Consider the following 115,343-nt stretch of genomic DNA (forward strand, 5'->3'; position numbering starts at 1 on the left):
GTTAACAATGCGACAGACGATCTGACACTTTGGACCATTTTTATTGATGATGAACATTTAAATTATAGTCATTTTAATCTCCTTACGATTGATGATCAAGATAAAGTCTGTCAGCAAATAATTATGGCACGTCCTAATCAAGGTTATGATGCAATAGAAACTTTACAAGCTGTGTTGGATAGTAAAGTTAATAGTATTTTAAAACAAAAAGTACATCTTGATAAAGATGCACTTACTATTGTATATGCTCAAGATGATACTTCAGAAAATGTAACAAAAAATCTTGTTCTACCGATTGTTGGAGAAAATGGTGCGACAATTACTTGGGTATCTGACAAACCCGAAGTAGTGAAAGATAATGGAAATGTTATACGCCCATCTTCAGACAAAGGAGATCAAATGGTTACATTGACTGCTAAAATTTCCATAGGTGAATATGTGGAAACTAAAGTTTTCTCTATTCTTGTTAAAGCATTTTCTCCTAGTCAAAATGCGTTTTTAAAGGAGTTAACGATTTCATCTGGTACCTTAAATATCCCATTTAACAAGAAAACATTATCTTATACAGCCCATGTTCCAAGTACAGTAGGTAGTATATATATAAGACCTATGGCTGAGGATGAAAAAGCTAGAGTAACAATAAATGGTAAGGCAACTACCGAAGCAATAAAGCTTTTAACAGGTGTGAATACAATAAAGATTTTTGTAACTGCTGAAGGTGGTAGCCAAAGGGAATATACAATTTTAGTTACTAGAGAAAATGCTCCTAGTAATAGTAAGGATACAACTGCCTCTGAATCTCCAGAAACTCCTTCTCCAGAAATTATTACTATAAATATAGAATCTAGTAGTGGGGAAACGGTTTCTAAAACGGCTATTAAACGATTAAAAGATTTAGATGGATCAATGAGAGATGAAGTTATTTTAACCGAAAAGAATATGTTGGAAGCTATTACTAAATTAAAAGAGGAAGGATCAGATCAAGCGCGTATCGTTATTCCCGATTCGCACGATAGAGTAAAACAAATTGATATATCAATGCCTAATAATATTATTACCCTGTTGAAAAACAATCAATTGAATTTAAATATCTCAGCTTATCATGTGAAAATCGATGTATCTAAATATTCCTTGGCAACATTTAATGACAATTTATATTTCCGACTAATCCCTTTAGGTGAGGAAAACGACCGATTAAAAATCGAAGAGCGTGTGAATGGTGAATTCATGGATCAAGAGATAACGGGTAGTTCATTTAGTAAGGTATTAGGGGGTTCGATGAAAATCGAGACTAATATGCAGAATCGCCCAGTAACATTAACCTTACCTCTGCCTAAAGATTTATCCGAAGAACAGCTTAAAAATCTAGCTATATATATCGAGCATAGCGATGGTTCAAAAGAATTATTACGTGGGAAAGTTATTGATTATCAAAACGATATGCTAGGTTTACAATTTGAGGTTCAAAAATTCTCTACCTTCTCCATTCTCTATTTGCCAAAGAATGAAGATGTGGAGGAGCCTACGACTGACATTACACATACGGCGTATATCCAGGGCTATGTAGATGGTACTTTCCGTCCGAATGCCCCTGTTACACGAGCACAAATGGCTATTATGTTTGCTCGTCAATTAACAGGTAATGCAATTCCGCAAACGAAGGCAACCTATACAGATACAATACAACATGATGCTAAAGATGCGATAGAATTTGCGAAGGAAAAGGGTCTGTTTGAAGGGATTACGGTAACCAACTTTAATCCAAATGGCTTGATTACCCGTGCACAAATGGCAACAGTGGCTGCCCGCTGGATAGAAAAGCAATGTGCAGTTCGTCCAAATGTAGATTTTTGTCAACCGACCTCACCAAGTGCAGAATTTAAAGATGTGAGCGTCAATCATTGGGCTCATAAAGCGATTCATACTGTCAATGATTGTAGCATTATGATCGGTACGACGGCACTGACATTTAATCCTGAGGGTTATTTAACACGTGCGCAATCAGTAAAAGTCCTTAATCGCTTGTTTGAGCGTCAAGTAACAATAGAACATCAACAGCCAATATTTAAAGATGTCCCAAGCGTGCATTGGGCATTTTATGAGATTCAAGAAGCGGCAAAAAAATAAAACGAAGCACGACGATTCAATAACTAATCGTCGTGCTTTTTTGCCTTTATGCAAAGAGGAATTGATAACCAGATCCTCTGACTGTTACAATTTTAGCTTGGTGTCCAGAGATAGACTCCAACTTTTTTCGTAAATTACTAATATGCACTTTTAATGCCTGTGTTTGTCCTAAACTATCTTCTGCCCAAATGAGCTTATACAGGTCAGATGGATGAAAAATTTGCCCTGGTCGCTGTGCTAAAAAGTATAGAATATGAAACTCTTTAGTTGATAAGGTTAAAGCGACTCCATCGATGTACATCTTTCCTGAATGTAGGTGAAAGTGAAAATCTTTGATGACTTGAACATCTTCATTTCGTATACTTCCGTCTGTTAGTTGCTGAACTTCCCCCCTCCGTAAAGAGATCCTCTCAATTGTTTTCATTAAACGGGCTTTTTCAATAGGCTTTAAAATATAGTCAATAGCCTGAACAGAAAACGCCTCAATCGCATAATGCTCGTAGGCAGTCACAAAAACGATGTCCAGTATAGGTGTTAAATTTTCTATTTTACTAGCGAAATCAATACCACTCATCTCAGCCATTTCAATATCTAGAAAAAGAATATCTGGTTTGAGCGTAGGAATGTTTGCTATAGCTTCTAAAGGATTGAGAAATTTTCCAATAATATCAATAGCCCCATTGTCCTCTAACATAGCCTCTAATAAATTGATTGCTAAAATTTCATCGTCCACAATGATTGCTTTTAACATTCTTTCACCTCTTTTCATCCAAAAATAGTGGGAATCTTAGTTTTACAATCGTTCCTTTATTTACAATACTTTCGATATGGAAAGTGGCACTTTCATATTTTCTTAGACGTTTAGTAATATTGCGGATTCCGACGCTCTGGTGAACGGATGGCTCCTCCGATAAAACTTTTTCAACTAGATCTTGTGTCATTCCATTACCGTTATCCTCAATTTGAATATCAATCATTTGTTGATCTTTCTTAATAGTCATTATTACTTTTCCATTTGCTTGCTTGTTTTTTAAACCGTGAAAAAGAGCGTTTTCTACTAAAGGTTGAAGTAGCAGAGGGGGAATCAGTATATGTAAAGGCTCCTCCATCTGAATTTCCCATTCAAGTTGATCAGGGTATCTTGTCTGGTGAATATTGACATAAGCTTGAATTAGCAGAAGCTCCTGTTCAAGAGGAATAAGGCTATTTGTATTCTCAAAAGCAAGGCTGCTTCTTAAGAACGTAGCAAAATCAGTTATCATCATACGGGCCTTATCCAAGTCTAAATAGCTTAGCGATAAAATAGAATTTAAAACGTTATAAATAAAATGTGGTTTTATTTGTGCTTGCAAAAATGCAGTTTCCATTTTGATGGCAGTTTCCGCTGATTCCTTTAATAAAATAAGATTTCGCACTCTTGTTTTCAATTCGGCAGTATCTAATGGTTTATGAAGAAAATCATTTGCTCCAGATTGGAATGCTGCTAGTAAATCCTCTGGTCTAATGGCCGCTGTAAGCATTAGAATTGGTAATTCAGCAGAAGAATAGTTTTTTCGAATTTGTTGGCAAACCTCATATCCAGAAAGGTTGGGCATCATAATATCTAAAATCAATAAGTCTATATCTGGATGCAATGTTAATTGTTCAAATACTTGCCGACTATCATCAACAGCAATGATTGTGTAGTTCTCCTTCGCCAGAATATCGATTAGTACTTTGAGGTTAATATGATCATCATCAGCAATCAATATTTTCTTACCCAATGTTCTTTCCTTAAAATAGGGGAATTTTATTGGTAAATAGTCTTTTGTTAATATAATTTTATTCTGCTGTTGCTTTTCTTGTTGATCTTTCTTAATTGGCTCCACTGGTAATTTGACGCAGAAAGTTGTTCCTTGTTCAACTACTGACTGGACGGTGATTTCTCCACCATGCAGATTGACAAGCTCTTTTGTAACATTTAGACCAAGTCCGGCCCCTTTACTGGCATCCTCTAACTGTCGGAATGGCTCAAAGATTGATTCTAAATGCTCTGGAGCAATGCCTCGACCAGTGTCACTTACTTCAATAGCAAGGAACCCCTGCTCTTCGTAGCAGGATATCTCCACTTTTCCATGCCTAGTATATTTAACAGCATTTTCGATAATGTTATAAAGAATTTGTCGCAGTCTATCCTCGTCCGCAACAATAAATTTTCCTCGTTCAATGTAATTGTAAATCTTTACGTCCTTATTGCCGATGTATGACAATATTTCAACGATAACATGGGTGACAGAATAAAGGTCTACGTTAGTCAGACGTAACTTTAGCTCTCCCTCTTTTAACTTTGAAAAATCTACTATGTCATTAACTAGATGTGATAACTTCTCTGTAATATTAAATATAAGTGATATTTTTTCCTTTTGTTCCATCGTTAGTGTTGAGCTCTCAGGAGGCTCTAACATGGACTGAGAAATGGCAATTACACCGTGTAACGGAGTGCGAAACTCATGTGACGTTTTTGCGAGAAATTCATCTTTTAATTTATCCACTCGGAGTAAAGCATTTGTTAATCGTCCTTTTTCCAAGTAAGAATCTGTAAAACGATGAGAAATATAAAGAGAGAGCATCGTTAAACAAATAAAAGGAAGCAAAGGAGGTAAAGAGTAAATTTCTAAATTAATATTAAGATTTAAAGTTGCTACAACCATATAGATAAGAATTGCCATAGTACTTATCCATAAATAAATAGCCCCTACTAAACGTTTAAAGATTGCGATCGTTTGAATATAAAGCAAGTAAAAGATATTGATTAAAATATAAATAGAATAGACGGCTTGTAAGTATGAGCTAATGGATATGGGGAGCATCACCGTAGCTGATAATACAATGCCAATCATACAAAGTACTTTCACAAACTTTTTATAGGCAATTTGCTGAAGGGCATGGTAAAAATAAAGCAGCATGAAGATACCTGAACCGATACTTGAAATGATTTGGACTCGTATCAGGGATTCATAGGTGATAGGGAGTAATTCCATTATTACTTTTTCTCCATGAGATATACTGTATAAACCAACCATAAAGCAGAATAAAGAAAAATAGAGCTGCTCAATTTCAAGCTTGGCATATAAATAGGAACCAGCAAAATAAATAAACATTGTAAAAAAGGCAGCAATAGTGATTAAATCGTAGAAAAGTGAGCTTTCTCTTAATTGACCAATACTCTGTTGATCCCCGATAAAAACGGAACCAATAATTCCTCCGCCTGATGCATAATCAAAGTTAGCGACATGAATGATGATTTCAAGTTCATCCTTGTCAGGCGAAAAATAAGCAACATATGGTACATTTTGTTGTACATATGTTGAATCCTCGGCTGGTTCTCCACTTTGTCCAATACGTTTTTCATTTATGTAAATGGCATTCGACATACGAATATTACCTGTTTTTATGCCCAATATAGCATCGGTATGATTGATGAGAACTTTTAAACGATAGGTACCGCTACCAAGTGAAGTGAAATTTTGATCATCAAGCTTGTACCTAGACCATAGTGATGGGACATTTACTAAATAAGAATGATAGGTGTTGAATTCTGAATAGTTCAATAATTTATCGGGAACGAAATCCCATTCTCCATCCAAACTTACAGTGTTTTCGTGCAAGTCATACTGCCTAAGATCGATTACACCTGCAACGGCTTTAGGCGCATTTGGGCTTTCATTATTAAGTAATTGAGTTGTTAACCCAATCACTACAATACTAATAACAATAAAAATAAGTAATAACTTTCTCATCTTTGTTCTCTCATTCTTGTCAAATTGTAAGGTGCAGATATTTAAAATTTTTGAATGAACATAATTATGAAATTATACCCATATTATATCATGTGAAAGCTGACTACGAATAGGTAAAATGCGCATGATTTCCTATAAAGGGGGGAGGGGTATAGTTGAATTTTGTGCATTTTATGTAATTAAAGTGCATATACTTACAATCAATTTGTTTTTTGCTTATAATAGGGAAGTCAGAATTTTTTTCTGAAAAAAAGTAGCCGCAAAGTGAGCGATTGCGATTGAAAAAATTATTATATGGTGTTTTTTTCGTTGTTTTTATAGTCATTTTTTTGTACGTAAACAATCACTGGCTAGTCGTGAGTAAGCATGTATTCGAATCAGAAAAGGTGCCTGCCAGCTATGATGGGCTACGCATTGTACAAGTATCGGATTTACATGATGCCCTCTTTGGTAACAATCAGCAAAAACTGATTGCTAAAGTTAAGGAGACAAATCCTGACTATATTTTTATCACAGGTGATGTGATTGATAGCAATCGCTATGATTTAAAACAAAGTCTACAGGCAGTCAAGGGACTAGTTGAAATAACGGATGTTTATTATGTGCTAGGAAACCATGAAGTGGCGACGAATAAGGTAAGTGAAATTTATGAGGCGCTATCATCGTTAGGGGTACATATAATGGCCAATGAATCGACCGTGTTAGAGCGCAACGGGGAGCGCTTGGCGATTGTTGGAATTGAGGATCCGTTAATGGGTAGATCAACAGAAGAAATGTTGGAGTTGGCTACAGCTTATTTACCAGATGATATGTTTAAGATGTTACTGGCGCATCGACCTGAAGTGTTTAATACGTATGTAAATGATGGCATAGATTTAGTATTTTCTGGGCATGCACATGGTGGGCAAGTTCGTATTCCAGGTCTTGGAGGACTTGTTGCACCTGGACAGGGGCTATTTCCAAAATATACGGCTGGTGTCTATGATGAAGGAACAACTAAGATGGTGGTTAGTCGTGGTCTAGGCAATAGCTCGGTACCATACCGCATTTTTAATCTTCCAGAAATTATTGTGATGGATTTAAAGAAAAAATAAGCACTGCGTAAAATTTACGCAGTGCTTTCAATTTGTTTTCGTTCTGTGCGTTTGACAAGATAGATACTTATTTCATACAAAATAATCATGGGTATTAATACGAGGAGTTGACTAATAAAATCGGGCGGTGTTATGACAGCGGAGCCTACACCCATTCCGATATATGACCAGCCTCGTATTTTTTTCATGGATTCAGCAGTCAGTACCCCAATAGCTGATAAAAACAGGGCAACGATGGGTAATTCGAATAATAGACCAAGCGGTACTGTAGTCATAATTAAAAAATGCATATATTCACTAGCGGATACCATGACATCAAAATTGGTAGCACCTATGCCGACTAAAAACGAATAGCTTAGTGGGTTTACAACAAAATAGCCAAAAGCAATTCCCAATATGAACAGTGCCAGCATAACGGGGGCATAGAGTCCTAAAAATCGACTTTCCGCTTCCTTTAGCCCTGGTTTTACAAAACTCCACAGAAAATGAACAAGAAAAGGCATGGCAAGACCAAATGATAAGGTAGTTGAAATGGTCATATAAAATTTAACGACCTCAAGCGGCCCTAAAATAATGAGAGAATGACCACGAGTTACAAAGGGAAACCAAATATTAATAGTAGAAAAAACAACAATAAAAAATAAGATAAAAACCGTTAGCCCTTTTATTATTTGTTTACGTAGTTCTGAAAGATGTTCCAATAACGAGTTAACTGGTATAAGAGGCTCATCTGCTATATGCTGCTCTTCCATTTTTACCGCTTGTATTTTAACTAAAGCCTCCATAGGTAACGGAGGCTCAGCTTGTGGTTTATCAAGAGGGCTTAAAAACTTTCTTTTTCCATCCTCATAAGGATCCATAGGAAACCCTCCTACGAAGCATCAGATTTTTTTTCGACCTTTTTCACGGAATCTTCATCATCGTCTATAAGTCCCTTAGTGGACTTTTTAAATTCTGCAAACGTTTTACCAACTGCTCCACCGATTTCTGGTAATTTTTTTGGACCAAATACAATTAATACAATAACTAAAATAATAATTAATCCAGGTACACCAATTGCTCCTAGACCACCCATAAGTCTTGCCTCCTTTAGAATGATTTTTTTATACTAAAGAACCACCCGATTGACTATACTTTATGACACCTTCTGCACAACGGTAGGCTAGTGCTCCCAACGTTCCGGTTGGATTGTAGCCGCTATTATGTGCAAAGTTTCCAGCGCTTACAGCAAAGAGATTATCAACATCCCAGTGCTGCAAGTAATTATTCACGACACCTTGCTCTGGCGTTAAACTCATAACAGTCCCGCCTGTGTTATGTGTTGTTTGGTAAGGCACGATATTATAATCGGTAATTTCAGCATTTGGGACGATTGTTTTTGCACCCATTTGCTTCATAAGATCTGCTGCACGCGCAGAAATAAATTTATGAAGCGCACGATCCTGATCCGTAAAGTTATACGTTAGTTGCATTAAAGGAAGCCCATATGCGTCCTTGTAGGTTGGATCTAATGTTAAATAGTTTTGCTTATGTGGCATGGATGCTCCTTGCGCACCAATCCCGAATGAACGTGTATAGTAATGAATAGATTGCTTTTTAAATTCTGGTCCCCATGTAGGTGTATCGGGAGGGGTTGGATTTGACCCAATTGGTCGGGTCCCCGTTTGTGTAAGAGCGATGTTTCCACCATGAATAAAATCTAATTCACTATGGTCAAAATTGTCGCCATTATAGTCGTCTACACACATGCCTAAAGAGCCTGCCCCCATAAATGTATTGTATTGTTCGTCAAAGAAACCAGCAGCCCCAGGTAATATTTGATAGCAATAATTTCGTCCAAGTGTCCCTTTACCAGTAGTAGGATCATATCTTTCGCCTATGTCAGAGACCATTAATAGCTTGGCATTGTTAAAGACGTAACTAGTTAAAACGACAGCGTTGGCAGGCTGAATAAATTCTTCTCCTGATACGGTATCGATATATCTTACACCCATAACCTTATTGCCTTGTTTTAAAATTTCAACAACATTGGAATTGTAGCGTAAATCAAAATTACCTGTTTTTAATGCAGTAGGGACAACTGTAATTTCTGCAGAAGATTTTGCGCCATATTCACAACCAAAACGTTCGCAGAAGCCACAATATTGGCAAGCATTAATGGTTTCACCATCTGGGTTTTTATAAACCTCAGAGACGTTTGCTGATGGCACCATATAAGGTGTTAGCTTTAAGTCCTGTGCCGCCTTTTCAAATTGCATAAGCATCGGCGTTTTCTTCATAGGTCCTGTTGGATAAGGGTTTGAACGTTTTCCGCTAAATGTATTTTTATCATCTCCAGAAATACCAGCTGTTTTTTCAAACTTGTCCATATAAGGCTCAAGTTGATCGTATGTTAATCCCCAATCCTGAATGAGATAATCTGGCCCAAGCTTGTTTGGACCATACCGTTTATCTGTTAGCGTTTTTATTTGGAAATCATAGGGTAAAAAACGATACGTCATTCCGTTCCAATGTGTTCCTGATCCTCCTAGCCCCTCTCCGAGTAAGAAGGAACCTAACTGGCGCATCGGTAACGCCTTCATATTACGATCATTGCGAAAAGTAACTGTTTCTTTGGATAGATTTTGCATTAAATCATACCGAATGGCATAACGGTATTCATCATGAACGTTTAAATAATCTTCAGTACCACGCTTTTGCCCTCGCTCTAAGCCAACTACCTTTAAACCGGCTTTCGCACATTCAGCAGCAATGATACCACCTGTCCAGCCTACACCAACTGTTACAACGTCTACACTTGGTAATGTTTTGGCCATGTTTTACCCCCCTAGTGGTTGCCCAAAGATTTAGGCTCGATTTTTTGGAATTTCTTATCTTCAATTTGTGATATATAAGCCATTTGGTGGCCAGGGAAGTTCTTCATGCGCCAGCCATCCATATTACGATTCCCTCCATACATTGGGTCAGAATAGGCGCCCTCTAATGTGGCAGCTCGTAACAATATAAAGAAGAATGCTGATTGTACACCAACCATTTCAACTTCACCCTTTTGAAAGGCTGTTAAAATTTCATCGATCTGTTTACCATCCAAATCGTTGAAGCTTTTCTTAAAACGTTTTTGTGCCTCATCGTCCATTTTTTGAATGCCCTGTCTGAAAATTTCAGCTCGCGTTAGGCGGCTTTGATAGCCTTGAGTAGGGGAACCTACATCAAAAGGGCCTTGCATATATTCTTTAGAATTACTCCCATAATTTCCTGCTAATTGATGATCGATAAAATAAGGGACATCCAATCCTATAGCACCTGGCCCTAAGTCATCTTCAGGAAAAATGCGTTCTGTTGCCTTCGATAAAATACTAAAATCTTTTTCATTTCTAAAAAACATTTTTGCTTTTGGCGAACCAAGAGCTTCATTTGTAGTACCGTGTCCACCGTGTTCCAGAGTAGAAGTACCTTTACCATTGATGTTGTAGCCTACTAGTCCTCCAATTAATCCACCGCCGACTAATGTACCAGCAGCAATACCAGTTGTCTTTAAAAAGTCTCGACGTGAAACATTGTTCTTGTCTGAACTCATCGTAATCCTCCCCTCAAAATGTTTTGAATCTATCCTATTTCTAATAATCAGCAAAAAATGTGAATTATAATCAATTTCTGTTGGAAAAATTTTTAATTTCATCCATTAAAGCCAATGAATTTTGTCTATATATAGCAAAAGATATCGATAAGTTAAAAAAATGTAGAAAATTGTTAGCACTATAGTAATAGGGAAAATGGTATTATTATACATTAATTAATCTTATTGGAAAAGTTTTGTTGACTTCTTCTATTGCTGACTTTACTCTGAAAGTAATGTATAAATAACTGAATTTTATAGCTAATAATGGAAGAAGTGAGAAAAAGGGAATGTGGATAAAAGGAATTGGCGGTAAATTAGTCGTTGCCATTATAGCTCTTGTATGTGTGACGTGTGGGACGCTGGGACTGTCTACTTGGATAAATAGTACTAAGGCAATGAATGAGCAAGTGGAATCAAACTTGGTATCTAGAGCTGAGGATGTTTCACAATACATAGAAGAACACTTTCAATTAACGCTAGTAGAGGTTGAGGCAATAGCGGAGCAAGAGGCAGTACGAAGTATGGATTTTGACAAGCAAAAACAATATTTATCGAAGCGTCTTGCGGATAATAAAAATTACCTTGGGTTTGGCATTATAAAAGCTGACGGAGTGGCTCATTATTTGGATGATACAACTGCTGAATTAGGTGATCGTGATTATGTAAAGGAAGGCTTTACGGGTAAATCCGTTATGTCCGAAATTACGATTAGCCGGGTAACCGGTGAACCTGTTATTTTAATTGTCTCTCCAATCGACACTGTATCAGGTGAGAAAGCATTATTACTAGCTCGTATGGATGGCTATTATTTATCCAATATTGTAGAGGATATTAAAGTCGGAAACAGTGGGTATGCATTTATGTTAGACGCTAAAGGAACCATCATTGGACATCATAATCATTCCTATGTGAAAGAGCAAAATAACCCCATCAAGGAAGCAGAAGAAACAGGTTTAATGACAGGGAGAGCATTGGCTGCAGAAGAGATGATTGCACATAAAGGCGGTTATTTTTCATTTGAAACAGAGGATGCAGGTACTAACTTAATGGGCTACCATACGCTTGATAATGGTTGGAAAATGGGCGTTATTGCTTTAGAAAATGAGATGTTCTCAGGGCTTTCTAAGCTCAAGACGAACTTTATTGTCACAACTATTATTGTTTCGTTACTAGGGCTATTTATATCGTTTGCTATTTCACGATCTGTTAGTAGACCGCTTCGTCATGTTCTCCGTATAAGCGAAGGCTTATCGGAGGGTGACTTTACACAAGAGATTCCTGAAAAGTATTTGAAACGTATTGATGAGATGGGGACAATGTCGCGTGCATTGAATCGCATGACTGAAAATATGAGGGAAATGATAGCAAAAGTGAGCCATGAAGCGACTACTGTAAATGAAGCATCATGTGATTTAATGGGAGATGTAATTGCTGTAACAAAGCATTCTAAACAAATAGCAGGCGCTATAAATGAAGTTGATAGAGGAGCACAAAGCCAAACCGTGATGGCAGAGGAAAGTGCTTCTGCTATGGAGCAAATGGCATTAGGTATACAAAATGTAGCTGAAGTAGCTTCAACTATTGCCTCAAATACCGATTTTATTTCCCAGAAAATTAATGAAAGTAATGATGCTGTCCAACAATCAATTCATCGTATGAATGAGATTCAGGAAGGGACTACTGCTGAGCTGATGATTATTCATAAATTAGAAAAAGAGTCTGAGGAAATTAACTTAATTTCTAATATGATTACAGCTATTTCTGATCAAACAAATTTATTAGCACTCAATGCATCTATTGAAGCTGCACGAGCCGGAGATGCTGGTAAAGGCTTTGCCGTTGTGGCAGAAGAGGTTCGCAAGTTATCAGAGCAAACAGCCGAGTCTGCTACTAAAATTAATGTGTTAATTGAGCGAGTTCAATCTTACACATTAGAGGTGGTGAAGGCAGCAGAATCAGGTGAAGATAATGTAGAACGAGGATTAGCATCCATTGAGGCAGTGGGCGAACGCTTCGAGGAAATAGTTCAAGCTGTTGGAGAAATAGCTGGCCAAGTCGAAGAAATGAATGCTTCTGCCGAACAAATGTCTGCCAATACAGAGGAAGTTTCAGCGTCTATGGAAGAAATGGCGGCCACTGCACATGCTGCAAGTGATTATGTGCATGAGGTAACTGATGCTACAACAGAACAGTTAAATACAGTTACAACGATGAATGATCAAACTGAAAAACTATCAGCAATGGCGAAACGTTTATATGGGGCCATTCAAAAATTTAAATATTAAAGAAAGAGGAGCGGTCACAATTGGACAGCTCCTCTTTTGTTAGCCATATTAAACGTTTTGCATAGCTTCTAGAAGATCTTCTTTAGAAATAATACATTCGCCGCCACCTTGCACCATTTGATCACTTCCGCCACCCTTACCATTAATGAGCGGTAATGCCTTTTCGGCAATAGCCTTCATGCTTTTAGATACATGTTTCCCTCTAGCTGCAACGAACTGTAGCTTGCCTTCACTTTCAGAAACAAGCAAAGTGACCATATCTTCTTGTTCAGAAACAATCGTACGAGCTAATTTTTGTAGATCTTGCATAGTTCTTTGTTGAAAAGCAGCAACAACAAGACCTGAGCTATTTGAAATGAGCGCTTTTGCTTCGTATGTTAGGAGCTCCTCTTTGGCTGCAACAAGTGCTTTTTCGGTATGTTTCTGAGCGTTTAGTATTTTAGCGAGGGCTGTAGCCGCTTCTACCTCAGGAACGCTTAGCTGGCGTGCCACATCACCTAATACTTTTTTACGCATAGCAAGTTCGTTTAAAACACGTTGACCACAAACGAAGGAGACGCGCACATTGCCCTTCATTTTTTCAGTACCTAGAATTTTTATGGCATTGACCTGCCCAGTAGATGTTGGATGAGTGCCACCACAGCCGTTGTAATCATAGTCAGGAATGATGACAAGTCGAATATCTCCAGTTACAGCAACTTCTTTCCTAAGATTAAAATCGGACAGTTCATTTTCTGTAATCCACGTAGTTTCTATCGGACGGTTTTCTAAAATGATTTCATTAGCTCGTATTTCGGCTGCTGTGAGCTGTTGTTCTGTCAAAGTATCTACAGCAATATCAATTGTGACATGCTCACTTCCTAGATGAAAACTAACCGTCTGAGCATCAAAAAGTTCTACAAATGCCGCTGTTAAAATATGCTGACCAGCATGTTGCTGCATATGATCGAATCGTCTAGGCCAATTTAACGCACCGTGCACAATGCCTTCCAATTCAGATACATTGCCCTGCATATAATGGCGAATTTCTTCTCCGATTTTCTCTACTTCTATCACTTCAATCCCATTCAATGTGCCTGTATCATGAGGTTGTCCTCCGCCAGTTGGATAAAATGCAGTATTAGATAATACAACATAATGACGACCGGATTCGTCGGTTTTTTTACTAACAATATGAGCGTCAAACTCACGTAACATAACGTCCTGATAATATAATAAATCTTTCAAGAAAATGCCTCCTTTTTATGTAGGTACAGTTTACGCTAGGGTAGTTTCCATTTTATTTTGGCATAATTACTTATAAGTGTATATGGCTTTTCTAGTTGACCCATGCTGAAATTGATTTAATATAGAAAGGAACAGCTAAAGATAAAGGAGCTAGCATTATGGAAATTATACAATTCTCAATGGAAGAAATTTTAGACCCAACCAATATTATGGAAGGGAAGCGTTACGAATTTATTTTAGATATTGAAATTGATGAAGAAGATGAGCTATATCATGAAGCAGGTATTGAAATTCGTGTTCTTATTGGGGAAAAGGCAGAGGAGCCATATATTTTAAATTACTTCATCATGGAAAAAGCAGAGGGTGAATACTTAGATTTTGCTTTAGAGGATGATGAGCTAGAGGAAATTTTAGTATTTTGTAAAGAGGAAATAACAAAGGCATAAAACGAAACAGGTAGAGAGTATATTCTTTACCTGTTTTTTTATTTTGATGATGTGGAAGTCTGCTACCTACAGGAACGCTTTATGAGCAAGGGGTTTATGTCGGCTTGATCAGCATCGTATTGCTCAAAAATCTGGGGTGAATGGATGGACTTAAGGATAATGTAAGCTTATTGACATATTCGCGTAGAGTGTGGGGATTAAACTGAGTTTTAGGTTTCATTAATTCGGGCAGTTTAAATAGAGAGGTGCTTATCTATGTCAACTTACACGCAATCCATTCTTATTGCATTTTTCATAACGATTATTTTATCATTTGTTCTTTTTATTCCATGGCTAATTTATACGTATCGAAAATATAGTTACTTGTCTATGTCGAAAACCATTATTATGTTCTCCTTTATTTTTTACTTTTTATCTGCGCTTTGTTTAGTATTACTGCCATTCCCATCTACAAGGGATACTTGCTCACTTCAATCGCCAGATACAGTCCATACAAATTTACGACTATTTCAATTTATTGAGGATATTTTAAAGGACAGTGGCGTTGTCTTAACCAATCCATCGACATGGCTTGCTATCACAAAACAGCAAGCATTTTATCAAGCGTTTTTTAATTTCCTATTATTAATGCCATTTGGTGTGTACTTGCGATATTTTCTTCAAGAAAGAAGGTACTGGAAACGTGCATTTATATTAAGCTTTTTGCTAACATTGTTTTATGAGATCACACAAAGAACAGGTATTTATGGCATTTTTAATTGTGCGTACCGCATATTTGATGTGGATGATTTATTGCTAAACAGTGTAGGTGCATTATTAGGCTTCTTTTTAGCTCCTATCGTGTGGGCACTATTTCCTACTCATGAAGAGGTCGAGGCCAAAGCTGCGGAAATGGAAAAAAAGGATATTGTAAAACCAATATCCATTTTACTAGCATTGGTTATTGATTTATTTATCGTACAAGTAATTTGGTTCATTATCGGCGCTCTAACGGGTTATAGTGGCACCTTTGAGTTCTTAGTTGTCATTGCACTATACATGACTATCTTTGGCTTCATACCAAGTATGATGAAAGGCGCAACAGTAGGTATGAAAATTATGCGCTTTACAATGGTCAATAAGAAAGGCAAAAGTATAGTAAGGCAATCATGGAGACGCTGTGTAGCGATTGTTGCGACCGTATGTCTATTAGAGGCCATTTCAACAGTCGGTGAGATTCAATTAGATATGGATTCACCATTTTATGTTCTGCAAATTGTCATTTCTTTACTAGCCTCATTAGGAGGTTTTGCACTTACAATGATAATAGCTATTCATGTTATACGTGTCATTGTTAGCGGAGGAAAGCGTCGTTTGTATATCGACCAATACGCAGATTTAATGGCAACAAGGAAAAAATAAGGGGGCAAGTGGAATGAAATACGTCATCATTGGGGGAGATGCTGCAGGGATGTCTGCAGCTATGGAAATCTATCGTAATGTACCAGGAGCGGAAATAACTACATTAGAACGTGGCTTTATATATTCATATGGACAATGTGGATTGCCATATGTTGTAGATGGTCGTATTTCATCAACCAAACGATTGATTGCAAGAGATGTTGAAACTTTTCGAGGTAAGTATGGCATCGATGCACGAGTTGGCTATGAGGTAGAAAAGGTAGATGTAGAGAAGCAGGTTGTTTCGGGGATACAGGCAAATGGCGAAGTATTTGAAATTTCCTATGATAAGCTTCTTATTGCAACAGGGGCAGATCCGGTTGTACCTGTTAAAAGAGGTGTTGAACTAGAAGGTATCCACACCGTAAAAACAATTCCTCAATTAGAAGATTTAATGGCTGATTTAACGCCTGATATTGAACAGGTAACTATTATTGGTGGCGGCTATATCGGCTTAGAGATGGCAGAAACATTACATGCCTGTGGGAAAAAGGTAAGACTTGTCCAACGAGGAAGCCATGTGGCAAAAATTTTAGATGAAGAGCTTGCTCAACATGTTCATGAAGAAGCAAAAAAGAACAATGTAGAGCTATTATTAAATACAGATGTAGAAGCTTTTGAAGGGAATAAACGAGTGGAAAGGGTCATCACAAATAATGGTGTCTTGGAAACAGATTTAGTCATCGTTGCTTCAGGTATTAGACCAAATACGAAGTTTCTAGAAGGCACTGGTATAGCTTTTGCAAAAAATGGGGCTATTATCGTCAATCGTCATTTAGAAACTTCGGTGGAAAATGTTTATGCGGCAGGAGATTGTGCCACTCATTTTAATATTGTGAAGGAGCGCATAGATTATATACCATTGGGGACAACTGCCAATAAACAGGGCCGTCTAGCGGGTCTTAATATGTCAGGAAAGTTTGCACCGTTCAGAGGCATTGTCGGGACATCTATTTTAAAATTTTTCAACTTAACAATTGCTACCACTGGTATAAATGAAAGCCATGCAAAAGAGCTTGGCTTTGATTACGAGGCCTTTAAATTATCAGCTCGCCATATTGCGGGCTATTATCCGGGTGCACAACGTATGTACATTAAGGTAGTTGTACGCAAACGAGATCAGTTGCTATTAGGTGCACAAATTGTTGGGCCAGCTGGTGTTGATAAGCGTATTGATGTGTTTGCAACCGCATTATATAGTAAAATGACATTACCTGATTTGCTAGATTTAGATTTAGCTTATGCACCTCCATTTAACGGTGTATGGGATCCTTTACAACAGGTGGCAAGAATGAATGGACGTTTATAAATAGGAGGTAGAAAGCAATGAGTATTTATGATATTAACGTGACTTTAGAAGATGGTACTGACTATAGCCTAGAGCGTTATAAAGGAAAGCCGATGTTAATTGTCAATACTGCCTCAAAATGTGGCTTTACACCACAATTTGAGGAATTAGAAGGTCTCTTTGAAAAATATCAGGAAGAAGGTCTTGTTGTACTAGGTTTCCCGTCCAATCAATTCAAGCAAGAGCTGGCGACTGCTGAAGAAGCTGCATCACAATGCCGACTGGAATATGGGGTAACCTTCCCCATGCATAAAATCGTTAAGGTGAATGGTAAGGAAGCGCATCCGATTTTTGATTATCTCACTTCACATTCTAAAGGGTTTTTAGGCAACAGCATTAAATGGAATTTTACTAAATTCTTAGTGAATCGAGATGGCGAGGTTGTTGGACGCTACGCATCGGCAGATAAACCAAGTAGTTTTGAAGATGATATTAAAAAAGTTTTAGCATAATAGTTAGAAGGATTCATGCACAAACTGTGTATGAATCTTTTTTTTATCAATTAAGCAAAAAAAGGCAATGTATTTGGATAACACATAGTAATTTATTAAGAATAGATGATTTAAGGTTGCTGTAAGCTTGCGACAATTTTGCTGTAAGTTTGAGGGCGTATACTAAAGTCAGAAAGAAGAGGAGGAGCGTATATGACGCCATTATTACAGGTACAAAACGTTGAGAAAACTTACGGCAAGGGCGCTAATACTTTTACAGCGCTATCTAATATATCATTTGAAGTAAATAAAGGTGAATTTGTGGGCGTAATGGGTCCTTCAGGGGCTGGGAAATCTACGCTTCTCAATGTATTAGCTACGATTGATACACCGACGACTGGTGAGATCATTATTGGTGATACGAACTTAGCACGTATGAAAGATGCTGAATTAGCGGATTTTCGTCGTGATAACTTAGGATTTATATTCCAAGACTATAACTTACTTGATTCTTTGACTGTACGTGAAAATATAGTTTTGCCATTGGCTATTGCAAAGATGCCAACAAAGGCTATTAGCGCTAGAGTCGACCGTATTGCTTCATTGTTCGGCATTAGTGAATTATTGGATAAATATCCTTATCAAATATCGGGCGGACAAAAGCAGCGTACAGCTTCGTCACGCGCTTTAGTGACAGAACCAAAATTAATCTTTGCTGATGAGCCTACAGGTGCACTTGATTCAAAGTCAGCAACCGATTTACTGGAAAGTTTAAGTGATTTAAATCAAACACAGGCGGCAACCATTATGATGGTTACCCATGACGCTTTTGCAGCGAGCTTCTGTCAGCGCATACTATTTATTCAGGACGGGCAGTTATCCAAGGAAATTCATCGTGGAACTCTAACAAGGAAACAATTTTTCCAAGAGATTCTACAGGTGCTGTCAAGCATCGGGGGTGGAGTAAATGACGTTATTTAGTTTAGCGCGTAAAAATATTCAACGTAATCTATCCAACTATTTTTTATATATTGCCTCAATGGTATTCAGTATCGTCATTTATTTTACATTTGTGACACTGAAATATAATGATGATCTTTCAGCCTTAAAACAATCCTCTCAGCAAATTAAAGGATTGATGAGTGCATCGTCTGTTGTCCTATTATTCTTCATTGTCATCTTTATGGCCTATTCTAATTCATTTTTTATGAAGAAACGAAAAAAGGAAGTAGCACTCTATTCACTATTAGGCGTGCGTAAGCAAAAGATTGGCCTCATGCTGTTTTTCGAAAACCTAGTCATAGGGTTAGTTTCTCTAGTACTGGGCATCATTTTAGGATTCTTTATGTCGCAAGGATTGTTAATGATATTAGTCCGATTAATGGGATATGAAATTGTTGGAAGCCTAACATTTTCTGTAGAGGCACTGGTGAATACAGCAGTCATTTTTACAATACTGTTTTTATTCACGTCATTACAAGGCTATCGTGTTATTTATCAATTTAAATTGATTGACTTATTCCATGCAGAAAAACAGGGTGAGCAAATTCCACGTGCCTCTTTAGTAGCTGCAGTTTTAGGAACAGCGCTTATCGCATTCGGTTATTATACAGCTGCTTCCGATATGTTTACGAGTGAAATTTGGCGATTCTTTACGGTTCTAGGCACACCATTAATGGTCATCGGTGTAACTATCGTGGGGACATATCTTTTATTCCATAGTGTAAGTGTCTTTGTGTTAACAGCTTTAAAAAGAGCGACATCTTGGTCATGGAAAGGGTTAAATTTAATCGGAGTTTCCCAGTTATTGTATCGTATCCGTGCAAATGCTAAGTCATTGTCGATTATTGCCATTTTAAGTGCAACAACAATTACAGCAGGCGGTGGCGTCTTTGGTATGTATTATAATGCAGAAGCATCTGTACGTCAGATGCTGCCAAATACATTTATGTGGAAAGGCGATCCCGTCGAGTTTTCACAGAAAGACGTTATCTATAATGAATCACTGTCTGTGAAGAATTTACGTGTCGATAATGAATTTTCATTTTTCGAATATACATTACTTAAGGAATCTGATTATAATCGTTTAGCAAAATTACAAGGTAAGGATCAAAACCTGCATCTTGCTGGTGGATCGGCTGTGCTGCTGGACGCTGTTTATGATGAACGATTTTCACATGACTTTACTGGTGAAGACTTCAAGCTAAAGAATGGTGATTTCTTCCATGTGGAAAAAATGTACACAGAGAGCGTTCTTAACTTTATTCCTGCGGGGACTGTACTTGTCGTGAATGATCAAGAGTATGCTGCGACTAATGCAGAAGAGGTAAAGATGCAGGCTATTGGTTTAGACAATGATTTGAAACAACAGGCCGTGTCAAAAGACATAGTCAAGCAATTGTCGACAGAACAACAAGAATCTTTCTCTAGTGTTCCACAAAGCTATGAGGATAGTATAGCCACAGTAGGTGCATTACTGTTTGTTGGTAGCTTCCTTGGACTAGTTTTCCTAGCGGCAACAGGAAGTATCATTTATTTCAAAATCTTAACGGAAGCTGAGGAAGATCAGGCGAAATATGCGATTTTAAATAAAATTGGTGTAAACAGTAAGCAAATCTTAAAGACTGTAGCCGGACAAGTGGCTGTCATCTTTAGTGCACCACTTATCGTAGGTATTGTGCATAGTGCATTTGCGTTACTAGCATTTTCACAGTTATTTGGTATGAATATTACGAAGCCAGTCATATTATGGATGATTGCGTATTCAGCTATTTATTTCATCTATTATATTTTTACTGTACGTTCGTTCTACAAAATTGTAAGACAGGGGAATTAATATGAAAAAAGTATTTTTCGGAATAGGTGCATTACTTATCTTATTCGTAGCAGGGTTAGTTGTATTGATGACTGTAGACTTTAACCGTTTAAATAAAGACACTTACTATGTCCATATTGCGGCTGATGGTGAGGTAGAGGAGTATAAGGCAAGTAATGGTGAAATTTTTAAAATGTATTGGTATGAGCTGCCTGCCTATAATAAAAATGGCGAAGAAAAAACATTAAAATTCTCCGCTCACAAAAATTTACGCCATGATGCTTATTTAAAGCTTTATGTTAAAAAAGAAACAGAAGTCACTTCCTATGATGAGGTGAAATTCCACGAGTTACCGAATAAAGCGCAAGATCAAATGAAATAGCAAAAAGGAGCATTCACTAGTCAAACTAGGGCTGCTCCTTTTTTAAATAAATAGTAACGGTGGTACCCTTACCTTCTTCTGAAGTGATAGTAACAGTACCTCCATGGGCTTCAATAATATCTCTAGCGATGGCCGTGCCTAAGCCGGTACCAATTGTATTATCCGTATTTGTACCACGGTAATAGCGCTCAAAAATGTGCTCTAAATCCTCTGCGGAGATCCCTTTGCCATTATCCGCTATCGTAATGGAGTCATTATCGATAGATACATGGACAGATACATCTGGCGGATTGTGAAGCAGGGCGTTGTGTAAAAAGTTTATGATAGCTCTGCGCATAAAATGTTCGTCAATGAGATGGTGATAGTTCTCTGAGATTGCTTCAAACACTATATTGGCAAGTTCAAACTGTGGGGTATTTAATGTATCAATCACAATCTCACGAATAAAAGGTACCATGTTGATTTCTTTTAAAGTGAGCGGTAGTTGCTGATGTCTTAAGCGCATCGTTAAATTTAAGTCATCAAGCAGATTTTGCATATGCAATGACTGTTTCTCGATAATTTGTGCATACTCGGCTTGTTCTTGAGAGGTGAGTGTCTCGTCGTCTAAAAGCTCTGCATAACCACGAATAGAGGCAAGCGGTGTTTTCATATCATGAGAGACATTGCTAATCCATTCCTCACGCATCAGTTCAAGACGCTTGCGTTCCTGCTCATGTGCAGCGAGTTCTCTGGATACTTCATTTAAATTTTCAAAAACTGTTTTATATACACCACCAGGCGTTTTAACTGGCTGATGCTCATGGTTTTTTAAATGACGAATGCGTTCTATCAAGGCATAGAGAGGGGTCGTTAGCGTACGACCAAATAGCCAGCCAACCAATGCAGCGACTATTAAATCAGCAATAACAATGAATAATCCGAATTTGCCAACAAACTGTAAGAAAGAGGTACCAGAAATATGCATGATTAATCTCGCAACAGTACTCCCTTTAATGCCAACAAGATAACTAACCTGATCTTTAACACCAACATAAACTGTCGTATCAGCATCAAATTCCTTATACTTGTACACTTGTATCAAATCAATGGGTGCATAATGGGAAGGTGCTTCCTCTGGTGCAAATTGAGAACCAATAACTTGACCATTCATATCAAGTAATTGAATCCAAGCATTTCGCTGATGCAACTGTTCTAATCCTTCTGTACTTATGGAAGTTGCTCCATTTTCTATTTCAATATACTGCTGAAAATTGCGTACGAAATCCTCTTCTTTCGATTCAGTAGCTCCATCAGAATCATTAATAAGTCTATATGACAAAAGTCCAATGAGAATGGCAGTATTGACGAAAATGACGATGATCACAATGGATAGAACAGAAAAGAGGAAGCGAGCAGTCAATTTCCACTTCATGCTTGCATCTCTTTTGGTATGACGAACTTATACCCAAGACCTTTTACAGTTGTGATAAAAAAAGGTTTAGAGGCATCCTGCTCGATTTTTTCACGCAGACGTCGAATATGCACCATGACAGTATTATCAGAACCGAAAAAATCCTCTCCCCAGACACGCTCAAAAAGAGTCTCTTTACTTAAAATGCGATTAGGGTTTTTCATAAAACATGCCATTAAACCAACTTCCTTAGCGGTTAACTCCAATAAAACCCCATCCTTGTGTACTTCAGTTTCATCAGCATTAAGCTGGAAGGGGCCAACTTGTATCGTTTTTTCTGCAATGCTTGAAGTTGTTTCGTATGTTTGATAGCCAACTCTACGTAACTGTGCCTTTACACGGTAGGCAACTTCCTTAGGGCTAAAGGGTTTTGTAATATAATCGTCGCCTCCAATGGCAAGTCCTAAAATTTTATCAATTTCTTCATTTTTAGCAGACATGAAGAGCACTGGTACATGCGATACTTCACGGATCTGCCTACATAAATCATAGCCTTCCCCATCAGGAAGCATGACATCTAGAAGCACAATATCGGGACTTGTTTGCTGAAAGCTTGTCCAAGCATCGTGAATGGAGCCAGCTGTATAAATTTGTTTATAGCCTTCTTTTTGCAGGCTTACCTTTAGAAGATTAGCTAAATCTACCTCATCATCCACTACTAATATGGTTGGCTCTTGCATTTATTCACACATCCTTTCTTTTGATGAATACTTTCTCTTGAAAGAATCTTTATATGTTATGAACATCATTATAAATGAAATGTACTGAAAAGAGGAAATTAAGTATTACTAATAGAAGACTTTGTACTTACATTTGCGATTAAAATTGAAAATGGGGAATGAAACCTTTACAGCTACTAAACGTAAAAAGAGTATAAACGAATGAGGAGGAATGGCAATGTTTAAAAAAATAGCTGCCGATGCATTAGGATTATCTGATATTGGAGTAGTCGTTCAAAGAGAGGATTATGATAAAACAGATGCAGATGATTTTATACTACATGAAATTGATGAGAAAATTTACTTTTTAATTAAAACGAAGGCAGATGAATACTGCTTTACAAACCGTGCCATTCTCCATGTAGATGGCGAAAGCGCTATGAGTAAAAAACGATTACTACGTCGCTATGACTATTCTATGTACGCCATTACAGATGTTTTTCTCGAAACAGCAGGAACAATTGACCTTGATGTCGAAATTAAGTTTACAATCGGTAATTCTCCACTTTCCATCGACATTCATAAACGCTTTATTGATGACATTAAAGATTTATATAAAGCACTACATGCGATTAGCTACGAACAAAAGAACAATGCCTATAAGTTAGAAGTAGCAGAAAAAAGCTTGCATATTGCTTCTTCATCACTTGGACGAATTGGCAATGATAACATTTCTCCATCAGCCTCATTTGAGGCAATTACCCGCTTTGCAAATACTTGGATGATTGATCATAAAGATCAGTACAAAAAAGAAGATTTCTCACATATTTTTGATTTATATATGAATAATTAACTGTGTCTAGCAGTTTAAGCTGCTAATGAAAGAAGAAAAAAATAGCTCTCTGCGAATGTGGAGAGCGTTTTTTTTACATATAACCTCATACATAAAAAGACAAACTAGGAGCGTGACGAAAAATGACAAACGAATTGCATGTGCTTGACAAAGAGGGACTAGAAAGTGACTTTATACAGCAACCGCAAGCCGCTGAGACATTGTTCGTAAATGAGTTCATAGATGGTATTTTAGACCCTTCACAAGAAATGCTAGGGCCAGTGAAAGATGGAGGAACGATTATTGCCAATACAACACCTGGCTGCTGGGGACCCATGCTAACACCAACTATACGGGGTGGACATGAAGTAACAAAGCCTGTTTTTGTGGAGGGGGCTGAGGTGGGGGACGCCATCGTCATTAAAATTAAGTCTATTCAGGTTACTTCACTGGCCACATCCTCTGGTCACGATGAGGCGATTACAGATCGATTCATTGGTGATCCATTTGTGTCCGTAAAATGCCCAGGTTGTGGCAAGCTTCATCCAAGCACAGTTGTTAAAGGTATAGGTCCTCAAGCCATTCGCTGTTCGACATGTGACACAGAGACAGCACCATTCAAAATGACGAATGGCTACACAATGACGTTTGATCATAAAGGGCAAATAGGTGTAACGGTTGGACGAGAGGGTGCCCGACGTATTGCCCTTGATGCCAAAAATTACATGAGAACACCTGAAAACTCTACTCAAAATCCTGTTGTTGCACTAGCACCAAGTGACATAATAGGTGTCATGGCCAGAATGCGCCCATTTTTAGGTCAACTTGGTACAACCCCTTCAAAGGCAATGCCAGATTCTCATAACGCGGGTGATTTTGGTTCCTTCTTAATTGGGGCACCACATGAATATGCCCTTACACAGGATGAATTGGATTTACATCGCACTGATGGACATATGGATATTAGCAGAGTTCGTGAAGGCGCAACGATTATTTGTCCTGTAAAGGTTCCTGGTGGTGGTGTATACATTGGAGATATGCATGCAATGCAGGGAGATGGTGAGATTGCAGGACATACAACTGATGTAGCAGGGATTGTACAGCTTCAAGTTAGTGTCTTGAAGAAAGTAGCATTGGAAGGCCCTGTATTACTACCGAATGAGGAAGATTTACCGTATACAGCAAAGCCTTTTACAAAGGAAGAAAAGCGTCGTGCTCGCGAACTAGCAGAGGAATTTGGCGTAAAACAGGTAGAAGAGGCATTCCCTGTATCAATCGTTGGTTCTGGCAAAACATTAAATGAGGCAACTGATAATGCTATTCGCCGTGCATCCAAGCTATTCGAATTACCTGAACCAGAGGTGTTAAATAGAGCAACTATCACAGGCTCTATAGAAATTGGCCGTCATCCTGGGGTGGTCACAGCCACTTTCCAAGTACCTAAAACGATACTGAAAAAGGTTCGAATTTATAAAACGGTGAAAAAACAATACGATTAAGAAATCAATTTGTCTGAAAGCAAACTTTCAAAGGTTTGCTTTTTTTTGTAGGAGTTGTGAGTGGAGAAAGTGAATATTAGTCGGAAATTTGAAGTTAGAATTGAAATGTTATGATGGATTGATATAATGATAAAAGTTTAATATCCATCAATTTATAAGTATAAAAAATAGAGAAATAGCAAAGTCGGTGCTGAATGTCAGAATTAGTGCGAGTAGGAAATAAAATTGAAAAAAAGAATATCTTAAAGCCCTTTATTTTAAAGATGAAGGGAGGCGGACATGCACCCTCTCGGACAAATTTTGCTGATGCCTTTACTGGAGCGATAGGAGGCCTAATCTGTATTTTTGTGTTGCTTTTGTTAACAAATTATACAAATGCTCCTTGGTTAATGGCATCCCTTGGCGGGAGCTGTGTTCTTGTATTTGTCGTTTGGAATGCGCCATTATCTCAGCCTCGAAATATTATCGGTGGTCATTTGGTTTCTGCATTTATTGGCCTAGTGTTGTATTCAACATTAGGTTCGAGTATGTTGTCCATCAGCCTTGGTGTTGGGTTAACCATATTTTTCATGGCCTTGTTAGGCATTATTCATCCACCTGCGGGCGCCAATCCTATCATTATTATTTTAGGAGGATATAGCTGGAGTTACTTAATCATGCCTGTATTGATTGGGGCAGTCATTATTGTTTTCTTTGGTCTGTTAATAAATAATTTAAGAGAAACACGAAATTACCCACAATTTTGGTGATCAAGATTCCATCTACGAAGTACTTACTTCATAGATGGTTTTTTTTATTTGCATACATTTTTGATAGGCATACCACTATTTTTTTAGCATATGTTAGTTAAGATTTGTTATATTGAAGAAAGAGTGTTAGAAACATGAATTGTAATGATAGGGGAAGATCTTTGTTGGTCGAACTTGATGGGAGGCTCCAATTGTATGCTGTTGGACTGTGATGAGCAATTATTCATGACATATAAACAAGGGAATGTAGAGGGTGCTGAAAATTTACTTACAACATGGTTAGAGGCAGAGGTAGATCTGCAAGAAGATCCAAAAATACTTGGTACTTCGCTCTCACCCAAACGATTTTTAGTAAACGAAGAAATGGCTATAAATATTGCCTTTTCCACAGCACGTAAATATTGGGGCCGTGCATCAACAGAAATGCAAATGTATTTTGACAAATATGGTTTAGATGCAAAATTTGTGAATGATCGGCTCAATGCCTTTTTTTATACACAAAAAGGAAAAGAAACTTTCTTTGAGCAGCTCTTTGCCCAACATACAATAGACCTGGAACGGTTAATTTGGCTGGTTTTTGGGAAAAGAATGCAGATGGAAATGCCAGTGAATGAGCTACAGACAATTATGTTATATAAATTTCAGGATGAGTATTTAGTGCATATGATGTATAAGGAACATACATCCTTTTGGCATTGGCTGTTCACAAAAAAGGTTTATTCACTTTTTATCCACAGACCATTAGAACAATTCACATTTCTTTATGAAATAATGGGTCATTTCGAGGATTCTATGAAAATGAGTTGTGAACATGTGGATAACTTTGTGAATAACTATAAAGTGATACTGGATAAGTGTATAACTCATGTGGATAAAAATAAATCTAGCTGTTTGGCTAAGAAACAGCTACGACTTTATCAAATTGTGACACATTATTGCTTATCGGAGGGCGACTATCATCGCGTCAAAGACTTTATTACTTCATTTGAAGCGGAATGGCGCTACTCCATGTACGCTCTAACAGAGAAGGAAAAAGTATTAATTGCCTATATTTTATTTCATATAGCAAATAGAGAACAGCAAAGTGAAAAAGTTATATATTATGGTGAATATTTATTAGAGGATGAGCGCTTAAATAATTACGCTATCGAAATTTTATTGGAATATAAAGATCTTTTGCCAAATCGGAAACCTACACCACCTGCAATTATAAAAAATTATCAACTAAATTATTTAGAAAACTTATATGCTGTTTTACTTGATCATTATGTAAAAGCGACACATTATGAAGATGGCTTACTGCTTTTAAAGGAACATGTATTAGCGTCTAATAAAAAGATAAATACCTCTTTAGTACAAAAAAATTATAGCAATGAACAACTAATTGCTATTGAGGCGTACGTTCAACAGGATATTGCTCTACAGGTGAACAACTCACTACAGCATATTGGTTTGTCGGTAGAAGAATGGCGACAGAATTATCGTCAACCAGATGTACCCTACTATATAGTGGCACAGAGTGCTTCCTTGCATATGTTAAATATTTTACGGGTTTTATTTGTAACAGAGCAGTTCGAGCTATTTGAGAAATTAATGGAAATCTATAAAAAATATTTATTAATTGATGATCATTTTGAAAAACTCCGAGTATTTATTAGTGCCTATGTATAAAAAAGTGTCTAATACGTCCTTCATCGACAGTATTAGACACTTTTTCTTTTATTCCAAAACGCCTGTATCTTTCAAAGCCTTGATTTGTTCAGTATCATAGCCTAATGAACTTAGTATTTCCTCATTATGCTCACCTAGCTTAGCACCAACATGTTTGTATTCTGGATCAGAGCCATCAAATTTAAAAGGAGAAGCAACTTGTTGCTGTAATGTGCCATCCCCTTTGGGAATCGCAACAATCATTTCTCTTGCCTTTAGTTGCGGATGCTCGCAGGCTTCTGGGAATGTGAGAACAGGCTCCACACAGCCTTCAAAATCCTCATTAAATACTTCCAGCCATTCCTCATACGTTTTCGATAAAAAGGCATCATGAACAGCTTCTTTAAAACGAATTTGTGTGTAGTAGGAATCATTGAAAGTATTATCAATCAATTCAGGAATATCGAGTGCTTCACAAAGCAATTTCCGAAATTGAGGCTCTAAACTACCGACAGAGAAGAAGCGGCCATCCTTTGTTTTATAAAAATCATAATAACTGCCACCGTTTAAAATTTCCTGTTCTGGCTTTGGTACACGTCCACCTCCAATAAAGGCTGAGCCATACATAGCATTTAGTGAAAATACAGCATCTGTCATGCTAATATCAATGAATTGACCATCCCCTGTTTTCTCACGATGAAGGGCAGCAGCCAGTACCCCAATCGCAGCATGCATCGTTCCACCTGCAATATCAGCTAGCTGAATTCCCATGGAGACAGGCTTTTTATCCTTATGGCGTGAATAATCAAGGACACCAGCTAATGAAAGGTAGTTATTATCATGCCCAGGTCGATTGCTATATGGTCCCGTTTGTCCATAGCCTGTAATCGCACAATAAATTACTCGTGGATTTATTTCTTTAAGTGCTTCATAGCCGATCCCGAGCCGTTGCATAACTCCAGGTCGGAAACCTTCAATTATTACGTCATATTCTTGTACAAGAGATTTCACAATTTCAATAGCTTCTGGTGATTTCAAATTTAACGTGATCGATTTTTTAGAACGATTTAAATGTTGATGGATGTAAGCTTCTTGATCATCATCGTAAGGAGGCATAATTCTTGTTAAATCGACGCGTTTGGAAGATTCAACATGTATAACATCGGCTCCTAAATCAGCAAAAATCATTGTTGCCATTGGTCCTGGTAGTAATGCAGAAAAATCGAGAATTTTTAACCCCTTTAAAATACCCAAATCTTCCAACCCCTTTTTGTGGGCTACACGACCATCCAGGATGGTAGAGTAGCACCTTTCTCATAATCTCCATTGTGCGAAAAGCGTCGTACAAAACTGTAATAATACAGAATATTTAATTTTAATCAGTATTATAACAGAATAAATCTTTTCTTGCCTATGTTAATTTTATTATAGAATAAACAATTCTACTTTTATATGTCAGAATAACAATAAAAGTAAAAAAATTTAGAATTTAGATTTTGCATCAACTGTCAGACAATTATTGTCAAATATTAGAAAGTTCAGTGAGAAGTAAAGAGCTTGTTGGAAAGAGAAAGTTTACTGGATAGCCATATTATTCGACCCTCTTTATTGATACAATCCTAGAGATATGTTCTAGTGTTTAGCGGAAGGAGTCTCTTCAGAAATTTCCTTTTCTCTAGAAGAGCTGTTGCTTATAATAGGCACTAATTGTTAAAAATTATAAACATACTACATATATAGGTGGGAAGTAATGAAATCACATCAGTTAAAATTAAAGCATTTAATTATGGGAGTAGCTATGGCTGCATTCTTTTTTACAAGCATAGGTAGTGTTTGGGGCGGATACAGAATGAATGTTGATTCCATAAAGGAAAATACACTTGAAACAAATCGAGTGTATGCGCAGAAATTGGCTTCAACGGCAGACGCCTATCTTCATGAAGCCTTTCAAATTTTAAGTTATAGCGCCAATCAAGTGAGTGGAAGTTTGGATGATGAGCAAGTTTTAAATAGGGAAACAGACCGTCTAAGATTACAAAATGAAATGTTCAATTCAGTAGTCATAACAAATGCAGAGGGACTTGTTTTATCTGTATCACCACCCTCCATTGAAATTAAAGGTGAGGTTTTAACATCTCTTGGCGCACAAGAGGCATTAGCCCAAAAAATACCACTAGTTTCAAAGCCTTACGAGGCGATGACAGGACGCCTCATTATTTTTATTTCCCATCCTATTTTTTCGCCATCTAACGAGTACTTGGGGATGGTAGCGGGAACAATTTATCTAAAAGAACCAAACGCCTTTAAAACGTTATTAGGAGAACATTATAGTAAGGATGGTTCCTACGTATATGTTGTAGATTCAGATGGACGTGTTATCTATCATCAGGACCCAAGCCGTATCAATGATGTTGTCACAAAAAATAAAGTCGTTCAAGCTGTGATGTCTGGTAAGAGTGGGGTTCAAATTGTTGACAACACAAAAGGAGTGAAAATGCTTGCCGGGTTTAGTACAGTGCCTTCCACAGGTTGGGGAGTTGTCGCCCAAAAGCCTTTAGAAGTAGCACTGGCACCTTCATTCGATAGAGTGCAGGAAGTTATTATTAAATCTGTACCACTTATGATAGTTTCAATTGTTATTGTGCTTTGGGCAGCGGCTCGCATTGCTAATCCTTTACAACAATTAGCCACGTTAACAGAAGAAAGTCTAGATAAGAAAAACGTAGAAGGCTTAAAATCAGTCAGTGGCTGGTACTTTGAAGCCCATTCGTTGAAGAATGTCTTAATTCGAAGTCTATCGTTTTTACATGGACAGGTTACATTTTTCAAGGATCAATCAACCGTAGATCCATTGACGGGTGTTACCAATCGACGAACGATGGATGCTATGTTGGCGGAGTGGCTAGAGAATAAGGTACCACATGCCATTATTTTGTTAGATTTAGATCACTTTAAAAGTGTGAACGACACATATGGTCATGCTGTTGGCGATAAAGTCCTGCAGTTTTTAGCCAAACATATGCAATCTGTAGCGCGAGAAGGAGATGTATGCTGTCGTTTTGGTGGCGAGGAATTTGTAATGCTTCTGCCGAATACAACTGCCAAAGAGGCTGAGGAAGTGGCGGAACAATTGAGGGGAAAATTAGCTGAAACGGAAAGTCCATGTGGTAGACCCGTAACATTATCGGCAGGGATAGCCTTATATCCAGAAATGGCCCCTACGACTGAGACGTTAATTGAAGCGGCTGATGGAGCCTTATATGAGGCGAAACAAGCTGGACGAAATCAAGTTAAGGTTGCTGTACAAAAAATAAAGTAAAAATTGATTAAAATAAGCTTATGTTTTCGATTTTTTGGGTAATTGATTAATGCAAACATCATTTGGGCAAGCTATTTGTAAGTCATTCGCCAAATGACAGTAAACTATGTTCAAATGATATGTAATTCGGGTCACATCTCTCGATCGACTTGACAAGACGTAAGGTTATCCCCCTTTCCCTTATGACACCACAAGTACGACTAGATGTATGCCTATATATCGTGAAAGTCAAGTGAGCACCGATGCTCCTTGGCTTTTTTGTTGTTGGAAAATGGGGTAGAAATTTTTTGCCGGAAGAGTAGTCTCGAACTACTATGTTTATCAATAAATTTACTGGACTATTTTACATTTATCTATGAAGATTCGCCTGCTCTTGGTCGATATAAAGGGTATGATGAAAATGATATTTGTACGTATCAAAATACATAAGTGAAAGGAAGAGTGGAATGGATAAATCTAAAATCCAAAAAGTTAATAAAGCCTTGATAGCAACAGTATTTGCTTCAAGTGGGATTGCTGTTGTAGTGCCTTCACCACAAAAAGCGGCAGCGGCTACTTCTCCCTTTACAGACATAGATCAATACTCGGATAATTATAACGAAATTTTAAAACTATATTCACAGGGCGTGATGAGTGGTTTTGCGGATAATACTTTCCGCCCAGATGCAAGTGTAACTCGTGGAGAGGCAGCGAAAATGCTGGCTACCGTTTTAAAATTGGATACGAAAAATATCCAAGATCCATATTATAAAGATGTGCCTAAAGGCAATGTCTATTATAAATATGTGGCGGCGTTGCAAAACGCAGGCATCATGTCTGGTTATTCAAATGGCACGTTTATGCCAAATGAAGCCCTAACACGAGGCGAGTTGGCTAAATTAGTAGTAGTTGGATTCCATCTAGAGGTTTCTCCTACGTATAATAATATTTTCAAAGATGTCAACAGCCAAACAAGCAATGCTATTTATATTCAAACTTTAATCGATTTGAATATTACAAAGGGTACAACACCTGTTACATTTGCTCCTTTTGATGCTGTAACGCGTGGACAATTTGCTTCATTTGTAGTGGGTTCACAAGAGAAGAAGAATAATGAAACATCTTACAAAATTACAAATGTTGATGATGACGCAGTCTATATAAATGGTCAATCTTATACAATTCCAGAAAGTCTTTCACATATTTTTAATGACTATAATGCACCAGTTTTAAAGGGGGCCTTAATTGAGGGGGATCTTTCTAGTAAAGCCCTTCGCTCCATCTCAAAATTAACTTTAAATGCTAGTGGTACAAGCTCTCGCTTCCTTGATTTTGATGGTAATTACGGTTCATTAGGTGCAACGATTGTAGTTAATGGCAACTATATTGAATTTTCGAATCTGAAAATGACAGGGACAATGTTTGTTAATGAAACAGTTCGCCCACCATTGAATTTAGGAACTACTTATAATCAACCACTAGCTCTTGGTCGTGTGGCAAGTAATAATATCTCATTTATCAATTGGTCCAACCCAGATAATAATAAAGGGGAAGATTCATCTAATAATAATAATTCAACGAATGATCTTCAAAATTGGACAAAGCCAAATACGGATAAAGACAAGCCATTAGTGAACTGGTCTAAAGAAAAACAGGAAATGAAAAATGTTGAAAAACATCTTGAATTTTATAACAGTAGTGTTTCTAGACTAGTTGTATCTCAAACTGGCACAAAGATTGAGACAAATACAAAATTACCTCGCGTAGACATCATTGGTAATGTGCGAGAGTTTGAAATACAAGGCGATATTGGCACGTTAAATCTCAATACAGAAACAAAGCTTACAATTTACGGTTCAGGAAATATCGATTGGATCAACTATAATAGCTACACAGATCTTGAGCTATACATCGATGGTCGAATTGGCACATTATTTGTAGAAAATTCCTATGGTAAGATTGATATTGGAGATTATACGTATATCGATAAGGTCATCTTACCTAAAGATGGATCGCCAAATAATATCTTCGATGATTTCCTTGATGATAAAGATAACATCGGCAATATTACTGATCCAGATGGCAAACCAATCGATAAAGATGAAAACGAGAATCAAAATCCTGATGATAAAACAAAGCCTACCGTTAGCATTACCAATGTCAAAGTACTAAATGGTAGTGAAATTCAGGCAGACTTTACATCGGATGAAGTCGGTACGTACTATTATATTGTCCGTGAAAAAGGTGCAGAAGTACCAAATAAACGCGAAATGGTCAATCATCTTTCAAATGAGAACGTAGCTTACGGAAGTGGTGCCGCTGTAAAAGGTACAAACTCCGTTAAAGTATCCAATCTAGGTGAGAAAAAAGAATATGTCATCTACATCATGGTTGTAGACGGCTCGAAAAATGCATCTGATATTGTGTCACAATCATTCCAGATGAAAGATGCATCACCGCCAGTAGTGAAATCTTTACAAGTTACACCTTTACACGGAGGCACAAGAGCTGAGTTCAAATTTGCAGCAAGTGAGCCTGGAGATTATTACTACTATGTACGTAAGAAAACAACAGCAGCTGACCCGACAACGGCAGACATCGTCGCTAACCCAACAGATCAAGGGAAAGCAAAAGCTGGTGAACTTGGCATAACTGGAATCTTAACAGGTCTTGATCCGGAGACAGATTACCAGCTTTATGTCGTAATGAAGGATGATTCAGGAAACTACTCTGTAGATCCTGCTGTTGTAAAGGATTTTAAAACTGGTGAGCTTGATAATGTTCCTCCATATGTTGTGGGCGGTCAACTTGTTTTACTAGATGAGATTAAAAATGAATTTTATATAACAGTTAGTGAGGAATTAGATCCTGTTTCTGCAGAAAAAATAGAGAACTATGATCTTTCTGGGACTGGTATAGTCAACCAAGGTGATCAGCAACCAATTCATCCTACAAAGGTTGTCTATAATAAAGCTCAGAAAAGACTTACTTTCACCATCCCATCACTAACAGGTTTTGTTAATGGTGATAACCTAATTGTTACAATATCACCAAATGTCAAAGATTTGGCTGATATTGAGTTTGAAAATATCAATAATATTCCAAACAATACTGTTCCACGGAACACGGCTGAATATATTCATAATGATAATGAACTACCGGTACTTACAATTATCGGGGAGCCTGCTATTAATAATACAAAGGATCAAACGCTTTTAGAGTTTAATGCTTCAAAAGCCGGGACATATCATTATTTAATTATGGAGTCAGATTTAACTCTTACACGTGATGACCGCTTACGGTTAATTGAAGCAGTCCAATTAAATGAGACAACATTTAAAGTTGGAACACAGGATGCGGCGATTGTAGGAAGTGGTGGAAATAAACCTGCACAATTAGGGAAGCAAAAGGTTACAATTCCTTTACCAAATACATTCCCACCATTAGATCCATTTAAGAGCTATTCTATTTATATGGTCTTGCGTGATCGTTCAGGAAATGTTTCAGATATACAAACTAAACATGTTATTGATGATAGAACTGCGCCAAAGATTGAAAATACCTCTATTAAAATAGCTGAAGGTGATAAAAAAGCTACCTTTAAATTTATGTCTGATGAAGCTGGTACGTATTACTATATTCTTAGAAAAGCTGGTGAAACAACAGTTCCAGTACCAACTAGTGCTGAGGAGGTTATTGAAAGAGGAAGAGCTAGTTCTATGCGAAAGGATACAAATGAAATTAGCTTTACCTTAGATCCTCATCAGAACTATGAGCTATATGTTGCAGTACAGGATAGATATAAGAATGCAACAATGCTTCAAGTAGGTACAGAGTCAATAATCTATACTCATGATGAAAAGCAAAATAAAACATTTAGTTTGACACCAAGTTTAAATAATACAGGGATAATGGCATATAAATTCTTCTCTGATGGTACACCACCAAAGGTAGAAGATCCAATCGTAAGACAGTTGGATGGTAAGACATTTGAAGTGACTTTCTCTGAGGCAGTTGAATTAACAGATTCAAACTTTCAATTAGTGAATCCTGAAACAGGTAGTGCAATTACTCCTACTTATGCTTCATGGAAATGGCAGGATAAAGTAGATGAAATTGATGGATGGAAGCCACGTAAAATGATAATTACATTTGCTAATGAAGTTACACAAAGCTTCGATATGACTGTAGATGTTTCCGTTAAAGATAAAGGTGACTGGACATTTAGCAAGCCAAAAGCACAGTATCAATATCCAACAAAAGTTAATACAATTACTTCAGCGACATTGTTACCTGATACAGAATTCCCAAGTAATCCTAACATCTCTAAGAAGGTTCAGGTAGTTGCAAACTTGAATGCCGATATTACATGGGATCAGCATTACTATTATGCAGTTCTTGCGGATGGCTATGAACTAACATTAGATAATATTAGGGATATTATAGTTAGAGCTGATAATAGTAATTATACAGATATTCCTGGTGGTGCAATAATATCTTATGGTAAGGGACAAATAACAAAACCTTCAGATGCAAGTTCTGCTAAGACATTTACAGCAATACAAACAAGCAATAATCCAAATTCTACAAACGTATTCCAGAAAGATCAAAAAATATATCTATTTACTAAAGATAAATACGGAAATATAGTTTATGCAAAAGAGTCAACAGCTCCAACGGCTCCAAACTTTGTATTAATTCAACCTAGAACACCGTAGAATATAAGAACACTAGCTATGAATTCTAATAGTTAGTGTTTTTTTGATTATAAAAGTGAATATTAAATTTTATCCAATAGTGGTAGAAGTAAATAAAATAGACAGGAAAAGTTATACCGTTATGAATGTGACAATTACCGTATACACCTGTGGTATCAAGCGGAATTTCTATGTGGGAAGGCACAAATACTATAGCCAAATAGTGGACCATATATTGAAATTGGTGAAGAAACACTTTTGGGTGATTGATTATTTGAATTAATTTCTGGGGATAAAGAGGCTCAAAAGGCATTTGATGAATTACAACAAGACTCATTGTGGAACTCTTTACCTGGAGTGAAAAACAATAAAGTTCGCTTTATTGAGGATAATACAAAAAGCCAAAGTTGCATAAATGCACTTTGGCTTTTCTATTTCAACTAAGAATCTAAAAAACTTGGCAGACGACCAAGCATGCAAGGTAGAACGCTCACATGGTCCTCTTCATCGAACTTCACATAATGAGTATGAATGTTTTTAACACTTAATCGCTTCATTCGTTCAGCAGCTAAATCAGCTCCCTCTAGCATATCTGGTAACTCGTTAGCACCGATTGTGAGTAAGAGATTAATAGCATGTTGACCGTTCCAATCTTCAAAAAATTGGTCTATTACTTTTAGTACCGCATTATCAGCCCACCAAACAGAGGGACTGCCAGCTATAACGTGACTGAATAAATGAGGTCTTGCACATAAAGCGTAAAGTGTGAAAAGACCGCCTAAGGAATGTCCAACAACCGCTTGTTTCTTTTTGTTGATGGGCCATTCCTTTTCTACAGTAGGCATTAGTTCATGTTCAATAAAGTCTAGAAACTCATTGGCTCTGCCGTTTGGAGGCCAAGGGGTTCCATCTGGACGTGGTGGCAGCTTCCCTTCACTAACTGGGAGGGTAAAATCATTGCAGCGTCGTTCCATATCAAAAGGTTCCTTAGAGGGATAGCCAATACCAATAACAAGAATGGGCTCATAGCCTTTTGGTTTGCGCGTTTGTAATTTTACCGCCTCTGCAAGAGTTGGAAAAACGGCATCCCCATCTAATGCATATATAACACCATAACCATCTGCCGGTGGTGCATCTGTTGGGTTAGCAATTAATATTCGATAGTCTAATTGGTTGTGGGATGTCATGGCATATTCAAAATAGGTTTCTGATAAATATGGTTTTTTTGTCATTGTTGTCATGGCGCTAGAAACTCCAATACATCGTCTATCACTTTCCCCTGTGCATGAATACCACCATTTAGCCAATAATCTCCAGATGTTTCAAATACCTGATTACTCTTGAAGGCGTCTGTACTTTGCCAGATAGTACTGTCCTTCAGTTCATTGATAAATGGATTTCCAAGATTTCCATCATTGATCAGGAAAATATAATCGGCATCTAGCTCAGGTAGAATTTCCATAGATACTTCAAACGCACCATTTTTCACGTAGCTACTTTGCTCGAACCCTAATTCGTGTGTTAATACATACCCACTGAAATATTCATCTGTCATGAAAAACATCCCTTTGGCGTTAAAGCGAATTAACGCTACTTTTTTGCCTTCCGTTTTGGAAGCCAGCTTTGATTTTGCTACATCCACCTTTTCTTGATAAATCTGTATAGCTTGCTGTGCTTTATCGGGCTCGTCTAGTAATTGCCCTAACACTTTAATTGAACCTTCTATATCAGTTGCTGCATTTTTGAATACATAGGTTGGTGCAATTTTTGCGTATTTTTCATATGTGCCATTTTCAATATAAAACGAATTATGCAAAACAATTAAGTCTGGCTTATCTGCCATAATCGTTTCAGGAGATGGGGGGCCGCTTGCAAAGCTAATTTCTGGTATGCCTTGTAGCTGATCCTGTAAATAGAGCTGCGGTTTAACACCATTCGACCATTGCATAGTAGGCTTAATACCAAGAGCTAGTAAGGAATCCTCCAAAACAGGTGCGAATATTTTAGTGGGCTTAGCTGGTAATGTTACTTCATTGCCAGCCTCATCCTTTATGGTTAATGGGTAAGCTCTTTGCTCCTTACTATTGTTTGAGTTTACCTGTGCTTCTACCTTTTTTTCGTTATTGCTTGATTGGGCATTGCAGGCAGAAAGTAATCCAATAGCTAGCAGTAAAGTGGCAAGAATATAGACAGATTTTATAATCGTTTGCTTACGACCATTGTGTTTCATTGTAGTTCAATGTCTCCTTCCGTTGATAATCATTCTCAAATGGAATTATAATTCACTATCAGATACGATACCATGGACGTGGACAGGAAAAGAGTTTGGATTTTTTCCGGTTAACATGAGCAACATTTCATCTAGCATTCGATTTATCGCAATAGCAGAGTATTCAAACCAAGGATTTGATGGCAAAACATAGACATGTCCATTTTTTACAGCCTGGAGCTCTTTCCAACGATCAAGGTATTGTAAAGTAAGCCAATAATTTCGAGTCTGAGAATCTGGACATACGATAAAAAGTAAACGATCTGGGTTTATATTTACTAGCTGATCAAGCGTAATTAGCTCGTTACATGTTTGCTGTTGCCCATCAATAGGGCAGAGCTGCAAATCTGTAAATAGGACATCCTGAATCCCTTTATTGCAATATAAAAATAATTGATCGCCACATAATCGTAGAACGGCAAAACTATCTTCCTTGGTCACTCGTTTAATTTCTTGCTTAGCCTCTAATACCTTTTGTTCGTAGGACTGTATGAAATACTCACACACGCTTTGCCTTTTGACAGCAACGGCTATTTCTCTTAGTTGTGTTCGCCAATCCTTAGCTTCAATATAAACACTTTTAATGCCAAATGTTTGAAGCCAATCAAGCATGGAAAGAGAGGGCTCTTCTTGAAAAATATGAATATCAGGCTTAGCGGAGGCTAATTTTCTAAAATTATCCTCTGATTCTGCATCAAATATATTCACATGCACTTGGATTTTGTCCTGATAATGATTGTAATAATAAGGACTCCATTTAGCATTGAGTGGAGCCGCAACGGGAATGATGCCAAGAGCTAGTAAGTTTCCGATAGTGGACACTGAAAAGGTAGAAATACGCTGGCGCGCTAATTTACTAAAAGCGGAGGGTGAAACCCCCACCTCCTTTTTAAATTTACGGCTAAAATAAAATTCGTCACTGTAGCCAACTTCTCTAGCAATTTCACGCAGTAATAGGTCGGTATCACGCAATAATTGTTTGGCATGTCCAATACGCAGCTCTGTTAAATAATCTGTGGCACTTATCCCAAATGCCCTTTTAAATGCCTCTCCAAAGTAGCTAGAACTAAGACCAGAAATGATTGCGAGATGCTCAATCGTGAGAGGCTGATGATGATTTTTAGCAATATAATCACGTATATCCTTTAATGATATTTGCGTCGTCATTCGATTTGTCATACTTTCTGTTTTCATGTAAAATGTCACCCCTTGAATTTATATTACTTTGCAGTAATTAATAATCTCGGTAAAGCGCCAAGTAATTTTTCTCTCGTAAAGGCATCGTTATAATTCCACTTTGTTGCATCTACTAAATATACGTGGTTGTTCTGTACAGCCTTGAGATCCTTCCAAATATCGCTATTCATTAATTTCATCGTGGCCATTTGCGAGTCGGGTTTATCCGATAAAAGCAGGAAAATTCGATCACCAACATACTTTGGTAAGTGATCTATTGGTATTTCTTTATATCCATTGCCTGCTCGAAGCAATTTTTTTACTTGCTGGTGAGGCTGAAATCCATCTGGATGAAAAAGAGCAGGAGATAGACCTGTACAGCCCATGACATAAAGGCGTTTACCATGATCAAAGGTCAAGACCGTTGCTGTTTCACCTGGGTCTACGACTGATTGGAGCTTTTGCCACATCGTTTTTTCTTGGACTTTATAGCGGGCTAGCCAATCTTCTGCACGTTGTTGTTGGCTAAGCCATTGTCCTAATAGAAGGATGCGTTCCTCTAAAGAATCCCAAGAATTTAAGGTAATAGTTGGAGCAATTGATGATAGTGCTTGATATTGCTGCTCATCATTATTTGTAAAGATAATTAAATCTGGGTTTAGCTTTGAAGATTTTTCAAGATTAATGGGAAAGGCAACATCTTGAATATAAGGAACATGGTTTTTATAAAAGGATTTACTAATAGACTTCTTGTCACCGCCTATTGGTTGAACATCAAAGATCAGCATATCCCCAAACGTTTCTCCGTGATAAATAATTCGGTGAGGGGCCGATGGGATCGTGACTTCATGTCCTGTCCAATCTTTTACAACCGTTCGTTGCCTATATTGTCGGGCAAACTGTTTTGGCGGAATACCGATCACCTGTCGGAAGCGGCGATTAAAATAATATTCATCATCAAATCCAACTTGTTGTGCAATATCCTTTAATGGCTCATTAGTTTGTAATAATAATTCCTTTGCGTTTGTAAGACGTAATTCTGTAATATAATCTAGCGGCTTCTTCCCCGTTAAAGATTGAAAGATTGTACTATATTGCCATTGGGCTATATGAGTCAGTTCAGCTAGCATCTTAACGGTTAAAGGCTGTTGATAATATTTATGTACATAATTGATCGTTTCCTCGACTGCCTTCGTCATAGTTAATTGGACATTTCTATGAAGCTGATGTTCAAATAATAAATTTAATAGTTCATATAAAATACCTTGCTGTTTAAAATAATCCGATTGGGTCTTTAATTGATACAGATCTTGTGTAAGACGGATAAATCGTGTATTCGGATAAACGGTATGCTCCACTTCATCAGAAAAAATAGGTCTTAGATAAGGAGAAGGGAGCTCCTGTTGTAGCTGGAAAGCCGTAAAGGTTATTTTATAGAAGCAGAATTCATTTATTAGATCCGATAAATCGATCATGGAATGAGGTTGTATAAGAAAAATCTTTCCTTTGGTCACCAAATAGGGAATGTCATCTATTGTTAATGTCCCACAGCCATCCGTAAAAAGTATCATGGTATGGTGTGATGGGCAAATAAAAGGGTAGCTCTGTGAAATACAGTCAATATCTTCTAAATGAAATAATAAATTATGTCTAAAAGAATGATTGTCTTCCATTTATTCACGTCCTTGCTAAATGAAAATGATTATCAATTAACTTTATTGTATAAAAAGTAAAGAGACATTTCAACAAAGATGAAATGTCTCTTTATATCTATTTTTTTAACATAGTAGGTAATTCTGTTAATAACCATTCTCTAGTTGAGGCATCGCTATCACTTTTCTGAATATCAATTGTGTAAACATGCCCATTTTTTACAGCAGGTAGGTTTTTCCAAATTAAACTATCCATCATTTCTTTTGTCGATTGTTTTGCTTCATCATCTACTGGTGTTAGGATGAAAATTCGATCGCCAGCATATTCAGGAAGAAGCTCTGTAGAAATTTCAGCAAAGCCTGTGCCATCATCAAGTATTTTCTGAATCTTATCACCAGGCTTAAGAACATTTGAATCGTATAAAACTTGAGAAAGCCCTGCACGTGCCATTACAAATAATCGATCACCTGGGTAGTATGTTAATACAGATGCAGTTTCATCTGGTTTAACCGTCCCATCAGCCACAAGCGACTCCCACATTTTATCCGCTTTTTCTGTATAATCAGCTATCCATTGAGCGGCTTCTTCTTTTTTATTAAGTATATCGCCCAGTTCCGTTAAACGTTGATTCAAAGGTGCGAACGTATCAAACACTATAGTTGGAGCAATTTTAGAAAGCTGTGCATATGTTTTATCATCAGCAGTACCAATAATAATAAGGTCTGGCTTTAATGACAATGTTTGCTCTACATTAATCGGAAAACCAACGTCCTCCACATCTTTTACACGATCTTCCCAAGCATAATCAGTAATCCAGGAGAATCCTGCACCAACTGTTTTGATATTTAATGCAAGCACATCCCCGTATCCTTCGCCATGATAAACTACTCTCTCAGGATTCACAGGGATTTCTACCTCATGACCTAAATAATCCTTATAAATACGTGTTGTCGGTTCTGCCGTTGCTGTCTCTTTTTGATTAGTCTCTTCATTGTTAGAACCACAAGCAGCCAATAGGACTCCAACCAGTAGTAAGAGGCTACAAATGAGCATATGTCGATTTAATTTTTTCATATCTTTTCCTCCGTAATTGATAATCATTATCATACGTTAGCATAAATTAAACCTTATCTTAGAACAATGGACAAACTAAATATATGTCATTGAGGTTTATCCAAAAATCTGATTGATGTGGGCTGAGCCCTCGAGACTTTAAAGAACCATGAGCATTTTTAAACATATGAAAATTTTTTTGAGCATATGGGGAAGGGAAAATAGAGCTAAAATGATTAAAGTTGGCGGAGAGTAACAATCATCCCTTTATGTTGAAATAATGTGTTTCATGAACATTTAGCAGTTTAATTAGTATAATCAGCGATGTAAAAAATTTTGAATAAACAAGGCAGTAACGACAAAAGGTGAATTGTTACTGACTTTTACAGATGAAATGTAACGGAAATTTGTATAAGGTATAAAACTTTTTTGGATAAGATATAAAGTTACACTTCCTTATTTGGAAAAAATATATTATTATAAAAAACATACAAAAATTTACATAGTAGGTTATTTTATGTTAAAAAATTAATATTACCATTTATGATTTTATTATCTATAGTTACCGTTGCATTTACAATGGATTCGCAGACAGCAGCAGCAGAAGAAGTAGTAGATTTAGAAGAGGTAGTTAATCCAGAAGAAATAGTAGTAGATTCAGAAGAGGTTACACCTTATTTCGTTAATGATTTCCGATATCGAAAGGTAAATGTAAAAACATTCAATGAATGGTCGGGCTATAAAAGAGCTTCTGATAATATAACGACAGGCAAAGGAGGCGGTTCTATTACAGCAACCAAAAGTGTCACTTTTGGAACAGATGTATCTGGAGCAATAGATGGACTAGGAATATCAACTTCAAAATCTATCACTAGCTCGATAGGATATACATTGAATGCTGACCCTAATAAAACCGTTTATATGGGATATAGAGTATATTATAAAGTGGAAACGGGTACTAGAGAGTATTATGATTTAGTAACTGGAAAAGTACTGAAAAGTAATAGTTATACTGTTAAGGTTCCACAATATGGAGAATTTAAATTAATAAATGCTAAGTAACAATTAATTAAAACAAGACTAGCTAATATAGTTAGTCTTGTTTCAATTTTGTAGAGAAGAAGTATCCTAATTTTGAAAGTGAATATAGTAAAAAAATAACCATTAAATTTCTGGATATTACATATCCATCAATTGCAAGATCATAACCTTTTGGTATTAAAATACTGCTATTTAACAGAATGTATATTGCGGATAATATAGGAATTATCATACATGAAAGTCCTAATAATTTATGTTTATTGTCCATAATTTTCCTCATTTCCCAATTTTATTATTTATATTATTTTAACATTTTTTTTTGACTTTTAAAATTTTAATTTTAGTTATTTAACAGTTGTTTTACGAGACATACTTTGAGTCCTCATTTTTGTAAGGAGTACAGGCACTGCTTCAATTGTATACGTAATGAATTTTCAATTAATCAATCTGTAACAGGTAATAAATAAAGTAATCATAAAGTAATGTAATATATGTCACACTTTTTTTGGCTTAATTGCTCCTCAATAGCGAAAACAACTAATAATTTTTTCCTTAGCAGTAATGTACCCATAGAAAAACTGCCTCCCAAATTGTAGAACTTGTCTAATGTTTGGGGGCAGTTTAAGGCTGCTAAATGTATTTCTACTTAGCGATACTATCTAACGCATTTTCAATGATTTGGCGATTGGCAATGGCCCCAGAATATAACCAGCTTGAGCTTTGGTCAAATTCATAAACGTGGCCATTTTTTATGGCGGGTATATTTGCTAGGAGAGGATCACTTAGTAATGTAGAACTGCCTGCACGATCACTGTTAATAACAAAGAGATAGTCTGCATCTATTTGTACGAATTTTTCTAAAGATACTTGTGACCAATCACCAGCAGCAGAGGCGGATATTTCTTTCACTAGGCTAGGAGTTTTTAGCCCAAGATCCTCATACAGAACAATACCACTCGAAGCTGTATCGCTTACCATATAAATTGTATTGTTAATATTCCAGATGACAGTGGCGGAAGGGTTCCTCACTTTATTGTGAATATCCTCCTTTGCATCTTTAGCAAATTGATCATAATCTGTAAGGACTTCCTTTGCTTTATCTACTTGATTAAAAATTTCTCCCACTTTCAGAAGCTTGTTACGCCAATTATTATCTTCTGCTCCCATTACATATGTAGGCGCAATTTTCCTATATTGCTCGTATTTTTCCCCTTCTGCGATTTCTGATGAACCGATTACAATTAAATCTGGATTAAAGCTTGTAACTGCTTCAAAGGGAAGGTCAAACTCAATTGTTGGAATGTCCTTTAACGATTCCTGAAGGTAGTCTTGAATAGATGTCCCACCTTTTACTGACCATTGTGCTACTGGCTTAATGCCTAAAGCGATGAGGTGATCTTCTAGGTAGGGTGCAATAATACGCTGGGGACTTTCGGAGACTGTTACTTCATTACCTAATGAATCTGTTAATACACGATTTGAGTGATCAACGTTAGCCTTATCTGCTGATGGAACTGATTGATTTCCACATGCAGCTAAGAGCATCGAAAAAATAAGAATACCTGTGAATAAGGAATTCTTTTTTAAAAAGTTTGTCAAAGCTATAATCCTCCCAATGCAATTGATTTCTAATATTCTATTCCATTATAATGAAAATGATAATCAATATCAATTGAGAGATTAGGAGATAGAACTAGAATGTACAAAGATAATGAGTTACTGTGCCAATTTTTTTATCAACCTATTCAAATTATGAGATTAGAAGAACTATTATGCGATAAGAGAGGGCATTTGGCATACCCATTTATCATTGTCGTTTATGAGGGTCATGCCATCTATACGCTCCAAGGTCGACAGCTTCAGCTTAGCTCAAATTCTGTTATGTTTGTGGATGATGGAGACGATTTTCAACTACTTAAAGCAAATGAATGTATAGGGGTTGTCATTATTTACCGTGCATATGGCCCGAATATAGTTAATTTATTACAAGATACCACTTTAATGGTACATTGCACATATCGTCTCATGAATTTAGTCAAGGAGATAGAAAGAGAAGCGAAGATTACAGTTGAAAGTAATCCGTTTAGTTTACAAAAACTATTTGGTGAAATGTTAGAAGAACTGTACAACCATTTACGTACTAACAAAGAACAAGAAGGTTTGTGGATTGATAGGGTACTTGATTATATGAATCTACATTTCAATGAAGACTTAACAAGAGAGGAAATGGCTGAAAAAGCGCAGGTAAGTCCCGAACATTTTTCTCGTACGTTTCATAAGCACACTGGATATACGTATAGCGAGTATTTAACATTATTAAGGATAAGGGAATCTCAGAAAAAACTATTATTAGGGATGCCAAAATTAGATGATTTAGCCCAAGTAGTAGGATACAGAGAGGGGACCTATTTAAGTCGGAAATTTAAAGAAATTGTCGGTGTATCGCCTACAGTTTATTATCAAAAATCTAAACGCCTTATTGTACTGAATGCCAATCATACTGCCTGCTTACTGGCCCTAGGGGTTACCCCAGTGTTGGGGGTGTACTCTCCATTTTTAGAAAATATTAAGTCTGTTCCATCCTCGCAGAAACTTACGGGATATGAGCAAGATATTGCTTCGAATTATCAGGAAATAATTGCTGCTTGTCCTGATGTCGTTATTAACTATAGTGGTAGCATGGAAAAACAGGCTTTACTGTCAATAGGCCCTGTTTTTGAGCTATCCTGTAGACAATTAAGTTGGCGCGAACAATTTGGGCTAATTGCAAATTTAGTAGATAGACGAGAAGTGTACAATCATTGGCTTCGACAATATGATGAACAGATAGTTCACTGTAACCAGCTTCTTGATCGACGATTTGGGGCAAGGGGTACTGCTATTGTTTGGGAAATAGGTAGTCATGCAGCTTATTGTCTAAATAGTAGTCATGGGAGGGGAAGCCATATACTTTACGAGGATTTAGGGTTTAGTCGGCCGGACGAAATTGTCGCACATAATATAGAAAAGACAGGATATTTAACAGTAAATATTGAAGAAATCGTACATTTTCCAGCTGATTATATTTTTGTTACGGCACTTCCAACAAAAGATTCAGGAAAAGAGAGTCTCTTAGCAGTATTACACTCTGAAAAATGGAAGTCGCTGGCGGCTGTCCAAAAGAAACAGGTGTATTTTATGAACCAGTATGAAACATTTTATGGGTATGATCCATTATCTACAGCAGTTCAATTACAAAAATTGATGGAAGTACTGACATCATAAAATAACATGGCAATAAATCACTTTCATGCATAGACAGTTATTTGGCATTCTTCTACAATTATTGAGAATGGTTATCAATTGTTGTGTATGGAGGGAAAAAATTGTTTAAACAAAATAGAAAGATTGTAGGACTATTGTTTCTGCTCATAATGCTTATGTTAACAGCTTGCGGCCAAGAGGAAAAGGCAGTTAATCCAACTGGAGAGCAAGATGCGAAAGAAGCAGAGACAAAAACGGTTCAGACTATAAAAGGTGATATTGTTATTCCGACTAATCCGAAGCGTATTGTAGCAGAGGAATATATCGCAAGTCTACTTGTTTTAGATGTGAAGCCCATAGGAGCTCCTGGTTTGGCTCTTGAAAATTATTATGTTAAGGATGCATTAGAGGATGTAGAGGATATCGGTGTTTATGGGAAACCGTCCATTGAGAGGATTTTAGGACTCAAACCTGATTTGATTATTACTGGCAATGGAGAAAACTATGATGCTTTAAGTAAAATTGCTCCAACTGTAGTTATCCCATACGGGGAATTGAAAAATGCGCATGAGGAGCTTACATATTTCGGTGAGTTACTTGGAAAAGAGCAAGAAGCAAAGGATTGGCTCTTCCAATATGATCAGAAGATTGCTGATGCTAAAGCACAGGTAGATGCGATTATCCCAGAGGATGCAAGCTTTTCTATTATTGAGGATGCAGGTAAATCTATTTATGTTTATGGTGATAACTTCGGTCGGGGAGGACAGCCAATCTATCAGTCACTTGGTCGAAAGCTACCTGCTAAAAAGGCAGATGAAATTATGGAAAAGCAGTGGGCGGAAATTTCTGAAGAAGTATTGGCAGATTACGCAGGAGACTACATTATTTTGACTTCGAATGATAGAACGGTTGAAGATTTTAAGAAAGATCCGATATGGGGAAATTTACCTGCTGTGAAAAATGACCATCTTTATGTTTGGCCTGAGGAACGTTCATGGTATTATGACCCAACAGCGGTCTTGGCGCAAGTTGAGGAATTAACAAATTGGCTAACGAATAAAAAATAGTAGAAAATGGTGATTGATAATTTAGTTTAGCAGCCACAATAAAGAACTAAAGAAGTATCTTTCCTAGTGAAGATGCTTGCCCCAAAATCTGTTTATAGAGCACACTAAGAAAGCACTAAAGAAACCTTTGAAATTGGTCTCTTTAGTGCTTTAAAACGTTTAATTTCTAATAATTTGGAATGTCCCAGGTGTTGTTGTTTGGATAATGTGACGGTTACCGCTAACGATAAAGTCGGCTGGTACTTGCTTGCCAAAGTCATTTAAGTGGTTGATCGATGAGTTTGCTGATAAACCTTCAATAATAATCTCCATGTTCGCATCGAAAGTAATTTGCTTTTTATTTAATGTAGCCTGAAGAGTAATGCGATTTCCCCTTTTTGTTACTTGAATGTCGATTACACCTTCATCTTCATTAACTAATGTGTAAAGTGGTGGAATGATAATTGTCATTTTATTTTTTGTTGTTAAAATAAAGCGTTCCGTATCAATCTCTGAATCAGCAACATTTATTTTTGCTGTATAAATATTTTTGTTTTTTGTCATAGCTGTTGTTTTACCTGGTACAGCAGCTTTATCTGATAGTACAGGTGTTTTAGGGACGTTATCTTTTGTAGGAAGTGTATATTTTCCTTGAACAAAATCAACTAAAGTCCAAACATTTGGCACGAGTTGCTGCTGTACAGGTGTTAAACCTTCAAAAGCGGTTTTGACTTCTTGTACATCCTGGGCAGTAGACGTTTTGGGTGATAAAGCGGCAATTGCATCTTCTACTTCCTTGGCCGAAGCCTTATCCTTCAATACTAGCTGTTCAGCATCAAGTAAAAGCTGTTCAATGCCCACAGGTAAAGAGATATTTGAAAACCTACGTAAGGCATTCAGCTCTGCTCGAGCATCCGCTACATCTTTATGAAAAGTAAGACGAGATGAATTAATTAGTTGAATTTTATTAACTACTTTATCAACAGATGTATTGGGTGAAATATAGGAAGTTAATATTTTTTTGGCAGAATCACTAACAAAGGATTTTTGTGCTGCATTTAAGGTGTTATACCAATCTCTTGTTTCCATGACATTTTGATAATAATTAACAGCTGTAGATTCTACTGAATTTAACTTATCCTCAATTTGTGCAGCCAGCTTGCGATAAGCAATTCTTGTCTGTTGATGTGCTGACAATGTGGAATAGTTTGTTACATACTGTTTTTCCAATTCTGTTAAAGCATTATAGGCCTTAAGTGCTGCCTCCAAATTTACTTGGAAGGTAGAGGTAGTATTGTTTATATTGTTAATCATTTGCACAACATTTGACACTTTAGAATTGTAGTAAGAACTACTGTATATGTATGCCGTGCTCGGTTGTCCAGTTACATTAGCTGCAGAAGCTGGTGCACTATAAAGGAGTGAAGGGACAGCCACTAAAGACAGCAGGGCTAACTTTTTTTTATTTTTCATGCTATAAAATGCCTCCTAATTATATTATTCGAAACGGAAATCTATCCAATATATGGTGTTACATTAATTTTATCATAGCCGGGGATCTTTTTATGCATTTTTTGGTTGAATAGGTAGATTGGTTATGTTTTTTTGTAAGTACATACAACTTCTGTACCTATAATAGTACATCAAGAAAGTTTAGTTCTTCTTAATAATCATACTGATAAAAGGAAAATTAATATATCTGACAGAGAGTTTCGAAATAGACAGATTGAGCCGTTTGAAAAATTCAACCGAGTATAAATCGTGAAAGTGTAAAAAGTAAAAATACGGTAATTTTTTACGGAGTAGTTTCTTTTTCATCACAAACAATAAATGTATAAAAATTGGTTTATTTATCATTCAAAAGTAATGCTATCTCTTAAATGTTTCGGAAAATATACGATAATAAATAAAGAAGTAGTTTTTAAGGAGGGGTAACAATGAGAATAGTGCTAGTAGATGATGAATATTTATCATTAACGAGATTAAAAACTTTGCTTGAAGAAAGTAAGGTTGGGGGAATTGAAATAGTTGGAGAATACACGGATTCTTTAAAAGTGATTGAAGAGATACAGAGCCTACAACCAAGTGTTGTATTTTTAGATATAGTCATGCCGGATATGGACGGGTTAGCACTAGGGGAAAAAATTCAGGAATTATTGCCAGATGTAGAAATTGTTTTTACAACAGGGTTCGATCAATATGCGTTAGACGCCTTTAATTTACATGCCGTCGATTATTTATTGAAGCCCGTACAAATTACGCGTTTAAAAAAGACATTAGAACGTCTTGAACAGATCAATAATAAACACAAGAAAAGTGTGACGAACTCTACAACTATTAATCTATTTGGCGGGCTCCGTGTCATTTCACCAGACGGTCAAACACAAATTTTAAAATGGCGAACATCCAAAGCGAAAGAGTTATTTGCCTACTTACTCAATCACCGTGATGAAATAATTTATCGTGAAACCATTTTAGAGTTATTTTGGCCAGAGTCTGATAGAGATAGGGCGTCGAAACAGCTTTATACGGCCATTTATACAATACGTCAAACATTAAAAAACTACGATTTGGATGGTGTGCAGATTTCAAGTCCATTACTCAATTCAGGTTATAAACTCTTGATGGAACATACTGTTGTTGATGTAGAACAATGGTTGTCCAGCTTGAAATCATTACCTTTACTAGAACAGGAAACCGTGGATGAGCATGAACAAGTATTCCAAATGTATACAGGTGACTATTTAGGAGATTGCGATTATTTATGGGCAGAAAACGAGAGAGAGCGTTTAAGAAGATTATGGTTACAGCATGCCCATCAGCTAACTGATTTTTATATAACAAATGAAAACTATCCTGCGGCTATAAAGATACAGGAAAAAGTTCAAGCACTGTTCGTTGATGAAGAGGAAAACTATTTCACCTTGATGAAGCTATATCATTTACTGAATAATGTAGGGGCTGTTGAGGAGCAATATTTACTGTTAAAAAAGGCACTTCAAGAGCATTTGGCGGTGGAGCCAAGTGAAGAAATTGAAAGTTGGTATCGTAGTTGGAAACTGGCAATTGTGCAAATGAAAGAGGAAGTTATTATTTGATTACAAAAAGGAAGGGACTCTGCAAACGCAGAGCCCTTACTGTTAATATGGTTTTAAACCATATCTCTTAGCATTATTGTATTTATCATATGCATTGATTAAATTGTTATAGGCATTTGAGATCTCAGTTTGAGTTGCAGAATAGTTGTTTACAATAAATCTAGCTTGTTCAATACTATAATTTAGCATGCTCAATTCATATTCTGATGTCCATTGTATGTTATTAAATATATCACTGCCATCTCCATTATGAGAAATTGGAACCATTCCATTAGAAGCAGAAGTAATTAGTGATTCTAAATAAGTTTTATCTACATAGTACCCATTATTACCATACTTATAAGCACTCTTGTAAGTCCCAATAGCATTGTTTAAATTATTAATTGCATTGGCAATATCAGTTTGAGTAGCATAGTAATTATTAACCACTGTTTGAGCTGTTGAAACAGCAGAATCTATCGCATTCCTTTCAGCTTGTGTTGTCCATGGAGTATTGTAAGAAACATCTGAGCCATTCCAAGAGACCGTCACATATGAAACGGAATGAATTAATGACTGTAGTGATGCTTTATCACCATATCCATATTTTAAACCGCTTTTTTGAGCCGCTTGGTAGCCTACTAGCGCATTTTGGTACCGTGTAATAGCATTCTTTACTTGCTCTTGTGAGGCACTATTATTGTTTGCAACAGTTCTAGCACTCGTCACTGCAGAATCAAAAATATTACGATCAGTCTGAGTTGTCCATTTGTCTGTTGTTAAAATATCGTATCCATTTATAGAAACTTGTACGTAAGGTATGGATGCTAGTAGTGTATTCAGCTCTTTTTTATCAATAACAGGGAGGATAACAGAGACGCTCTTATCGTCCACTTGTACTTTACTCACCTGATGACCCGAATCTAATGCCACTTTTGAACCGCCTTTGACAATGATTTGTTCAATTTTACCCTCGCCGTAAAGGTTAAAATCCTCTTCCACATCAATCGTCAGTTTTTCCACATTTGCTATCACTTCAGAAGACAAAACTTTACCAACAACATCAATTTTAGAAAGTGTCTGGTCAGAAGAAACATTCACCTTCGTACGTGCCAATTTAATATTTGATGATTTCATATCCCGTAGTGTAACATATAGCCAGTTTGTTTTCTTTGTTATAAGCGGTTTAAGTGTAATTGTATCGCCCACGAAAACGTCATCTAGTGTAATGTTTTTTTTCACTCTGTTCGTAATGATCAACTGTCCATCAACCGTAACATTATGAATTTTTACATAATCTGCATTCACAGTGAGGTCACCCGAGATTTGCGCGTCACCTGCATCAAAATATACAGATTTTTTATTTGTGCCTGCTTTGTTTAATGTTAATGATGTTACATCTGAAATTTGCCCATTTTTTACAACAATCGTAGCTAAAGCATTCGTTAATGCTACCTTATTTGAATTATTAAAAAGGGGCTTTAAATCTTTGTGGATTTTAAATGTACCATTTGATGTAATGACCGTATCCTTTGTAATATTTCTAATTGTTACGGCATCACCTACCACTTTTTTTGTTGCTGCAACTTGAACCTGCGCTTCGTTTAAGCTTGATTGATTTAGAAGAGAAGAGGCATGTGCAGTAGACACAGGTAATACTAGTGTGGCTGTAATCGCAGTGGCCATTAATGTTGATAGCGCTTTATTTGTCATACAAGTCACTCCAATCATTTTATTTAATAGATAATATATCATAATTTTCAATAATTTAGAATTGATGTTGTAAGTCTTGTGTATGAAGTGAAAATTAATTAAGTCATAAGTCCCTTTTGAAGTTTAAGAGAAAATTGTTGATTTGCACGTATTTTTATCTATATTTTTGTAAATTTCTACTTTATTCGCTAAATATTTTATTGAGATACGACCTTCCATCCATTATGATTATTTATAAAAGTGGGGGTGTTTGTGATGAAGAAATCAAGAGGAATTGCATTGAAACTATCTTCCCTAATAATAGGATTGTTTCTAGTATTATTTTTATCCTATACAGTGACAACGGGGATTATTATAAAAAAGCAAAGTGTCAAAGATGCAGAGTATGGAACATTGCAAACGGCTGAATCGTCAGCGGCTATTATGAGCGAGCGTTTTAAAAAAGCCAATACAACTTTACAAACAACGAAACGAATCGTTGAAAGTATGGAGAAAAATAAGACGCTATCTTCCAAAGGTGTTTTAGACATAATGGAAAATAATTTAGCTAATAATGTTGATTTATTAGGGGTAGGAGCTATCTTTGAGCAGAATTCCCTTATTATCAATCCAAATGATGAGGCTACGTTGGTAGATTCCAAAAAACGTTTTGGACCATACTTAAGCAAAAATGATAATGAAATAACGACCACTCTTCTTGAAGGTGTAGATGATAAAAATGTTTCTCAATGGTACTGGGTGCCAAAAGAAGAAGGACGGACAGTTTTAACGGAGCCTTATGACTATAGTGTAAACGGTCAAACAGTACTAATGACAACAATTTCTGTACCATTAGTCAATGCTTCTGGGAAATTTTTTGGTGTATTGACGGCGGATGTATCTATAGATTATTTAAATGAGCTGACAAAGTCTGTTGCTCCAGAAGGCGGCTATGCGGCAATTATTACAAATAACGGTGTACTAACAGCTAACAGTTTCGGTAAAGAGTTGGATGGGCAAAATATGCAAGATGATCCTGCTTGGACAAGCATAAGTAAGACAATGGAAAACGGCGAGCTAACAAGTATGTACATAGAGTCTAATGAACTGAAAGATCAAGCCTATAATGTGTTTGCTCCAATGATTTTAGAGGACATTGACGAAACTTGGACCGTTCAAATCGTATTAGCTGAATCAAAAATTTTAGAGACCTATAACCATGTATTTGTATATACGATTATTGCATCCATTATAATGGTAGCCTTGATGACTGCTGCAAGTGTACTATTTATTTACAAACAGTTAAAGCCACTCAAGTTTTTACGTGCTTCGATTGAAACAGCAGCAGCAGGCGATTTAACACAAAAGGTAGAGGATAAATATATTAAACAAGATGAAATTGGGGCAGTCGCATTGGCCTATAATAATATGTTGGATAAAACCAATAGTGCTATTAAAGCCGTGTTAAACTCAACAACTCTATTGAACCAATCTTCTAACCAGGTACATGAGGCATTTAACGAAATCGTGTCCTCTAGTCAAGAGGTATCAGTAGCCATTAATGAAATTGCACAGGGTGCATCGAAGCAATCAGAGGATACTGAAGAAACGAATTATCGCATGATGGATTTATCGGATCAAATAGATGCCATTACTGCGCTTTCGAATGAAATGGACGATTTATCCAACAAGACAAATGTGACAACCGAGAAAGGCATGCAAGAGGTTCAAAGTTTACATGAACATAATATAGAGACGAATGAGATGAACGGCCGTATTCAACAACAAATGGAATCACTAGCTTCTAATATTGCCAATATTAATCAAATTATTGCCTCTATTCAAAGCATTACGGAGCAAACTAATCTATTAGCTTTAAATGCAAGTATTGAGGCTGCACGTGCTGGTGAGCATGGAAAAGGTTTTGCTGTCGTGGCGGAAGAAGTAAGAAAGTTGGCAGAGCAATCAAAAACTGAAACAGAAGTTATTAAAAGTACGGTAGAAAGTATTTTAGAAAATTCTCAACAAACAGTTGCAGTCATTGCATCGAATGCAAATTTAATGCAATCGCAAAATGAGTCCGTACAAAGCACGCAATTGGCCTTTAAAGATAATAGTGATTTGTCACGTGCAATTGCAACTTCTATTAATGAACTAATGACTCAGTTGTCTACTATGTTAGAGCATAAAAATCAAGCAATTATGTCCATACAAAGTATTTCGGCTATATCAGAGGAAACAGCGGCCTCTGCTGAGCAAGTAAGTGCCTCTGCAATGGACCAACAAGCAGAATTGCAAAAAGTGGCAGAGTCTATGCAAAATATGAATGATATCTCTAATGAACTGCAAGAGGTCGTTAATAGATTTAAGCTTGCGTAGAGAAAAAGGCTGCCTAAAATCTAAAGGCAGCTCATACTGTTGAAAAAAGGAATCGAGAAGTTCATGCTCGATTCCCTTTTCATTTTTTTCATCAAGAATTCATAGTCCTCAAATGAGTGAGTTTTGGTGATTCTTATATTCTGTACATTGTTCTCCTCGTTTATTGATGTGATTTTTTATCTTTTCATCATTGGAACAAGGCGCACCCCTCCAGTAGTGGAAATCAACGGTTTTAATTATGAAAGTAAGTAGCATTGACCTAGTACATTATCGACACTACAATCAAAAGGGAGGGGGACTTCAATATGGTGTATCTTGGAATGATTTTCTTTCAAATTGTCGCACCTATTTTAGTATTACTTGTACTAGGTGCTATTCTGCAAAAGAAATTTCGCTTTAACTTAAAAGCATTATCACAGCTTATTACATATTGTTTTATGCCTGCCGCTGTATTTATTAATTTATATGAGACGAGTATAAAACTGTCTGTTCTGGGGGAAGTTGGATTGTTTGTTGTGCTTTTTATTGGTAGTCAAATGTTACTCAGTCACTTTTTAGCGAAAGGGCTTGGACTCGCCAAAACTGAGGCAGCTGTTTTTAAAAATAGTGTAGTACTCATTAACTCTGGCAACTATGGTATTCCGGTAGCTCAAATGATTTTTGCCACTCAACCTATTGGTGTAGCCATCCAGGTTATACTCGTTATCTTCCAAAACATGACAACGTATACGTATGGTTTATATAATTTAATTTCCTCTACTAAATCGGGCATGACAATTTTAAAGGATTTTATAAAAATGCCTATTATACACGCTTTAATAATCGGTGTGGCCATGAATTATTTTGACATTGGCATTCCGCAGTTTATTAAAATACCTATAGACCATGTAGCAGATGGTTTTATTGCCGTTGCATTAATTACGCTAGGCGCCCAATTGTCTCAACTGGAGATTAAAACGATGTTTAATAAAACAGTATTCGTCAGCTGCTTGACGCGATTAATTATCGGTCCAGCCGTTGCTTTAGTCATTATTTATGCGCTCGGTTTAGACGGGGTTGTGGCACAATCGTTATTTATAGCGAGTGCTTTTCCCACATCCCGCAACAGTTCAAGTCTAGCATTAGAATATGATATAGAGTCGGCAACAGCTGCACAAACCGTTTTATTTTCGACCATTGTGAGTTGTATAACGGTCACGATTGTAATTTATATTGCTGATGTATTGTTTACCTAATAGAAATCAAAAATATTTAAATGATAACTTCCATCTCTTAGCAATATCTGCTAAACTAGCATCAAACTGAATAGTATTAACTAGGGGAGTCTGATGAGTCAGGCTGAGAGGGAAACGCATAGAGGTTTCTTGACCCTTTGGACCTGATCTGGCTCATACCAGCGTGGGAAAGTTAAGAAGCTATTGCATATTACGTGCAATCAATAGACCCTTTACATTCATGGCCGGATCCAATTATTTTTTTGGATTCGGCCTTTATTTATTTTGTTTGCTGGGTGAGCTAGAATCGGTCCTTGTTTAAACTACATTTAAGGGAGAGAAGTAGCTCATGTCAGCAATTAGTGCAAAGAACATTACGATTATGTCTAACTTTGAAGGAAGTAAAAAGGTTTATGTGGAAGGATCTCGTCCTGATATTTTAGTACCAATGCGTGAAATTACATTAAGTCCGACGACTGGTACCTTTGGGGATGAAGAAAATGCCCCAATTCGGGTGTATGATACGAGTGGACCATATACAGATCCGGTCTTCCACGTGGATATTACAAAGGGCTTACCTGCTTTACGAAGTGCTTGGATACAAGAGCGAGGGGATGTTGAGGAATACGGAGGGCGTACAATTAAACCTGAGGATAATGGTTTCAGTCGCGCTGATGATCCACGTATCCATGAAAATGTCTTCCCGGAATTGGTGAGAAAGCCTTTACGTGCAAAAAAGGGTAAAAATGTCACGCAGCTTCATTATGCTCGACGGGGAATTATTACACCTGAGATGGAGTTTGTAGCGATACGAGAAAATATGGACCCAGATTTCGTACGTTCAGAGATTGCAGCAGGCCGGGCTATTATGCCTGCCAATATTAATCATCCTGAGGCCGAGCCAATGATTATCGGTCGTAACTTCCATGTGAAGATTAATGCGAACATTGGGAATTCAGCTGTATCATCCTCGATTGCAGAGGAAGTGGAAAAAATGACATGGGCTACACGCTGGGGTGCTGATAATATTATGGATCTATCAACTGGCAAACATATTCATACAACGAGAGAATGGATAATTCGAAATGCTGCAGTACCAGTTGGGACAGTACCAATTTATCAGGCATTAGAAAAGGTAAATGGTGTGGCTGAGGATTTAACATGGGAGGTGTACCGTGATACGCTTATTGAACAAGCGGAGCAAGGGGTAGATTATTTCACTATTCATGCAGGTGTCCTTTTACGTTATGTCCCTCTTACGGCAAACCGTGTAACAGGCATTGTGTCTCGGGGTGGATCCATTATGGCGCAATGGTGTTTATACCATCATCAAGAGAACTTCCTCTATACTCATTTTGAGGAAATATGTGAAATTATGAAAGCTTATGATGTAGCCTTCTCATTAGGAGATGGCTTACGCCCAGGGTCAATCGCGGATGCTAACGATGAAGCACAATTTGCGGAGCTGGAAACATTAGGCGAATTAACGCAAATTGCATGGAAGCATGATGTTCAAGTAATGGTGGAGGGGCCAGGTCACGTTCCAATGCATTTGATTAAAGAGAATATGGACAAGCAATTAGAGGTTTGTAAGGAAGCCCCATTCTATACTTTAGGTCCATTGACAACAGATATTGCTCCAGGTTATGACCATATTACATCTGCTATTGGAGCAGCAATGATTGGTTGGTTTGGTACAGCTATGCTCTGCTATGTGACACCGAAGGAACATTTAGGATTACCTAATCGGGAGGATGTTCGAGTAGGGGTTATTACTTATAAGATTGCTGCACATGCTGCAGATTTAGCAAAGGGGCACCCAGGTGCACAACAACGGGATGATGCACTGTCAAAAGCGCGTTTCGAGTTCCGCTGGCGTGATCAATTTAACCTTTCTCTTGATCCAGAACGTGCAGTAGAATATCACGATGAAACATTACCAGCAGAGGGGGCAAAAACAGCACATTTTTGTTCAATGTGCGGTCCTAAATTTTGTAGCATGAGAATTTCTCAGGATATTCGTAATTATGCTAAGGAAAAGGATTTAAATACAACAGAGGCCATCCATGAAGGTATGAGGGAAAAGTCAGCGGAGTTTAAAAAGGCAGGTAGTCAAATCTATCAATAATAATAGTACAAGGCTTGTGTTGATTTACTAGACACGAGCCTTTTTTATGTTGGTTCCACAATTAAACAGGGGAGATGAATAAAAGTAATTTATGCTTTTGCAAATAGAAGTGAGCGGTTGAAACTAGACGAATACTAAAAAGCTCCATGTGAATTATACATTCACATGGAGTAAAAGTTGGATTTGGATATCAATAATAAGTGGAATATTAAACGTTTGTTGGTTGTTTTACATATGGGTTTGTAAGATCCATACCTTCTAATGAAAGACCCATTGCTTTTGCGACACCTTCACCATATGCTGGATCAGCTAAATAGCAGTGAAGGATGTGACGACGTTTGATGAATTCTTCAACAGAAGCCATATCATTAGCCGTATTTTCAAATAGACGTTGTTGTTCTTCCGCAGTCATTAGGCGGAAAAGTTTACCTGGTTGCTCGAAGTAATTATTATCGTCTTCACGGAAATCATGAATTCCTGCATGACCATCAATGCGTAACTCAGGCTCTTTGTGGTCTAAATTATGCTCCCATTCACCATAGCTATTTGGTTCATAGCCTAGTGTTGAACCAAGGTTGCCGTCAAAACGCATAGCGCCATCACGGTGGAAAGTACGGAATGGACATTTTGGTGCGTTAACAGGAAGCATATAGTGGTTTACACCTAAACGGTAGCGTTGTGCATCCGCATAGGCAAAGATACGACCTTGTAACATTTTATCTGGTGAGAAGCTAATACCAGGAACGATGTTAGATGGTGCAAATGCAGCTTGTTCCACTTCTGCAAAGTAGTTGTCCGGGTTTTTATTTAACTCAAACTCACCTACAGGAATTAATGGGAAATCTTTTTTATACCATACTTTTGTTAAATCGAATGGGTTGTATGGTAGCTCACGAGATTGCTCCTCTGTCATAACCTGAATATACATTTTCCATTTAGGGAAATCGCCCTTTTCAATGGCTTCATATAAATCACGTTGTGAAGATTCACGGTCTTGACCGATTACCTCAGTTGCTTCATCACCTGTGAAATTTTTAATGCCTTGTTCTGTACGGAAGTGGAATTTAACCCAAACACGCTCATTATCAGCATTGATAAAGCTATATGTGTGAGAACCAAATCCGTGCATATTACGGTAACCAGTTGGAATACCACGGTCAGACATTACAATTGTCACTTGGTGAAGCGCTTCTGGTAATAATGTCCAAAAATCCCAGTTGGAATTAGCGTTTTTCATATTTGTACGTGGATCACGTTTGACCACGTGGTTTAAATCTGTAAAGTGTAGTGGATCACGGAAGAAAAATACTGGTGTATTGTTTCCTACTAGATCCCAGTTGCCTTCTTCAGTATAAAACTTAAGTGCAAAGCCACGGATATCACGCTCAGCATCTGCTGCACCACGCTCACCAGCAACTGTGGAGAATCGTGCGAACATTTCAGTTTTCTTGCCCACTTCTGAGAAGATATTAGCTTTTGTATATTGAGTTATATCGTGCGTTACAGTAAAAGTACCAAATGCACCTGAACCTTTCGCGTGCATACGACGTTCAGGGATTACTTCACGATTGAAGTTTGCTAATTTTTCAACTAGCCATACATCTTGAAGTAATAGAGGGCCGCGTGGACCTGCTGACATAGAGTCATGGTTACTTACTACTGGAGCACCACCTGCTGTTGTAAAACGACGGCTACGATCATTTGCGTTTGTCATATTAGTTACCTCCTGAAAATAATGTAAGTCAAACTCTTCGTCTATAACTATAACAAATATAAAATAGAATTGCTAGTACATTATAATAATTATCGTTAAAGAATTTTTATAGTAAGATATAAAATATAAATATATGCATCGGAGACCCTATTTATGCTTAATCCTCGCCATAAATTTGTTGTTAAATAAACTAGATATAAACAGTATTTATACTGTAAATGAAAAGAAGTATAAGATATAACATCCATAGTACAAACCTTTATTGAAAATGAAAATAACTAATTGAAAATTATCTGCAAGGTCTTTATTAATTTTTTCGGTATCGATGAGGGGTCATACCGATTTGTTGTTTAAATATTTTAATAAAATAATTCGGATCATCAAAACCGTTTAAATGAGCAATCTCACTAATTGCAAAATCTGTTTCTAGTAGCATCTTAATGGCGTTTTGAATTCTAAATTGCTGTATATAGCGCTTAAATGGCAAGCCTTGTTTCTTTGAAAAAATCGTACTTAAATAATTGGGGCTGATGCCAAGCTTACGAGCGACAAAGGGAAGAGACAAGGAACTATCTTTAAATTGCTGATCAATAATTTCTAAAGCGAGCTCAACATAATCGGCTCTTTTTTCCATGCGGGCTTCACGGGCTAGCTCTATTAATCTCTGAGTGAAAGAAATAATGCCATTGAGAATCGTATAAAAAATAGGATGCTCAATAATTAAATGAAATAGCTGGCGGTAGTTTTGTTCAATGACTGCTTTTTCGTGTAGTTTATATTTCAACATAAAACGCCGAATTTGTGCTAAGACACTTGTTAGATGGATGCGTAGATCATCCTGCTCGTAATAGATGCCCTCATTAGAAAGTCGATATAAAAATGTTTTTACGGCTTCTAAATTACCCTCCTCCAGGCTACTTATTAATAATTGTTGTTCCTCTGGTGTTAGTAATGGATCTAAGGGTTGTATTTCAAATTGTTTACTTGCGTAAAAAATATGCCCGAATCCTTCATAAAAACTTTGGTGAAGTGCACGCTTTGTTAATGTGTACATATTTTTAATGCTTGTAGCGGGTCCATCATATATCCCGATATTTAAAGAACTATTACTAAACAAACGCCATTCCTTCATAAGAGTACGTACATCCTTTTCTACCATTTTTATGTCTGGCGTTTGAAAAAGGCAGACGATTCTATTCGATAAAGGATAGGTTTTCATATGGAAGTGGATAGGTGTTTGTTGAAGCCAATTGTAAAGCTTGTTATAGGTCTCGGTGTGCTCAGGCTCAATTATTGTAAAGTGAATGCCAGTTTCGATAGAGTCTGATTTCGTATCTAAAAATAAATGATTATAAAATGATTCATTTGTAGCCTCCTGCGCAAAATCTGTAATTTGTGGTGAGCGCAAGGAAATGCCTGTCAGTTTTTGCTTTAATACTTCTAAATCAATGGGCTTTACGAACAGATGAGTTACCTGTAAATCAATGGCTTTCAATGCGTTTTTAAATAAGGGTTCTGTTGTTACGGCTAAAATAGCACCTGAATGTTTTTGTAGATCTCGATAAAGAGAAGCTAAGCGATTATTAGGGACCAAATCGATATTTAACAATATGGCATCCGGTTCAAATTGACGGATGCATTGAGGTACATCTGAAATAGTAGTGCACATGTCAATAAGAACATCGCCTGGAAAATATGTGTGTAAAAACCACTTAATGCCTGCTAGTTCAGTGGAGTCTCGATCGATTAATAACAGCTTCATAACATCTAACCTCGCTTAAAATATTCTAGTTTCATATAAAAATACGATTATATTATTAAAAATAACATAGGAATATGAAAAAAATCATGTTTTCTCTTTTAAAATTCTCTATATTCTGAAAAAAGTAGTTAGTACAATGGAAATAGAGTAATTGACCATCATTCAGCAGGAAACTCATTTACAATGAAAACGCTTAAACGTAGTTGAATGCGGATGTTTTAGTGATTACGTTAAATGAATTTTACATAAGCCATAAAGGGAATAGGGGGATGTCATGTGAAGTCGATCATCGAGCTTGATGGCAATACATTAACAAGACAACAAATTGAGGAAATCGTTAAAGGGCATGCAACGGTTGCACTTGCTGCAGACAGTATAGAACGTATTCGTTTAAGTAGGGAACGAATCGAAAAGCGTTTAGCAGAGGGGCAAACTATTTATGGTGTAAATACAGGTTTTGGCAAACTAAGCAATATAAAAATCGAGGAAGAAGATATTGAGCTATTGCAACTGAATTTATTACGATCAGATGCAACAGGTGTGGGCCAGCCGTTTCCAACTGATGTTGTACGTGCCATGATGGTTTTACGTGCAAATGCCTTAGCTCGTGGATTTTCAGGTATTCGTGAGGAAACTGTACAGCTTTTATTAGATTTTATTAATAAAGGCGTACATCCAATTGTCCCGTCACAAGGCTCGGTTGGAGCAAGTGGAGATTTAGCGCCGTTATCACATCTAGCTTTAGTCCTAGTGGGAGAAGGTAAGGCTGAGTTTAATGGAGAAATGATGAGTGGTAGTGAGGCGTTACAGCAAGCGGGATTATCACCTGTTCGACTACAAGCTAAAGAGGGGCTGGCACTTGTAAACGGTACACAGGCTATGACAGGTATCGGTGTCTTAACAGTTAATGAGGCTGAACGAATTGGGCTTGCGGCGGATATGGCTGCTAGTTTAACACTAGAAGCATTGAAAGGTATCACATCTGCGTTTGATCCAGCCCTTTTAGCGGTAAGACCACATCCAGAGTTAGAGCTTGTTGGTGGTCGTATCCGTAAGTGGCTTGAGGGAAGTAAGCGAGTGACAAAGCAAGGAGAAATTCGTATGCAGGATGCATATTCACTGCGTTGTATCCCACAAGTGCACGGTGCCTCCTGGCAGTCTTTCTTTTACGCGGAGAACCGAGTACAAACGGAAATGAATGCCACGACTGATAATCCGATTGTTTTAGAAAACGGTGAAGTCCTATCAGGTGGTCATTTTCATGGTCAGTCAATTGCTTTAGCGATGGACTTTTTAAAAATTGGGGTAAGTGAATGGGCTAATATTTCAGAGCGTCGTACAGAGCGAATGGTGAATCCTCAATTAAATGAAGGATTACCACCATTTTTAGCGACAAACCCTGGGATTGAATGTGGTCTGATGATTGCTCAATATACAGCAGCATCCATTGTCTCAGAAAACAAAGTGTTGGCGCATCCTTCCAGTGTTGACTCAATTCCTACATCAGGGAATCAAGAAGACCATGTAAGTATGGGGACAACTTCTGCTCGTCAAGTACGTCAGATTGTCCGAAATGCTGCCCTAGTTATAGCGATAGAAATGATTTGTGCATCACAGGCTATTTATTTAGATAAAGCGGAAGAACAATTATCACCAACCACACGAAAGTATTTAGAGAAAGTTCGTGAGTTTTGTCCACCACTATTAGCAGATCAGCCGATTGGTGATGAAATTGAGGCATTGGCGGAGTATTTATTAACTAGTGATGCTCTAGTAAAGGAATATATGTAAAGTTAATTAAACGATTTTAAGTTGGAAGAGCTGAGGCAAGACTTAGTTTTCTAAGTAGCCTCTGCTTTATAAAAGATTATTTATTTTGGTATCTGAATATTCAGTTTTGTTGAATGTTACTAGCATTTTTATCATTTTAAAGGAGGGTGTTTTTATGGTATTTAAAACAAGTATTCGTGCACCACATGGAAATCAACTAACTTGTAAAGGGTGGACACAGGAAGCAGCGATGCGCATGCTGATGAACAATCTTGATCCTGAGGTAGCGGAGAATCCTGATGAGCTGATTGTTTATGGTGGTATTGGAAAGGCAGCTCGTAATTGGGAAAGTTATGAGCAAATTATTGCTTCATTAAAAAAACTAGAGAATGATGAAACATTATTGATTCAATCAGGGAAGCCGGTAGCTGTATTCCGTACACATGAACATGCTCCCCGTGTTTTAATTGCCAATTCCAACCTTGTACCAGCATGGGCCAATTGGGATCATTTCTATGAATTAGAAGATCGCGATTTAATGATGTATGGACAAATGACTGCTGGTAGCTGGATTTATATCGGTGCACAAGGTATTTTGCAAGGCACTTATTTATCCTTCGTAGAAGCAGGGAAAAAAGTATTTGGCTCTGCAGATTTACGCGGTAAATTCATCCTTACAGGTGGTATGGGTGGGATGAGTGGTGCACAACCTCTAGCGGGGAAAATGGCTGGCGCTGTCATTCTAGTTGTAGAAGTAGAGCGTGCCCGCATTGAACGTAAAATAAAAGAGGGCTATTGTGATTATCTTGTAGAAACTGTGGATGAAGCAGTTGCATTAGTAAATAAATTACGTGACCAAAAAGAGCCAGCCTCCATTGGCCTTGTTGGAAATTGTGCAGACGTCAATCGTGAACTGTTGAGTCTAGGGATCATTCCCGACTTTGTCACAGACCAAACCTCTGCACATGACCCTATTAATGGCTATATACCGAATAACATGACATTTGAGGAAGCATTAGCACTTCGTAAATCAGATGTAAAAACATATGAACGAAAAGCTAAGGAAACTATGGCAGAGCATGTTCGTACAATGCTAGAGTTCCAAGAGGCTGGTGCAGAGGTGTTTGATTATGGCAATAATATTCGCGCCTATGCTAAAGAAATGGGCGTAACCAATGCCTTTGATTTCCCAGGTTTCGTACCAGCCTATATTCGTCCGTTGTTCTGTGAAGGAAAAGGGCCATTCCGCTGGGCTGCGCTTTCAGGAGACCCTGAGGATATTTATAAAACGGATGCACTTGCGAAAGAGATGTTCGCAGAAGATAAAGGTCTAGTTAATTGGATCGATATGGCACAGAAAATGGTTAAATGGCAAGGGTTACCTGCACGTATTTGTTGGTTAGGCTATGGCGACCGTCATCGCTTTGCGTTAAAAGTAAATGAAATGGTAGCGAATGGTGAGTTATCAGCACCGATTGTTTTTGGTCGTGATCATCTTGATTCAGGGTCTGTGGCATCGCCAAACCGTGAAACAGAAGGCATGTTAGATGGTTCAGATGCAGTATCGGATTGGCCAATTTTAAATGCGCTAGTTAATACAGCGAGCGGCGCCAGCTGGGTAAGTGTTCACCATGGTGGTGGTGTAGGTATGGGCTATTCACAGCATGCAGGGCAAGTGTTAGTAGCGGATGGGTCGGAGCTAGCTGCAGAGAAAATTGCACGCGTGTTAATTTCGGACCCTGGTATGGGGGTAGCTCGTCACGCAGATGCAGGGTATGACATTGCTATTCAGACAGCCAAAAACAAAGGTGTGCATATACCAATGTTAAAGGATGATGTAAAGTGACCATCTTAATTAAAAATGCTAATGAAGTGATTACATTAAAAAATAATATACGAGGACCTCGCACAAAGGAGCAAATGCGAGAAATTACTATAGTGGAAAATGGTAGTATTCTTATTGAAAAAGATCGAATTGTTGCTGTGGGTGCTTTTGAGCAACTAGAGGTAGATTTTCCTGAATTAGTGAAGAAAGCTACTACAATTGATGCTTCTGGTAAGGTCGTTATGCCAGGATTAGTGGATTGTCATACACATCTCGTCCATGGAGGAACCCGTGAAGAAGAGTTTAATATGCGACTCAAAGGTTCTACCTATATGGAAATTATGAATGCGGGTGGTGGAATTCACGCCACAACAAAGCGTACACGAGAAACTAGCTTTGATGATTTGTATGAAAAAACAAGGCATCATTTAGATATATTTTTAAAACATGGAGTCACAACCGTTGAAGCCAAATCAGGCTATGGACTAGATTGGGAGACGGAAAAGAAGCAACTTGAAGTAGCGAAAAAGTTGCAAGCAACGCATGATATGGATGTTATTAGTACTTTTATGGGTGCACATGCAGTACCTCGCGACTATAAAGGGCGTGAGGATGAGTTTGTGGATGTTTTGATTCAAGATATGCTACCCAAAGTTGCAGAGTTAGAACTGGCTGAATTTAATGATGTATTTTGTGAAAAAGGTGTCTTTACACCAGAACAATCTGAGCGTATTTTAGAGGCTGGGAAAGCCCTTGGATTAACACCGAAAATTCATGCCGATGAAATTGAGCCTTATAAAGGTGCTGAACTTGCTGCGGAAGTGGGAGCCATTTCGGCAGAGCATTTGTTAGTTGCTTCTGATGAAGGAATTCAAAAAATGGCTGAAGCGGGTACAATTGCTGTCTTGCTGCCAGGAACTGCATTTTTTTTACGTGCGCCGTTCGCGAGAGGCCGTCTAATGATTGATGAAGGGGTACCTGTAGCTATTTCAACGGACTTTAATCCAGGATCATCTCCTACTATGAGTCTACCATTTATAATGAATTTAGCTTGCATGCATATGGGAATGACACTAGAGGAGGTACTAACGGCAACAACAATTAATGCCGCGTATGCAGTGAATCGGGGCGAACAAATAGGTTCCCTTGAAGTTGATAAAAAAGCGGATGTTATTATTTTAGATGTTGCTAATTATAAGCAGTTACAATATTTCTATGGCATGAACCATACAAATACAGTTATTAAAAATGGGCAAGTTGTTGTACGAAATGGAATTTTACTGAAAGAACAATAAAGTAAATGGGCATAAATAAGGCATAAAAGCTTTATTTATGCTTTTTTATCTTGATTGAAAAAATCTGATTATAATAGCTCTTTGGCGTACTAAATAAATAGGTTGCATTTTTTTCGGTAGGGGTTTATAATTCAATTAAATAGTAATTCGTTAATTACAAATTACTTAAACCTTGTAATGATTAAAGGGGTTATATAATGTCAAAGTTTCGTACGGAAGAAGAAATGCTAGCGCATTATGATTCTTCAAAATATAAAACACCTGATGGATACACAGCGGATATCGCAATTTTTACGATTACTTCGGAGAAAACAGAAGAAAAGGCACCGCCAAACATGACACTTAAAATTATGTTAATTAAGCGCGCTGCTAAAGATGCTGATGGAAATGCTAATATTGAAGGTGGAAAATGGGCGCTTCCTGGTGGGTTTGTAGATGCTTATCAAAAGGAATCAGCCTATATTGCAGCAAAAAGAGAGTTAAAAGAAGAGACGAATGTAGAAGGGTTACATGTTCAGCACTTTGGTGTTTACGATGATATCAATCGAGATCCTCGTGGCTGGATGATTTCAAATGCTTTTTATGCGATTGTTCCTGAGGAGCAAATGGAGCAACGACAAGCAAATGATGATGCAGATGATGTAGAGTTATTTGATATTGAAGATGTATTTACACTTCAACTAGCCTTTGATCATCGTAAAATCATTGCAGATGCACTCAAATTTATTAAAAAAGACATGGTGCAAACAACCGTTGCTAAAAACTTTTTACCTCAAGAGTTTACCTTATCAGAATTACAACGGGTACTACTGACAGTTGAAGACGATCCACGAATCTCTAATGATTCTGTATTTTTTACAAAAGCACCTAAACTACCTTTTATTGAAAAAGTAGTGGATGCGGAAGGAAAACCAAAGAAAACAAAGCGTAATTCGTTTAGGCCATCACAGCTGTATACTTTTAATGATTTTGAAGTGGTGGAATCAATTTATCATTAGGAAAGATTCGTCTTTCCTGATAACTTTAAAAACAGTAATTTGTAATTTGTGTATTACTAATTAAAAATCGGAGTGATAAAACGATGAAAAAGAGAGCACTAATTAACATTGATTACACTGTTGATTTTGTTGCAACTGATGGAGCTCTAACTTGTGGCGAGCCGGGACAACAGCTTGAGCAGGCAATTGTTAATATAACAAGTGAATTTATCTCAAATAAAGAGTTCACAGTATTCGCTATAGATGTTCATGAGCAAGAAGATGTTTATCATCCTGAAACAAAGCTATTTCCTCCACATAATATTCGTCATACCAAAGGGCGAGATTTATACGGAGCTTTAAAAACATTGTACGAAGCTAAGCAAGAATTGGAACATGTCTATTATATAGATAAAACTCGTTACTCGGCCTTTGCAGGGACAGATTTGGAGTTGAAATTGCGTGAAAGAGGAATTACAGAGCTTCATTTAATTGGCGTTTGTACAGACATCTGTGTTCTTCATACGGCTGTAGATGCTTATAATAAAGGGTTCGATCTTGTCATTCATAAAAACGCTGTCGCATCCTTTAATCAAACAGGACATGAGTGGGCTTTAAGTCATTTTGAGCATACACTTGGTGCCTCTGTTATTTGATAGTAAAGAATGGAGGGAAATGACGTGAAATACGCAGATGATAGTTTCATGTTACACACCGATTTATACCAAATAAATATGGTTCAGACCTACTGGAAGGACGCGGTTCATCAACGAAAGGCTGTTTTTGAGCTGTATTTTAGAAAACTTCCATTTGGCAATGGTTATGCGATATTCGCTGGCTTAAAAAAAGTAATGGAGTTTATTAATAACTTTGGTTTTTCTCAAAGTGATATTGAATATTTGCGTGAAGAAGGGAACTATCCAGAGGAATTTCTCCATTATCTACAGAATCTAAAGTTTACAGGAACTATAAGGGGGATGAGGGAAGGGGAGTTGGTTTTTGCCAATGAACCTATTCTGCGAATCGAGGCACCATTGGCTGAAGCGCAATTAATAGAAACCCCTTTGCTGAATATTGTTAATTACCAAACGCTAATCGCGACGAAAGCTTCGCGAATTAAAGAAGTGACGGGTGAGGATGTTGTGATGGAATTTGGAACCCGTCGTGCTCACGAATTCGATGCGGCAATTTGGGGAACTCGCGCTGCTTATATCGGTGGCTTTTCTGCAACAAGTAATGTGCGTGCAGGTAAATTATTTGGTATTCCAGTTTCAGGAACACATGCGCATGCTATGATTCAAACCTACAGAGATGAATATACTGCGTTTAAAAAATATGCAGCCGCACATAAAGACTGTGTATTCTTAGTAGATACTTATGATACGTTACGATCAGGTGTTCCGAATGCCATCAAAGTAGCGAAGGAATTGGGAGATCAAATTAATTTTATCGGTATCCGTTTAGACAGTGGTGATTTAGCCTATTTATCAAAGGTAGCAAGAAAAATGCTAGATGATGCAGGCTTTAAGGAAACAAAAATTATGGCATCCAATGATTTAGATGAATATACTATTATGCATTTAAAATCTCAAGGGGCGAAAATTGATGCTTGGGGAATCGGCACGAAGCTAATTACAGCCTACGATCAAGCTGCTTTAGGTGGAGTATACAAGTTAGTCTCTATTGAAAATGAAAATGGGGAAATGGTTGATACTATAAAAATCTCTGCGAATCCAGAAAAGGTGACGACTCCTGGGCGCAAACGAGTCTATCGTATTGTTAATAATGAGAATGGTCATGCTGAAGGTGACTATATTGCCCTTGATGAGGAAAATATTCAGCAAACAGAACGATTAAAGATGTTCCACCCTGTTCATACGTATATAAGTAAGTTTGTAACGAATTTTACGGCGATCGAGTTACATGAAAGCATTGTAGAAAATGGGAAAGTAGTATTTGAGGAACCTACAATTCAAGAGACACAAGCATATGCAAAGAAAAATTTAAAATTATTATGGTGTGAGTACAAACGAACGATGAACCCAGAAGAGTACCCAGTTGATTTGAGTCAGGCTTGCTGGGATCACAAGAGAGCTATTATTCATGATATTAAAGAAAAAATTTCAAAGAAGATGGATACTAGATAAAAAATGACAGGAGGAAGATACGATGGCGAGAATAGGTATTTATGGTTCATCCTTTGATCCTATTACCAATGTTCATCTTTGGACTGCTAGCACGGTTGCACACCGTTGTAAATTAGATAAGGTCATATTTTTACCCTGTTCAAATAAGCGAAAAGATAAAACTATAAAAACAGAAGATAGGCATCGGTGGAATATGCTACATTTAGCAATTGCTAAGGATGATCGTTTTATGGCAGATTCCTATGAGATGGATCAAGAGGGATGGAATATTTACACGTATGACACGATGAAATACTTTAGGGAAAAACATCCAGAAGATGAAATCCACTTTATTATGGGCGCAGATTTATTAGTAGACATTGGTGCAGGATTATGGAAAAAGGGAGACGCATTAGTTGCCGAAAATAAATTCATAGTTATGGCGAGGCATGGGGTTGATATGCTATCAACAATTAGCCGATCCCCAATTTTAAGAAATAATGATGATGGGAGATTTCATCTTATTGATAAGGGCTTAGCCATGGAAATTAGCTCTACCTATATTCGGGAAGAATTTGCGATGGGTGGAGAGCCAAGATATCTTTTGCCCAATGCTTGTTATGACTATATTAAAGAACATTATCTATATAAGAAATAAAAGTGTGGTTGCATGCCACACTTATTTTAATTTTGAAAAGATGGTGACTTTTACTATTTCTAGCCATTCGTAAGCTATAATAGAAATAGCAATGGTGACGGCTTTTTTGCTGTCACAAAAATTTTAATGATTAATGTTAGAAAGGAATTCATGAATGTGCAGCTTACATTAACATTTCTTATTTTAGGTGCAACAATTTTCGCATTTGTGACCAATAAAATACGAGCAGATCTTGTAGCAATTGTGTCACTTTTAGCATTTGTTATTACAGATATTCTAACGCCAACAGAGGCATTAGCTGGATTTTCAAACTCTGTAGTTTTAATGATTGCAGGGCTTTTCGTCGTGGGTGCAGGAATATTACGCACAGGTCTTGCGGGAATGGCAGGACAGTTATTACTTAAATGGTCGGGCAATAGTGAGTTGAAACTATTTGTATTACTACTCATCATTGTTGGATCTGTCGGTGCATTTATGAGCAATACAGGTACTGTCGCATTAATGATGCCAATAGTTGTAAGTATAGCGATTAGTATGAAGGTCAGCCCTTCTAAATTTTTATTGCCACTCTCATACGTAGCTAGTCTATCGGGTCTTATGACGTTGATTGCGTCTCCAACCAATTTAATTGTCAGTCAGTTATTGGTAGATAGGGGATATAGCAAACTTGGATTTTTTGAAATAACTCCAATTGGTATAGTGGGTATGATTGCAGGAATTGCTTATCTAGTGCTTGTGCGCAATATTTTGTTACCGAAAGATCAACATCGTACGCAAACAAATGAGGGCTATAAGCTTTCACCGAAGAAAATCATAAAGCAATATGATTTAAATAATCGACTATTCAAAATTTCTGTTCCAGAAGAATCACCTATTATTGAAACGTCGTTAGCAGAGTTAAAGCTACCAGCCAAGTACACGCTCTGTATGATGAAAATTCATCGCAAGTCACAAGAAGGTATCAATTTACTACCTATGACATATCAAGAAATGGCTGGTCCCACAAGTGTAATTCACGCAAAGGACGAGCTGTATGTTCAAGGGGAAGAAGAGGATATTCGTCACTTTGTTGAGGATTATCACCTCGAGATGCAAGGATTAGTAGAAGGGGAAGCTGATGAATTGGTTTCGAAACATCTCGGTATTGCAGAGGTATTACTCACTCCAAATTCAAGCTTTATCAATGAAACGGTGAGTTCGTTAGGGTTTAGGGAAAAATACAACCTAAATATAATTGGCATTAATCGTAAGGGTGGTTATAAACTCCAAGACATGGTTTCGCATAAGTTGAAATTTGGAGACGCTATTTTAGTGCAAGGAGCTTGGGATGAAATTCTTTTATTAGCGAGAGAGACCCAAGATGTTGTGGTTGTTGGTCAGCCAAAGGAGCACGCTAGTGTAGCAGCAGCAACAGGAAAAGCTGGTATTGCAGGAATTATTATGCTGTTTATGATTATGTTAATGGCATTCGAAATTTTCCCTGCTGTTATTTCTGTTATGATTGGTGCCGTTTTAATGATATTAACTGGTTGCTTACGGAATATGGAAGATGCGTATAGCAATATGAATTTTGAAAGTATAGTGCTAGTGGCTGCCATGCTACCAATGGCGACAGCCTTAGAAAAAACAGGAGGCATGGCTATACTATCTGACGGGATTATTAAAGTGCTTGGTGACTATGGTCCCTATGGTGTGCTCATAGGTGTTTATATTTTGACAGCTGTCTTTGGACAATTTATTAGTAATACGGCGACGGCTGTATTGTTTGCACCGATAGCTATGAGTGCTGCAATAGCAATGGAGGTTAATCCTACAACATTTATGATTGCAGTAGCAGTAGCCGCAAGTATGGCGTTTGCCACACCAATTGCATCCCCAACTAATGCGCTGGTAATGACAGCTGGGGGCTATAAATTTATGGACTTTGTAAGAATAGGGATACCGTTACAAATTGTTATGTTTATTGTCATGATGATAACCATCCCATTCTTTTTCCCATTGTAAAATTCAGTTTAAGACTATAGATAAACTAGAAATTTTATGTTTATCTATAGTCTTTTTTGAAATCAAGTAAAGCCGTTGAATTCAATTAGGAGTTTAGTGCCCCTCATTCCAGCTCACCTTTTTATAAAAAACTCCATCTACATACTGAAAGATCAGTTTAATATAGATTTTTTTCCTGCTATCCAAAAAAATCTATTAAATTTTTCTTGTAAGATATGATAAAATTATATTTTAATTAATGGTATAACTTAGTCCTTAAGGGTGAAAATATTATTTGTAGTCAAAGATTTATTTTGATTATTAATATAGGAAGTAATTCTATGTGGAGAAAAAAGTTAAACTTTTTTTTGAAAAAGTGTTGACCTTTTAAAAATAAGGGTGTAGTATTATACAAGTCGCCACGGTGACACGCTAAAACAAAGCAAAACATGAACCTTGAAAACTGAACAAGCAAAACGTAATCAATAAAGTTTTTAATAGCTAGCTTAGCTAGTGAACGAAACAAAATTTTGGACATCAAAATTGATGCCAGCAAAACAATTTGAGCTAATCAAATTTCTTTTATGGAGAGTTTGATCCTGGCTCAGGACGAACGCTGGCGGCGTGCCTAATACATGCAAGTCGAGCGAACAGAGAAGGAGCTTGCTCCTTTGACGTTAGCGGCGGACGGGTGAGTAACACGTGGGCAACCTACCTTATAGTTTGGGATAACTCCGGGAAACCGGGGCTAATACCGAATAATCTGTTTCACCTCATGGTGAAACACTGAAAGACGGTTTCGGCTGTCGCTATAGGATGGGCCCGCGGCGCATTAGCTAGTTGGTGAGGTAACGGCTCACCAAGGCGACGATGCGTAGCCGACCTGAGAGGGTGATCGGCCACACTGGGACTGAGACACGGCCCAGACTCCTACGGGAGGCAGCAGTAGGGAATCTTCCACAATGGGCGAAAGCCTGATGGAGCAACGCCGCGTGAGTGAAGAAGGATTTCGGTTCGTAAAACTCTGTTGTAAGGGAAGAACAAGTACAGTAGTAACTGGCTGTACCTTGACGGTACCTTATTAGAAAGCCACGGCTAACTACGTGCCAGCAGCCGCGGTAATACGTAGGTGGCAAGCGTTGTCCGGAATTATTGGGCGTAAAGCGCGCGCAGGTGGTTTCTTAAGTCTGATGTGAAAGCCCACGGCTCAACCGTGGAGGGTCATTGGAAACTGGGAGACTTGAGTGCAGAAGAGGATAGTGGAATTCCAAGTGTAGCGGTGAAATGCGTAGAGATTTGGAGGAACACCAGTGGCGAAGGCGACTATCTGGTCTGTAACTGACACTGAGGCGCGAAAGCGTGGGGAGCAAACAGGATTAGATACCCTGGTAGTCCACGCCGTAAACGATGAGTGCTAAGTGTTAGGGGGTTTCCGCCCCTTAGTGCTGCAGCTAACGCATTAAGCACTCCGCCTGGGGAGTACGGTCGCAAGACTGAAACTCAAAGGAATTGACGGGGGCCCGCACAAGCGGTGGAGCATGTGGTTTAATTCGAAGCAACGCGAAGAACCTTACCAGGTCTTGACATCCCGTTGACCACTGTAGAGATATGGTTTCCCCTTCGGGGGCAACGGTGACAGGTGGTGCATGGTTGTCGTCAGCTCGTGTCGTGAGATGTTGGGTTAAGTCCCGCAACGAGCGCAACCCTTGATCTTAGTTGCCATCATTTAGTTGGGCACTCTAAGGTGACTGCCGGTGACAAACCGGAGGAAGGTGGGGATGACGTCAAATCATCATGCCCCTTATGACCTGGGCTACACACGTGCTACAATGGACGATACAAACGGTTGCCAACTCGCGAGAGGGAGCTAATCCGATAAAGTCGTTCTCAGTTCGGATTGTAGGCTGCAACTCGCCTACATGAAGCCGGAATCGCTAGTAATCGCGGATCAGCATGCCGCGGTGAATACGTTCCCGGGCCTTGTACACACCGCCCGTCACACCACGAGAGTTTGTAACACCCGAAGTCGGTGAGGTAACCTTTTGGAGCCAGCCGCCGAAGGTGGGATAGATGATTGGGGTGAAGTCGTAACAAGGTAGCCGTATCGGAAGGTGCGGCTGGATCACCTCCTTTCTAAGGATATTTTCGGAATACAAACCTTGGGTTTGTAAGATTACGTTTTGCGTTCAGTTTTGAAGGTTCATTCTTTCTGAATGAAATACTTCAAAACTTGTTCTTTGAAAACTGGATAAAACGACATTGAAATTGTAACAAACACATTTATTTTTTTAAGTTTTTTTATAGGCTTAATAACTTGGTTAAGTTATTAAGGGCGCACGGCGAATGCCTTGGCACTAGGAGCCGAAGAAGGACGGCACTAACACCGATATGCTTCGGGGAGCTGTAAGTGAGCTTTGATCCGGAGATTTCCGAATGGGGGAACCCACTACGTTTAATCGCGTAGTATCTTGACGTGAATACATAGCGTCTTGAAGGCAGACCCAGGGAACTGAAACATCTAAGTACCTGGAGGAAGAGAAAGAAAAATCGATTCCCTGAGTAGCGGCGAGCGAAACGGGAAGAGCCCAAACCAAGAGGCTTGCCTCTTGGGGTTGTAGGACACTCAATACGGAGTTACAAAAGAGCGAGTTAGATGAAGCGACTTGGAAAGGTCCGCCAGAGCAGGTAAAAGCCCTGTAGTCGAAAGTTCGTTCTCTCCTGAGTGGATCCTGAGTACGGCGGAACACGTGAAATTCCGTCGGAATCCGGGAGGACCATCTCCCAAGGCTAAATACTACCTAGTGACCGATAGTGAACCAGTACCGTGAGGGAAAGGTGAAAAGCACCCCGGAAGGGGAGTGAAAGAGATCCTGAAACCGTGTGCCTACAAGTAGTTAGAGCCCGTTAATGGGTGATAGCGTGCCTTTTGTAGAATGAACCGGCGAGTTACGATTACGTGCGAGGTTAAGCTTTAGAAGGCGGAGCCGCAGCGAAAGCGAGTCTGAATAGGGCGAAATAGTACGTGGTCGTAGACCCGAAACCAGGTGATCTACCCATGTCCAGGGTGAAGGTAAGGTAACACTTACTGGAGGCCCGAACCCACGCACGTTGAAAAGTGCGGGGATGAGGTGTGGGTAGCGGAGAAATTCCAATCGAACTTGGAGATAGCTGGTTCTCTCCGAAATAGCTTTAGGGCTAGCCTCGTGATGAGAATACTGGAGGTAGAGCACTGTTTGGACTAGGGGGCCATCCCGGTTTACCGAATTCAGACAAACTCCGAATGCCAGATATTTATACACGGGAGTCAGACTGCGAGTGATAAGATCCGTAGTCAAAAGGGAAACAGCCCAGACCACCAGCTAAGGTCCCAAAGTAATCGTTAAGTGGAAAAGGATGTGGCGTTGCACAGACAACCAGGATGTTGGCTTAGAAGCAGCCATCATTTAAAGAGTGCGTAATAGCTCACTGGTCGAGTGACGCTGCGCCGAAAATGTATCGGGGCTAAACGATTCACCGAAGCTGTGGATTGACATCTACGATGTCAGTGGTAGGAGAGCGTTCTAAGTGCGTTGAAGTCAGACCGGAAGGACTGGTGGAGCGCTTAGAAGTGAGAATGCCGGTATGAGTAGCGAAAGACGGGTGAGAATCCCGTCCACCGTATGACTAAGGTTTCCTGAGGAAGGCTCGTCCGCTCAGGGTTAGTCGGGACCTAAGCCGAGGCCGATAGGCGTAGGCGATGGACAACAGGTTGATATTCCTGTACCACCTCCTCACCGTTTGAGAAATGGGGGGACGCAGTAGGATAGGGTAAGCGCGCTGTTGGTTATGCGCGTCCAAGCAGTAAGGCGTGTGTGTAGGCAAATCCGCACACTGTAACGTTGAGCTGTGATGGCGAGTCCGTATGGACGAAGTTCCTGATTTCACACTGCCAAGAAAAGCCTCTATCGAGGTGAGAGGTGCCCGTACCGCAAACCGACACAGGTAGTCGAGGAGAGAATCCTAAGGTGTGCGAGAGAACTCTCGTTAAGGAACTCGGCAAAATGACCCCGTAACTTCGGGAGAAGGGGTGCTCTTGAGCGTGCAAGCGCATGAGAGCCGCAGTGAATAGGCCCAGGCGACTGTTTAGCAAAAACACAGGTCTCTGCAAAACCGTAAGGTGACGTATAGGGGCTGACGCCTGCCCGGTGCTGGAAGGTTAAGAGGAGTGGTTAGCGCAAGCGAAGCTGCGAATTGAAGCCCCAGTAAACGGCGGCCGTAACTATAACGGTCCTAAGGTAGCGAAATTCCTTGTCGGGTAAGTTCCGACCCGCACGAAAGGCGTAACGATCTGGGCACTGTCTCAACGAGAGACTCGGTGAAATTATAGTACCTGTGAAGATGCAGGTTACCCGCGACAGGACGGAAAGACCCCGTGGAGCTTTACTGTAGCCTGATATTGAATTTTGGTACAACTTGTACAGGATAGGTAGGAGCCAGAGATCTCGGAGCGCCAGCTTCGAAGGAGGCGTCGGTGGGATACTACCCTGGTTGTATTGAAATTCTAACCCATGCCCCTTAGCGGGGCAGGAGACAGTGTCAGGCGGACAGTTTGACTGGGGCGGTCGCCTCCTAAAAGGTAACGGAGGCGCCCAAAGGTTCCCTCAGAATGGTTGGAAATCATTCGTAGAGTGTAAAGGCACAAGGGAGCTTGACTGCGAGACCTACAAGTCGAGCAGGGTCGAAAGACGGGCTTAGTGATCCGGTGGTTCCGCATGGAAGGGCCATCGCTCAACGGATAAAAGCTACCCCGGGGATAACAGGCTTATCTCCCCCAAGAGTCCACATCGACGGGGAGGTTTGGCACCTCGATGTCGGCTCATCGCATCCTGGGGCTGTAGTCGGTCCCAAGGGTTGGGCTGTTCGCCCATTAAAGCGGTACGCGAGCTGGGTTCAGAACGTCGTGAGACAGTTCGGTCCCTATCCGTCGTGGGCGTAGGAAATTTGAGAGGAGCTGTCCTTAGTACGAGAGGACCGGGATGGACACACCGCTGGTGTACCAGTTGTCTTGCCAAAGGCATCGCTGGGTAGCTATGTGTGGACGGGATAAGTGCTGAAAGCATCTAAGCATGAAGCCCCCCTCAAGATGAGATTTCCCATTACGCAAGTAAGTAAGATCCCTCAAAGACGATGAGGTAGATAGGTTCGAGGTGGAAGTGTGGTGACACATGGAGCTGACGAATACTAATCGATCGAGGACTTAACCAAAAAAGTTTGAAGCATTCAATGAACCGTTTATCCAGTTTTGAAAGAACAAGCTTTCAATTGAATAAGTGAAGTGATGATGGCAAAGAGGTCACACCCGTTCCCATACCGAACACGGAAGTTAAGCTCTTTAGCGCCGATGGTAGTTGGGGGCTTCCCCCTGTGAGAGTAGGACGTCGCTTCGCTTATTTTTTATGGAGGATTAGCTCAGTTGGGAGAGCACCTGCCTTACAAGCAGGGGGTCGGCGGTTCGAGCCCGTCATCCTCCACCATTTTGGTCCCGTGGTGTAGCGGTTAACATGCCTGCCTGTCACGCAGGAGATCGCCGGTTCGATCCCGGTCGGGACCGCCATTTTTTTATTGCCGGTGTAGCTCAGTTGGTAGAGCAACTGACTTGTAATCAGTAGGTCGTGGGTTCGACTCCTATCGCCGGCACCATTCCCTTGGAGGGGTAGCGAAGTGGCTAAACGCGGCGGACTGTAAATCCGCTCCTTAGGGTTCGGCGGTTCGAATCCGTCCCCCTCCACCATTTTAGGGGCATAGTTCAACGGTAGAATAGAGGTCTCCAAAACCTTTGGTGTGGGTTCGATTCCTACTGCCCCTGCCAGGTATAAAGGTACTCGTACATATATGGCTGTTATTATATAGTGGCGGTTGTGGCGAAGTGGTTAACGCATCGGATTGTGGTTCCGACATTCGTGGGTTCGATTCCCATCAGTCGCCCCATTTTAAAATTGGGGTATAGCCAAGCGGTAAGGCAACGGATTTTGATTCCGTCATGCCTAGGTTCGAATCCTAGTACCCCAGCCATTTTTTCTTATACGAGCCATTAGCTCAGTTGGTAGAGCATCTGACTTTTAATCAGAGGGTCGAAGGTTCGAGTCCTTCATGGCTCATCATTTTTAATTAATTTAGCGCCCGTAGCTCAATTGGATAGAGCGTCTGACTACGGATCAGAAGGTTATGGGTTCGACTCCTGTCGGGCGCGCCAATTTATTTATGTTTTCGGAATGTAGCTCAGCTTGGTAGAGCACTTGGTTTGGGACCAAGGGGTCGTAGGTTCGAATCCTGTCATTCCGACCATCTATAAATGGGGCCTTAGCTCAGCTGGGAGAGCGCCTGCCTTGCACGCAGGAGGTCAGCGGTTCGATCCCGCTAGGCTCCACCATTTTTATATTTTTGGAGGTATACCCAAGTCTGGCTGAAGGGATCGGTCTTGAAAACCGACAGGCGGGTAACACCGCGCGGGGGTTCGAATCCCTCTACCTCCTCCATTTCGGGTCAGTAGCTCAGTTGGTAGAGCATTAGATTGAAGCTCTAAGTGTCGGCGGTTCGATTCCGTCCTGACCCACCATTATTTGCGGGTGTAGTTTAATGGTAAAACCTCAGCCTTCCAAGCTGATGTCGTGAGTTCGATTCTCATCACCCGCTCCAAAATGGGCCTATAGCTCAGCTGGTTAGAGCGCACGCCTGATAAGCGTGAGGTCGATGGTTCGAGTCCATTTAGGCCCATCATTATTCCGAAGTAGCTCAGTTGGTAGTAGCACCTGACTGTTAATCAGGTTGTCGCAGGTTCGAGTCCTGCCTTCGGAGCCACGGCCCGTTGGTCAAGTGGTTAAGACACCGCCCTTTCACGGCGGTAACACGGGTTCGAATCCCGTACGGGTCATCAAGCATGTAGCACAGTTGTGTGCTACATGCTTTTTTCTATGTCTTTTCATAAACATGTTTAAAAGCTAAAAATCCTTTGATAAGGTTTTGTAGCTTTTGAATGTTAGGTCTAAATTCATTTCCTTCTCCCAAATGCTAATAATCCCTTTCTTTTTTATAGGCTCGTTTAAAGGAGTACTACAATTCAATTCAATTCAAACTATCTGGAGCGATGCTTCCTACTAAATTTGAACAAACTATTTCATATATGCAATATGTATGTTTTTTCATTAACTATTTTCATGGTGCTTATTGCCTTGTTCCCCTAATATGAGGATAAGTGGAGGAATCGATATGAATATACAGGAGATACAAAGTTTTTTAAATCAATACCAGCTTGAACAAAATGAATCCAAACTTTGGTTAGAAAATAGATTACAGCAGATTAAAAGAGCAGGGGAATATAAGCCTACAACAGAAGAGCTAGTTTTTGGTGCACGAGTTGCATGGCGAAATAGCAATAAATGTATTGGACGGTTGTTTTGGCAATCATTGCATGTAGTAGATGCACGAGAAGTTTTAGATGAACAGGGCATTTTTCAAAAGTTACTAGAGCATATTGAGTATGCCACTAATCATGGGAAAATTCGTCCAACTATAACAGTGTTTGCAACTGACAGAGTACGAATTTGGAATCATCAGCTAATTCGTTACGCAGGCTACGAAACAGAAGAGGGCATTATTGGTGATGCACATTCCATCACTTTTACAAAAATATGCGAATCGATGGGCTGGAAAGGCGAGCGTACGCCGTTTGATGTGTTACCACTCGTCATACAGGTAGACGGACGTGCTCCCCAGCTATTTACGATTCCTGCCAAGTATATTTTAGAGGTTCCAATACGTCATCCGGAATTGGAAGCTGTGGAGAAATTAGAGTTGAAATGGTATGCTGTTCCTATTATTTCGAGTATGCGTTTTCAAATGGCTGGCATTGATTTTCAAGCAGCTCCATTTAATGGCTGGTATATGGGGACTGAAATTGGGGCACGCAATTTAGCCGATCATGACCGGTATAATACGCTGCCAGCTATTGCGGGAATATTTAATCTGGATACAACCAAACAAGCTTCTCTATGGCGTGACCGTGCATTAGTGGAGCTCAATATTGCTGTCCTACATTCTTTTAAAGAGGATGGAGTGAGCATTGTAGATCATCATACTGCTGCTCAGCAGTTTAAATTATTTGAGGAAGCTGAGAGATTGGCAGGGCGAGAAGTTACAGGTAACTGGACATGGTTAATCCCACCACTTTCCCCTGCGACCACTCATATATTCCATAAGCCTTATATAAATACTTATCATACGCCCAATTATTTTTATCAAAAACCATGTTATTAACTTTAAAGGAGTTGTTCATAAACTAACAGCTCCTAAGTACCTTTTGGGGAAAGGGGCAATTCAAGATGTTGAACCAAAATATTTCGAATATCCCTTGGCAACAATTGACGACACCTTATGGCAGAGGAACAGACATTCCTCGTCTAATTGAACAGGAACAATATCATGAGCTGACTGAACTAATTGAACATCAAGGAACACTCTGGCAGGTGACGCCATGGGTTTTGCTTATTCTTTTACAAAAGCTTTCAAGTAAAAATGTGGAGGAAGTCACCTTAGCAGAAATAGAGCTTTATTTGGCTGTGGCTCATGCAATAACTGAGGATTATCATGATTCAACACGTAACGTTTCAACGATGCTGGAGCTTTTGGATACGAAATATTTATGGATGGAAAATGAAGAGGATGATGAGCTTGAGTGGGAGGAAGATACGCCTAGAGGCTATGAACAGGAAGCTTTTTTAGGCTATTATTATTTTAGTTTTTTACTTCTTCAAGAGGCGACCCCTGTTTTTACTGCTATTAAGGCACGTACCAAGGGCACAACAGAGGAACTTGCGGAACTGCTAGCCTTACTAAAACATTAGAAAAATGAAATTGATATAGACAAAAAGCAGATGAGGTCAGCTTTCCCATCTGCTTAAATTTAATGGACATATTGATCTTTAGAGGCTCGCATGGAGCATAAGAAGAGTGTCATAGCTACAACAACAAAGAGCCAACCTGCAATATTCCAACCACCAATTAAATCATGGAGGTATCCGAAAAGAATCGGCCCAATGGCAGCGAATAAATAGCCTAATGATTGTGCAAATCCTGATAGATCAGCGGCTTCAAATGCTGTACGCGTACGTAGTGTGAAGAACATCATTGCTAATGCGAATGAAGCTCCACCTGCTAAACCTAGAAGGATCATCCATAATATTCCTAAAGTTGTCCATTCCATCACAACGCCGACAAATCCTACTAAATAGAACGATGTAAACATGAGGACAAGTGGTCTTTGTGAAGTCATTTTACCAGCGATAATGGGGACAGCCAATGCCATGGGGACTTGTGAGAATTGCATGATAGAAAACATCCAACCAGCTTTATCAGGAGCCAATCCCTGCGCAATATAAATTTCAGGAATCCAAGCTGCTGTCGTATAAAATAATAAAGATTGTAAGCCCATTGCACCGGTTACTGCCCATGTAACAGGTGATTTCCAAAGGGGTTTACCTGTTTTTTTGGCCGTAGTAGCTGGTTCTGGCTTATTCAATTTCAATTGAGGTATCCAAATTAAAATTGTTAATACGACTAATATAAGCGCCACAGCCAATGCTCCCTGCCAACCTAGTGACGAATTAGCTATTGGATAACTAATACCTGCTCCAAGCCCAGCCGTTAAGTTCATCGACATAGTAAAAAATGCCATTAATAATCCTACATGGTATGGAAATTTTAATTTTAATAACCCTGGAATCAACACATTTCCAAATGATATTGCTACGCCAATGAGCACTGTGCCAAATACAAGTAATCCTGTTGTACCAAGGGAGCGTAGTACAATTCCTAAGGCCAATAAAATAGTGGATAAAAATAAGGTTAGCTCAAGCCCGAGTTTTCGTGCTACAACTGGTGCGAACGGTGATATAATGGCAAAAGCAAGCAATGGAATAGTTGTCAGAAAACCGGCTAGAACATTGGAAATACCAAGATCGTCGCGGATAAAGGATACAATTGGACCCACGACAGTTAGTGGCATTCGTAATGTAGACGCTATAAATATTATTCCAAAAACTAACAATAAAGTTGTTCCCCTCCAGCTAATTTTTCTGCTCGGGTAGCTGGCGGAATGATCATGTAAAGTCAAAATAATTCCCCCTGTTATAACCATTCTAATTGAACTACTATAACACTTTATCACACTATTAAAAATAGTGGAAAATTCACAAAATACAAAACATTAATGGTTATATTGAAATGTCTTAGGTCTTATGTTAGTATAGTAAGCATCATAAATTTAATAATTATATGCCTCATGTTTGTATTGAGGTAGAGGTCGCGATATTTATAAGTAAGCTAATTGAAATGACAAGCATTGAAGAGATTAGCTGAAAGGAAATATTGCCGAAGTGTGAGGGGACTTGAAAACCTCATGCTGGGGCTGTCTCCGAAAGGAACAGAACTGTCACGTTTGTACAACGTGTTGAGCTATCGTTTAGGAAAAACTGAGGATTAACTAGCCATCACATTGTTCATGTGATGGCATTTTTTTGCCTCATAAATAGGAAGGAAGCTATATCGTGAGTGAAATAAAAGTAAATCAGCTCGGCCATAAAGCACCGAAGCTGAAAAAAGAATTAAAAAGCCGCCATATCACAATGATTTCTTTAGGCGGTACAATTGGTACAGGGCTATTTCTAGCTAGTGGAGGCGCCATTGCACAAGCAGGACCGGGAGGCGCATTGCTTGCCTATGCGTTAATCGGTATTATGGTATATTTCTTAATGACAAGTTTAGGTGAAATGGCTGCATATATGCCGTCCTCGGGTTCTTTTAGTACGTATGCGACAAAATTTGTAGATCCAGCTTTAGGCTTTGCACTTGGCTGGAACTATTGGTATAACTGGGCAATTACGATTGCAGCAGAAATTGCGGCAGTGTCATTAATTATGAAATATTGGTTCCCAGATAGCTCATCAGCACTTTGGACAGTATTATTTATTGTAATTGTACTGACATTTAATTTATTGTCTGTAAAGAGCTATGGTGAAAGTGAATATTGGTTTGCGATGATTAAAGTGGCTACGGTCATTGTATTTATTATTATTAGCATATTAATGATTTTTGGTATTTTAGGTGGACAGGCACCTGTAGGTTTTACAAATTTCTTTATTAGTGATGGACCATTCCATGGTGGCTTCCTTGCTACATTTGGTATTTTCCTTGCAGCAGGATTTTCATTCCAAGGAACAGAGTTACTCGGGGTTACAGCAGGGGAAACAGATGATCCAGGAAAAAATATACCGAAGGCAGTAAAATCGGTGTTTTGGCGTATTATTTTATTTTATATTTTAGCTATTGCTGCTATAGGGATGTTGATTCCATTCACAGACGAGCGCTTATTATCGGAGGATATCGCTGTATCTCCATTTACGCTGGTGTTTGATCGTTTAGGCATTGCTTTTGCTGCCTCCTTAATGAATGCCATTATTTTAACGGCTATGCTATCAGCAGGAAATTCTGGACTGTATGCATCTTCACGTATGCTATGGCAATTAGCAGTGGATGGTCATGCTCCTAAATTCTTTGCAAAGTTAAGTCGTCGAGGTATTCCGATTTATGCATTGATCGCAACGTTAGCTGTAGGCTGTGTAGCGTTTTTAGCGTCATTCTTTGGTGATGGGGTTGTTTATATTTGGCTTTTAAATGCCTCGGGGATGTCAGGGTTTATTGCTTGGCTAGGTATTGCATTTAGTCATTATCGTTTCCGTCGTGCTTTCGAGGCGCAGGGTTTAGATCCAAAGCTATTACCGTATAAAGCAAAGCTATACCCATTCGGTCCACTATTCGCCTTTACTATTTGTATGATTGTCGTAATTGGACAGAATTACACAGCATTTATCGGGGGTACAATCGATTGGTATGGTATCCTTGTTTCCTATATTGGTATTCCATTGTTCCTGTTGCTATGGCTGGGGTACAAAATTAAACATAAAACAAAAATGCTTCCTCTTAAAGATTGTGATTTAAAAGTGGAAAATTAAACAGAAAAGCTGTTCTTTAAACCATTGTGTGATGGTTGATGGGACAGCTTTTTTTATATAGAGACCTTTAAAATTAATACTAAATTAACATCATATATATGGTAATATACTATAGATATGGAAGTGTGATTTTTGACTTTCTAGTAGAGAGAGGTGCATGTAAATGCAAAAACATATTTTACTAGTGGAAGATGATGAGGCTATTCGCGAAATGGTAGCGAGTTTTTTAATATTGGAAGGTTTCGATGTCACCACTGCAAATAATGGAGAAGAGGCATTACAATATTGTTTACATCAATCTTTTGATTTAGTCATTCTAGATATTATGATTCCTAAGCTTAATGGATTGGAAGTTTTAAAAGTAATCCGAGAACAGGCAGCACTTCCGATCATCATTATGTCCGCAAAGGATAGTGATGTAGATAAAGCGCTTGGGTTGGGATTAGGGGCAGATGATTATATTGCTAAGCCATTTTCTATGCTGGAATTCTCTGCTCGCGTAAAAGCCGTTATTAGAAGAGCTACAACATACGCTGGCCAAATAGATCACAAACAGGATGTAGTAGTCATAGGCCATTTAAAGATAGATATTGTTAATTTTTCTATAAATAAAAATGGGCAAGAAGTGAAGCTAACATCAAAGGAATTTGCCATCTTAAAGCTATTTGTGACAAACCGTAACCGAGTTTTTACGAAAGAGCAAATTTATCAGCTAATATGGCAAGAAGCATATTATGGTGATGAAAATATTATTAATGTACATATTCGAAGGCTACGCGAAAAAATTGAAGATGATCCATCCAATCCCCAGTATATTAAAACGCTTTGGGGGATTGGCTATAAGTTTGAAGGATAACAGATATGATAATCATTCTATTAATTATAATTGTGGTGCTTATAGGAATTGTTATTTTTCAATGGAAAACAAAAAAAGAGCAAAATCAGACGATCCAATATATGTATGAAAAACTCCAAGTCATTGTTCAAGAACAAAGTAATGAAAAGATTTTGGTAACTACGAGCAATTCACAAATTCAACAGCTACTTATTTCCATAAATGCTTGGCTGGATCATCACCAAAAAGTTCAGGCGACCCATCTAAAAATGGAAGATTCTATGAAAAAAATGTTGGCGAACATTTCACATGATTTAAAAACGCCCTTAACGGTTGTGTTAGGCTATATTGAAATGCTCCAGCTTCAAGGCGCAGCTAATGAGGAAGAACGCCAAAGGTTATTAACGGGCGTGCATGCTAAAACATTAGAAGTATTAAAAATCATTCACACATTTTTTGATCTTGCCAAATTAGAGGCAGGAGATACAGATTATCCAATTACTAAAATCAATGTCTGTGAAATTAGCCGTAAAAATATATTATCATTTTACGATATGGTCACGTCGATGGGATTAGATATCAATATTACAATCCCTGAAACTCCTATGTATGCCCTTGGCAATGAAGAAGCATTAGATAGGGTTCTCAACAATCTTTTATCCAATGCTCTTGCCTATGGAGCGGATGGTAATGTAATTGGTTTAACTGTAAGAAATGATGAAACAAATATTTTTATAGATGTATGGGATTGTGGTAAAGGAATCGATGAATACCATATTGACAATGTGTTTGAGAGAATGTACACGCTAGAGGACTCTCGCAATAAAACCTTCCAGGGGAGTGGCCTAGGCTTAACGATTACAAAGCGATTAGTGGAAATGATGGATGGTTCCATTCGGTTATCAAGTATTCCCTATAAAAAGACCATTTTCACCATTGCTTTAAAACGAATGATGTATTGAAATCACATGCTTGTAGAGCTTTTATTGTGCTTTACAGGCTTTTATTATGCTCTTAAGGAATTTGTAAGAATCCAGTAATAAATTAGAGAGTTTCATTTTTTATAATGACAATAGCCACATTTGAGGGAGAGATTGACATGACATATATTGTGAAAACAAACCAGCTTACGAAAGTGTACGAAGGAAAAGAAGTGGTTTCTGCTGTCAATATGAACGTGAAGAAGGGAGAGATTTATGGCTTTTTAGGCCCTAATGGAGCGGGTAAAACGACAGTTATGAAGATGCTAACGAATCTGACAAAGCCAACAAGTGGAGATGTTGAAATATTTGGTGAGAGGTTGACCGATCGTTCGTATGAAATATTAAAAAGAATGGGAACGATTATTGAATATCCTATTTTCTATGAAAAATTAACGGCTAGGGAAACCTTAGAACTGCATTGCGAATATATGGGCTATTACAATAAGCAGGAAATTGCCCATGTACTTAACCTTGTAAAATTAACAAATGCAGAGGAGAAACGGGTAAAAGATTTCTCACTAGGGATGAAACAGAGACTAGGTATTGCACGCGCTATTATTACAAAGCCAGAGCTCCTAATTTTAGATGAGCCAATTAATGGACTAGATCCCATTGGGATTAAAGAGTTGAGAGAGCTTTTTAAAATGCTCTGTACGGAGTATGGCATTACGATCATTATCTCTAGTCATATATTAGGGGAAATTGAACAATTGGCCGATACGATAGGTGTCATCAAGGAAGGTAGGCTCATTACTGAAGTAACGATGGATACGATTAATCGTAATCAAGCCGACTATATTGAAGTGATCGTAAACGATGGTAAGAAGGCAGCCTTTATTTTAGAAAGTGAATTGAAAATGGCTAATTTCAAACTGATGGATGACAATTCTATACGAATTTATGATTTGACAGTATCCCAAAAGGTTCTAACAAAAACATTGATTGAACATGATATTGAAATAGAGGAGATTAGCAAAAAAACTAGCACATTAGAGGATTACTTCCTTAAGCTAATAAATGGAGGGATTGTTCATGCTTAATTTAATGCGTTTGGAAATGAAAAAATATCATTTAGGCTCCTATTTTAAAAGTGCTATGTTTGCTAACTTTATTATTTTAGGATTTATGTTTATGATTTTATTTATTTCTAAAGTAGAAGGGGAAGTTGATATTGCAAATTATGAAATGGCTTTAAGTGTTATCGATTCATTTGTCAGAGCTGTATTTATTATTTTTGCAGCTACATTAATAGCTAAACTGATCATCGGAGAATATAAGTTTAAAACAATCACATTGGCCTTTATGTATCCTGTAAGCCGAAAGAAATTAATCGCTGCTAAGCTTGCGATTGTCATGCTTTTTACCTTTAGTGCAATCATCGTTTCAAATGTCTTGATTACAACCATCTTTTGCATCGTAAGCGATAAATTTGATTTAATTCCTGATGTTTTATCTAATACTTTAATCATGCAACATATACCATCTGTACTCATGAATGCAATTGCTGCCTCAGGGATGGCATTAATTCCATTATATTTCGGAATGAGAAAATACTCTATTCCAGCAACAATTATTTCTTCTATTCTAATCGTATCATTGACTTCATCCAATACAGGTAACTTCACATTAAATGACATCATTATTATTCCAATCTCGTTAGCAATCATAGGTATTAGTATTGCCTACCTAGCTATCCGCAATATTGAGAAGGTCGATGTTTAATGAAAGGGCCAGGTATTCATAAGTTTTGTTGATATAGAACGATGATTATAGTAATTTGATAGTAAGCTACTCGGTTGTTACACTCACATAGTTGATCTTGTAAAATAGGTAACTAAACTTATTAAATATAGAAAAAAATTAACGTAGAGCAATAAAAATAAGTAATTTGATTCCCATAATAGAAATTTAATTAAAATAGAAAAGGAAATGGCCAATAAAATAGTTAAAAACAGATTTCCTTTTTTGCCATTATGGCATTGTAAAACTATTAATACAATCATAATAATTATAGGTATATAAAATTGCATTAAAAACCTCCTGTATTAAAAATGACAAAATAGTAAAAATTTGTTTTATTAATCTTATATTTATTTAAAGGTGATTTCAACGAGGAAATTAAGAATTCCAACCATTGTTGCTGTATTATCAACTGTAAATTCTGCACTACTTTAGCTGTCCCACAAGATGTGTCTATTTATGGTTTTCCTTTTGGGTGAACCGGACCATGTAATAACCAATGGTATTATTATCAACAAAAAGGCATCGAGATTTTTCTTCTCGATGCCTTTTGCTGATGATGCTCTTAATTTAAATTTTAGTATTAATTCACTACTTCATCCAAATATTGTTTCACCTAGTAAGTAAATATTTAATGCCACAACAATCACAACTACAAACCAGCCTAAAATAGTAGTAATACGGTGGTTCACTAAACCGCCCATAATGTCTCGTTTGCTTGTAAACATAACGAGAGGGACGAGGGCGAATGCAATACCGAAAGATAACACAACCTGACTAAGAACAAGCGCATGGGTTGCATTTACACCGGATGCAATAATTGCTAACGGAGGCACCATCGTAATGGCTCTCCGTAAATAAAGTGGTATTTTTCGTTGAATGAAGCCTTGCATCACTACGTCACCTGCTAATGTCCCTACAGAGGAGCTAGCTAGCCCAGCAATTAGTAAACCAAGACCAAAGGATACGGCAGCCATTGGGCCGAGAGCATCCTTTAAGCCGTTATAGGCAACATCTAAATCCTCTACTACAATCCCTTGTGTGTGAAAAACTGCTGCCGCAATAATGAGCATACTCATATTGATGGCTCCAGCAATGATCATAGCGATGATAATATCAATAAATTCAAAACGGAAGATTCGTCTTTTTTCTTCTTCATTACGACCGATGATACGACTTTGTGTTAAAGAAGAATGTAAGTAAATAGCATGGGGCATGACTGTCGCACCTAAAATACCTGTTGCTAATAGTAATGAGTCCACCCCTTCAAACTGAGGTGTGAACATACCAAACGCTACTTTTCCCCATTCTGGCTGAGCTAAAAATGTTTGGAAGGCAAATGCTAATACGACAATTAAAACCATGCCAGAAATGCCTGCCTCAAAGGCTCTGAATCCTCTTCTTTGAAGCTCTAGAATAGCAAATGATCCGACCGCTGTGATGATAGCTGCTGGAAGCATAGGGATATTAAATAACAAATAAAGCCCTAATGCTGCCCCGATAAATTCAGCAAGGTCGGTGGCGATAATTACTAATTCAGCCTGAATCCAAAGAAATATAGATGTCTTTTTAGAAAAATGTTCACGTGCCACCTCAGGTAAATTTTTTCCTGTCGCAATACCAAGCTTTGCAGATAAGGATTGGATGAGTACCGCCATTAAATTAGAAAAGGCTATTACCCAAAGGAGTAAGTATCCATATTGAGAGCCAGCTGTAATATTTGTGGCAAAATTGCCAGGATCAATATAGGCGACCGCTGCAATGAATGCAGGCCCAAGAAAGGGTAAAAAACGTCGCCAACCTTTTATATCTCCATCTAAAACCGCCTCAGCAGACGATTTTGTGACTTGTTTGTATACCATATTGTTCCCTCATTTCAAAAAGTATCGTTTGTGAAATAAAGTTTCCTAGAGGAAAATAAGATAATAGTATTCTAACGCTAGGATTAGAAAAAGGGAAGTGGTTTGCTTCAATTATTTGAAAATATCTATACGGCCGAATTGAATAAAAGGAAAAATTAATCGGCAGGAAAATTTAAAAATATAGAGAACTAATGAATAAAGAAGGGGGCAAAAGAATGGACATGGTATGGGTAAAATCAAAAATAACAATTCCACGTACAGTGCCAAACGCTGTTGAGAGGAAAAAATTATTGACTCTTCTGGCTAAGAATCAGATGAAGAAGTTAACCATTGTTCAAGCACCCACAGGGTATGGAAAGACAACACTTTTAAGTCAATGGTGCTGGCATATTAAAGAATCGGTAGCTTGGTTTACAATTGATCAACACGACAATGAACCTTTACGGTTTATAAAATATTTGATACATACTTTATCGATAAGCATAATTAATGGTTTCGAAAACAAATTTGAAAATTTACTTGATATTTCCTTTGAGACAGCAGTAGATTCACTGCTAGATACACTAGAGGCATATAAAGAAACTATTCATATTGTTTTTGATAATTTTCAGGCAATCCAGCATCCTCAGATTCATCAGATATTTATCCGATTAATTGAGTATTTACCCGCTAATGTACGTCTATGCATAACGACTCGAACAAATTTAGAACTACCTCTAGCAAATTGGCGTGTAAAAGATTGGTTGCTAGAAGTGGGGACAGATCAATTATGTTTGGATTTAGAGGAGCTACAATACGTCTATTTCCAATCCATTTCGGAGGAAGAGAAAGTTGGCGCACTGAAGCCTTTGCTAAAGGTAACGGAGGGCTGGATAGCAGGCATACAACTTATTAAGTTAGCCATAGGTGATAGTATTGATAGTCTAAGCAGTATAGAAATGTTAACAGAGGCTAGTCCGTACATTCATGAATTTTTCATCCAAGAAGTTTTTATTACATTACCTCAAGTAACTCAAGATTTTCTACTGCGTACTTCAATTTTAAATGACTTAGACCCTAGTATTTGTGCAACTATAACGAACGAGTTAGGGTTAGATAGTTTGAATACTTTCATTGAATTAGATAAAAACTGTCTCTTCATTCAACGTATACAGAGTCAGCCATCCGTTTATCGTTACCATACTTTATTTAGGTATGCACTTCTGGAAGAACTGGAAAGGCAGTATTCACATGAGATGATTCATTCTATTTATCGCGAAGCAGCCACAAACTTATGCCTAAGAGGAGATTATGTAGCTGCAATTGAACTTGCCTTAAATGGCACATTATATGAACTAGCACACGAATGGATTCAAAAGTATCTAGTTGAAATATTTGCCGAGGGACATACTTTACTTTTTGGGCAATGGGTACAGAAACTAAGAAATGCACAATTTTCAGTTGATATTAATATGCTTGTCTTATACATCACCACTTTGTTTTCTACTCATGAAATAGAGAAAGCAAATGAAATCATTGAGGAACTACTTTTTAAACAAGATATATTGAAATGGATGGATGGCTTTCAATTTATTGCTGTATCAAAAATCTTTGAAATTATAAATGCTTATGTTGCTTATTTGAAGGATGGAGATCTTGAAAAAGCAAAAGTGGGTTTACAAACACGTGTCAATGTAAGAAAGGAAAAGTCATCCTTATATCGTATCTCTTTAAAGTACAATCAATTTGAACCTAGAATTTTGCGTACCTTTGCAGGCACAAACGGTAAGTTCTTACCAGTTGAAAAACTGGAAGCACTAATTCAGGTACTGTGTGAAAGTGAAATAAAGGATCGAAATATTACGGGGGTAACCTATGGGCTTTTAGCAGAGATATTGTATGAAATAAATGATATAGAAAGGTCGAGTGAAAATTTAGAGATTGCCTTACAATATGGTTTGCGTTTTCAAGATCCAGGATTATTTATACCAATGTATCTTTTAAAGGCTCGCATTTGTCTGACTAAAAAACAATTTGAGGATGCACATATGTTATTGATAGAAGCGATGAAGAAAACGGATAAATCTTATTGGATTGGTATGGTATATATTATGAAGGCACAAGCTTATTTGCTTGAAGGGAATATTTCTTATGCACAACGAGAGTTTTTAAGAGTCACTGATTTTATTAGTTATAAAATTGCATCGAGGAATCCGTTTTATTTATTAATTCAATGCAGAATATTGTATGCTAAAAATCAAATTGAGGAAGCATTACAAATTGCCATCCGTTTGAAAGAGGGAGCAATTCAAGAAAAACAAATGGTTACGCTTATTGAAGCAGGTTTATTAGAGGCCGCTTGTCAATTTGAACTAGATCAAGAGGACATTGCTTTGTCTGTTTTACATGTTCTCCTTGAACAGGGTGTTTTACATGGTTATTATCATACATTTATAGAAGAGGATTCTATCTGGCCATTACTTAATAAATACTGGCGTATACGTCAGCATAGTAAGGGCGATATATTTAATTCAGTACCGTTAGCATATGTAAATAAACTATTACAGAATATCAGCTTAGAAGATGAGTTTTTCGCTAACTTTACAAAACGGGAAAAAGATGTTCTGCAATTACTCGCTGAAGGTGCCTCTAATAATGAGATTGCTCAACAATTACAGCTGAAAGAGGGAACAATTCGTATATACTTGACAGAAATATACAGTAAGATAGGTGTGAAATCTCGCATGAAGGCCATTGTATGGGCAAAAGAATGGCTAGGCTATTAAAATTGTTAAACAGAAGGGAGGTTAAATGATGCCAAATATTTTATTAGCCTCAAAAACAACCGAACCCCTAACGGGAGAGCAAATTATTGAAAGAGAACGATTAAATGCCATTTTACAACAGACATCAGCTAAGCTTATCGTAGTGCAAGCGCCAGCTGGTTATGGTAAAACCACTTTGTTAAGTAGTTGGGTTCATCACCTTGATACAATGGTGGCATGGTTTACAATTGACCAAACAGACAATGACCCAATTCGTTATTGGAAATATTTAATTCATGCGATTGGTCATGCCTTACAGCCAGAAGCAGCATCCCGAATTGATTCTATACTCCATGCTCAACCACAGTTACCATTAGAATATTTAGTGGATTCGCTATTAAACGAATTATCGCTATCTACTGAAAGAATTCACATTATGATTGATGATTATCATCATATTTACAATATTGCTATCCATCAAACAATGACTCGTCTGATTGATTTCTTACCAGAACACTGCTTTATTTATATGACTAGTAGATCGACTATTTCATTACCTGTTGCAAAGTGGAGATTAAACCATTGCTTGCTTGAAATTGGTGTAGAGCATCTACTTTTTACATATGAGGAGGCAAAAGAATATTATAAAAAATTAAACAAACAACTGAATGAGAAGGAGCTTCAAAAGGTTTTTAAGATAACAGAAGGCTGGCCTACAGGGTTACAATTAACCAATTTAACAAGTTTCCATAGTATGGATGAAAAACAATTTAAAGAAAGTAATTCTTATGTGGCCCACTATTTTATGAGAGAGGTTTTTTCCAAACTAGCGCCACAACTCCAAACATTTCTTCTTTATACCTCGCTTTTGGACCAATTAACCTCTGAAACATGTAATGTTCTAACAAACCGAACTGATGCTCAACTAGTCTTATTAGAGCTTGATCACCAAGGTTTATTTATTAGCAGAGTTGAAGCAAAAGAACAGGTCTTTCGATACCATAATTTGTTTAGAGAAACATTACGTCAAGAGTTAAGCAAACGTTTTACTCAGCATGATATTTTGAATTTATATGAAAAAGCAGCTGTTGCTTTATATAATAACGGAAATTTTTTATCTGCTATAGAGCTTGCTTTAAACGGCAAAGTGTTTATGTATGCTGAACAATGGATTCAGGAGCATCTTGTAACATTCCTTTCCTGTGGTCATTCAACATCGTATATAAATTGGATTAATACTTTATTGGCTAATGGCTATGAAGTACATCCAGAATTGATGGTAATGTACGCCTATACACTTGCAGCATTACACAATTTAGAAAATGCTTATCAGACGATACTAGAGCTAGAACAAAAGCATAGGACAAATCAATGGATGAATAAAAATACGTATGCATCTGCTGTCGATGATTTTCTAGGTGTGAAAGCCTATGTCTTTGTCATGAAAAACGGAGATCTATCACAAGCTGCGGAATACATTCGACAAAGGCTAGAGAGAAATCCAATTGGGTCCAAGTGGGATGCAATTTTTATCCAATATAATCAAACAGAGCCTATGTTGTTTAGAACAAATATCGGGTCTAGAGGAAAGTTGCTTTCAGATGAACAGGCTATGTCATTTTTCGCTAAGTTTAGAACAGGGGAATTTAAGAACTTAAGTATGACAGGCTATAGCTATGGCATGCGTGCAGAGAAATTATATGAGTGGAATCACTTTGATGAGCTATCAATAGAATTAGAGGAAGCATTACGTTCAGGTCATCAATTCCAAGATCCAGGATTATTAGTACCGATGTACATTCTAAAAAGTAAAATAGCCGCTTTAGAAGAGCAATATATAGTTGCCCAAAGCATTTTAGACCATGCAATTGAAACTATCAATGAACGTCATTGGATTGATAGTATAAGAGTGATGAAGGCGTTATTATTTTTACGTGAAAGCAATGTTGTCCAAGCAGAACAGGAGTTAGCCAAAATTAAAGAAAATATGGATAAGAATTCTCCATTTTATTTGCTAGTAAAGGCACGTTATTTACTCATGAAAGAGCACCTTCTAGAAGCACAGCAATTAATTGTACAGGTGCAATTACAGGCACAACAACAAGGACAGCTATCTACCTGTATTGAAGCAACAATTTTATTAGCCATATGTTTGGCAGAGCAAGGACAAGCAGATAAGTCGTTGATGACGTTGCATCAAGCCTTGAAATTAGCCGAGCCATATCAATATATCAGAACCTTTATGGACGAGCCTCAAACATATGCTTTATTAAAAAAATATGCTGCTATTCGACAGCAATCTTATGAAAAGGAGTGGAGAGAGGTTTCCATGAGCTATGTTGAGCACTTGCTAAAATGCGTTCAAAAGCATAAGCAAATTTCACCATTGGCGTCCCTTACAACTCGTGAACAGGAAATATTTTCATTATTATTAGAAGGTGCTTCTAATAAAGAAATAGCCGAGCAGCTATTTTTATCTGAAGGTACAGTACGTGTCTATCTCTCGGGGATTTACAGTAAGTTGGGTGTTAAAAACCGAGCACAGGCAATATTATTAAACCCACAGGCATAAGGTTATAAGGTTATCCGTTATCTTTTTTAGGTAGCGGTCTTTTTTTTTACATATAAACAATTAACATTCCTCAATAGTAGGAGAAAATAATTACCCTTAAGATAAAGAAGAAATATTTCATTTTAAGAAAGGAGAGTCTATATGAAAGCCAAAAGTGTTAGATATGGAGTATGGTTCACACTATTTTTCTTCATGATGATATTAAAAATCCCTTTTACTTTTGCTAATGAAGCTGATTATGATGTTGAAGATAACCCTGATGGCTCGGTAACTATAAAGACATATACAGGTACTGGCGGAGATATTGTAATTCCTCAACAATGGCAAGGGAAAATGGCCACAGGAATAGACCCTTGGGTGTTTACTAATAAACAACTGACAAGCCTCACAATACCAGAAACAATCACAACGATTGGTGCTTATGCCTTTTATCAAAATCAGTTAACAAGTGTGACACTTCCAAGTAATCTATCGAGTATTAGTGATGGTGTATTTTCCTTAAACCAACTAACAAATGTTAAGCTTCCAAATAATCTAAGTAGTATTGGAAATTATGCATTTTCCGGAAACTTGCTAGAAAGCATAGATATACCTAATAGTGTTATTAGTATAGGGGATCATGCCTTTTCAACGAATGATATTGTCAATGTGAAAATCCCAGAGGGTGTAAAAATAATAGGGGCCAATGCATTTGCAAGGAATGATATTGAAAGTTTAGAGATACCTGAAAGTGTGAAAAGCATTGGGGATGGAGCCTTTTCTTATAATTACTTAAAAGAAATCATTATATATTCTAAAGATATTGAAATAAGCGATGATGCCTTTATAGGGCACAGTCCTAACTTTGTTATTTATGCTCCAGAGAACTCTTCGGTAAAAGAGTATGCAGAGAGGTTGAATATAAACTTCCAAGGAATAGATTCCCCAGATTATGTTAATGAAGCAGATTATGAGTGGACAAAAAATAGGGATGGGTCAGTAACGATTAGAGATTACATAGGTACTGATATTGCAATAACCATTCCAAGTCAGCTAGATGGCAGGGTAGTAACAGCAATAGGTAGTGGAGCATTTGGTGAAAAAGGACTTACACAGGTAATTATACCAGACAGTGTAACAAGTATTGGAGATGTGGCATTTGCAGAAAATCAATTAACATATGTGAAACTATCAAATAACCTTACAACGATAGGTGAAGGTGTATTCTTTACAAATAAACTTACTGCTATAGAAATACCAGATCAAGTGATTCAAATTGGCTCATATGCATTTTTAGATAATGCACTTGCTACAGTAAAGCTATCAAATCAACTTAAGACAATTGGGGATTTCGCATTTATGGAGAACCAATTAACAAACATTGAGTTACCAGCAACTTTGGAAACTATAGGGGAATGGGCGTTTTCAGATAATAACCTGACCTCTTTAGTGATACCTTCTAGTGTCGTAAGTATAGGAGAGTATGCATTTGCTACAAATCAACTTTCAAATGTAACTATTCCATTCAGTATAACAAGTATAGCGGAAAGTGTATTTCTCGATAATCGACTAACAAGTATAGAGATTCCTAGTAGTGTAACGACTATCGGTAGATGGGCATTTGGGGAGAATAGACTTAGTAGTGTAGAAATTCCCAAAAATGTAATGACTATAGAAGATAATGCCTTTAACGACAATAATCTTAAACATGTGAAAATATTATCGGATGCAACGATTCTTTTAGAAGATATTTTTAATGCAAATCCAAGTAATTTAATTGTTTATGGTCATGATGCATCGACTGCACAAGCCTATGCCGATCAATATAATCACCAGTTCGAATTACTGACTTATCGGATTATCTATCATGGAAATGGCTCTGAGCAAGGAAATCCACCAGTAGATACGAATATGTACCCAAGAAATACTCAAGCAACGATCTTAAACAATATAGGATCGTTAGAAAAAACAGGCTATGCATTTGATGGTTGGAACAGCACTAACGCGGGGGACGGTATAGATTATGCAGTAAATAGCATTGTTGATATTGAAGAATTCAATCTTGACTTGTATGCGAAATGGATAGCAAATGCATATGTTGTCACATTTAATACAAATGGAGGGACAGCAATCAATCCTATTACAGTCATTTATGAGGGATTAGTGAGTAAACCAGTAATCCCGATAAAAGCAGGCTATACGTTTTTAGGTTGGTATAAGGATGCCCAATTCACATCACCATGGAATTTTACAACGGATAAGATAACCCAAAATACAACCTTGTATGCAAAATGGGAAAAGGATGTCGCACAGTTTACAGTGGATTTCGAAACAAATGGAGGAAGTGCAGTAGCATCACAGAAGGTAATTGAGGATACCTTAGCAACAAAGCCAGCAGATCCAATAAAGGCAGGCTATACATTTACAGGCTGGTATAAGGATAGTAAACTGACGATACCATGGAATTTTTCCAAAGATGTAGTGAAGTCCAATATCACATTATATGCTCATTGGGTAACAGGGGGTTCATCGGGTGGTGGGGGAAGTATATCTCCGAACCCAGCTCCAATACCAGAGCCAACCATACCTGAAATAAGGGAACCTAATCCATCAGAGCTAACTGAGCCTCAACCATCAGAGCCAACACCCCAACAAGAACCAGATATCATCTTCTCAGATATTTCTCAAGGACATTGGGCATGGAAGATGATTCAGGCGATGGCAAAGCAGGGTATTATTACAGGCTATCAAGATGGTACGTTCAAGCCAAATGCACCGATTCAACGCCAGCATGCTGCCCTGATCTTAACAAGAGCATTAGAGCTAGAAACGAAAAAAGAAGCGCTAGTATTTAACGATATTTCTAAAAGCCATCTCTATTTTGAGGTAATCAATCAGGTACAACAGGCAGGTCTGTTTGATGGCATAGACGGGAACTTTCAGCCAACTACTAATATGACACGCGCTCAAATGGCAAAAGTATTGGTTTTGGCCTTTAAATTAACTTCATCAAATAAAAATATTTTCAAGGATGTGCCAAAAACACACTGGGCACATGAATCTATTGCTATACTCGCAGGAAATGGAATCACGATTGGAGATAATGGCAATTTCAGACCAAATGATCCTGTAACGCGAGCGGAGTTTGTAACATTTTTGTATAGGGCTTTGCATCAATAATTAAAAATCTCACCAATGACAATCCAGAAAGTTGTTGGCGAGATTTTTTTTGTTTAAATTATTAACATTACTCAATAGTGCGTCCGGATGTAAATTATTATGCTGATACAAAAAGGATGTGATTCTATTGAAAATTGTTCGTCTTACCTTTTTCATATTATTCTTAAGTTTAGCTTTTGTATCCATTAAACTTTCAATTAAATCAGATGAAAGGAAGTATGATTGGCGCAATAATTCTGATGGTACAGTGACCATTATTCATTACAATGGTCCACATATGGAGATGGAGTTTCCCTTCCCCAATCGGTTAAACGGCAAAAAAGTTGCTAAAGTAAGCTCAGGAATTTTTGAGAAAAGGGATTTTTACAGCTTTTTGCCGATAGTTTATTAGTTATGGATATACCCTGTGTCAAAAAGAAGGAAATGCATAGTATTTTCTCATCATTTTCTAATTAGACTTTCACCGCTTGCATCGTTTACGATGAAAGAAAAGGTGAAGGACTGATTCGACATGAGCAATCGAATTTTAATTATAGAAGATGAAGAAAATATTGCGAGAGTGCTGCAGTTAGAGCTTCAATTTGAAGGCTATGAAGCGGTGATGGCCCATACAGGAGCAGATGGTTTATTGCAATATCGTGAGCAGCAATGGGATTTGATCTTACTGGATATTATGTTACCCGAAATGAGTGGCATAGATGTGTTAAAGCGGATTCGCGCAACAGAATCACATACCCCGGTTATCATGCTGACTGCTAAAAGTGAGGTAGAGGATAAGGTAAAGGGATTGGATTTAGGGGCTAATGATTATGTGACAAAGCCATTTGAAATTGAAGAATTGCTTGCCCGTATCCGTAATGCACTACGGTTTTCTCAAAAGGCTAGTCCAACAAAGGTCGGTGTATCGTTTGGACAGTTATCGATCAATGAGCAAACAAGAGAAGTTATTTATTATGGGAAGGAGATCCAACTGACTCCTAGAGAATACGATTTATTGCTATATCTAATGAAGCATCCTAAGCAGGTGCTCACAAGGGAACAAATATTAGAGACTGTATGGGGCTTTGATTACTACGGAGATACAAATGTTGTGGATGTCTATATTCGATATGTGCGCCAAAAGCTTGAAATCGCTAATGCAACACCCATTATTCAAACAGTTCGAGGTGTAGGTTATGTGTTAAAGGAAAATAAATCATGAAGCTTAAAACAAAGATTCATCTACTTACCACTTTGTTAATGCTAGTAATTTTAGTGGCAACCAATAGTGGAATTTACTTTTTGTACGAGAAATTTGCCTATAATACGGAATATAGTCAACTTCATACACGAGCAAATGATTTAAGCTCAACATTAAGTCAGTTGAATGCACAAACCAACCTACAGCAAGTATTAAGAGCGTATATGCCAGCTGGTGGTGCTATCTATGTTTATGATGGAGAAAATTTGAAGACGAAGGTTCAGGCCACCCTAGACATGCCTGATGTTACTTCCATTACCTATACAATGCCTACTATTTGGATAGATGGGACAATTGTGGATATCACCTTACAGCAATCCATGGAGGAAGTAGAGAGCACACTGGATTTATTAAAGGCTATTTTGATTGTCGTGTCCATTATTGCCACTATCCCAATATTTTTAGCGAGTTTGGCACTTGGTCGCCTAATTTTATTACCTCTAGAACGCTTAAATGCGACAATGCGCAAAAGTGCATTGACGGGAAAATATGAAAAAATGGACACCCCTGCTAAAGGTGGGGATGAATTAGCAAAAATTAATCGAACGTTCAATATGATGATGGAGAAGCTTGAACAGCACTATCAAAAGCAACAAGAGTTCGTTTCAAATGCTTCTCACGAATTAAAAACGCCCATTACTGTTATCGAAAGCTATGCAAAGTTACTCTTAAGACGGGGCTTTGACAACCGTGAAGTAACGCAGGAATCACTTCAGGCTATTGCAAATGAATCTTCTCGTATGCATGAAATGGTATTGCAATTGTTAGAGCTAGCAAAAAATAATGAGCATATGGATATTCATATTGAACAGCTAGAGCTGGCTCCCTTCCTAAATAAAGTGGCTGCACAAATGCAGCAGGCGTATCATCGAACTTTTATAGTCGATGCAAAAGCACCGCAATTTATCTACAGTGATGAAAAAATTTTGAAGCAGTTACTCTTTATTTTGCTTGATAATGCTAGGAAATACAGTGAGGATGATGTTCATATTTCCATAGCTGAAACTACTAAGCATGTACGAATGACGATTCAGGATTTTGGCGTCGGTATTCCTGCAGAGCATGTTCCGCATTTGTTTGAACGTTTTTACCGCGTCACAGAGGATCGTAATCGTAAAACAGGCGGTTCTGGCTTAGGGCTTGCGATTGCACATGATCTTGCTGGACAACTGGGCATCAGCATAGATGTGGAAAGTACAGTTGGAGAAGGTTCAAGTTTTACCTTATGTATACCAAAGGAGGGGCAACAATGAAAAAGTGGGCTTTAATACTTATTGTGATTGTCCTTCTTTGTAGTGGGGTGCTGTGGTTTATTCAAAATCGCTATTTTCAAAAGGAGCCTCTCAGTGAAGAGGAGGCAATACGTCATATCGAAGCTATTTACAAAGGTCAAGTTTCAGAAGTAAAGAAACGTGGAAATTCATTTGAAATACAATTTACACGTGAGAATTTGAAATATACAGCCATGCTTGATGCTACAACACAGCAGGTTTCTGATCTAACGTTGCAAAAAGGGCAAAGTAAATTATTGTTAACAGAAAATCAAATAAGAAAAATGGTGAAAGAAAAATATGGTGAAGTAGAAAGCGTCATGCTCACTGAAACCATTTATACCGCACGTGTTGGAAAGGAGCATAAGCAAAAAGATATAACAGTAGATGGCTATTCGGGTGAAGTGTTATTTGAAAAAGATGTAGAACCACTAAATCAGCCTGAAAACCCCCATATTATTACGAAACAGCAAGCCATTGATATAGCGTTGCAACAATTAACTGGGAAAGTGGACTCTGTAGATTTTGAAGATACGGCGGATGGCGGTTACTATTTAGTTGAAATTGAAACAGAGCATGAAGAGGCCACTTTTCAAATTCATGCTGTATCTGGAAAGGTCCTTTCTGTTTCATGGGACGATTAAACGAGTTTCTCATGAAATTCTAATGTTCCTCTTATAGTTCTATCATCTTAGCTTGGTAAGCTAAAAGCAGATAAAACAAAGGAGAGATGAACATGAAAAAAATAATTATGATTCCTGCATTAGTGGTGACTCTTGGTGTTGGAGCGGCAATTGGCTCGACAACTTTATTATCAGGAAGTGCACAAGAAAAAAAGATCCTATCCATGCAAGAAATCGAAAAGAAAGCATTAGCAGTAGTAGATGGGACAGTAGCAGATATTGAACTAGATCAAAATCGCTATCGCTCTGTTTATGAGGTAGAGGTGCATGCTGATAAAGAAGAGTATGATTTAAAATTTGATGCCTATACTGGAAAATTACTTAAGCAGAAGAAAGAGCGTCAAGATGACGATGATAATGAATGGGTTAACGCTAATACTGCTACTAACCTTATAAGTAAAGAAAAGGCTATTGAAGCGGCTCTAACAAAAGCAAAGGGTACAGTAACAAAAATTAAATTAGATGATGGTATCTATGAAATCGAGTTAAAAAATGGCCAATATGAATATGACGTTGATGTTGATTCGATTACAGGAGAAATTGTCGACTTTGAACAAGATATGGAAGACTAATAATAGTTGTTGCCTTAAAAGTAGAGCATACTTTTAAGGTTTTTTTGTTGTAAAATGCCTTTAAATTAGGTGTTCGCGGGTAAATTAATTTCTACCATCGATGTTAACAATGTATTTCAAAAAGTCTATGTATTTCACTTGTAAAAAATAAAAATTTTCTTCTTTACTTTTTTTATCGACAGGCGTAATATGACATCATTATTAAAGTTTCAAATTTCTAAATCGCTGAAGCAAACTAGACGCGGGGGACCCATTTTTGACGGAGTGCATAAGCAATCCTTGGGGTGAATCTCTTCTTTTGAAGGGTAGGGCTACTCAGGCCCGAATCCGACAGCTAACCTCGTAAGCGTTAAGAGCAGAAAAGTTGGAGCTTGGCAGACAGATGAGCGTCTACAAGTCTTATTTAGTGATGACTTGTAGGCGTTTTTTGATCTCATTTAGGAAGGCGAAACACAATCTAAGAAACTAGAAGGTGTTTATTGATGAAATCCTCATTTAAACGTTATGTAATCGGCAAACCATTAAGATCCGATGCGTTAGGGGAACAAAAGCTTAGTAAAACAAAGGCATTGGCAATATTATCGTCCGATGCTTTGTCTTCCGTAGCCTATGGACCGGAACAAATATTAATTGTCCTGATGACTGTGGGAACATTAGCATTTTGGTATTCTTTACCGATTGCAGCAGGGGTTGTTGTCCTATTGGTGGCACTGACTTTATCATATCGTCAGGTTATATTCGCCTATCCACACGGGGGCGGCGCTTATGTAGTATCTAGGGGAAATTTAGGTGTGAACGCGGGTCTTGTAGCAGGTGGCTCATTGCTCGTTGATTATATTTTAACGGTAGCGGTAAGTGTATCAGCAGGGACGGACGCAATTACATCGGCATTTCCAAGTCTGCACCCATACAATGTGCCAATTGCTATTATCTTTGTGATTTTTTTAACGATCTTGAACTTACGTGGTGTAACAGAGTCCGCCTCTGTTTTGGCGTATCCAGTCTATCTGTTTGTAGTCGTTATGTTAGTGTTGATCGGGATGGGGCTCTATAATGTTGCAACAGGTCAGGTGCCGGCAGAGCTGCATCCAAAGATTGGTACACCAGTCGCAGGGATTAGTTTATTTATTTTATTAAAGGCATTTGCGTCAGGAAGCTCAGCCTTAACAGGGGTAGAAGCTATTTCAAATGCGATTCCTAATTTTAGAAATCCTGCCCCTAATAATGCTGCTAAAACATTGTTAGCAATGGGCGGAATTTTAGCGGTTTTATTTATCGGTATTGTTAGTTTAGCTTATTTTTACGGAATTGCCCCCACTTCGGAAGCGACAGTCGTTTCCCAACTAGCAGAAGCAAGTGTTGGTCGAAATTTCTTTTATTATATAGTACAGGGTACAACAGCGATGATTTTGGTACTTGCAGCAAATACGGGCTATTCAGCATTTCCTCTACTTGCTGTCAATTTATCAAAAGACGGATTTATCCCGAGAATATTCCAAATGCGTGGGGATCGCCTAGGGTATTCCAATGGCATTATGATGCTAGGGCTAGCAGCCATTGTCTTAATCATATTATTTGATGGGGCAACAGAACATTTAATTCCACTCTACGCTGTTGGGGTATTTATTCCGTTTACATTAGCGCAAACGGGAATGATGCGAAAATGGTGGCGTGAAAAACCTACTGGCTGGATGGCAAAATTTACGATCAACACAATTGGTGCAGCCATTTCGTTTATCGTAGCGATGATGTTTTTTGTGACGAAGTTGCCTCAAGTATGGCCAGTGTTTGTCTTTTTACCAATCATTATTTTTGTATTTCATCGGATCAAGCTTCATTATCAAGCCGTTGGAGAACAGCTGAGATTGAGTAAAGAGGAAATGGCTACTATTGAAGGGAATGTATTCATTGTACCAGTAGCTGGTATAACGAAGGTGGTTGAAAATTCCCTTCATTATGCGAAATCACTTAAGGTTGATAAAATTATTGCCTTTTATGTTGCTTTCGATCAGGCGGATGCCAAAGCCTTCGAAGAAAAATGGCAGGCATGGCAACCAGATATTCGACTAGTAACCTATTATTCAGCATATCGTAGCATCACACAGCCATTAATAAAATTTATTGATAAAGTGGACCATCAATGTGCGAAAACAGGTCATAAAGTAACGGTTGTCATCCCTCAATTTTTACCGAAAAAGGGCTGGCATCATATGCTTCACAATCAATCTAGCTTATTAATACGTACGACATTGTTATTTCACAGAAATGTCGTGATTATGACAGTACCTTTTCATTTATCAAAATAATGCTAGCATGCTAGAAAATTGTCTGTTATAATCAGTACGTTGATTGAAAACACGAACGTTTACAATTAAAAAGTCACAGAATACCATTAAATTCCGAAAAATTAAACTTTTTTTAGTAGGAGAAATAGGCTTCTACCGAATAAAGTGTTAAATTGGGTTTTCTGATAGATTCATACAATTTTACTCATATAATAGCGAGGATATGGCTTGCAAGTTTCTACCGATTTACCGTAAATAAATCGACTATGGGTAGCAATGCTTTTAGAGAACTTCTTTAATGATGTTTTCTATTCCTTTCGACGTTTTAACGCTGAATGCTTTGCTCCACTCGTAGCTGAATGGGACCAAGTGTTCAGCTTTTTTTATTAATATTTAAGAAAGAAGGATATGACAGAAATGAAGTTATTACACGACAAAATTATGCAAGAGGGTAAAGTACTATCATCTTCAGTATTAAAAGTAGATTCATTTTTAAACCATCAAATTGACCCATTGTTAATGAAGGAAATTGGTCATGAATTCGCAAACCGATTTGCTGACCAAGTAATTACAAAGATTTTAACAATAGAATCTTCAGGTATCGCTCCTTCTGTCATGTTAGGACTAGAAATCGGTGCACCGGTAGTGTTCGCTCGTAAACGTAAATCATTAACACTTTCAGATAACCTTTACACATCAAAAGTACATTCATTTACTAAAAATGAAACAAATGATATCTCTGTATCACGTAATTTTTTAAGTAAAGACGACAATATTTTAATTGTTGACGATTTCTTAGCAAACGGAGAAGCAGTAAAGGGCTTACTTGATATTGCGGCTCAAGCAGGGGCTAATGTTGTAGGAGTTGGCATTGTTATTGAAAAAGGCTTCCAGGATGGGGGCAAATTATTACGTGAGCAAGGTGTCCGCGTAGAATCATTGGCGATTGTAGATTCTCTTGAAGATGGCAAAGTGACATTTGCTACGGAGGCTCGCGCGTAATGAATACCTTTAAATCAACGACGCTAGCAATTCAACATTTACTTGCGATGTATGCTGGAGCCATCTTAGTGCCACTTATTATTGGAGGGGCAATTGGCTTTAATTCAACACAAATGACGTATTTAGTGGCGATTGATATTATGATGTGCGGGATCGCAACACTTTTACAAGTTTACTCAGGTAAATTTATTGGTATTGGCTTACCTGTAGTACTTGGTTGTACATTTACAGCGGTAAGTCCAATTATTGCTATAGGTACAAACCCAGAGCAAGGTATCACAGATATTTATGGCTCCATTATTGCATCTGGTTTGATTGTCGTGATTATTGCGGGCTTCTTCGGGAAGCTAGTGAAATTTTTCCCACCAGTAGTAACAGGATCTGTCGTTTCTATTATCGGTATTTCTTTACTGCCAGTAGCTTTAAATAATATGGCAGGTGGACAAGGAGCAGAGGATTTTGCATCCGGCTCAAATATTACATTAGCATTTATTACGCTAGTCATTATTTTAATCGTCTACCGTTTTTCTACAGGCTTCATCCGTGCCATTTCCATTTTAGTTGGGTTAGTAGCGGGTACAATATTAGGGGCATTCATGGGCAAGGTTAATTTTCACCCAGTAGTAGAAGCGGATGTATTCCATATGGTACAACCATTCTACTTTGGAATGCCAACATTCGATGTAACGGCTATTATTACAATGACTCTTGTAGCAATGGTATCTCTAGTTGAATCATCTGGTGTTTATTTTGCCCTAAGTGATATATGTAATAAAAAATTAGATTCAAAAGATTTAGCTCGTGGTTATCGCTCAGAAGGTCTTGCATCTGTAATCGGTGGAATTTTCAATGCCTTTCCGTACACAACATTCTCACAAAACGTGGGACTTACACGTATGTCAGGTGTTAAAGATCGTAAAGTCATTTACATTACAGGTGGATTACTAGTAGCGCTTGGTTTCTTACCGAAAATCGCAGCGTTAACAACAATTATTCCAACATCTGTACTAGGTGCGGCCATGCTTGCAATGTTCGGTATGGTAATTACTCAAGGTATGGGTATGCTTGTACCAGTTATGAATGAGTCAGCTGAAAATGCGATGATTGCTGCGATTGCAGTTAGTTTAGGTGTCGGTGTATCAGTCGTTCCTGGTATTTTTGATGCATTACCAGAAAAAGTTTCTATTTTAACATCTAACGGCATCGTCTGTGGATCAGTCACAGCGATTATCCTTAATATTTTATTCAACATGATTGGGCCAAAGCATAAAAAAGACCCGATGCATGGGGAAGCATAAAGATTTTAATTAAACAATAAGCCACCTATCTTTGAACTGCCCCGTAAAAGTTAGACATCAATCTAACTTTTACGGGGGTTTTTTATTTGCAAAGGAAAATTGTAACGTGGGTGTTTTGTATAAAGGCTTTTTACTATTCAACTGGTAAGGGTATGTTAATGAAAGAAGGTATTCACATTTAAAACTAGAATTAAAATTTATAACTAATTGGCAGGAGGGAAATCCTTATGAAAGTAAATGGATTGGGAGGAGTCTTTTGGAGGACTAAAAATCTAGAAGAAATAAAACAATGGTATAGCAAAGTTCTAAACATGGAAATTGAAAGTTGGAATGGTACCATGATTACACCACAGTTAGGCAATGAAACGATCTTTTCCTTCTTCTCTGAGCATGACAGCTATTTTCCAACAGATCAACAAGTGATGCTAAACTTTCAAGTGGAAAATCTAGATGACAGTATTAAACATCTTGAAAAAATAGGTGTTCCCCTTGCAATGGACAAGACGATTCATGAGTTTGGAAGGTTTATTTGGATTGAAGATCCAGAAGGAAGACGTATAGAACTTTGGGAGAAATAAATCAAAGTAATTAATTTGAATGTTAACTTCGTTTAAATAGCTTGTGGCTTGCCTTTAAAGTCGTTTGAACAATTGAACGGCTTTTTTAGTACTTTAGGCGTTGATGTTTAGAATTGAGTGGCGAGGGAATTTATAAATAAGGTATTTTTAATAGAATGTAAATCTCTATTTCAACATACACTTATATAACTACTCTTAGAAAGGTCTAGTATAAATGCAAAGTATCGTTTTGATTTTAATACTTCAATTAGTATATGTACCTTTTTTAACTTTACGTACAATATTTTTGGTGAAAAATATTACTTTCCTTGCTGCCATATTCGGTATGCTAGAGATGCTAGTGTATGTATTTGGCCTTTCGCTTGTTTTTAGTGGGAAACAAAGTATGTTAGCTATGGTCGTTTATGCAATTGGTTTTGGTTTAGGTATATTTTTAGGAGCCAAAATTGAACGAAAACTGGCGATTGGCTATGTTTATGCAACAATCAATACTCAAAATAAGAATGAAGAGCTTGTGAGGTTTCTCCGTAATGAGGGATTTGCTGTTACGATTTATGTTGGAGAGGGGCGAGATAGTAATCGCTATAAATATGAGATTTTAACAAAGAGAAATCGAGAGGCAGAACTCTTTCAAATAGTAGAGCAATTCGAACCTAATGCATTTATAATTTCGTACGAGCCGAAGTCATTTAAAGGTGGTTTTTTACTAGCTCGTATGAAGGCTAGGCAAAAATAATTGGACCTTAGCTACTAACTAAGGTCCTTTTCATTACTATTTAAACTTTGCATCCATCCAGTTTTTAAATAGGTGATAATCTGAGTAGACTGTGTCTTTGTAGTTCATAGACTGTAAAATTACTTGTTCAACAAAAACATGTCGATCTTTCCCAATCGCTTTTAATATCTCATCCTCACTATGATAGGTAAAAACAGGAGAATAATCGATATCTGCTCGTGCATGTATTTTAGCGGCAATTTGTCCCATGATCGAGGTTGTTGTATAGTAATCGTCGACATTTTTATAGTTTTTAGGCTTTACTTTCTTTTTATAAGGAGAACGCTCTCGAATGTAAAATTCCTGCTCATTCATGGTCATAAATTGTAAATGAGGGTCCTCTAAATGGTGCATAGCTTTTTGTGTCCCAACTACTCTAGCACCTTGATGCTCATAATGCTTCCAAAATTCATGATTGTAAGAAAGGAAATAGGCTGGGATCGCTGTACGTGCCTCTTTCATTTCTAATACTAAATCTTCTGCTCCTGATGCATCTTTTTTATCTTCCACTAAAATATAGTAACGTTTTAAGCCGATTGAAGCAGTACCTGAGCCATACTTGCAAGCAATGTCCTTAATCTTGTAAGCAGGAAGTGCACTCGAAATTGCCTTGTATTCCTCGGCAGTAACTGGCTGAATTTCATCATTGCTACTAAATTTGCGTTGCCTTTCTTCATCGACATAGGAAATATCCTGTAAAAACTGGGAGCGTTGACGTTTCTCTAGCTTTTTCAATAATTTTTTGGCTGGTCCCTTTGTGTTGTCTTTCGTAAATACGAGCGTTAGAGGATCATCCTGTTTACGTTGAAATCGTTTTAACTGATCTATATAGCTGTTGAGCAGATGTTGAATGGCCGTTTCCTGAGCAGCTCTATGTATGCCTTGTTCTTCTAAATAAAGTGCAATACTAACACTCATACGAACAATATCATATAAATAAGAGCCAACATAACCCTCATCAAAATCATTGACATCAAAGACAATCGTGCCATCTTCATTTTGAAAGGCACCGAAGTTATCCATATGCATGTCTCCTTGAATCCAAGTCGGTTTGAGAGTAGGCGTATGGAAGATGGAAGAAGTTTTTGTCATGTCAAAATAAAATAGATAAGCACTTCCTCGGAAAAAGCGGAATGGACTTTCAAGCATTTTCTGATACTTCTCCAATCGCTGTTCTTCAGTTAACTTCATTCGTTGAGCATCAAACTCCTCAAAGATGGTATTTAATAGCTCCTTTCTTAAAAAAACTCTTGTATGTTTCACCTGTTCCAATAATGCATGCTCCATCTAAAAACCCCCTTTAGGTTATATGTATATACGAAAAATAAAGGGATAGGTTTCGAAGAAATTTATCAAAAGTGCTCGATAAAAATGGCTAAGGATATAGGGTTATTTCGTAACATGTTCAATCAGCTATTTTCATACTATAAGACATGCTCAGTTACGGAGGGGGGTTATATGTATTTTTTGACAAAAAGCCTTGTCATTATAGTAGGAAGTATTTCTTTGTCGTTAGGAATTAACTTATTCTTAACGCCCTATGAAATATTAGATGGGGGAGTAGTAGGATTAGCGCTGATTTTACATTATTTATATAAGCTAAAGATTGGTCTAATGATTATTATCATTAGTATTCCTATTTTTATTATTGCCTGGTTTAAATATAGAGCTTATTTTTACAATAGTATTCATGGCTTAATTACCTCTTCCTTGACTATAGACTTGTTAAAGCCAGTCAGAAATCTCGTTCAAATAGATGCTCTATACAGTGCTATACTTGGGGGGATTCTCGTAGGTTTTGGGATCGGCTTAATGCTTCGTTTTCAGACAAGCACGGGAGGGACAGATCTCATTGCACAATTTATTAGTGATAAGACAAGTATTAATGTAGGGGTATTAATATTTTTTATTGATTCTATCGTTATTGTTGTTGGCGGTTTCTTGTTGTCCTCCACTACTTTTTTATTGTCTATTATTACAGTGTTAGTAGTAGGCATAACGACAAGCATTATTACGAGTCGTGCTTCCTAACATTCGTTTACTCCTGAGCGTGTCGCATAAAAAAATAGCTCCAGTAAGAGACTGAAACTATTTTGGTGTTTGATTGTCGAGTGTTTTCATAAGCTTCTTTTTAGGGTGTGCTGGTTTGACCTCCGCAATGAGTATGGCGAGTAATATAAGAACAGCTCCTACAATCATACGGCTCGTTAAAATTTCGTGCAAGAAGATAACTGATAAGATCATGCCGAAAAATGATTCCGTTGATAGAATAATCGCAGCCTTTGTAGCAGTTGTATATTGATTCGCCACATTTTGAAAAAGGTAAGCAATCGTTGTTGAAAAAATTCCTAAGTAAATAATCGAATAAATAGCTTCTTTTTCTAGAGACGTAGGGATTTCTCCTTGGCTTATGACTACAAGAATACCTATAAAGGAAGCGGTAAGAAATTGAATGATAGTTAGTGCAATGGCATCTTCCTTTTGAACAAAAAGATTTGTACAAAATATATCAAAGGCAAAAGCAACCGCACAAGCTAACGAAAGGGCATCACCCACATTCATCGTCAATGAACCTTGTAACGATAAAAATCCAATTCCAATAATGGCCATTAAGGACCCAATAATTTCATACCCATCAATACGACGCTTATAAACCGCATAGGCGATTAACGGAACAATAACGACATTAACTGCGGTTAAAAAGGCATTTTTCGATGGTGTTGTATATTGAAGTCCAACGGTTTGAAGAGCAAATGCTATATACAATATGGTACCTAATAAAGCACCTTTCCATATGACCGATTTTGACGCTTTTTTTAATCGGGAACCAAATAAAACAGTTAATATAATTGAAGCTAATAAAAATCTACCAGCCATAACTTGATAAGCCGTTAAATATTCTAAGGCAATGGCTGTTATAACAAACCCACTGCCCCAAACAATGGCTGTAACGAGTAGCATGCCATCCGCTATGTAAGTTTTCATGAAATTCTTCCTCCTAACTTCAATTAGGATAGCATAAGAGAGAAGAAAATAATTTGATTTTATTTCTAAATATTCAGGCGTTTTTTTGTACTTATTCCAAAGCGATTATTCATCACTCAATTTGCTATGTAATAAGTACAATTTAACGGCTGCAGCTAGACGCTCATAAAATACATAGTCATTATCTACAGGTACTACTAACTGACGGATTTTAGCCATGCGATAGCGGACGGTATTGGGATGACAATAATGGTCAACAGCCACTTCTTTTATGTTTCCTTTTTTTGTAATATAGGTTTTGGCCGTTTCCAATAAATCTGGGTCTGCCTTATCATCGAGTAAAGGTGCTAAAAAGGAAGTGACATAATCCATCGCAAATGTAGGATCTTTACGATACAGCTCTATTAATAAACGATCTGATGCAAGGGACTTATAATGGCAGCTTGGTACCTTATCAATTTCAGCAAAAATACTAGCAAAATAGGCTTCTCGCAAAGCAGTTGAAATTCCTGTTTGTGTGTCGTACCAATTGCTATAGCCAAAGGTGAATGCTTCAGTAGGGAAAGCATTTAATGTTAGCCATTCATGTATAAACCTCTCAACCTGAAACTGCTGAGATGGGTGAGTTATAATCAGAAAAAGACTTTGCTTATAGGAGCAAATTAAACCTGATTTTAATAAAGGCTCCATTGATAAAAAGTTTTGCTTCCAATCACTTTGAGATAAACCTTTTCCCCGTAGATTAGCGACAAATATATACTTGTCAAAAGGTCTATCAATTTGCTGTAAAATCGACTTTAGCTGCTCCTGTGCAAGATCCTCCTCCATTAATCTTCGTACAATTGTTTCTAAAAAGAACGAGTAATCCTGTGTTTTAGCATAAGCCATCGTTTCTAAAATGATTTTTTCAAAAAACTCATCTCCACCAAATCGAAGGATAGGAAAATTACGTTCTTCCGCATAAGTTAAAACCTCTTCTGGTAAATCTTTATAAATAACAGGTTTATAGGCTAAGGCACTTGCGCCTAGCTCGATCAAGCTTTTGACGGCATTTAATAAATACTCAGGCTTTTGCTTTGCAAATAATAGGCTACTTAACACAACACTGTTTGGCGTGAATATCGTATCTCGCACATGATGTATATCTGGGGAGAATTCAAAGTCGAGTATTTCTACGTTGTGAACAGCTTTATGCAAACCGCTGTGACCAGCAACAACGATAAAATTTTTTGTAATGGGTAGTTGTAAAAAGTTCTCTACATTCATGAATGGATCATTGCCTTTCTTGTAGTAAGCTATTATCTTCTATTATAAAAGTACGCCCCAATAAAAAACCATAAGTTTGAAAAGATTATACATACAATGAAAAAATCTGCTCCTAGTGAGCAGATTTTTCAATGTTATTTATAGATTAAATAGTAGAAAAAATATTAGGCTTTCTATTTTTTAATGGGTTTGTTTGTTCGATAGCATACCCAACATTTAAAATTCGACCTTCTTTAAAGGCAGGACCAATAATTTGTAGACCTATTGGTAAATTTCCTTTAAAGCCGCAAGGAACTGAAAGGGCAGGTAAGCCTGTTAAGTTACTTGGACCTGTAAAACGAATAATATTATCAATTAAATCTACTTTTTTACCATTTAGCTCAGCGAAATCATCACCAATGGTATTTGCCACAACAGGTAGAGTAGGGGTAATAAGCACATCTACTTGATTAAAAATTTCGTTAAACTCCTGCTTAATTTGACGACGTACCTGCTGTGCCTGTAAGTAATCAACTGCAGAAGGTAGTTCCCCTAGCTCAAATAATAACCGGATATCGTCTCCGAATTCTTGAGGTCTCTTTTGTAAATCAGAATGGTGTATAGCTGCTGCCTCTGAAAGGGATGTTACAAGCTCTGCCCATTCTGCGTATTGTAAGGATGGGATTCGCACTACTTCCACTTTAGCACCTTGATTTACTAAACTTTGAATGCTCGCTCGAACAGCCTTTTCTATGTCAGCATCTACGTCTTTAAAGAAGTAGTCCTCATTAATGCCGATGACTAAATCCTTACTATTGCCTGAAATTTGCTGCACGTAATTGTCAGTAGGTACATCTATGCAAGTAGGGTCTCGATGATCAAAACCAGAAATGACTTCCAGCAAGCCTGCTGCATCCTTTACTGTCTTTGTCATTGGGCCGATATGGTCTAAGCTCCAAGCAAGTGGGTAACAGCCATATTTACTTACACGACCATGTGTAGGCTTTAAGCCAACGATACCACAGGCAGAAGAAGGGATTCGAATCGAGCCTGCTGTATCCGTTCCTAGTGAGGCGACACTTGCACCTGCCGCAACAGCGGCACCAGAGCCACCACTAGAACCACCAGGAATCTTATCTAAATCCCAAGGGTTGCGAACGGGTCCGTAATGAGGATTATTATTAGTAATTCCCCAAGCATATTCATGCATGCTTAATTTTCCAGTGAAAATAACACCAGCGTCACGAAGTTTCTCTACTACTGTTGCATCATAATCTGAAATGAAGTCCTTATGAATTTTGGAGGACATCGTTGTTATTTTATCTTTAAAATATAAGTTATCCTTTAAGGCCATAGGAATTCCATGATACATTCCTTTATATTGCCCTTGGAGAATCTCTTTTTCTATTTCATTTGCTTGAGACAATGCTTCTTCTCGATAAAAGGCCATATAGGCATTAATCTTAGGCTGGCTTTCCTCAGCAAAATCTAGAATAGCCTTTGTAAGCTCCACGGGAGATAAAGCCTTCGATTGTAGTAAAGGCGCCAGTTCTTCAACGGATTTTAAATGTAAATCAGTTGTCAATGTGATCACCTCCAGGAATGCTGCGTACAGCGATATCCGCGTCATCAATCGCAATACCTTCTAGGTGGCTACGAAGTGACTGCATACCTTCCCAGCGTGTTTTTAATAGTTCAAGGTGCTCAGGTTTCGGTGTAATTCCTTTGTTCTCCAATAATTGTTGAATAGACAAGCTCATTAACAAGATCCTCCCTTGAATGGTTTTATTATCTAAATAGGTTTCCCCACAAAGACCAATATCGTCAATCACAAATAATTATGATAGGTAATATAATCCTATTATTACAATCATACACTAATGGTGGTTTATATAAAATAAATAATTCTTAATAGAATGAATATTGTGAAATAAGTACGATTTAATAGATAAGAATAAAAGCTTACTACTCGGAAAGAAATATTCAGAATTCTAGTGCTGGAGCTTGCTCTTTTTACATGCGATTCACAGTCTATTTACAATCGAAGCGTACAATGAACCATAATAACCAATTGAAGAGGTGCAAGCATGGAGTCAGCTGTGGAACAAAATATAAAAACTAATAATGTTTTTTCTTTATTAAAATATTTATACGGGCAACATCAACAAAATACGTTATATATAAAACGTTTAAAAGCATTGAAGCAAATTATTCAACAAGGTTCTTTACATACATACTTTCAGCCTATTGTGGATTTACAGACAGCGCAAACAATTGGATTTGAAGCTTTAAACCGTCCAATACCCTCGGAATTGTTTACAAGTGTCGACCAGTTTTATGAGTTTGTAGGACAAACAGATTGTGTATTTTTATTTGAATGTTTTTGTAGAAATCTTTCTTTACAACGTTTCAAGGAACGTATGCACAATGATTTAGTGGATAAAAACCTTTTAGTGTTTCTTAATATACATCCGAATGTATTATTAGATAAAAAATACCATAGTGGAGAGACGCTACAATTATTAAAGGAACTCGGCATTAAGCCACAACAAGTAGTTTTTGAATTAACTGAGCGTAGTGCTGTTATAGATTTTGTTGAGTTTGAACGTGTATTATCACATTATAGATCGCAGGGCTATCGTATTGCGGTAGACGATGTTGGCTCGGGCTATAATAGCTTGAAAACACTTATTTATTTAAAGCCAGAATTTATTAAACTAGACCGTTCATTAATTCAATGTATTGATCAGATTAGTGAGCAGCAGCAGCTTGTTACATTGCTAATGAAATATGCCGAGCAGGCCAAAACTAAAATTATTGCTGAGGGAATTGAAAGACAGGAAGAGCTTGAGTATCTACATCGTATCGGTATTCACTATGCGCAAGGTTATGCGATAGGAAAGCCCGCAAAGGAAATACATTTGGGGAAAATAAGGGTGGGTGACCATGAAGATTGGGGAAGTCATTGAAAAGGTTCCATGTATTGATGAATTTGTGAAAAATAAAGAAGTAGATGTACTTTTTACGAGTAATCCTTCATTACGTAGTGTTGTTGTAGTTCGTGATGAAAAACCTATTGGGCATATTACACGTACACATTTCTATCAAAAAATAGGTACTCAATATGGCTATCATTTATTTATGGGACGGCAAAATCAATTAATCATTAAAGAAAATCCTTTAATTGTAGATCGGAATATACCGATTACTGAGGTTAGTACTCAAGCAATGTCTAGACCTCCGGAGGATTTATATGATGATGTGATTGTCACTAAAAGTGACGTATATTATGGAATGGTTAGTATAAGGGAGCTTCTGTTAAAGCTCGTCGACACACAGGTGGCTATTGCTAGCTTTTTGAATCCACTAAGTAGTTTACCAGGTAATCAATTAATTAATGAAAAGCTTGAGGAAGCGTTAAAACTTCCACAATATAGTTTAATATATTTCGATTTAGATCATTTTAAATCCTATAATGACACATATGGCTTTAATAAAGGGGATAAAATCCTACTTTATTTAACAGATATACTTAAAAGACATATAAGTGAGGTAGGTG

The 115,343-nt window shown here is 37.8% G+C and carries 81 protein-coding genes, 17 tRNA genes, 3 rRNA genes and 4 riboswitches (2 of these 105 cut by a window edge); of the genes, 74 read left to right on the forward strand and 27 right to left on the reverse strand.

Annotation, left to right across the window (positions count from 1 at the left end):
* On the forward strand, positions 1 to 2,127 hold the 3' portion of the coding sequence (locus MKY88_RS00920) for an immunoglobulin-like domain-containing protein (protein ID WP_340812843.1). Its footprint begins 345 nt before the window's first position; only the last 2,127 of its 2,472 coding nucleotides appear in the window; the start codon falls outside the window, past its left edge; its stop codon occupies positions 2,125 to 2,127.
* A gap of 46 nt (positions 2,128 to 2,173) precedes the next feature.
* Here MKY88_RS00920 and MKY88_RS00925 read toward each other — a convergent pair whose 3' ends face one another.
* Positions 2,174 to 2,878, reverse strand: a complete 705-nt coding sequence (locus MKY88_RS00925) for a LytR/AlgR family response regulator transcription factor (RefSeq protein ID WP_193834146.1) — start codon at positions 2,876 to 2,878, stop codon at positions 2,174 to 2,176.
* A gap of 4 nt (positions 2,879 to 2,882) precedes the next feature.
* Positions 2,883 to 5,906 carry an ATP-binding protein gene (locus MKY88_RS00930; RefSeq protein ID WP_193834145.1) on the reverse strand — a complete coding sequence of 1,008 codons (3,024 nt, stop codon included), beginning with the start codon at positions 5,904 to 5,906 and terminating at the stop codon, positions 2,883 to 2,885.
* A 278-nt stretch (positions 5,907 to 6,184) separates the two neighbouring features.
* Between MKY88_RS00930 and MKY88_RS00935 the strand changes: the two genes are divergently transcribed.
* Positions 6,185 to 7,000 (forward strand): metallophosphoesterase, encoded by an 816-nt coding sequence (locus tag MKY88_RS00935; protein WP_069479729.1) that lies wholly within the window; start codon positions 6,185 to 6,187, stop codon positions 6,998 to 7,000.
* 14 nt (positions 7,001 to 7,014) lie between these two features.
* Here MKY88_RS00935 and tatC read toward each other — a convergent pair whose 3' ends face one another.
* The 4 genes from tatC to MKY88_RS00955 are packed head-to-tail and all read right to left on the reverse strand — an operon-like array spanning position 7,015 to position 10,577.
* Positions 7,015 to 7,860 (reverse strand): twin-arginine translocase subunit TatC, encoded by an 846-nt coding sequence (gene tatC / locus MKY88_RS00940; RefSeq protein WP_340812844.1) that lies wholly within the window; start codon positions 7,858 to 7,860, stop codon positions 7,015 to 7,017.
* A gap of 11 nt (positions 7,861 to 7,871) precedes the next feature.
* A complete protein-coding gene (tatA, locus tag MKY88_RS00945; protein ID WP_069479731.1) occupies positions 7,872 to 8,075 on the reverse strand; it encodes a twin-arginine translocase TatA/TatE family subunit in 204 nt (67 codons plus the stop codon).
* A gap of 28 nt (positions 8,076 to 8,103) precedes the next feature.
* On the reverse strand, positions 8,104 to 9,816 hold the full coding sequence (locus MKY88_RS00950) for a GMC family oxidoreductase (protein WP_340812845.1): 1,713 nt from the start codon (positions 9,814 to 9,816) through the stop codon (positions 8,104 to 8,106).
* Between the two features lie 11 nt (positions 9,817 to 9,827).
* The gene (locus MKY88_RS00955) at positions 9,828 to 10,577 is read right to left on the reverse strand and encodes a gluconate 2-dehydrogenase subunit 3 family protein (protein ID WP_193834142.1); all 750 of its coding nucleotides are present in this window, start codon (positions 10,575 to 10,577) and stop codon (positions 9,828 to 9,830) included.
* A gap of 329 nt (positions 10,578 to 10,906) precedes the next feature.
* On the opposite strand from MKY88_RS00955, the gene MKY88_RS00960 reads away from it, so the two are divergent.
* The gene (locus tag MKY88_RS00960; protein ID WP_328204592.1) at positions 10,907 to 12,904 is read left to right on the forward strand and encodes a methyl-accepting chemotaxis protein; all 1,998 of its coding nucleotides are present in this window, start codon (positions 10,907 to 10,909) and stop codon (positions 12,902 to 12,904) included.
* Between the two features lie 48 nt (positions 12,905 to 12,952).
* Here MKY88_RS00960 and MKY88_RS00965 read toward each other — a convergent pair whose 3' ends face one another.
* Entirely contained in the window at positions 12,953 to 14,131 is a 1,179-nt protein-coding gene (locus MKY88_RS00965) for an alanyl-tRNA editing protein (RefSeq protein WP_328204590.1), read from the reverse strand.
* A 158-nt stretch (positions 14,132 to 14,289) separates the two neighbouring features.
* On the opposite strand from MKY88_RS00965, the gene MKY88_RS00970 reads away from it, so the two are divergent.
* The 7 genes from MKY88_RS00970 to MKY88_RS01000 all read left to right on the forward strand — a co-directional run bounded on the left by MKY88_RS00970 (position 14,290) and on the right by MKY88_RS01000 (position 20,993).
* Complete coding sequence (locus MKY88_RS00970; protein ID WP_340812846.1) at positions 14,290 to 14,577, forward strand: DUF6509 family protein; 288 nt, start codon at positions 14,290 to 14,292, stop codon at positions 14,575 to 14,577.
* Positions 14,578 to 14,832: 255 nt separating this feature from the next.
* On the forward strand, positions 14,833 to 15,978 hold the full coding sequence (locus MKY88_RS00975; RefSeq protein WP_340812847.1) for a VanZ family protein: 1,146 nt from the start codon (positions 14,833 to 14,835) through the stop codon (positions 15,976 to 15,978).
* A gap of 13 nt (positions 15,979 to 15,991) precedes the next feature.
* Entirely contained in the window at positions 15,992 to 17,326 is a 1,335-nt protein-coding gene (locus MKY88_RS00980; RefSeq protein ID WP_193834137.1) for an FAD-dependent oxidoreductase, read from the forward strand.
* A 17-nt stretch (positions 17,327 to 17,343) separates the two neighbouring features.
* A complete protein-coding gene (locus MKY88_RS00985) occupies positions 17,344 to 17,817 on the forward strand; it encodes a glutathione peroxidase (protein WP_069479737.1) in 474 nt (157 codons plus the stop codon).
* 192 nt (positions 17,818 to 18,009) lie between these two features.
* Complete coding sequence (locus MKY88_RS00990) at positions 18,010 to 18,777, forward strand: ABC transporter ATP-binding protein (RefSeq protein ID WP_069479738.1); 768 nt, start codon at positions 18,010 to 18,012, stop codon at positions 18,775 to 18,777.
* The gene (locus MKY88_RS00995) at positions 18,764 to 20,632 is read left to right on the forward strand and encodes an ABC transporter permease (RefSeq protein ID WP_340812848.1); all 1,869 of its coding nucleotides are present in this window, start codon (positions 18,764 to 18,766) and stop codon (positions 20,630 to 20,632) included. Before MKY88_RS00990 ends, MKY88_RS00995 begins: the two co-directional genes overlap by 14 nt.
* 1 nt (position 20,633) lies before the next feature.
* Positions 20,634 to 20,993, forward strand: a complete 360-nt coding sequence (locus tag MKY88_RS01000) for a YxeA family protein (protein WP_025116912.1) — start codon at positions 20,634 to 20,636, stop codon at positions 20,991 to 20,993.
* Positions 20,994 to 21,018: 25 nt separating this feature from the next.
* On the opposite strand, the gene MKY88_RS01005 is transcribed toward MKY88_RS01000, so the two are convergent.
* Together MKY88_RS01005 and MKY88_RS01010 are read right to left on the reverse strand one after the other, a co-directional pair.
* Entirely contained in the window at positions 21,019 to 22,407 is a 1,389-nt protein-coding gene (locus tag MKY88_RS01005) for a sensor histidine kinase (RefSeq protein ID WP_340812849.1), read from the reverse strand.
* Entirely contained in the window at positions 22,404 to 23,126 is a 723-nt protein-coding gene (locus tag MKY88_RS01010; protein WP_328204577.1) for a response regulator transcription factor, read from the reverse strand. Before MKY88_RS01010 ends, MKY88_RS01005 begins: the two co-directional genes overlap by 4 nt.
* A gap of 217 nt (positions 23,127 to 23,343) precedes the next feature.
* Between MKY88_RS01010 and MKY88_RS01015 the strand changes: the two genes are divergently transcribed.
* From MKY88_RS01015 to MKY88_RS01030, 4 genes are all read left to right on the forward strand, one after another.
* Positions 23,344 to 23,958 (forward strand): PH domain-containing protein, encoded by a 615-nt coding sequence (locus MKY88_RS01015; RefSeq protein WP_036122248.1) that lies wholly within the window; start codon positions 23,344 to 23,346, stop codon positions 23,956 to 23,958.
* Positions 23,959 to 24,080: 122 nt separating this feature from the next.
* Positions 24,081 to 25,436 carry an acetamidase/formamidase family protein gene (locus tag MKY88_RS01020; RefSeq protein ID WP_328204576.1) on the forward strand — a complete coding sequence of 452 codons (1,356 nt, stop codon included), beginning with the start codon at positions 24,081 to 24,083 and terminating at the stop codon, positions 25,434 to 25,436.
* A 194-nt stretch (positions 25,437 to 25,630) separates the two neighbouring features.
* Positions 25,631 to 26,185 (forward strand): HPP family protein, encoded by a 555-nt coding sequence (locus MKY88_RS01025; RefSeq protein ID WP_069479743.1) that lies wholly within the window; start codon positions 25,631 to 25,633, stop codon positions 26,183 to 26,185.
* Between the two features lie 195 nt (positions 26,186 to 26,380).
* Entirely contained in the window at positions 26,381 to 27,856 is a 1,476-nt protein-coding gene (locus MKY88_RS01030; protein ID WP_328204574.1) for a hypothetical protein, read from the forward strand.
* Positions 27,857 to 27,904: 48 nt separating this feature from the next.
* On the opposite strand, the gene MKY88_RS01035 is transcribed toward MKY88_RS01030, so the two are convergent.
* On the reverse strand, positions 27,905 to 29,089 hold the full coding sequence (locus tag MKY88_RS01035) for a CaiB/BaiF CoA transferase family protein (protein ID WP_328204573.1): 1,185 nt from the start codon (positions 29,087 to 29,089) through the stop codon (positions 27,905 to 27,907).
* A 496-nt stretch (positions 29,090 to 29,585) separates the two neighbouring features.
* On the opposite strand from MKY88_RS01035, the gene MKY88_RS01040 reads away from it, so the two are divergent.
* Both MKY88_RS01040 and MKY88_RS01045 read left to right on the forward strand, forming a co-directional pair.
* Positions 29,586 to 31,154 (forward strand): sensor domain-containing diguanylate cyclase, encoded by a 1,569-nt coding sequence (locus MKY88_RS01040; RefSeq protein ID WP_328204571.1) that lies wholly within the window; start codon positions 29,586 to 29,588, stop codon positions 31,152 to 31,154.
* 446 nt (positions 31,155 to 31,600) lie between these two features.
* A complete protein-coding gene (locus MKY88_RS01045; protein WP_193834127.1) occupies positions 31,601 to 35,851 on the forward strand; it encodes an S-layer homology domain-containing protein in 4,251 nt (1,416 codons plus the stop codon).
* A gap of 419 nt (positions 35,852 to 36,270) precedes the next feature.
* Here MKY88_RS01045 and MKY88_RS01050 read toward each other — a convergent pair whose 3' ends face one another.
* The 5 genes from MKY88_RS01050 to MKY88_RS01070 all read right to left on the reverse strand — a co-directional run bounded on the left by MKY88_RS01050 (position 36,271) and on the right by MKY88_RS01070 (position 42,002).
* Positions 36,271 to 37,071, reverse strand: coding sequence for an alpha/beta hydrolase (locus tag MKY88_RS01050; protein ID WP_193834126.1), 801 nt, complete (start codon positions 37,069 to 37,071; stop codon positions 36,271 to 36,273).
* Positions 37,068 to 38,060, reverse strand: coding sequence for an ABC transporter substrate-binding protein (locus MKY88_RS01055; protein ID WP_193834125.1), 993 nt, complete (start codon positions 38,058 to 38,060; stop codon positions 37,068 to 37,070). The genes MKY88_RS01050 and MKY88_RS01055 overlap by 4 nt, the downstream gene beginning before the upstream one ends.
* A 45-nt stretch (positions 38,061 to 38,105) precedes the next feature.
* Positions 38,106 to 39,293, reverse strand: coding sequence for an AraC family transcriptional regulator (locus MKY88_RS01060; RefSeq protein WP_193834124.1), 1,188 nt, complete (start codon positions 39,291 to 39,293; stop codon positions 38,106 to 38,108).
* Between the two features lie 26 nt (positions 39,294 to 39,319).
* A complete protein-coding gene (locus MKY88_RS01065; protein WP_193834123.1) occupies positions 39,320 to 40,948 on the reverse strand; it encodes an ABC transporter substrate-binding protein in 1,629 nt (542 codons plus the stop codon).
* Positions 40,949 to 41,045: 97 nt separating this feature from the next.
* Positions 41,046 to 42,002, reverse strand: a complete 957-nt coding sequence (locus MKY88_RS01070; RefSeq protein ID WP_193834122.1) for an ABC transporter substrate-binding protein — start codon at positions 42,000 to 42,002, stop codon at positions 41,046 to 41,048.
* 558 nt (positions 42,003 to 42,560) lie between these two features.
* Here MKY88_RS01070 and MKY88_RS01075 point away from each other — a divergent pair.
* A complete protein-coding gene (locus tag MKY88_RS01075; RefSeq protein ID WP_340812850.1) occupies positions 42,561 to 43,043 on the forward strand; it encodes a hypothetical protein in 483 nt (160 codons plus the stop codon).
* Between the two features lie 621 nt (positions 43,044 to 43,664).
* Here MKY88_RS01075 and MKY88_RS01080 read toward each other — a convergent pair.
* Positions 43,665 to 44,621: an ABC transporter substrate-binding protein gene (locus tag MKY88_RS01080; protein WP_193834120.1), complete on the reverse strand. Its 957-nt coding sequence runs from the start codon at positions 44,619 to 44,621 to the stop codon at positions 43,665 to 43,667.
* Positions 44,622 to 44,720: 99 nt separating this feature from the next.
* On the opposite strand from MKY88_RS01080, the gene MKY88_RS01085 reads away from it, so the two are divergent.
* Positions 44,721 to 46,286 (forward strand): ABC transporter substrate-binding protein, encoded by a 1,566-nt coding sequence (locus MKY88_RS01085; protein WP_193834119.1) that lies wholly within the window; start codon positions 44,721 to 44,723, stop codon positions 46,284 to 46,286.
* A 101-nt stretch (positions 46,287 to 46,387) separates the two neighbouring features.
* On the forward strand, positions 46,388 to 47,332 hold the full coding sequence (locus MKY88_RS01090) for an ABC transporter substrate-binding protein (RefSeq protein WP_193834118.1): 945 nt from the start codon (positions 46,388 to 46,390) through the stop codon (positions 47,330 to 47,332).
* 159 nt (positions 47,333 to 47,491) lie between these two features.
* Here MKY88_RS01090 and MKY88_RS01095 read toward each other — a convergent pair whose 3' ends face one another.
* On the reverse strand, positions 47,492 to 48,784 hold the full coding sequence (locus tag MKY88_RS01095) for a hypothetical protein (RefSeq protein WP_193834117.1): 1,293 nt from the start codon (positions 48,782 to 48,784) through the stop codon (positions 47,492 to 47,494).
* 464 nt (positions 48,785 to 49,248) lie between these two features.
* Here MKY88_RS01095 and MKY88_RS01100 point away from each other — a divergent pair, with 464 nt between their 5' ends.
* A complete protein-coding gene (locus MKY88_RS01100) occupies positions 49,249 to 50,409 on the forward strand; it encodes a response regulator (RefSeq protein ID WP_193834116.1) in 1,161 nt (386 codons plus the stop codon).
* Between the two features lie 42 nt (positions 50,410 to 50,451).
* Here the strand turns inward: MKY88_RS01100 and MKY88_RS01105 are convergent, their stop codons facing one another.
* Entirely contained in the window at positions 50,452 to 52,101 is a 1,650-nt protein-coding gene (locus MKY88_RS01105) for an S-layer protein (RefSeq protein ID WP_193834115.1), read from the reverse strand.
* A gap of 255 nt (positions 52,102 to 52,356) precedes the next feature.
* On the opposite strand from MKY88_RS01105, the gene MKY88_RS01110 reads away from it, so the two are divergent.
* From MKY88_RS01110 to thiC, 3 genes are all read left to right on the forward strand, one after another.
* Positions 52,357 to 54,459: a methyl-accepting chemotaxis protein gene (locus MKY88_RS01110; protein WP_193834114.1), complete on the forward strand. Its 2,103-nt coding sequence runs from the start codon at positions 52,357 to 52,359 to the stop codon at positions 54,457 to 54,459.
* 305 nt (positions 54,460 to 54,764) lie between these two features.
* Positions 54,765 to 55,694: an AEC family transporter gene (locus tag MKY88_RS01115; protein ID WP_193834113.1), complete on the forward strand. Its 930-nt coding sequence runs from the start codon at positions 54,765 to 54,767 to the stop codon at positions 55,692 to 55,694.
* Between the two features lie 72 nt (positions 55,695 to 55,766).
* Positions 55,767 to 55,881: riboswitch (TPP riboswitch) on the forward strand.
* Between the two features lie 141 nt (positions 55,882 to 56,022).
* The gene (gene thiC, locus MKY88_RS01120; RefSeq protein ID WP_291753827.1) at positions 56,023 to 57,801 is read left to right on the forward strand and encodes a phosphomethylpyrimidine synthase ThiC; all 1,779 of its coding nucleotides are present in this window, start codon (positions 56,023 to 56,025) and stop codon (positions 57,799 to 57,801) included.
* Between the two features lie 208 nt (positions 57,802 to 58,009).
* On the opposite strand, the gene MKY88_RS01125 is transcribed toward thiC, so the two are convergent.
* Complete coding sequence (locus MKY88_RS01125) at positions 58,010 to 59,515, reverse strand: catalase (RefSeq protein WP_340812851.1); 1,506 nt, start codon at positions 59,513 to 59,515, stop codon at positions 58,010 to 58,012.
* A gap of 307 nt (positions 59,516 to 59,822) precedes the next feature.
* Positions 59,823 to 61,277: a helix-turn-helix domain-containing protein gene (locus tag MKY88_RS01130; protein ID WP_193834111.1), complete on the reverse strand. Its 1,455-nt coding sequence runs from the start codon at positions 61,275 to 61,277 to the stop codon at positions 59,823 to 59,825.
* 276 nt (positions 61,278 to 61,553) lie between these two features.
* Here MKY88_RS01130 and hutH point away from each other — a divergent pair, with 276 nt between their 5' ends.
* The 30 genes from hutH (at position 61,554) to MKY88_RS01280 (ending at position 80,790) form a co-directional block, all read left to right on the forward strand.
* The gene (hutH, locus tag MKY88_RS01135; protein WP_340812852.1) at positions 61,554 to 63,068 is read left to right on the forward strand and encodes a histidine ammonia-lyase; all 1,515 of its coding nucleotides are present in this window, start codon (positions 61,554 to 61,556) and stop codon (positions 63,066 to 63,068) included.
* A 154-nt stretch (positions 63,069 to 63,222) separates the two neighbouring features.
* Positions 63,223 to 64,893, forward strand: coding sequence for a urocanate hydratase (gene hutU, locus MKY88_RS01140; protein WP_069479768.1), 1,671 nt, complete (start codon positions 63,223 to 63,225; stop codon positions 64,891 to 64,893).
* On the forward strand, positions 64,890 to 66,167 hold the full coding sequence (gene hutI, locus MKY88_RS01145; protein WP_193834110.1) for an imidazolonepropionase: 1,278 nt from the start codon (positions 64,890 to 64,892) through the stop codon (positions 66,165 to 66,167). The genes hutU and hutI overlap by 4 nt, the downstream gene beginning before the upstream one ends.
* Before the next feature lie 197 nt (positions 66,168 to 66,364).
* Positions 66,365 to 67,165: an NUDIX domain-containing protein gene (locus MKY88_RS01150; RefSeq protein WP_340812853.1), complete on the forward strand. Its 801-nt coding sequence runs from the start codon at positions 66,365 to 66,367 to the stop codon at positions 67,163 to 67,165.
* A gap of 83 nt (positions 67,166 to 67,248) precedes the next feature.
* Positions 67,249 to 67,800 (forward strand): cysteine hydrolase family protein, encoded by a 552-nt coding sequence (locus MKY88_RS01155; RefSeq protein WP_193834108.1) that lies wholly within the window; start codon positions 67,249 to 67,251, stop codon positions 67,798 to 67,800.
* 9 nt (positions 67,801 to 67,809) lie between these two features.
* Positions 67,810 to 69,291 carry a nicotinate phosphoribosyltransferase gene (locus tag MKY88_RS01160; RefSeq protein ID WP_069479772.1) on the forward strand — a complete coding sequence of 494 codons (1,482 nt, stop codon included), beginning with the start codon at positions 67,810 to 67,812 and terminating at the stop codon, positions 69,289 to 69,291.
* Positions 69,292 to 69,313: 22 nt separating this feature from the next.
* Positions 69,314 to 69,928 (forward strand): nicotinate-nucleotide adenylyltransferase, encoded by a 615-nt coding sequence (gene nadD, locus MKY88_RS01165; RefSeq protein WP_069479773.1) that lies wholly within the window; start codon positions 69,314 to 69,316, stop codon positions 69,926 to 69,928.
* Between the two features lie 150 nt (positions 69,929 to 70,078).
* Positions 70,079 to 71,932: an SLC13 family permease gene (locus MKY88_RS01170; protein WP_036122326.1), complete on the forward strand. Its 1,854-nt coding sequence runs from the start codon at positions 70,079 to 70,081 to the stop codon at positions 71,930 to 71,932.
* Between the two features lie 560 nt (positions 71,933 to 72,492).
* A 16S ribosomal RNA gene (locus MKY88_RS01175) occupies positions 72,493 to 74,044 on the forward strand.
* A gap of 183 nt (positions 74,045 to 74,227) precedes the next feature.
* Positions 74,228 to 77,155 (forward strand): 23S ribosomal RNA (locus MKY88_RS01180).
* A gap of 66 nt (positions 77,156 to 77,221) precedes the next feature.
* Positions 77,222 to 77,337: ribosomal RNA gene (gene rrf, locus MKY88_RS01185) — 5S ribosomal RNA — on the forward strand.
* The 16S, 23S and 5S rRNA genes sit together here with 17 tRNA genes alongside, the layout of an rRNA operon.
* An 11-nt stretch (positions 77,338 to 77,348) precedes the next feature.
* A tRNA-Val gene (locus MKY88_RS01190) sits at positions 77,349 to 77,424 on the forward strand.
* Between the two features lie 4 nt (positions 77,425 to 77,428).
* Positions 77,429 to 77,504: transfer RNA gene (locus MKY88_RS01195), tRNA-Asp, on the forward strand.
* A 10-nt stretch (positions 77,505 to 77,514) separates the two neighbouring features.
* Positions 77,515 to 77,590: transfer RNA gene (locus MKY88_RS01200), tRNA-Thr, on the forward strand.
* A 7-nt stretch (positions 77,591 to 77,597) separates the two neighbouring features.
* Positions 77,598 to 77,681 (forward strand) — tRNA-Tyr (locus MKY88_RS01205).
* Positions 77,682 to 77,685: 4 nt separating this feature from the next.
* Positions 77,686 to 77,759 (forward strand) — tRNA-Trp (locus MKY88_RS01210).
* Positions 77,760 to 77,802: 43 nt separating this feature from the next.
* A tRNA-His gene (locus tag MKY88_RS01215) sits at positions 77,803 to 77,878 on the forward strand.
* Positions 77,879 to 77,887: 9 nt separating this feature from the next.
* Positions 77,888 to 77,962 (forward strand) — tRNA-Gln (locus MKY88_RS01220).
* Positions 77,963 to 77,975: 13 nt separating this feature from the next.
* Positions 77,976 to 78,048: transfer RNA gene (locus MKY88_RS01225), tRNA-Lys, on the forward strand.
* A gap of 18 nt (positions 78,049 to 78,066) precedes the next feature.
* Positions 78,067 to 78,143, forward strand: a tRNA-Arg gene (locus tag MKY88_RS01230).
* Between the two features lie 15 nt (positions 78,144 to 78,158).
* Positions 78,159 to 78,235 (forward strand) — tRNA-Pro (locus MKY88_RS01235).
* Between the two features lie 9 nt (positions 78,236 to 78,244).
* Positions 78,245 to 78,320, forward strand: a tRNA-Ala gene (locus tag MKY88_RS01240).
* A 13-nt stretch (positions 78,321 to 78,333) separates the two neighbouring features.
* Positions 78,334 to 78,426: transfer RNA gene (locus MKY88_RS01245), tRNA-Ser, on the forward strand.
* Between the two features lie 4 nt (positions 78,427 to 78,430).
* A tRNA-Phe gene (locus MKY88_RS01250) sits at positions 78,431 to 78,506 on the forward strand.
* A gap of 6 nt (positions 78,507 to 78,512) precedes the next feature.
* Positions 78,513 to 78,586, forward strand: a tRNA-Gly gene (locus tag MKY88_RS01255).
* Between the two features lie 4 nt (positions 78,587 to 78,590).
* Positions 78,591 to 78,664: transfer RNA gene (locus tag MKY88_RS01260), tRNA-Ile, on the forward strand.
* Positions 78,665 to 78,671: 7 nt separating this feature from the next.
* Positions 78,672 to 78,748, forward strand: a tRNA-Asn gene (locus MKY88_RS01265).
* Between the two features lies 1 nt (position 78,749).
* Positions 78,750 to 78,821: transfer RNA gene (locus MKY88_RS01270), tRNA-Glu, on the forward strand.
* Positions 78,822 to 79,156: 335 nt separating this feature from the next.
* Complete coding sequence (locus MKY88_RS01275; protein WP_328205350.1) at positions 79,157 to 80,203, forward strand: nitric oxide synthase oxygenase; 1,047 nt, start codon at positions 79,157 to 79,159, stop codon at positions 80,201 to 80,203.
* A gap of 65 nt (positions 80,204 to 80,268) precedes the next feature.
* Entirely contained in the window at positions 80,269 to 80,790 is a 522-nt protein-coding gene (locus MKY88_RS01280; RefSeq protein ID WP_340812854.1) for a hypothetical protein, read from the forward strand.
* A 59-nt stretch (positions 80,791 to 80,849) separates the two neighbouring features.
* Here MKY88_RS01280 and MKY88_RS01285 read toward each other — a convergent pair whose 3' ends face one another.
* Positions 80,850 to 82,082: a CynX/NimT family MFS transporter gene (locus MKY88_RS01285; protein WP_193830715.1), complete on the reverse strand. Its 1,233-nt coding sequence runs from the start codon at positions 82,080 to 82,082 to the stop codon at positions 80,850 to 80,852.
* A gap of 151 nt (positions 82,083 to 82,233) precedes the next feature.
* A riboswitch (Lysine riboswitch) is annotated at positions 82,234 to 82,410 on the forward strand.
* A gap of 81 nt (positions 82,411 to 82,491) precedes the next feature.
* On the opposite strand from MKY88_RS01285, the gene MKY88_RS01290 reads away from it, so the two are divergent.
* The 5 genes from MKY88_RS01290 (at position 82,492) to MKY88_RS01310 (ending at position 87,495) form a co-directional block, all read left to right on the forward strand.
* Positions 82,492 to 83,955 carry an amino acid permease gene (locus MKY88_RS01290; RefSeq protein WP_036122337.1) on the forward strand — a complete coding sequence of 488 codons (1,464 nt, stop codon included), beginning with the start codon at positions 82,492 to 82,494 and terminating at the stop codon, positions 83,953 to 83,955.
* A gap of 163 nt (positions 83,956 to 84,118) precedes the next feature.
* Positions 84,119 to 84,811: a response regulator transcription factor gene (locus tag MKY88_RS01295; protein WP_193830716.1), complete on the forward strand. Its 693-nt coding sequence runs from the start codon at positions 84,119 to 84,121 to the stop codon at positions 84,809 to 84,811.
* Positions 84,812 to 84,816: 5 nt separating this feature from the next.
* A complete protein-coding gene (locus tag MKY88_RS01300) occupies positions 84,817 to 85,752 on the forward strand; it encodes a sensor histidine kinase (RefSeq protein WP_193830717.1) in 936 nt (311 codons plus the stop codon).
* 137 nt (positions 85,753 to 85,889) lie between these two features.
* Entirely contained in the window at positions 85,890 to 86,813 is a 924-nt protein-coding gene (locus tag MKY88_RS01305; protein ID WP_069479779.1) for an ABC transporter ATP-binding protein, read from the forward strand.
* Complete coding sequence (locus MKY88_RS01310) at positions 86,806 to 87,495, forward strand: ABC transporter permease (RefSeq protein ID WP_193830718.1); 690 nt, start codon at positions 86,806 to 86,808, stop codon at positions 87,493 to 87,495. Before MKY88_RS01305 ends, MKY88_RS01310 begins: the two co-directional genes overlap by 8 nt.
* A gap of 614 nt (positions 87,496 to 88,109) precedes the next feature.
* Here the strand turns inward: MKY88_RS01310 and MKY88_RS01315 are convergent.
* Positions 88,110 to 89,375 carry an Nramp family divalent metal transporter gene (locus MKY88_RS01315; RefSeq protein ID WP_328205347.1) on the reverse strand — a complete coding sequence of 422 codons (1,266 nt, stop codon included), beginning with the start codon at positions 89,373 to 89,375 and terminating at the stop codon, positions 88,110 to 88,112.
* A gap of 215 nt (positions 89,376 to 89,590) precedes the next feature.
* Here MKY88_RS01315 and MKY88_RS01320 point away from each other — a divergent pair, with 215 nt between their 5' ends.
* The 13 genes from MKY88_RS01320 to MKY88_RS01380 all read left to right on the forward strand — a co-directional run bounded on the left by MKY88_RS01320 (position 89,591) and on the right by MKY88_RS01380 (position 107,515).
* A complete protein-coding gene (locus MKY88_RS01320) occupies positions 89,591 to 92,140 on the forward strand; it encodes a LuxR C-terminal-related transcriptional regulator (RefSeq protein WP_340812855.1) in 2,550 nt (849 codons plus the stop codon).
* Between the two features lie 25 nt (positions 92,141 to 92,165).
* Positions 92,166 to 94,691, forward strand: a complete 2,526-nt coding sequence (locus MKY88_RS01325; RefSeq protein WP_328205344.1) for a LuxR C-terminal-related transcriptional regulator — start codon at positions 92,166 to 92,168, stop codon at positions 94,689 to 94,691.
* Positions 94,692 to 94,832: 141 nt separating this feature from the next.
* Complete coding sequence (locus MKY88_RS01330) at positions 94,833 to 97,850, forward strand: leucine-rich repeat protein (RefSeq protein WP_328205342.1); 3,018 nt, start codon at positions 94,833 to 94,835, stop codon at positions 97,848 to 97,850.
* A 127-nt stretch (positions 97,851 to 97,977) separates the two neighbouring features.
* A complete protein-coding gene (locus tag MKY88_RS01335; RefSeq protein ID WP_193830723.1) occupies positions 97,978 to 98,241 on the forward strand; it encodes a hypothetical protein in 264 nt (87 codons plus the stop codon).
* A gap of 120 nt (positions 98,242 to 98,361) precedes the next feature.
* Complete coding sequence (locus MKY88_RS01340; protein WP_340812856.1) at positions 98,362 to 99,051, forward strand: response regulator transcription factor; 690 nt, start codon at positions 98,362 to 98,364, stop codon at positions 99,049 to 99,051.
* Complete coding sequence (locus tag MKY88_RS01345) at positions 99,048 to 100,343, forward strand: sensor histidine kinase (RefSeq protein ID WP_340812857.1); 1,296 nt, start codon at positions 99,048 to 99,050, stop codon at positions 100,341 to 100,343. Before MKY88_RS01340 ends, MKY88_RS01345 begins: the two co-directional genes overlap by 4 nt.
* Complete coding sequence (locus MKY88_RS01350) at positions 100,340 to 101,005, forward strand: PepSY domain-containing protein (protein ID WP_328205339.1); 666 nt, start codon at positions 100,340 to 100,342, stop codon at positions 101,003 to 101,005. Before MKY88_RS01345 ends, MKY88_RS01350 begins: the two co-directional genes overlap by 4 nt.
* Before the next feature lie 92 nt (positions 101,006 to 101,097).
* A complete protein-coding gene (locus tag MKY88_RS01355; protein WP_069479786.1) occupies positions 101,098 to 101,616 on the forward strand; it encodes a PepSY domain-containing protein in 519 nt (172 codons plus the stop codon).
* Positions 101,617 to 101,829: 213 nt separating this feature from the next.
* Positions 101,830 to 101,979: riboswitch (cyclic di-AMP (ydaO/yuaA leader) on the forward strand.
* 119 nt (positions 101,980 to 102,098) lie between these two features.
* The gene (locus MKY88_RS01360) at positions 102,099 to 103,922 is read left to right on the forward strand and encodes an APC family permease (protein ID WP_340812858.1); all 1,824 of its coding nucleotides are present in this window, start codon (positions 102,099 to 102,101) and stop codon (positions 103,920 to 103,922) included.
* Between the two features lie 164 nt (positions 103,923 to 104,086).
* A riboswitch (purine riboswitch) is annotated at positions 104,087 to 104,188 on the forward strand.
* Positions 104,189 to 104,318: 130 nt separating this feature from the next.
* A complete protein-coding gene (locus MKY88_RS01365; RefSeq protein ID WP_069479788.1) occupies positions 104,319 to 104,903 on the forward strand; it encodes a xanthine phosphoribosyltransferase in 585 nt (194 codons plus the stop codon).
* Positions 104,903 to 106,201 (forward strand): nucleobase:cation symporter-2 family protein, encoded by a 1,299-nt coding sequence (locus tag MKY88_RS01370; RefSeq protein WP_193830726.1) that lies wholly within the window; start codon positions 104,903 to 104,905, stop codon positions 106,199 to 106,201. Before MKY88_RS01365 ends, MKY88_RS01370 begins: the two co-directional genes overlap by 1 nt.
* A 227-nt stretch (positions 106,202 to 106,428) precedes the next feature.
* The gene (locus MKY88_RS01375) at positions 106,429 to 106,779 is read left to right on the forward strand and encodes a VOC family protein (RefSeq protein WP_193830727.1); all 351 of its coding nucleotides are present in this window, start codon (positions 106,429 to 106,431) and stop codon (positions 106,777 to 106,779) included.
* A 214-nt stretch (positions 106,780 to 106,993) separates the two neighbouring features.
* Positions 106,994 to 107,515, forward strand: coding sequence for a DUF2179 domain-containing protein (locus tag MKY88_RS01380; RefSeq protein WP_008179593.1), 522 nt, complete (start codon positions 106,994 to 106,996; stop codon positions 107,513 to 107,515).
* Between the two features lie 36 nt (positions 107,516 to 107,551).
* Here the strand turns inward: MKY88_RS01380 and MKY88_RS01385 are convergent, their stop codons facing one another.
* Complete coding sequence (locus tag MKY88_RS01385) at positions 107,552 to 108,841, reverse strand: DUF2252 family protein (protein ID WP_340812859.1); 1,290 nt, start codon at positions 108,839 to 108,841, stop codon at positions 107,552 to 107,554.
* Between the two features lie 171 nt (positions 108,842 to 109,012).
* On the opposite strand from MKY88_RS01385, the gene MKY88_RS01390 reads away from it, so the two are divergent.
* Positions 109,013 to 109,585, forward strand: coding sequence for a YitT family protein (locus MKY88_RS01390; RefSeq protein WP_069479792.1), 573 nt, complete (start codon positions 109,013 to 109,015; stop codon positions 109,583 to 109,585).
* A gap of 57 nt (positions 109,586 to 109,642) precedes the next feature.
* Here MKY88_RS01390 and MKY88_RS01395 read toward each other — a convergent pair whose 3' ends face one another.
* The 4 genes from MKY88_RS01395 to MKY88_RS01410 all read right to left on the reverse strand — a co-directional run bounded on the left by MKY88_RS01395 (position 109,643) and on the right by MKY88_RS01410 (position 113,544).
* Entirely contained in the window at positions 109,643 to 110,539 is an 897-nt protein-coding gene (locus tag MKY88_RS01395) for a DMT family transporter (RefSeq protein ID WP_328205331.1), read from the reverse strand.
* A 105-nt stretch (positions 110,540 to 110,644) separates the two neighbouring features.
* Positions 110,645 to 111,805 (reverse strand): PucR family transcriptional regulator, encoded by a 1,161-nt coding sequence (locus tag MKY88_RS01400; protein WP_340812860.1) that lies wholly within the window; start codon positions 111,803 to 111,805, stop codon positions 110,645 to 110,647.
* A 145-nt stretch (positions 111,806 to 111,950) separates the two neighbouring features.
* Positions 111,951 to 113,369 carry an amidase gene (locus MKY88_RS01405; protein WP_193830731.1) on the reverse strand — a complete coding sequence of 473 codons (1,419 nt, stop codon included), beginning with the start codon at positions 113,367 to 113,369 and terminating at the stop codon, positions 111,951 to 111,953.
* Entirely contained in the window at positions 113,359 to 113,544 is a 186-nt protein-coding gene (locus MKY88_RS01410; RefSeq protein ID WP_069479796.1) for a hypothetical protein, read from the reverse strand. Before MKY88_RS01410 ends, MKY88_RS01405 begins: the two co-directional genes overlap by 11 nt.
* Before the next feature lie 327 nt (positions 113,545 to 113,871).
* Here MKY88_RS01410 and MKY88_RS01415 point away from each other — a divergent pair, with 327 nt between their 5' ends.
* Together MKY88_RS01415 and MKY88_RS01420 are read left to right on the forward strand one after the other, a co-directional pair.
* The gene (locus MKY88_RS01415; protein ID WP_069479797.1) at positions 113,872 to 114,753 is read left to right on the forward strand and encodes an EAL domain-containing protein; all 882 of its coding nucleotides are present in this window, start codon (positions 113,872 to 113,874) and stop codon (positions 114,751 to 114,753) included.
* Positions 114,731 to 115,343: the 5' portion of a GGDEF domain-containing protein gene (locus MKY88_RS01420; protein ID WP_340812861.1), read on the forward strand. 338 nt of this gene lie beyond the right edge of the window; the window shows 613 of its 951 coding nt (coding positions 1–613); its start codon is at positions 114,731 to 114,733; its stop codon lies beyond the right edge, outside the window. Before MKY88_RS01415 ends, MKY88_RS01420 begins: the two co-directional genes overlap by 23 nt.

The organism is Lysinibacillus sp. FSL R7-0073, assembly GCF_038009065.1.
GTDB lineage: Bacteria > Bacillota > Bacilli > Bacillales_A > Planococcaceae > Lysinibacillus > Lysinibacillus fusiformis.

Excerpts from the sequence above, each read along its gene's own strand:
- MKY88_RS01075 (WP_340812850.1), top strand. The coding sequence starts at position 42,561 with ATGGATTCGCAGACAGCAGCAGCAGAAGAAGTAGTAGATTTAGAAGAG.
- MKY88_RS00990 (WP_069479738.1), top strand. The coding sequence starts at position 18,010 with ATGACGCCATTATTACAGGTACAAAACGTTGAGAAAACTTACGGCAAG.
- MKY88_RS01110 (WP_193834114.1), top strand. The coding sequence starts at position 52,357 with ATGAAGAAATCAAGAGGAATTGCATTGAAACTATCTTCCCTAATAATA.
- MKY88_RS01410 (WP_069479796.1), bottom strand. The coding sequence starts at position 113,544 with ATGAGCTTGTCTATTCAACAATTATTGGAGAACAAAGGAATTACACCG.
- MKY88_RS01390 (WP_069479792.1), top strand. The coding sequence starts at position 109,013 with ATGTATTTTTTGACAAAAAGCCTTGTCATTATAGTAGGAAGTATTTCT.
- MKY88_RS01385 (WP_340812859.1), bottom strand. The coding sequence starts at position 108,841 with ATGGAGCATGCATTATTGGAACAGGTGAAACATACAAGAGTTTTTTTA.
- MKY88_RS01150 (WP_340812853.1), top strand. The coding sequence starts at position 66,365 with ATGTCAAAGTTTCGTACGGAAGAAGAAATGCTAGCGCATTATGATTCT.
- MKY88_RS00925 (WP_193834146.1), bottom strand. The coding sequence starts at position 2,878 with ATGTTAAAAGCAATCATTGTGGACGATGAAATTTTAGCAATCAATTTA.
- MKY88_RS01125 (WP_340812851.1), bottom strand. The coding sequence starts at position 59,515 with ATGACAAACGCAAATGATCGTAGCCGTCGTTTTACAACAGCAGGTGGT.
- hutU (WP_069479768.1), top strand. The coding sequence starts at position 63,223 with ATGGTATTTAAAACAAGTATTCGTGCACCACATGGAAATCAACTAACT.
- MKY88_RS01415 (WP_069479797.1), top strand. The coding sequence starts at position 113,872 with ATGGAGTCAGCTGTGGAACAAAATATAAAAACTAATAATGTTTTTTCT.
- MKY88_RS00995 (WP_340812848.1), top strand. The coding sequence starts at position 18,764 with ATGACGTTATTTAGTTTAGCGCGTAAAAATATTCAACGTAATCTATCC.
- MKY88_RS00955 (WP_193834142.1), bottom strand. The coding sequence starts at position 10,577 with ATGAGTTCAGACAAGAACAATGTTTCACGTCGAGACTTTTTAAAGACA.
- MKY88_RS01095 (WP_193834117.1), bottom strand. The coding sequence starts at position 48,784 with ATGAAAAATAAAAAAAAGTTAGCCCTGCTGTCTTTAGTGGCTGTCCCT.
- MKY88_RS01000 (WP_025116912.1), top strand. The coding sequence starts at position 20,634 with ATGAAAAAAGTATTTTTCGGAATAGGTGCATTACTTATCTTATTCGTA.
- MKY88_RS01055 (WP_193834125.1), bottom strand. The coding sequence starts at position 38,060 with ATGAAACACAATGGTCGTAAGCAAACGATTATAAAATCTGTCTATATT.
- MKY88_RS01330 (WP_328205342.1), top strand. The coding sequence starts at position 94,833 with ATGAAAGCCAAAAGTGTTAGATATGGAGTATGGTTCACACTATTTTTC.
- MKY88_RS01340 (WP_340812856.1), top strand. The coding sequence starts at position 98,362 with ATGAGCAATCGAATTTTAATTATAGAAGATGAAGAAAATATTGCGAGA.
- MKY88_RS01400 (WP_340812860.1), bottom strand. The coding sequence starts at position 111,805 with ATGAATGTAGAGAACTTTTTACAACTACCCATTACAAAAAATTTTATC.
- MKY88_RS01355 (WP_069479786.1), top strand. The coding sequence starts at position 101,098 with ATGAAAAAAATAATTATGATTCCTGCATTAGTGGTGACTCTTGGTGTT.
- MKY88_RS01315 (WP_328205347.1), bottom strand. The coding sequence starts at position 89,375 with ATGGTATACAAACAAGTCACAAAATCGTCTGCTGAGGCGGTTTTAGAT.
- MKY88_RS00975 (WP_340812847.1), top strand. The coding sequence starts at position 14,833 with ATGTCAACTTACACGCAATCCATTCTTATTGCATTTTTCATAACGATT.
- nadD (WP_069479773.1), top strand. The coding sequence starts at position 69,314 with ATGGCGAGAATAGGTATTTATGGTTCATCCTTTGATCCTATTACCAAT.
- MKY88_RS01160 (WP_069479772.1), top strand. The coding sequence starts at position 67,810 with ATGGAGGGAAATGACGTGAAATACGCAGATGATAGTTTCATGTTACAC.
- MKY88_RS00950 (WP_340812845.1), bottom strand. The coding sequence starts at position 9,816 with ATGGCCAAAACATTACCAAGTGTAGACGTTGTAACAGTTGGTGTAGGC.
- MKY88_RS01295 (WP_193830716.1), top strand. The coding sequence starts at position 84,119 with ATGCAAAAACATATTTTACTAGTGGAAGATGATGAGGCTATTCGCGAA.
- tatA (WP_069479731.1), bottom strand. The coding sequence starts at position 8,075 with ATGGGTGGTCTAGGAGCAATTGGTGTACCTGGATTAATTATTATTTTA.
- MKY88_RS01060 (WP_193834124.1), bottom strand. The coding sequence starts at position 39,293 with ATGAAAACAGAAAGTATGACAAATCGAATGACGACGCAAATATCATTA.
- thiC (WP_291753827.1), top strand. The coding sequence starts at position 56,023 with ATGTCAGCAATTAGTGCAAAGAACATTACGATTATGTCTAACTTTGAA.
- MKY88_RS00960 (WP_328204592.1), top strand. The coding sequence starts at position 10,907 with ATGTGGATAAAAGGAATTGGCGGTAAATTAGTCGTTGCCATTATAGCT.
- MKY88_RS01005 (WP_340812849.1), bottom strand. The coding sequence starts at position 22,407 with ATGAAGTGGAAATTGACTGCTCGCTTCCTCTTTTCTGTTCTATCCATT.
- MKY88_RS01380 (WP_008179593.1), top strand. The coding sequence starts at position 106,994 with ATGCAAAGTATCGTTTTGATTTTAATACTTCAATTAGTATATGTACCT.
- MKY88_RS01170 (WP_036122326.1), top strand. The coding sequence starts at position 70,079 with ATGAATGTGCAGCTTACATTAACATTTCTTATTTTAGGTGCAACAATT.
- MKY88_RS01155 (WP_193834108.1), top strand. The coding sequence starts at position 67,249 with ATGAAAAAGAGAGCACTAATTAACATTGATTACACTGTTGATTTTGTT.
- MKY88_RS01015 (WP_036122248.1), top strand. The coding sequence starts at position 23,344 with ATGTTTAAAAAAATAGCTGCCGATGCATTAGGATTATCTGATATTGGA.
- MKY88_RS00985 (WP_069479737.1), top strand. The coding sequence starts at position 17,344 with ATGAGTATTTATGATATTAACGTGACTTTAGAAGATGGTACTGACTAT.
- MKY88_RS01350 (WP_328205339.1), top strand. The coding sequence starts at position 100,340 with ATGAAAAAGTGGGCTTTAATACTTATTGTGATTGTCCTTCTTTGTAGT.
- MKY88_RS01325 (WP_328205344.1), top strand. The coding sequence starts at position 92,166 with ATGATGCCAAATATTTTATTAGCCTCAAAAACAACCGAACCCCTAACG.
- MKY88_RS01280 (WP_340812854.1), top strand. The coding sequence starts at position 80,269 with ATGTTGAACCAAAATATTTCGAATATCCCTTGGCAACAATTGACGACA.
- MKY88_RS00980 (WP_193834137.1), top strand. The coding sequence starts at position 15,992 with ATGAAATACGTCATCATTGGGGGAGATGCTGCAGGGATGTCTGCAGCT.
- MKY88_RS01065 (WP_193834123.1), bottom strand. The coding sequence starts at position 40,948 with ATGGAAGACAATCATTCTTTTAGACATAATTTATTATTTCATTTAGAA.
- MKY88_RS01115 (WP_193834113.1), top strand. The coding sequence starts at position 54,765 with ATGGTGTATCTTGGAATGATTTTCTTTCAAATTGTCGCACCTATTTTA.
- MKY88_RS01365 (WP_069479788.1), top strand. The coding sequence starts at position 104,319 with ATGAAGTTATTACACGACAAAATTATGCAAGAGGGTAAAGTACTATCA.
- MKY88_RS01370 (WP_193830726.1), top strand. The coding sequence starts at position 104,903 with ATGAATACCTTTAAATCAACGACGCTAGCAATTCAACATTTACTTGCG.
- MKY88_RS01030 (WP_328204574.1), top strand. The coding sequence starts at position 26,381 with ATGCTGTTGGACTGTGATGAGCAATTATTCATGACATATAAACAAGGG.
- MKY88_RS01025 (WP_069479743.1), top strand. The coding sequence starts at position 25,631 with ATGTCAGAATTAGTGCGAGTAGGAAATAAAATTGAAAAAAAGAATATC.
- MKY88_RS01310 (WP_193830718.1), top strand. The coding sequence starts at position 86,806 with ATGCTTAATTTAATGCGTTTGGAAATGAAAAAATATCATTTAGGCTCC.
- MKY88_RS01395 (WP_328205331.1), bottom strand. The coding sequence starts at position 110,539 with ATGAAAACTTACATAGCGGATGGCATGCTACTCGTTACAGCCATTGTT.
- MKY88_RS01105 (WP_193834115.1), bottom strand. The coding sequence starts at position 52,101 with ATGACAAATAAAGCGCTATCAACATTAATGGCCACTGCGATTACAGCC.
- MKY88_RS01100 (WP_193834116.1), top strand. The coding sequence starts at position 49,249 with ATGAGAATAGTGCTAGTAGATGATGAATATTTATCATTAACGAGATTA.
- MKY88_RS01285 (WP_193830715.1), bottom strand. The coding sequence starts at position 82,082 with ATGGTTATAACAGGGGGAATTATTTTGACTTTACATGATCATTCCGCC.
- MKY88_RS01040 (WP_328204571.1), top strand. The coding sequence starts at position 29,586 with ATGAAATCACATCAGTTAAAATTAAAGCATTTAATTATGGGAGTAGCT.
- MKY88_RS01045 (WP_193834127.1), top strand. The coding sequence starts at position 31,601 with ATGGATAAATCTAAAATCCAAAAAGTTAATAAAGCCTTGATAGCAACA.
- MKY88_RS01020 (WP_328204576.1), top strand. The coding sequence starts at position 24,081 with ATGACAAACGAATTGCATGTGCTTGACAAAGAGGGACTAGAAAGTGAC.
- MKY88_RS01320 (WP_340812855.1), top strand. The coding sequence starts at position 89,591 with ATGGACATGGTATGGGTAAAATCAAAAATAACAATTCCACGTACAGTG.
- MKY88_RS01375 (WP_193830727.1), top strand. The coding sequence starts at position 106,429 with ATGAAAGTAAATGGATTGGGAGGAGTCTTTTGGAGGACTAAAAATCTA.
- MKY88_RS01345 (WP_340812857.1), top strand. The coding sequence starts at position 99,048 with ATGAAGCTTAAAACAAAGATTCATCTACTTACCACTTTGTTAATGCTA.
- MKY88_RS00930 (WP_193834145.1), bottom strand. The coding sequence starts at position 5,906 with ATGAGAAAGTTATTACTTATTTTTATTGTTATTAGTATTGTAGTGATT.
- MKY88_RS01070 (WP_193834122.1), bottom strand. The coding sequence starts at position 42,002 with ATGAAAAAATTAAATCGACATATGCTCATTTGTAGCCTCTTACTACTG.
- MKY88_RS00970 (WP_340812846.1), top strand. The coding sequence starts at position 14,290 with ATGGAAATTATACAATTCTCAATGGAAGAAATTTTAGACCCAACCAAT.
- MKY88_RS01050 (WP_193834126.1), bottom strand. The coding sequence starts at position 37,071 with ATGACAACAATGACAAAAAAACCATATTTATCAGAAACCTATTTTGAA.
- MKY88_RS01130 (WP_193834111.1), bottom strand. The coding sequence starts at position 61,277 with ATGAAGCTGTTATTAATCGATCGAGACTCCACTGAACTAGCAGGCATT.
- MKY88_RS01085 (WP_193834119.1), top strand. The coding sequence starts at position 44,721 with ATGTACAAAGATAATGAGTTACTGTGCCAATTTTTTTATCAACCTATT.
- MKY88_RS01305 (WP_069479779.1), top strand. The coding sequence starts at position 85,890 with ATGACATATATTGTGAAAACAAACCAGCTTACGAAAGTGTACGAAGGA.
- MKY88_RS01275 (WP_328205350.1), top strand. The coding sequence starts at position 79,157 with ATGAATATACAGGAGATACAAAGTTTTTTAAATCAATACCAGCTTGAA.
- MKY88_RS01300 (WP_193830717.1), top strand. The coding sequence starts at position 84,817 with ATGATAATCATTCTATTAATTATAATTGTGGTGCTTATAGGAATTGTT.
- MKY88_RS01360 (WP_340812858.1), top strand. The coding sequence starts at position 102,099 with ATGAAATCCTCATTTAAACGTTATGTAATCGGCAAACCATTAAGATCC.
- MKY88_RS01010 (WP_328204577.1), bottom strand. The coding sequence starts at position 23,126 with ATGCAAGAGCCAACCATATTAGTAGTGGATGATGAGGTAGATTTAGCT.
- tatC (WP_340812844.1), bottom strand. The coding sequence starts at position 7,860 with ATGGATCCTTATGAGGATGGAAAAAGAAAGTTTTTAAGCCCTCTTGAT.